Genomic DNA, 87,235 nt, shown 5'->3' with positions numbered 1-87,235 from the left:
GTTTCCAAATGTTGAATCTTGGCAATCAATTTCTTGTTTTCTTCACTTGGTTTGTATTCTGCATGAATGAATGCTTCAATGATATCACACATGAGCAATTCACCGGTTACTTTCCCACCAAAACCAATGACATTAGCATTGAGTTCTTCTTTTGCATAAAGAGCCGTTGTCATGTCGCGTACCAAGGCTGAACGGATTCCAGGGACCTTATTAACCGCGTTGTTAATGCCAACACCCGTTCCACAGATACAAACTCCAAGGTCTGCTTGACCACTAGCTACTGCTTCTCCGACTTTTTTCCCAAAAATTGGATAGTGGGTGCGCGCATGGTCATAGGTTCCGAAGTCAAGGACTTCATAGCCTTTTGATTTCAAAAATTCAGAAACAGCCATTTTTTCATTTGTGACAATATGGTCACATCCAATTGCAATTTTCATTCTTTTACTCCTCCCCTTAGCACATCTTGTTAAGCATATCGACACGGATTTGGTGGCGACCGCCGTCATACTTACCGTTTACAAAACCTTTGGCGATATTTTTGGCCAATTGGTCACCCACGATTTGAGCACCCATGGTGATCATGCGAGAATTGTTGTGGCCACGAGTCATATAGGCAGAACGCTCATCTGAAACTTCTGCTGCAACCATTCCTTTAATTTTAGTAGCGACCATGAATGGACCAGCTCCGTAAGCGTCAATAACAATACCCAGATTATCTTCTGCTTGTTTCACTTCTTTTGCAACAGCTAAGGTCACATCGACAAAGTCTTGCCCTTCTTCTGTCACGTCCACGACTTGGAAACCTTCTGCTTCCAAATATTCTTTGACTACTTCTTTTAAGCGGATACCTGCTGCATCCGCACCAATAATAACTGACATATTATGCTCCTTCTTTTAATTCATTTTTCAATCAAATACAGAAACTTCTATATTCAACAACATTATTTTCTATAAAATTTCGATTTCAAAACTAAGTTCTGCTTCTTGACCTGCTGGCAAAAGTCGAACTTGCTTTTTATATTCCAAATAATCACTCTCTTCAAGGGAAGTGGATAAACCAGACCAAGGCTCTAAAGCGATAAAAGGTCCTTTATTTGGTGTTGTCCAGATAATCAAGTTTGAAAAATCTGGAAAATGAAGGCTTACTCCTTTTTCGTGCTTTTTAGAGCGGAGGATCACCCTTCTTGATTGTAAGCAATCTAAGGTGATGGCATCCTTTTGGAAGAGATCGTAATCGAGATTTAGGATTTTCTCTTGCTGTAAGAAAGGTGTCCGATCAAAGACGTTTAGCAAGCCTGTCTCTGGATAGGATTTAGGAATACTACAGGTCTCTTCTTGTTCGAATTCCAGGTAGTAATCTTCAAATCCTTCATCCGCCAGTAACGGACAATTAAATCCTGGATGGCCACCAACGAAAAAGGGCATGACTCCTTCCTCACCAAGATGGTGAACCCGATAGGTTACTTGAATCTTCTTACCAAGTAATTGATAAGAAATTTCTAATCTGAAATGATAGGGATATTGCTGATACATTTCTTCCGTATCTTCTATCCCAAAAGTCACCCGATCTTCTGTTTGCTCTACCAGCTCAAAGTTTTTCTTGCGAACCAGCCCGTGGCGAGGGATCTTCCCAACACCTTGAGGGCGATACATGGTTGTATCATTTCGAACCGAACCACAGATAGGAAAGAGAACTGGGGCTTGGCCACTCCAATACTGAGCATCACCCTGCCAAAGATATTCGATACCTTCCTGATCCTTGATAGAGGTCAGCTCACCACCTAACTCCTTGAAACAAACTTCCAGATCATTATTTTTTAAAGCTATCCTCATATTTCACTCCTTAGCATGTTATTTTAGAGAAAAAACTAGGCTACCCCTCCATGTCTGGAAAATTGATACCCTAGTTTTATCAAGTTACATATTTAGGAGCGGATTATTTTGCATTTGCTGCGTATTCTTCGTTACGTTTGATCATTTGTTTTCTGTACCATGCAAAGATTCCAACGTAGAATGCTAAGAAGGCAACAACACCAATAATCAATTTAATATCACCAGTTGTTGCATTACCGATTGTCCAACCAAGCAATTTTTCAACAGGTCCTTCAAGAGTTGAGTGAGTGATCAATTGAGCTTTGTCAACTCCTTCTGGAAAGGCTTTTACACTTTTCGCCAATTCAGTAGCGAATGGTGCGATAAGAGTACCTGAAAGAAGGAAGAGTGGCAACAAGAGTGTTCCAAACACGATCATACGGATCAATTTACCACGTGTTACAACCAACAAAGCTGGAGTCACACCCATAGCGATGATCCCTGCAAGTGGCAAGATACCATTTCCGACTTTAGAAAGAAGCACTGCTTCGATCAACATGATTGGTGCAAGTACGTTTGCACAAGCCCAGATTTCTGCACGACCAGCGATAAATGGCCAGTCCAAACCGATATTGAATTTACGTCCTTGAAGACGTTTAGTAGCAACGTTTGTAATACCTTGTGACAATGGTTCTACCGCTGCGATGAACCAAGAACCGATCAATGAGAACAATTCCAAGCAGACACCGGCAGTCAAACCAAGGCTGATCCAACCTTTAATAACCAATTCCCAAGTTTTAGCATCAGCTACATCAGCAACTGGATGTGGAGTACCCATGATACCGATGACGATACCAAGAAGGAAACCGATGAAGAATTTAGATCCCCAGAAACCAATTTTCTTGTTCAATTTAGCTGCGTCAAAGTCGTATTTGTCAAGACCTGGGAAGAATTTGTCAAAGATTTTATCCAAAACCATGATGATTGGGTTCATCATGTAGTTCATGTGAGTTGAAGTCATAGGTGATGAACTTGGTGCATTCAACAAATCGTCAAATGTTGGTTTCATCAAGTCTGAGTTGATGATTTTCATAATCCCTACAAGAACAACTGCAAGAGTGGCAACTAAGAGGGAAACTCCTGCGCTAACTCCATTTTTATCCGCATACCATTTAATCAAAAGACCTGTGATAGACAAGTGCCAGATATCAAAGATATCGACATCAAGTGTATCTGTTTTCTTCATTGCAAGCATGACAATGTTGACAACCAACATAACTAGCAAGAAGTAAAGTGTCCAGGCAGACCCCCAAGTGATGGTCGCAAGTGGTGCCCAACCAACGTCTGTGATATTCAATTGAATACCAGTGTTCTCAACGAATTTTGCAAGAGACGCTGAGAAAGCTCCATTCAACATACCGATGATTGCACCGATACCTGTAAGGGCGATGGCAAGTTTAATACCACCTTCAAGCGCTTTGGAGAATTTCACTCCAAACAAAAGTGCCAATAGAGTTAGGACGATCAACATGATGATCGGTGCACCCATATCTAGAATGGGTTTGAAAAACTTATTGGCAAAATCGATAATGCCATTCATAATAAATCCTCCCGATTTATATTTTTATATTTTACAAAATTAAGAATGTCAGCAATTCCAGGCATAGGAACCGCTTACAAAATACAGATAAACGAATTAGCTTAAACCGTGTTCTTTGATGGCTGCTTCGATATTGTCATATACCGGAGCGCTCATAGCTGGAATACGGAATAAGATTGGACCAGCTTCAACTACTGGAATACCAGGATCAAAGCCTAAATCTGTTGCAGCGATTGGTGTAAAGATATCATAACCTTTAATCAAATCTTCATTCACATCTTTTACCATTACCGCATCACATTGTACATCATATCCACGGTTTGAAAGCTCTTCTTCTAGAGCGCTTTTGATTTGGTGGCTTGAGTTAACCCCTGCACCACAGGCAGCTAAAATTTTAATCATTTGAATGACCTCCATTATAAATATTTTTAATTTTTACTATTAAGCAATCGCTTCTGTGATATAGCGATATAAGTCTTCTTCAGTTTCCAATTTCGACATGTTTTCAAGATTTCCATTTGTCGTAAAGAAATCCATCAAATGCGCCAAAATGTTTGTTTGGCTGGAACTAGAATTGTTAATGATGAAGAATAAAAGAGAAACTTCTACTTCTTTATCAGGTGCGATCATATTGTGGAAGGTTACCGGATTTTTCAATCGAACAACTACAATATTCTCTGTTAGGTTATGGATGATATCCGTATGAGGAATCGCTACATTCGGAAGATCCTTTCCTAGAAATTCCATATCCAAGCCAGTAGGGAACGATTTCTCTCTCTCTTTTAATGCAGCTCGATAAGAATCTGTCACAATCTGACGTTCTTCCAATAAAGTTGCAACCTGGTCAAACAATTCTTCTTGATTCGCAACATCTAGGCAAAAGACTAATTCCCGATTAAACAGTTGATTTAATCCCATCTTTTCACCCCTTCCACTTTTAAAATATCTTTTAATTACATGATAAGTATATCACTATATGAATGCGCTGTCAATTACAATATGTAATTTTTTGTTCTTTTTTGTTTATTTTTTATAGATTTATTTATAACCCCTCCCCTATTAAAGGATATAAAAAAGACCAGAATCTGCTTGAATCCTGGCCGTTTAGCTGTTTCTTTTCTAATTTTTACAAAATTTTTGTATAAGAATTGTATTTTTCTCGCACCTTATTAGAGATAGAATGATCGGTAATCACCGCATCTAAATCATCTAGACGGTAAAAAGCATAGAAAGAATAGCTGTCAAACTTACTGTTATCTGCTACTACATACTTTTCAATGGCATTGTTAAGAATAATTTTATTACCATTTCCTTCTTCTTCGTTTGCAGTCATTGCTGTATGACCGTCGATTCCATTTACCCCGATAAAGGCTTTCGAAACCTTAATTTCCTTTAAGAGCTTATTAGCAAACTGCCCTACAAAGGTCTGTGTCTTGACCCTATAGCGTCCGCCAACTAGAATGATATCACAATTCGGTTGGTCTTTTAATTTTTCAAAAATCGGCAAGGAATTGGTGACAATACTGACATGTTTCCCATCAAGATAATCGCTAATAAAATCTGTAGTGGTCCCTGCTCCAATAAAAATTGTATCGCCTTCATCAATCAAAGCTGCACATTTTTGAGCAATCTCCCTTTTCTCTTCCACGTTCAACATGTTCTTTTCTGTATGGGAAACTTCTGCCAGACTATCTTTGATTTTTCGATGGGCCCCTCCATGAACACGAACCAACAAGCCTTGTTCTTCTAAGTCCATCAAATCTCGTCGAATTGTCATATCGGTTACACCTAAGAGATCGCTCAGATCCTTAACAGAGACTACTTCATTTTTATCCAACTCTTGTAAGATTGCTACGTGTCTACTCTCTTTCATATGACGTCCTACTTTCCTATTTCTGCTTTCATTATACTATAATAGTGAACATTTTCAATAAGAAACAAACATTTTATCGATTTTTTTCTATATTAATCACTTATTTTGTTGGTCATTTTTGTAGAAAAAATTTATTTTTTGTTCATCTTTTTAAAAAAAGTAGATTTTTTTTAGCAAATCTGTTGACAGGACTTATAAAAAGTTGTATTCTTAATATGTTAACAGAATTGATAGCGCTATCACAGAGTGATAGCAAACGTTTTGTTTACGAATTTCGGTCTCCTTATAAATATACAAGGGTAAACATGTGTTTACCCTTGTATTTTTTATTTATCTCCTTTGTTCCGAATCACAAAGCCTGTTTTCTTCTCGCTTGACGTATTGCGAGGTTTTTTATGATCCTTACGGTAACGTTTCTCTTTATCAAAGCGATCCTTTGAACGTCCACCTTTACGATAGTCATCACGACGACCATTGCCACGGCGATCACGATCTCGACGGTCATCACCACGACGTCCACCGCGACCAGACTTGCCTTTTCCGCCAAATCCACCACCAGATGGTTTGAATGGTAATGGTTTCTCACGCGCAATTTCAACTTCTGGAAGACTATCTGGATCCTGAACCGTCAAGCTAAGGATGTACATGGCCAATTCTTCTGGGCTGAATTCTGCAGCCAATTTACGAGCGTCTTTGGCAAATTTGTCGAAGTTACCTCGAATAGCTTCATCCGCAAAGTCACGTTCAATTTTCTTGAGTGCAACCTGTTTCTTAGCTTGGAAGGCTTCTTCTGCACTTGCAGGCTTGAGGCCTTTCATGCGTTTCTTGGTCAAGTTTTCAATGATTTGAAGGTAGCCCATCTCATTTGGTGCTACGAAAGTAATCGATTGACCTGACTTACCAGCACGACCTGTACGGCCGATACGGTGAACATAGCTTTCTGGATCTTGTGGAATATCATAGTTGTAGACATGGGTCACACCTGAGATATCCAAACCACGAGCTGCAACGTCTGTTGCTACGAGGACATCCAGATTGCCATTTTTGAAATCACGAAGGACTCGAAGACGTTTGTTTTGGTCAAGGTCTCCATGAATCCCTTCTGCACGGAAACCACGGATCTTCAGACCACGAGTCAACTCATCTACACGGCGTTTGGTACGACCAAATACGATCGCAAGCTCTGGTTGCTCCACGTCCATGAGACGAGTCATGGTGTCAAATTTTTCTTGTTCCTTAACTCGGATATAGTACTGATCTACTAGTTCGGTTGTCAACTCTTTGGCAGCAATCTTCACATGCTCTGGGTCTTTCATAAATTGAACCCCGATGCGTTTGATAGCTTCAGGCATGGTTGCTGAAAAGAGTAAGGTTTGACGATTTTCTGGGACACGAGAGATGATGGCTTCAATATCCTCAAGGAAGCCCATGTTGAGCATCTCATCTGCTTCGTCCAGGATGAGGGTTTCAATGTCTTGTAATTTCAAGGCCTTGCGTTTGATCAAGTCTAGGAGACGACCAGGCGTTCCAACTACGATATGAGCACCTGATTTAAGTGCCTTGATTTGTTTTTCGATACTTGAACCACCATAAACAGAACGGACTTTTACACCCTTGCTTCGACCAAAGCGGAAGAGCTCTTCCTGACTTTGTACAGCTAGTTCACGAGTTGGCGCGATGACCAAAGCTTGAATGGTCGCTTCTTCTGTACGAATTTTTTCAAGGGTTGGCAAGCCAAAGGCTGCAGTTTTCCCTGTACCAGTCTGAGCTTGACCGATAACATCTTTCCCATCAAGAGCCAAAGGAATGGTTTGCTCTTGGATAGGACTTGCTTCTACAAATCCTGCTTTTTCAATTTCTGCTAACAAATCAGCAGAAAGATTAAATTCATTAAATTTCACGTTATTCTTCTTTCTAAAGATGGTGCGAAGCCATCCTATAGCGCTTAGTTTATACTTTTCTTGTCATGACGTACTTTCATAGCTTTTATGAAAGACCGTGTTGCTTCTTTTCCACTAAAGAAAAGTACTGCTTTCTTTGCAACTTATCTAGTATACCATAGACTAGGGTTAAAAGATAGTAAAACGAAACAGGTTAAAAGGTTTTTATTGCGTAACCCCTTTCAAAAAAGTTCTTTCTACCTTTGGATAATTAGTATAATTTATTTTTTAAATTTGCGATAATATAAAAGACTGTGAAGTCTCTTCTTTACTTTGAATCACCTCATAAAAACAGCGTTACAATAGGCTTTCTAAAAATTTTCACTCACAATAAATCCCCTTTTATTTTGGGATTGTTTCCTTGATTTTTAATATGAAAATATGTATAATGATTCTAGTATCTAGGTTATTTCAGTATCATTAAAATGCTTCATTCATTTAACTGATTCAACGATTCAATCCAATTATAAATTGTTTATAATCCACTCAGTACTTTTAAATCTACTCCTACTATTTCCAAGAAGATTTTGTACAGTCGATCACTTGTATCAAAACTGCCTCTTCTTCTTAGGGGAGGCAGAGTTAAAAATGAAGGATTTTCTGAAATAGCCAAGATACGAAAGAGGTAAGGAATTTCTTCCCTACCTCTCTTTTTTTATCGTTTATGGGCAATCCAGCGCAAGATTCGTGATAACATCAACCACAAGACGAAGCTAGCGACCGAAATATAAATCCAGGCATTGGGATCATTTGTAAACGGCAATGGAACATTCATTCCAAAGAAACCAGTGACAACTGCTAAGACCGCTAACAGAGCTTCTAAGATGGTCAAGGTGGTCAAATTATCATTCAAATTGTTATTTAGGATGTTATTGTAAGAGCTAGACAATTGCTGCAAGACCTGAGAGTTCAACTCCGTCATATACACCAACTGTCTGGCCTCAATCATGGCATCATCAAATTGTTCTTTTTCCACATCATCAAATTGTCGGTAGATTAGGTGAGCCCTGATATGTTCCAGAAGCATGCGATTTTGCTTGGCAGCGGATGCTAGATAGACCATACCTGTTTCCACGTCAGAAAGAGCATAAAGGTTCTTACTAGTTGTCGTTTTTCGTAAGAGACGAGTAATCTCATCCTTGTGCTTATCTAGACGCTCAATAATCGGATAATAAGCATTACTAATCATCTCAAGGCCTGCAAACAAGAGTTTAAAGGTGGATAAACTTTCATGAGCATCAACATAGCGTTCCATTTGTGCAATAATATAGGCGTTGTCTCGGTTACTAATAGTTACAAGACGTGGCCCCTGGACAATGAAAGTCATTGGAATCGTTTCATAATATTCCTTTTCCTTTTCCATGTCCAAGACATTATAAATAAAAGTCACAGTTCCATTTTCACGGTTGTAATCCATGTGGGCACGTTCATTTTTATCCAATGCATATTCAATGGTTTCTTGATCAATACCATACTTTTGGTACAACTGGGATGTTTCTGCAATCAAGTCAGAATCAATATTAATCCAACTCCGACCATCTCCTAACTTTTTTTCAACGAACATTTCGTTTCCTCTTTACCTTATCTACCAGTACTCCTACCGATCATCCAAAATCACTATACGAGTCCTGTCCTCATTCACTTATCAACGCAAAACAGCTGCTGCCAAAGCCTGCTGGATTTCGATGACACTATTATCACTCTTAAATTGGAGTGTTTCTGATGGTTCTACAGCTGATGAGACCCAAATTTTTAATTCAGCATCCAAATCAAAATGACCAGATGTTTCTACTGAAAAACGCGAAATGGAACGATAAGGAAGGGATTTATAAGATGTTTTCTTCCCTGTCATCCCTTGTTTGTCCACCAAAATGAGACGGTACTCCGTAAAGACAATCAAGTCACGAATCAAGCTAAAAGCCAGGGTTACCTGCTCACCTGGAACTAGGATATCCCCTAAATCTTTTTCAACCTTATCGACGTCTTTTTGAGAAGCATTGCCCATCAAACCTGCAAAAATACCCATGATTATTTCCTCCACAACTTGTGCATTTTCTATCTTTATAACTATACCATATTTTTTGCGAGTTAAAAAGTTGCAGGAAGTTTTTTTAGATAGTATAATGTAAGAGTCACAAGAGGAGCATTTGCTGAGATTGGCTAGCTTGGATACCATAGGTGTTCGTTACTGGCCTAAACTCTTACCACCTGATCAGGTTAGGACCTGCGTAGGGATGTGTCTCAAAACAGAATGAAATAGAGAACTTCTATGACGTCGTTTTGGTGTGGCAACAAATGAGCCAATCAAAACGATTGGTATAGGAGGTTTTTTTATGTCGAAAACTACGGTTCGACCAATGATTGAGGTCGCTCTCTTAGCGACCATTGCTTATATCTTGGATTTGGTTACTCAACCCATGTCCTTAGGTCCTTGGATTTCTCTATCCTTTAAAATGGTTCCTATCTTTCTCCTTAGTTTTCGCTGGGGCGTCAAGGCTGGTGCCATGGGGGGATTCATCTGGGGACTCTTGCAAGTCGTAACGGGGGAAGCAGCTGGTGGTTGGTTGACTCCAATCCAAGGTTTCTTAGAATACTTTGTAGCCTTCAGCTTGATTGGTCTGAGTGGAATTGTCAAACCTGCCCTTGATAAGGCTATCCAAGAAAAGAAACGACTTCAGACACTCACTTATATTACTGTCGGAGTCATCTTGGGTGGATTGGCACGCTACCTCATTCACTACATTGCAGGTGTCATCTTCTGGGGAAGCTATGCTCCAGCTGGCCAAAGTGCCTATATTTATTCTCTTGTTGTGAATAGTTCGTCCTTCTTAGGGGAAACCATTGCTAGCCTCATTGTCTTCTTTATCTTACAAGAATTTTTGGGAAGACTCCTTATTACAGAACAATAAAAACCAGCTCGCTTGAGCTGGTTTTTTTAACTAATATATTCTATTCCCAAAGTAAGCCTAAAGAGTGGCTAGCGTCCAACAATTAGGGACTTTAGTTCCAATTGTTGGTGCTGAGTTACATCTTTTCCTCTAACTCGACATCTGGATACTTGTCCGCAAACCAGCGGAGGGCAAAGTCGTTTTCAAAGAGGAAGACAGGCTGGTCAAAGCGGTCTTTGGCCAAGATGTTCCGGCTTGAAGACATGCGCTCATCTAAGTCTTCTGGTTTGATCCAGCGAACGGTCTTTTTACCCATTGGGCTCATGACCACTTCTGCATTGTATTCATTTTCCATGCGGTGCTTAAAGACTTCAAACTGGAGTTGCCCAACTGCACCTAACATGTATTCCCCTGTTTGGTAGTTGGTATAAAGCTGGATGGCCCCTTCTTGCACCAATTGCTCAATCCCCTTGTGGAAGGATTTTTGCTTCATAACGTTCTTAGCAGATACCTTCATGAAGATTTCAGGCGTAAAGGTTGGCAGTGGTTCAAATTCGAACTTGTTTTTTCCAACAGTCAGTGTATCCCCAACTTGATAAGTACCAGTATCGTATACCCCGATGATATCTCCAGCTACGGCATTGGTCACATTTTCACGGCTTTCGGCCATAAACTGGGTGACATTTGATAGCTTAGCGCCCTTACCAGTACGAGGGAGGTTAACATTCATCCCACGCTCAAATTCACCCGATACAATACGGACAAAGGCAATCCGGTCACGGTGACGAGGGTCCATATTGGCCTGGATTTTAAAGACAAAGCCTGAGAAATCCTTGTCATAAGGGTCGACAATCTCTCCATCTGTCTTCTTGTGGCCATGTGGTTCTGGAGCAAACTTCAAGAAGGTTTCCAAGAAAGTCTGCACCCCAAAGTTCGTCAACGCTGATCCGAAGAAGACTGGTGTTAATTCACCCGCAAGGATGGCTTCTTCTGAGAATTCATTCCCAGCTTCTTGCAAGAGTTCGATGTCGTCTTTCACTTGCTCGTAGAAAGGATTGTTAGCAAAAAGCTTGTCCCCATCTTCTAGACTAGCAAAACGCTCATCTCCTTTATAGAGCTCCAAGCGTTGGTTATAAAGGTCATAGAGTCCCTCAAAGGCTTTCCCCATCCCAATCGGCCAGTTCATTGGGTAACTTGCGATGCCCAAGACTTCTTCCAGTTCTTGCAAGAGGTCCAGTGGCTCGCGACCGTCACGGTCCAGCTTGTTCATAAAGGTAAAGACTGGAATGCCACGGTGTTTGACAACCTCAAACAATTTCTTGGTTTGGGCCTCGATACCCTTGGCAGAGTCCACCACCATGACTGCAGCATCTACCGCCATCAAGGTACGGTAGGTATCTTCTGAAAAGTCCTCGTGCCCTGGGGTGTCTAGGATGTTGACCCGTTTTCCATCATAGTCAAACTGCATCACGGATGAAGTTACCGAAATCCCACGTTGTTTCTCGATATCCATCCAGTCAGATTTAGCAAAGTTACCTGTTTTCTTTCCTTTTACCGTACCGGCTTCCCGAATCTCTCCCCCAAAGTAGAGCAACTGCTCTGTAATCGTCGTTTTACCAGCATCCGGGTGGGAGATGATGGCAAAGGTACGGCGTTTTTTAATTTCGTCAGTTATTGTCATTCTTTCTTCCTCAGTTATTTTTTTAAAACGTATTTTTTAGTAGGTAGGATCCTTCTACATTGGTTCTCTCCTTTTACCTTAACTAACCTATTATAGCGGAAATAGAGCCTTTTTTCAATCGTCAGTATAGTTACAATTTAAAAAGCCCGAGTGAGAACTACAATAGTTCTACATCCTAGACTTCATTAAATAACAAGTACTATTAGAAGGCGCCAAATCCTCCTCCTCCTCCACCTCCAGAGAAACCACCGCCGTCAAAGCCACCACTGCCATCTGAAGAGTTAATAGAGAAGTTTGAAACACTATAGGAATTATCTGCATAGGCCATTAAAGTAGAGCCATCTAGAAAGGTATTTGAAGAGGATGTTAGCCAAACAAGAGCATCCCAGTCTTCATATGGTAAGGAAATCTGATGATTTTGGAGTACCTGACTCACTTTTTTAGCTTGACCATACAAGGTCGCGTACACCAAAATACGATTCCATAGGACCACACTCTCAAGTTCTGCTTGGTTGAAATTTGGAATACTTTCGATCATATTTCTAAAAGCCATCCATTGGAATTGCGAATCCAAGTTCTCTAAGGATTGTAGATGATCTTCACGGATTTTCACAACAATATAAAATGGAATGAATAACAGAACCAAAAGTAAAATGATCCAAAAATAGAATGAAGATATGTGTGAACCAAATCCAAATGTTAAGAAACACATGCTCACAAATAAGATCAGTAAGAGCCAAAAGTGTAAGGCACAGCCTGTTTTTGAAAAAGCTTCTTCTTTCTCAGTTAAGTCTCTAAAATAAGAGGGCAATCCTAATTTCGCAATCTCCTTGTCAACACCTTTTGACAATTGCTGGGCATCTTTTTTTAAAAGCGATTGAACATCACTTCCGACCTTTCGAATGCGATCTCGTTGCGCCTCTGTTTTAGCAGCCCGAAAATCTTTTTTTAGAGCTACTTGATTAATTTTATATTTTGAGAATACCTCGCTAATCTTGATTTCAGTTTCTTGATTAAAAAGCATGTCAATAAACTGTAATTCAAAATCAGCCAAGCCTTCATGGTGAAGACAGGTCAACCTTTCCCCGTTTTCATTCCTAGTCAAACGAAGATTTCCTCGGTCAATGAGATCTAACATTGTTGCTTGAATGAGATGGTTAAATTTTAATTGACCTTTCTCTCTAAATATCACCATTTGTTCAAAATCAAGTTGATACAGCGCCTTAGCTAGGACAAAGGGTGGCAAATTCTGTGGTGGTTCGTATAATCGTACACCTTTTGAAATCCGACGAGTTCTGGTACTGATCATATAGCGGATCCAGGGAATGAAAGCTAGGACAAATAAAAGAATGGATACAATTGGAATGACGCTGAGAAATAGTGTCTTGTAGATGACTGTTTTTTGTTGAATGGATTTTTCTTTTTTTAGAAATGTATCCTTTCCCTTTTCCTTTTTAATCTCATTAGATTGGCCTCGACGCAGAGCTTCTGTCATGGGCCAATAAGCGTGGAGTTCCAATTTTCCATTCTTTGGGAAGTTCCTTAACTGAATGTGATAGCCAGTCACAGTCCGTTCAATCTGGGCTGGTGAATTAAAATAACCGGTATGAGCATACAACTCTCCCTCATTGGCATCCAAGCCATCCACATAAAAATCTAATTTCGAGACGTCCTCATCCCCATCTGAAATAGGGAACCAATTGAGCTCGGCTATATCGGAATACAGTTCTAGAATATGATCAATCTTCCATACGACCTTGATGGTAACTTTGCCCCCAACGATTCTTGAATTGTAGATTTTTAATAGACGTCCATCCCCTAGATCCGATTCTTCTACACGGATCTCTCGTTTTTCACCATCCACATAGGCTTCAACTTGAGGATTTTCATGGATTTTGAATCCTTTGGGAAGGGGATCTACACTCCCTAAAGTTACATACTGCCCATTGTAGCCTGTTGAAAAAACATAGCTAATCTCTTGTGTGAATGTCGCTTGGTTATCTTCCCGCAAGTGGAGGTGTCCCACATAGGACTCAATCGAATAACGAACTTCATCATCTGCCTGAGCCGGACTAACCGTACAAAATAAGCCACACAAGATAGCAAGGACTAATAAAAACCTCTTCATTTCAAACTCCTATTAACTAAAAGAAGGCTGAGACTGATTGTCCCACCCTCCTTTTTCTTTTTATCGAACAACTCTTTCTCTAGCAAGTCTACGACTGAAAAATACATTAAAGAGAAGCAAGGCTGCTGCTAAGATACTGGAGACCACGACGTAATTCACCAAGAGGCTGTCCCCTTTGATAATCGGTGGCCGGGCCATGAGTCCATAATTGCCTCCAGTGACTTGGTTGACGCCGACTAGAAACAGATCTAGGACAAAGGTATAAAGAACAATCTCTCGATTTTTTAAGAGGCTCGAATCATAGCATCTCAAGAGATAAATCAAGGAATTGACCAAGAGACAGTAATGCCCTAAGAGGAAAGAAAAGCTCGTAATATGAGGGAAGGTGTAGGGATCAAAGACTGGATAGCCCAAGGCAAAAATCGCTCCACTCACTCCCATCAAGGCAAAGAACTGCTTGCTCTTCCATCGGTCTGGCAACAGCAAGACCGCAAACATGGCCAAACGACAATGGTACAAGGGTAAACTATTGGACCAGGGAAGCTGAAAAGCAAAATACCAGATATAGAGACAGATCAATTGAAAAATTTGTAAGTTTCGAAAGATCTTCCGAAATTGTTCATTTTGATAGTAACGTAATGAAGCCCAAACTGCCATTAGGATTAAAAGAACCATGACCCCATACCAAAGGAGCGGGATAACAGGTGGTGCAGTGGATTCAGTTGTAAAAAAATGATGCATACGATCTCCTTATTAAACGGATTCAGATCTCCTATTTCTTTTCTTACTGGACTTAACGATCACATTGATCAGGATAAGGGTTCCTGTCATCAGGATGGTCACGATCAAATAGTTGAGCACAAGTCCATGATCACCAAGTACAGGAGGACGACGCATAAATCCATAATTTCCACCTGTTACAAGATTCGCAAGCTGAATAATAGCATTAACCCCAAAAGTCATCTGACAGATTTTCCAAGCATCCCTTGCTTCCACCTGGTAGGATTGGACCAGATAGATCAAGCAATTGGCCAAGAGAGCCCAGTGCCCAAAGACATTGTTGATCGAGGATACGTGAGGAAAAGGATAGGGATAAAAGACGGGATGAACCAAAGCCATGATAGAGCCAAAGACTCCTATCAGGGCAAAATACTGCTTGAAACTTCCCTTAGGAGCCAAGAGAATGATCCACATGGCCATCCGGCTATGATAGAAGGGTAGGCTCTCTGAAAAAGGCAAGCATGCTGCAATATACCAAGCGTTGATAATCAGCAACTGGATCAATTGCCCCCAATACCAAAAGTTTTGATAGCCTTTGGAAGAGGCCAATCGAATAGACAGAAGCCCCACCACTACCAATGATGTCGGCAACAAGAAATACCAAGCCCCCAATTGAGGAGGAGCCGTTGGTTGACTGGTGAAAAATAAATCCCAAAGAGTCATGTCTTCCTTACCTCAGCTCAACTAATTTCTATTCCGAACGCGAACCGACAGTCTCTTCAACCATCTTGTATTTGTACTTATAACGTTGGTTGACCAAGAAAATTCCAGCTACCATCACAAAGCTAACCAAGAGGTAGTTTAAGAGAGCACCGTGGTCGCCAATGATTGGTGGACGCCGTAAGAAGCCATAATCTCCTTTCGTCAAAACATTTACCAAGAAAATCAAGGCATTCATGCCAAAAGTGATCTTGAAAATTCTCAAGCTGTCTTGTTTTTCAGATTGATAATGATCCTGTAGGTAAATCAAACTATTGGCAAGCAAGGCCCAGTGGCTAAAAATTAGATTCAACACTGTGATATGAGGGAATGGGAAGGGATCAAAGGCTGGATACACCAAGGCCGCAATCGATCCTAAAACTCCCAAGAGAGCAAAATATTGCTTGATATAGGTCCCTTTAGGGGCAAAGAGAATCACCAACATGGCCAAGCGGCAATGATAAAAAGGCAAATTATCCGTCAAAGGCATGTGGGCGAGAATATACCAAGCATTGATGGTCAGGACTTGGATCAACTGTGCCCAATACCAAAAGCGTTGGTAGCTTTTGGACTGCGCATATCTGATGGAAAAGTAACCAACCACCAACAAAGAAGCTGGCAGAATGAAATACCAGAGACCAAACCCAGGCGGGGCTGATTTTTGGTTTGTAAACAATAAATCCCAAAGTGTCATTTTCACATTCCTTTAATTTATAGATCGTTTTTAATCACAATACAAATCTCGTTTCCCATCATAAACCTCCCAAAGGAAGTTCAATTGTTCTTCTGTATTGCGCTTGGTAGAAAGAGCAGGCATTTTCTCTCTCTCAAAAAAGGCAAGATCGGAAATTTCCTGATTCTGTTGAAAACTTCCATCCAGCAATTCACATTCAAATACCAATTTCACATATTGGCGGCTTTGCAATTGGTAGCGATTGGTATCAAATACTGCCAACAAGCGATTGACACGTGCTAAATAGCCCGTTTCTTCTTGGATTTCCTTTAAAATATTTTCTTTAGGAGAATAGCCAACCTCACCAAAGCCACCCGGCAAAGCCCAGGTCTCTTCTCCCTGACCTTTCACTAAACAAAGTTTGTCATCTTTGACAATCCAGGCCCTTACATCAATCAAGGGAGTGTCGTAATGGTCTGTCGGACGAAACAAATCCGATAATTCTTGTGGATTCAAATCAGTCGCTTCTCTGACAAGATCCTGTAAAATGGCACGAATATCCTGATAGCGCTCTTGATCAAATGGATCTTTTGAAAACGCTAAGCCTGTATTGGTGATTGAAATCAAGCGCTGAATGTTCTTTAGTACATTATTACTCGCCATTCTCCAACTCCTCTACCAATTTGGCTAGATTCATAGAATTGCTTCCCTTGATGAGGATTTGGTCCTGCTCTTTTAAGCTTTCCTTGACTTGTTTGACCAAGTCCTCAAACTGGTCTTCCTCAGCGGTCTTTTTGAAATAATAGACATGTCCGAGCGGGAACATCTGGCTCGCTAATTGAGCCAAGCCCGCAATATCTTGACCGTAGAAAATAACGGTATCCAAGACATCCGGTGACAGGCTGAGGATCATTTGGTTGTGCAAATCAATGGATTGCTCCCCTAGTTCTTTCATATCTGCCAAGACCGCTAGCTTGCGACCATTTGGATTGGCGGGAATGGTCGAGAAGGTTTCTAAAATTAAGCGCATGGCCGTTGGGTTGGCATTGTAGACATCTGATAGGATATCCGCTCCGTTACTTGCCTTCTTCCATTCTGTGCGGTTCTTAGTAAGCTCTAATCCTTTAAAGCTTGCACGGATGGCCTCTTCGCTGACTCCTTCTTGCAAGGCAACATAGGCCGCAATCATGGCATTGGTCGCATTGTATTTGCCTGTGACAGGTAAGTCAATAGCATCTGATAAGAAGTTCGCTTCAAAAGTCAGGCTATCCTTGCGTTCCTCCAACTTGGTAATACTGATATCTGCTCCTTCACCAAAGCGCACAAGCTCTTGTTGACTCGGTAAAAAATCCCCGACAATGGGATCGGCCGGCACTAGAAGCAAGCCACCAGCTGGCATCCCATCCGCAATTTGCAATTTTCCTTTAGCGATTTCTTTGCGATCTTTGAAAAACTCAAGATGAGCTTCCCCAATAAGGGTTACGATTGCTGCTTTTGGATGCGCAATTTCTGAGAGAAGATGGATATCTCCCAGATGGTCCTGCCCCATTTCAAGGACAAGCTTCTCTGTCTCTTCTGGCATATGGAGAACCGTATAAGGAAGGCCAATCTCGTTATTGTAGTTCCCTTGTGTTTTATAGGTTTTGTAGGTAGTTGACAGCAATTGAGCCAACATATCTTTGGTCGTTGTCTTACCGTTTGAACCAGTGACTGCCAAGACATCTACTTGACTTTTCTCCAACACATATTGGGCTAATTTTTGAAAGGCTGCTAGAACATCATCTACCAACAAATACGGGTGGCCTTCTACTTCTTTTTCAGACAAGGTCGCTACAGCCCCATTTTCAAAGGCCGTCTCGATGAAATCATGACCATCACGCGCCCCCTTAAGAGGGACAAAAAGGTCACCAGTCCCAATCAAACGGCTATCGAATTCAGGCTTGGTAAGGGCTACATCTTCAAATTGGCTGATATCATTGCGAGCAGCCAGGACACCTGCTACTTCGTGCAAGGTTAGATTCATAGTATTCTCCTCTAAAAAGGGGGAGCAGGAAGAAAATCGACTCCTCATTGAGTTGATTCCATCCCCCACTCCCACTTGGAACAGATTCTTACAGTAAGTGTGCTTCGCGTTTTTCGAAAGTTGCTTTTGCCAACTCAACCAAACGCTCGATCAAATCAGGATAGGACAAGCCCATGTTGTCCCACAGCAAAGGATACATAGACCATTGGGTAAAGCCAGGCATGGTATTGAGCTCATTCAAGTAGATGCCCCCATCCTCTGTGTAGAAGAAATCACAACGGGAGAGACCTTTCCCACCAATGGCACGGAAGGCCAATTCGGCATTCTGACGCATGGTCGCAGCAACTTCTGCAGGGATTTCAGCTGGAATCGCCATCGTAATCTTATTATCGATGTATTTGGCTTCGTAGTCATAGAAGGCTACATCTTTGACCACCTCACCAGGGAGGGTACTTTTTACATTATAGTTTCCTAATAGTCCCACTTCGATTTCGCGCGCTACGACACCTTGCTCAACCAGAACACGGCTATCGTATTTAAAGGCCAATTCCAAAGATTGACGAAGTTCTGCCTGGTTCTCTGCTTTTGAAATCCCGACACTAGAACCCATGTTCGAAGGCTTGGTGAAGACCGGATAGGTCAATTCTTTTTCGATTAAGGCAATTTTAGCTTCTAGGTCATCTCCTTCAAGGACTGCCACATAAGGAACTTGTGGAATCCCTGCAGATTCTAGGACCCGTTTGGTGGTAATCTTGTCCATCGCCACACTAGAAGAAAGGATATCACAACCCACATATGGGAGTTTCAAGACTTCTAGGAAACCTTGAACCGATCCATCTTCTCCCATTGGTCCGTGAAGGACTGGAAAGACAACCGCTCCTTCTTGGTAGATACTGCTCGGAGATACTTTAGCTTCCCAATCAATGGTCTCGTTGGTCATCAAGCGTTCTGTTTCAGCAGGCTTCTCTTCAAAGCTTTGGGTCTTAATGAAGTCTCCCACCTGAGTAATGAAATAGGTCTCAACAGAATACTTGTCATAATTAATCGCCCGCATGACGCTTTCAGCTGAAAGTACAGACACTTCGCGCTCTGCGCTACGGCCACCATAAAGAAGTACAATTTTTTCTTTTGCCATTGTTTGGTCCTAATCCTTTTTTTAATTTTGTGCTTCCTGATTGACTTGTCAGAAACACACCTCACAACCGAGTTCGTCCCTCTAGTATACCACACTTTAAAAAGAAAGAAAACGAGAGAGAACACCTAAAAAACAAAAAAACCGGAGGGCTTCCTCCAGTTTCTGTAACCGCTTATAACTCGGTTCGATTTTCAATAGCTCGGAGAAGGGTCACTTCGTCCGCATATTCGATATCAGCTCCGACAGCTAATCCACGTGCCAGGCGGGTCACTTTGATGCCAGCTGGTTTGAGGACGCGTGAGATATACATAGAAGTTGCTTCCCCATCTGCAGTTGCATTGGTCGCCACAATCACTTCTTGGACCTCATGATCCATTAATCGTGTGATCAAGGACTTGAGGTTAATATCATCTGGTCCGACCCCATTCATGGGCGAAATCAAGCCATGAAGGACATGGTAGCGACCGTGGTACTCCTGAATATTCTCCATGGCTGACACATCTCGACTATCTTCTACCACTAAGATGGTCGATGGATCGCGCGTCTCGTCTCGACAAATGGCACACTCTTCTTCATCTGTTAAGTTCCCACAGATGGAACAATAGCTTAACTCCCGCTTTGCTGACAAGAGATTCTTGGCAAACTCATTGACATCGTCATCACTCATTCCGATGGTATAAAAGGCCAGACGAGTTGCTGTTTTGATCCCAATACCAGGGAGCTTCGAATAACTTTCAATTAATTTTGCGATAGGTGTTGGATAGAGCATAGCTTCCTTTCTAATTCATAGGATGTTTTTGCTGGTAGAGATTGATAATCTCTCTGGTAATACTGTGACTAACAGTCGCTTGGAGATTGGTATTGTGAGGGAAGACGACTGCCACCGCAATCTGAGGATTTTCAGATGGGGCATAGGCGATGACATTGGTATTTACAGCAGGGGTCCCACCATTTACAAATGTTTCTGCAGTCCCGGTCTTCGCACTGATTGGAACGGCAGCTCCTTCTCCGATAGTTTTACCAGTTGTTAAGCCACTGGTTCCGTATACAACCTGATAAAAACCTTGTTTAATGATAGCTAGATTTTCGGGTGTCAAAGCTACTTGATTGAGTTCTTTTGTTGCAATCTCTTCTTTCAGAGGGCCCAAACCTCCCTTGGCATCATTCTCATAAATTCCTTGGACCAAGTGTGGCGCCACGCGTTTCCCATCGTTGGCAATGGTTGCAACATATTGAGCCAACTGCATAGGGGTATAGTTATCAAACTGACCAAAGGCGTCTGTTAGGTAATTACCAATCGTGAACTCTTTGGGAACATAGCCCGTTGATTCATTTGGAAGGTCAATTCCCGTCTCTGTTCCCAGACCATAAGAGGCAAAGGTCGATCGCAATTTGTTCATTGCTGGATCCAATTGGTCTGTCTTCAAACTCATGTTTGGCTGATAGGGTTGGCCCATCAAATTAAGAGCTATCTGCACCATATAGGTGTTAGAAGAATATTCCAACGCTTGGACCGCATTGATTTCTTGACTTCCAAACTGCGTGAACCAAGAAGTGATAGGAGCTGAACCAGAAAAGGAGATTGGTTGATCCAATAGGACTTGATTCCCAGAAATCACCCCATTTTCCCATCCTGCTGTCAAAGTCGCTGCTTTCACAACCGATCCTGGAACAAAGACGTTGGTCACTGTCCCTAAAGCGTCAGGAGTCAGGTCTTGCGAACCAGCTTCATGTTTCATCCCCGCCATCGCAAGAATTTTACCCGTTTTTGGATCCAAGGCAACAGCATAGACCCCTTCTGAGTAGGTGGCATTGCCAGCGGCCAATTCTGCCTGGAAGGACTTCTTCAAGATGTCTTCCACTCCTCTTTGGAAATCCAAATCAATGGAAAGCTTGATATTGTTTCCCTTGCTTCCTTTGGAGAGGGTTTCGATCTTTTCGACATTGCCATTCTTGTCCAAATGGATTTCTTTTTCAACCCGTTCTCCTTGAAGGACAGACTCATATTGTTTTTCTAGATAAGAAGTTCCGACGCGATCATTTAAGGCATAGCCTTTTTCCAAATAATCATCCACTTCTTCAGCTGGAAGACCTGCTTGCTCTGTCGACACACTACCGACGATGGAAGCCAAGGGGCTATCAACCACTTTTCGATCCCAACTCGTGATCACTTCAAATCCTAGAAATTCTTTTAAATGATCTTTAACCGTCGTTACCTGCTCATCGGACATCGGATCTGTCACAATCGTAGCACTGGCAAAGTTTTCAACGGCATTCATTTGGCTGAAGAGATAGATGGCTTTCTTTTCTTCTTCTGTATAGCCTAATTTTTCAGTCTCAATACTATCAACAGCATGCTGATAGATAGTTGCTTCTGGGAGTGGATTCCCGTCCGTGTCGATACGCTCCTCCTTGGGCAACTTATCCACTACCTCTTTATAGACTTCCGAATTTGCGAGATAAAAGTCGATCTCTTGACGCTTGGTGATTTGGGGATTCGAAACACTTACATAATTCAGAAGAAGCTGAGCTGTTTGACGCATTTCTTCTGCAGTAAACTTATTGCTTCGGGTAAAGGACAAGACCTTCTTGTCAACATTTTCTACCAGAGGCTGACCAGAAGCATCATAGATCTGCCCCCGGAGACTCCCTCTTGTTAAGTGTTTTTTGGTGGCTTTTGCCAATTTTTGTGTATAAAAGCCTTGATGAGTAATCTGCATATACCCTAGTCGAGCAATTAAAATCAAAAAGAGGGTACAGACTATACTGAATAACAAATAAAGTCGTCTAGTAATCCACCGATTATCAAATTTTCTCACCTTAGCATTCGCTTTTTTTGAACGTTTAGATTTTTGCGCCATACCTCTCCTTTCACTGTGATTCTCAGCCCCAGTCCCTAACAATACCTGGTAAAAATAGGATAACTTTAAAGGGAATCTGAGGAATATTTCTATTTTAAACTCAACTTCCATTATAGCACATTTCATCCAGACACGAGTCGCTAGACCAGATAAAATCATCGTTATTCTGAACTCCTTGGCAAGCATTCGTTTATGCATATGCGGGAGGCATAGCTCTTGACTGCAAAATAGCTCCTTCCTCAAATCACAGGAGACAAGTGATAGGAGATTTTTTGGTATAATAGAAACATCGAAAAAGTTAGTAAAGGAAACGATATGAAACTGATCTCATGGAATATTGACTCATTGAATGCCGCCTTGACGAGTGACTCTGCACGCGCAAAACTCTCTCAAGACGTCCTCCTCACCTTGGTTGCAGAGGATGCGGATATCATTGCCATTCAGGAAACAAAATTATCTGCCAAAGGACCAACAAAAAAACACTTAGAGGTCTTAGCAGAACTCTTCCCCGGATATGAAAATACTTGGCGGTCCTCTGTAGAACCAGCCCGCAAAGGCTACGCAGGAACCATGTTCCTCTATAAAAAAGAATTGACACCAAGGGTAACCTTCCCAGAAATCGGTGCTCCTTCTACCATGGACGTTGAAGGTCGGATTATTACCCTAGAATTTGATGACTTCTTTGTGACCCAGGTCTATACTCCGAATGCTGGAGATGGGCTCAAACGCTTGGAAGAACGCCAAATCTGGGATGCCAAATATGCAGACTACTTGGCAGAACTAGACCAGCAAAAGCCTGTTCTGGCAACAGGAGACTACAACGTAGCCCACAAGGAAATCGACTTGGCTAATCCAGCCAGCAACCGTCGTTCCCCAGGCTTTACCGATGAAGAGCGTGCTGGCTTTACTAACTTGCTAGCCAAAGGATTCACTGATACCTTCCGCCACTTGCATGGGGACCTTCCAGATCAATATACTTGGTGGGCACAGCGTAGCAAGACATCTAAAATCAACAACACAGGCTGGAGAATTGACTACTGGCTCACTTCTAACCGCATTGCGAACAAGGTAACTAGATCAGCTATGATTGACTCTGGTGCCCGTCAAGACCATACACCAATTGTCATGGAGATTGATCTCTAAGGAGGAAACAATGGACTATCAAGCTGTCATCCCTGAATTTGTCGTATCGGATATCGAGAAATCGCGTCGCTTCTACTGTGACTTATTGGGATTCTCTATCCAATACGAGCGTCCAGAGGAAAAATTTCTCTTCCTTTCGCTTGAAGACTGCCAGCTGATGCTAGAAGAAGGCAAGGAGGAAGAATTATCCCAACTGACCTATCCTTTCGGTCGGGGTATTAATATTTCCTTTGGCATTAAGGATGTCCCTCAGCTCCACCAAAAACTGCTGGAAGCTAACTATCCCATCCATCGTCCGCTGATAAAAAGAGAATTTCGAGTCGGAGATAACTTTATCTATCCCCAGGAATTTGCGATTTTGGATCCAGATGGTTATTTCTTAAGATTTAGTGAATAAGAAAAAGGAGGCTATGAACTGCACCTCAAAAGTTAGACAGAAAAAATCTAACTTTTGAGGTGCAGTTCATCTTTAATCTTTTTCTTTTACTAGAGAAAATTTAAAAAACTCAAGAATAGCATTAAATCAGTATTTCCAAAAGTTTTCACTATATGGTGGAATATCTCTATTAGGGCAATTTAAAAATTAGAGATTCATTCTTAGTTTACCGTGCCCGATTTTTTTATAAACACTCTACTTTAACCAAAGATGTTCCTTGAGGAGTGTTTATGATAAAATAAGGATTATGGACAAACCATCCAGCTGCAAAAACTATCATTACAGAAAAATGAGAAACTATATTCGATAAATAAACAGTGTCTTCAAAGACAAGTTAAAGAGAAAATATGACTGATTTTTTTCTAGGATGAAAGGATCAATAGTTTCAGAAGGGAGAAATATGCTAAATATCTTTGTATTAGAAGATGATTTTCTACAACAAACACGTATTGAAACAGCAATCAAGAAATGTATGACAGATCATCATCTAAAGTATAAATACTTAGAGGTATTTGGGAAGCCAACACAATTGTTAGAGGCCATCAAAGAGACAGGAAATCACCAATTCTTTTTTTTAGATATTGAAATTAAAGGGGAAGAAAGAAAAGGAATGGAAATTGCGCGTGAGATTCGTGAAAAAGATCCTAGCGCTTCAATCGTATTCGTAACGACTCACTCAGAATTCATGCCCGTTACCTATCGTTATCGCGTCTCCGCTTTGGATTTTATTGATAAAGGATTAAATGATCAGGATTATCAGGAAGCGATCTCATCTGTTTTGATACATGCTGCTGAGAACGTCAATAAAACAATAGGGGAGGATTCCTTCAGCTTTAAATCCGAGCATTCCCAGATTCAAGTCCCTTTCTCAGATATTCTATATTTTGAGACATCTTCGACCGTTCATAAGGTCGTTTTAACAACTAAAAAAGGACACATGGAATTTTATGGTAAAGTCTCAGATATTGCTAAAACCGACAAGCGACTTTACCAAAGTCATCGAGCTTACGTTGTAAATCCAGAGAATGTCGTTCGTATTGATAAAGCAAATCATATTGTTTATTTTGAAAACGATGAATCATGCTTTGTATCACGTTTAAAACTAAAAGGGCTAGTTGAAAAGGTAGATAAAAAATGACTCTAGAGTTTGAAGGTGTGTTTTTTGTTAGTTGGTTAATAAGGTTAGTTATTTTTCAACAAATTAGTTATTCAAAATTTAAATTACCATATTTGTTTTTAATACCTGCCCTACTGACATTGATTGAATACTATTATTATGATGTTGTCTTTTGGGGAGAAATATTATTTTTACCTTCCATCACTTTCTTTCTAAAATCTCGAGAAAGATGGAATTGGTTACAATACATATTCTACTGTTTTTTTACTTTAACAATTTTTGATATGTTGAGCAGTCTATCATCTATCTATTTCCAGTTTTTATTTAGAGTATCAGAGGAGGTTTTAGATAAAAATATATGGATGGATTGGATACCAATACTATTAACCTTTCCTGTATACATTATATTTTTTAAAATATTTCGAATTAATATCGAGTTACTTTCACAAGAGGTTAGAAATAATAAATTTTCAATGGTAGTAAAGATTTTTAGTATAACGATGATAATCTATTACCTCTTAAGTTATATACTCTCAAGTATACCTACACTTGAATATGCTGGTTTATTTCCTACCCATATAGACGATATATACTACAAAAGAATAGTTATCTTCAGTTACGTCCCTATCTTTTTAGGTTTTCTATTTTATATCCAACACATTATTAAAGAAAATATCAATATAGAAATTCAAAAGATGAAAGATTCACAGATAGATTCAATAAGTAAATATAGCAATCACATTGAAGCTCTTTACAAAGAAGTGAGAAGTTTTCGTCATGATTATACAAATATATTAGTCAGCTTAAATGAATCGATAAAGAAAAGAGATATAGATGGGGTAGAGAGGATCTATAATGCTGTACTAAAAGACTCTGATAAATCCTTTTACAATAGTCAATACGACATTGCTAAACTTGTTCATTTAAAAAACCTAGCAATGAAATCGGTTGTATCTGCAAAATTGATTGAGGCACAAAATCGAGGAATTGATGTCTCTGTAGAAATAGCTGAACCTATCGGAACTCCTCAAATAGATTTAGTCGATTTTATTACGATACTATCTGTCTTTTTAGATAATGCCATAGAAGCTGCAGTTAACGCAGAAGCTCCAAGAATTAGTTTTACTTATTTTCAAGAGAATGAAAATAAAATTTTAGTTATCTATAATACCACTGCTGACTATAAGATCCATACTAAAAATATTTTCCAATATGGAGTCTCAACCAAAGGAGAGGGACGAGGTATCGGTCTTTCCAATGTCAAACAAATCCTTTCCAAATATCCTAAAGTCACTTTAGAAACAAAAAGTATAGATCATGAATTTACTCATGAATTAAAGATGTACGAAGGATAACTTTAAAATTAGAATAAATGGTCTGTTTTTTATAATTCCATTCATTATAAAAAACAGACCATTTATTAGATTGATCATTTCTTTTATTAAATTTGAAATATACTGTTGTGTGTAAGAACTTAGAAAACGAAAACCGAGTTACAATTGTTTAGTGAACTCACCCACATTCTGTTTATGATTATAGTTAGGAGAACTAGCCCATGTTTAATAGATTAACAAGCTCTGTATTTCAGTCTATCTTGAAAAGGAGAGATACGAAGATCTTCTTATCCTTTTGTCTATTACCTATCCTTGTTCCATTTTTGGCAGGAAATATGGAAGATATGAAAACCGACTATACGAATATTTTTTTATCTTTCTTTGATATCACTCTTTTAACACAGTATCGTTTAACAATCCCAGTACTCATTTTTTCCATATTGATTTCTTCCGTTTTTAGAGATGAAATTGATAGCAAGATCATGTTTTTATACAAAGATATTAAGCGTTCTAAAATTTTCAACGCAAAAATACTCGGACTATTTTTAGTTTATATCCTCTATTTATTTGGAACTTTTTTTGCAACTTTCATTACTTATTATGGCATTATGTTACCTAGATTTGGAGTTGATTCTAACTTCTTACCTTCAAGCTCGATTTTAGTAGAGAAATCTATATTGTCAATTCTTTCTGTGGTTTTACTTAATCTTATAACAACCATCATGGTTGCGATGGTTTCCATTAAATCTAAGACCTTAGTGGCTGTTTTAGTAGGAATCTTCTTCACTTTATTTGCCTTCACAGCTCCCTTACTGATTGGAGTAAAGTATGTGATTCCAACCACTTATGCAAATGCTTTACAAGCAGGTGAGTTCGGTTTAACGTTGTTAATCATCATTGGCTTGTCTTGCATTTACTTCTTACCTAGCTATTTCTCAGCTAGAAAGAATTTTGAAAGAATCGAGTTTTAAAAAGAGCAAGCTGACTCATTTATTATTTATAAAAATTGAAAGGAAACTAGATATGCTAAAAATTGAAAGTATTTCAAAAAAATTTGTTGGAAATGACTTTTATTCACTCAAAGACGTCAATATGGAAATCAATAAGGGGGAGATTGTCGGTTTGATTGGTAGAAATGGTGCGGGTAAATCGACACTCATGAAGTTGATGGCAAAATCACTAAAACCAACTTCTGGACTTATTACCTATAATGGGATCGATATTCATAGTAAAGACAATGTATTAACAGACTTTGGTATTATGATCGATCCAGTATTCTACCCAGAAATGTCCGTTATTGATAACTTAAAATTTTATCTACGTTTACATGGGAAAGAGGAGCTTTTTTCAAATATTGAACCAACTCTGAAATTGGTAGAACTATGGGAAGCTAGAAATAGAAAACCAAAAGGATTTTCTTTTGGTATGAAGCAAAGGACAGCCTTGGCAATTGCTTTGGTTGCCGAACCAGACTTCCTTATTCTAGATGAACCATTCGTTGGACTAGATCCGATTGGTGTTCAGAAATTAATTGATATTTTGAAAAAATGGTCTGATGAGAGACAAATTTCAATGCTTATTTCTAGCCACCAATTAGGAGAGCTAGAAGCCTTGTGTGAACGTTATGTCTATATTGAGGCAGGGCAATTAGCAGACGCTTTTGACGGGGCAGCTTCTCCTAGTTTGCTTGTGTACTTGAAGGAGACTAAGAATCTTGAAGGGATTCAGTCTTTATTAAGTGATGATGTCATTCTAGAAGGCAGCGTTTTAGACATTTCGACAAACATATCCTCTGAACAGATTAATGAGATTTTTAAAATATTAGGAAATCATACCTTGATTGAGAAGATAGAGGTGAAAGAGAACCACCTAAAAGAGATCTTTACGAAAGGACAGTAACATATGAAACAAATCTTACCTGCCATTTTCACAGCTGTCTGGAAGCGTAAAGAAACCAAGATTTACCTGCTGTTCGTTTTATTTCCAGTTATCTTTCTTCTAGCTTCCTTTTTTGGAAAATCTAATTTCATGCAAATTTCCGTAATAGGAGATAATAGAGTAAGTGGGATAGCCTTTCTAGATATGATGATCAGTTCAGCAGATTCATTTATCTTACCTACTCTTGCAATCTATTTCTTGACAATTTCTGTCTTTAGACGAGAGATAGATGATCATACTATGTTCCTATATAGAGATTTAAGCCGTAAGAACATATTTTTTTCAAAATATCTTAGTTTACTCTCAATCTTGGTACTATTTTATATTCTATTTACTTGTGTTTCTACAACAGTCTATTTTATCAGGGTCGTTCAGTTTCCTTTTGCGTCGAATACCTTTTTTGATAACGATTTATCTATTACTTTATCAACTCTAGAGGATATTTTTGGAATCTTTTTAAAAGACATTTTTTCAGTAACTGTCGCCTCTGTGTTATGCCTTTATTTAAAAACAGGCTCAACCATAGTGGTAGCTATTATTTTAACAATTGCGAGCATGATGACTTCCATGATTGGCGGAGGCATTGCAATGCTTTTCCCGAATGGATATAACAGATTGCTTAATGACGACATTTTATCCACTCCACAAGCATTCTTGGGAGCACTGGGCATTACCCTCGTCTATGCCTTTATTCTCCTAATCATTGGTTCTAAAAAGTTTCAAAATTTGGAGTTTTGATGTGACAGGACTTGGCCTGCTACCTATAATCTAATGACGTATACCTTGTCTACAATGTACGATTGAAAGATACACGTTTCTCTTTATCATCAAAAATAGATTGGAACTGAACTGCACCCCAAAAATTAGACAGAAAAAATCTAACTTTTGGGGTGTTTTTATTATGAAATTAACTTATAAAGATAAAGTTCAGATCTATGAACTTAGAACAAGTGGAAGCTATGTTAAACCAAGCCTTCAGTGAGGATCATTACACAAATACTATTCTCCATAGTGATCAAAGATGGCAGTATCAACATCAGTATTATCATCATTTTTTAGAGGTTAAAGGAATCCAACCGTCCATGTCACGTAAAGGAAACAGTCCAGATAATGGCATGATGGAATCCTTCTTTGGCATTCTTAAGTCTGAGATGTTTTATGGTTATGAGAAGACCTTTCACTCACTTGAGCAATTGGAGCAAGCTATTGTAGACTATATTGATTATTACAACAACAAACGCATTAAGATAAAACTAAAAGGACTCCGTCCTGTGCAATACAGAACTAAATCCTTTGGATAAATTAATTGTCTAACTTTTTGGGGTCAGTATACATCAGACCTCGCTTTTAAATGTCTTTAAAGTTATAGAGCTGCGGATAGTGATCACACTCAGGATTTTTTGGATGGCAGATAGCCCGTCCAAAATAGATCATGGCCTGATGAGCTGGGAGCCAGCGCTCAGGGGGAAGAACATCCATCACTCGTTTTTCCACTTCTAATGGTGTTGCCGACTTCTTGACAATATCATGGTGCTTGCAGATGCGCTCCACATGGGTATCAACAGCAAAGGCAGGAATGCCAAATCCTACACTCATGACCACATTGGCTGTCTTTCGTCCCACTCCAGCTAAGCTCTCTAATTCCTCACGTGTCTGTGGGACTTGGCCATCAAAGTTATCAAGCAACTGTTGGGCACATTTTTTGAGAAATTTAGCCTTATTGCGATAGAGGCCTAATTTGGAAATATGCTTGGCAATGTCGGCTTCACCGGCGACCGCCATGTCTTGAGGAGTTGGGAAAGCTTCAAACAAAGCGGGCGTTGCCTTATTGACCGCAGCGTCCGTCGTCTGGGCAGAGAGCATGACTGCCACTAATAATTCAAAATGGTTGCGAAAATCCAAACTTGGCTGGGCATCTGGAAAGAGGGCGATAATTTCTTCAATCACATGACGTGCCCGTTTTTTTGATAAAACCATAACGTCTCCTTTGCATTACTAGACTTTATTATAGCATGAAGTCCGTCTATTTCTGAAGGAATTAGCTTTAGAAAAGGAAGTAGGACAGAATGAAATTTAAATGATATTCATTCTGTCCCACTTCCTATTTATATTAGAGGCGCCTTAACTCTATTGTTTTTTTATACTAATCTCTTCAAGAAAGTCATCAAGGTTTGAGCAGAGCGCTCACCAGCCTCTACGATAAATTCATCAAAAGAGATATTGGCCGCGTTATCTGCCGTATCACTCATAGCCCGAATGACCATGAAAGGACGCCCAGCTGCATGAGCGGCTTGGGCAATAGCTGCTCCTTCCATCTCAACTGCCAATACTTCTGGGAAATGTTCCCGAATTGCTGCGACTTTTTCTTCACTCGCGATAAAGCTATCTCCTGTTGTAATCAAGCCAACATGAGTTGGTGTTTGTTCCTCAGCTAGCACTTTTTTCATCTCTGATACAAAATAGCGGCTGGATTCAAAGTAAAGTGGTTGTCCCGCCATTTGACCATACTTATAGCCAAACGCTGTCACATCTACATCATGATAAGCCAATTTGTCTGCAAGGACAATATCTCCAACAGCCATCCCTGGTGCAACGGCACCTGCAGAACCCGTGTTGATAATGGCTTCCACCTTAAAATCGTTGGCCAATACAGCCACACTCATAGCAGACATGACTTTTCCGATACCACTTTCAACCAAGACCACTTCATGGCGACCAATCGATCCTGTATAGTAGACTTTTCCTAATCGAAGGTGTTTCTCTTCGTTCTGCAAAGCTTCCACTAAGATTTTTAACTCTTGTGGCATGGCCGCAATGATTCCAATTTTCATAATCGTCACTCCTTTGGTAGACGCTCCTTATAAGCGCCAAATTGCAAGAATTAACAAGATGAGGAGCAGGATGACCCAAAATAAAATCTTATTTAATTTTGATTGAAAAACCTCATCCTTTTGGTTTTCAATCCGACGGCTCTTGGTCACTGTAGGTTGGACTCTGATTGGAATGGTCTCCTGAGGATAGGAGGCTCCTCGTCCACCATCTCCTTCCCTTGAGGTCACCGGCCGTTCATAACCAAAGCCTCTGTTTCCTGTCGGGAGAATTTTTGTCTCTTCCTCATCAAAGAGCGGGGGACCAGAGATTGCTTCTCCCCGGTTTGCCCGCTCAATCATTTCATCGGTTAATAAAGGTTTGCCCATCGGTTTCTCCTCTATTCTTTATTTGTTTTGTAGGTGTTTCCAGTATTGAACTGCCATAATGGTTTTAGCATCGCAGATATCACCTCTTTGGATGAGCTCCTCAGCTTCTGATAAAGTCACCTCAAAGAGCTCCAAAGTCTCATCTGCATCTTGAGGGCGAGGATTTTCCACTTTTTTCAAATTGGTCGCAAGATAGAGTTTGATCCGCTCGTTGCAAAATCCAATGGCTGAATAAAAATCATACAACAACTCTAAATCCGCTGTGTAACCAATTTCTTCTTCCAATTCACGCAGAGCAGCTGCTTGAGGATCCGCATTTTCACCCTTTTCCAACTTGCCTGCTGGGATCTCTACAGAAGTTCTCTCGATCGCCTTGCGGTACTGCTTGACCAAAATGGTCTTGCCCTCATCTGTGATCGGTAAAACCGCTACTGCTCCATTATGAAAAATCAAATCACGCTGTGCTTGACCTTTTCCATCGGGTAGTTCCACTTGATCTGTAACTACTTGGAAAATCGGTCCTTGGTAAATCTCCTTGCGTTCAATGGTTTTTTCTTCAAATTGCATGAAAATCTCCTATTTATTTTTAGGATGGTGAGGAAGGCGAGTCGCGTACTCATCCTTATTGACTTGACGGCCACGACCAATCGCAATCGCATCAGCTGGCACATCTTTGGTAATGGTGGATCCAGCACCGACTAAGGAATTGTCGCCTAATTCAACTGGTGCAATGATGGTCGAATTTGAGCCAATAAAGACATTGTTGCCAATAAGGGTCTTGTATTTATTCTTTCCATCATAGTTGACAGTGATGGTTCCTGCACCAAAGTTAACGTTGTTGCCGACTTGGCAGTTACCAATATAGGTCAAATGACCGGCTTTGGTATTTTCGCCAATAGACGAACCTTTGACTTCGACAAAGTTTCCGATATGGACATCTTTGGCAAGGCTAGAACCTGGACGAATATGGGCGTAAGGTCCTACTGTCACGCCATCGGCTACGGTGCTTTCTTCAATCATAGAGTTGGTGATGACAGCACCTTCCCCAATTTCACTGTCCACAATATAGGTTCCATTGGTTAAGACTGTCTCAGCCCCAATTTTTGTATGGCCTTTTAGGGTAACATTGGCTTCAATTTGCACTTCTGGTGCGATCTCAACATCGACATCGATATAGGCCGCATCTGGATTGACAAAGCTCACTCCATTGACCATGTGGGCTTGGTTAATGCGCCGACGCATGATGCCTTCTGCTGTCGCAAGGGCCACGCGGTCGTTAACCCCGAGACTTTCATCAAAATCTTTGAGCGTATAGGCCCCGACTTTTTCGCCAGCTTCTCGGAAAATCCCAATCACATCTGTGATATAGTATTCTCCTTGGGCATTGTTAGTATTGATATTCTTTAAAGCTTCAAAGAGACGCGCATTGTCAAAGACATAAGTCCCTGTATTGATTTCCTTGATTTGTTGCTCGTATTCTGTCGCATCTTTTTGCTCGACGATTCGAAGCACTTCCGCATTATCATTACGGACAATCCGACCATAGCCAAATGGATTAGCCGCTTCGGCTGTTAAAATCGTTGCCACATTCTTGTGATTGATATGGAAGTCGATCAAGTGTTTGAGGCTTTCACCCGTAATCAAAGGAGTATCTCCTGCAATGACAAGAGTATGGCCTTCAAGACCTTCCAAAACTGGCTCCGCCATCATAACCGCATGACCAGTTCCTAACTGCTCCGTTTGCTTAACAAAGTCTGTTTGTCCCGCTAAGACTTGCTCTACCAATTCCGCCTTGTGGCCCACAACCGTTACAGTCTTTTCAGGTGAGATGGCTCCAACACTACGGAAGACATGCTCCAACATGGAGATCCCTGCAACCTTGTGAAGAACTTTAGGCAAATCTGATTTCATACGGGTACCTTTTCCCGCTGCTAAAATAATGGCATAATTTGGCATAACATTTCTCTTTTCTGTACAATATCGCTTACATTATACCATTTTTTAGCTGATTTGAAAAATTGACGTAGATCAAAAAACTCTCCTATAAGGAGAGTCAGATTATGATCATATCTTCGTTGAGACTTTCCTTAGATGAGTACGGACATCAGCGAACTTCCACGAAGTTCCATGATTTAGTTTTGAACCTAAAGTTTCAAAACTCCCGAGCGCTTGAAACTTTAGGTTTCAAGCGCTTTTCTCACAGCGGAAAGTCTCAAAAAATCTTTTAATAGTTCTAAGAACTGAGCAGTATTTTTAGCTTGTCACAATCACTAGGCCTATTTTGTATAAAAACAGTTATTCTTTTTTCTGATTTTCTAAAAGGAGAGCGTATCTATAATGGGTAAACCTTGCGAAATTCTTCTAAAACCACCTTGCTATCAGGTGTAAACGTCAGACCTGCTTCTTCTAGACAGGCTTTGAAAAAGTCTTCATGAACCTGACGCCAATAAGCTAAGGATTTGTCTCCTTCACCTTCCTTATAGGCATGATCTGCTGACACTTGATGGAAAGGTTGAACAGAAACTTTTGTAACTTCGACAATGCAGACGGCCTGGTTTTGACTGTCTAAAATGACATCGAAAGTCCCTTCTTGGGGAAGGGGTTCGTCCTCTACTGAGTAAAGATCGTAAGCTGAGGCAGTTGCTGTTTTTTCGCCTGTAAACACCAAATCCGCTAAAAGGTCTGGGTCCAATCCAAAGGCCCAGGCGTCTATCTCATCTCCGATAGAGGGGTTGATTTGCTTGTAGGCATTCCACATTTCTTTCGGTGTCATGGGTTCTCCTTTGTAATTTTTTACTTTCTTCTTTTATATGTTTAAGATGGTCTGGATGGTCAATTTCTAAATCAAAAATCTCTGGAATAGAGCTGTAATGGAGAATACATTCGATACCCATCTGATTCATTTTTTGTATGAAAGAAGTATTCAGATAGCCTGCTACAGCAAAATCAATCTTGTTCTTCCTTGCTTTATCCTGCATCTGTTTCAACATATCTAACATAATTGGACTTTCCATATCATGCCATTGACTGTTTCTCACAGTCGCAAAAATAAAAGAAGTTAAATCATTCATTCCAACTACAATCTTTGAAATACCAGTTTCCAGTATCCTGTCCAAGTCGAAATAAGCTGATGGTAATTCAATCATCGTGCCGACTTTCCCGGTAAAACCATACTGACGCAATACTGTAATAGCTTGTTTTAATTGTTCGGCATCATTGACAAAAGGAAAAATAACAGACAGATTGGGATTGGTTTGAAAAACTTCTGTAACAACATTTGTCTCAACCTGAAATTCATCTGGACACGCCAACAAACGCCTGATACCTCTGTATCCAAATAAGGGGTGGCGTTCGTCAAAATACTCTTTAGTCCCGTCTAGAATATTTGCTTCTGCATTTGTTAACTCTGAAAAGCGATACCAGACTTCTTCATCTGAGTACAAATGACAAATAGTGTCTAGATAATCTTTCACAAATTGCTGACAATTTGGTAATAGTATGTTTTGGTTTAGTTCTCTCAACAAGTATTCCCCACGAATCAAGCCGACGTGGTGCAATAAATGGGGATAAACTTTTTCAACAATTTTTTCGCCACTAAGAGCTAGTTGATTTTGCATGTTCATTCACCTCGTCTTAAAAGATACAATATCAGATATCATTATACGACACTTTCCTCTAGTTCAAAAGCTTCATAAGGTTCAACTAATTCGTATCCTAAAAATTCTGCTACTTTTTTAGAAGCCTCGTTATGAGCATCCCAAAGTGGGAACATTCCTCTATTTAAACTCTCTAGAATCATTGCAGCACCAAGTTTTTTAGCAAATCCATTTCCTTGTTTGTCTGGTCTAGTTGCAACTTCCACTTCAACTGCTCCGTGGTAAACTAACCCTGAGGAAATCCCAGCAATCACTTCATTATTTTTAAGAATAACAAAGCCAAATCCACCTTTTAAAGCAAAATCCTGGTAGGACTCAAAATCCCCCTGTAAATCTTGTGACCATTCTTCCTCAGAAAGGCTGTTATAAATACGATTATCAATAGGCACAATATTGTAACCTTCCTCTATATGAGTAACTAGATCATTTAGAAGTTCAACTTGAAAATTTGCCTTATCCTTAAAAGAATAGCGAGTAAAAGAAATTAACCCACCTTGCCGATGCAGAAAATCTTGCCACTTAGTGTCTTCTGAAATAATAATCTTATAATCTAAACCATATTGCCTAACAAAATCTTCCCAAAATCTGGAATCCAACTCCCCTGCTAGGTATAGAAAATTTCCAATATCATAAAAGCTCGTTGTCCTATCACTGTTTCGATAGACAGTTCCGATTTGAGATTTAAGTCCATAGAGAACCATATATTTCTTCCATGTTTTAAATAGTTCCATTATCCCTCTATTTTACCTTCCAATTCCAATAGCTTGTCAGTTCTAATTCTGGAAATCCTCGTAACTCTGCCTTCACCTTCAATACTAAGGGTGAGGCATTTTCTTGGGTCATCTGCTCAATAGGGACCCAAATTGCATTTGCTGAATCATTGCTTCCATCATGAACCTCCTGAGGAAGGGATTGTTGAGAGCTCTCGAAATCGAGTACGATATCATAAAAGGCCATGATATGGTGCACAGCGAAGTCTTGCCCTTCTTCTTGAACCAGCACATCATACATCCTAGGATTTGAATACTCGCTAAGCGTATAGCCTGTCTCCTCCAGAACTTCTCTCTTGAGAGTTTCTGTCAGCCCTTCCCCTGGTTCTTGACTACCACCCGGTAAATCAAAACAATGCTGATAAGGTCCTCTCGTTTTTTCAATGCAAAGCAATTTCCCGTCTTGAAGACAGATTCCATATACACCAAAGTGATTTTTGATTTCCATATTCCATTCTTTCTATAAGTCAAAGATCGCTAGCTCACCTTATCCCTTAAAAGGAAAGAGGCTATAGATTTCATGCTCTTTGATATACTTCTTCAGTATCTCCATATTCTCTTCGATTTTTGCCTTGATATCAGTCTCTTCACAAGTCGACTCAGTAATAAAGAGGTAAATTTTCAGTAGATCTGTTAAGTATAGCAGACGACGTTCCATTTCCGATTCAGGACTTGAAGCTTGCTCGATTTTTGCAAGCTTTTGCTCCAAGCTATCACCATTCAAAAATCTCTGATGAACTCTCCTTCTTATGTTTTGAGTGGATTCCTCCCCTTGGTCTAACGGAGATAAAAGGAGTTTTTTATAGACGAATACTTGATTTTCTGCCTCTCTTTCCAGATAGACCAATAAAACCAGAGAGCTAGCAACAAAGGTCCAAGTGTTATAATTCCCTTCAAATGGAACTTGTATGATCCTATCTAATAATTCCTTAGCCATTTCCTCTTGACCATCCAGATAAAGTAGATAGGCCAGATGATTTAGCGATTCGAGATAGCTAGCTTGAGTTTTCTTATTCTTTTTGGGAACCTGGTTTAAATACGATACTAACTCAGCATCATTTTCAACCTCTTCGATTAGTTCTTTCACTTTCATTTCTTTTCTCCTATCCAGTTCACTTTTTGTTATTGAGAAAGGCTTTTCTCAGGTCAATCTTACCGAAATAGATATTCTTTCGCTGTTGTTTGGACATCCGGGGAAAGGTAGCGCTCTATCAAGTCACCTGTCCCTGCAATATATTCCTCCAGAGGGACATCTTCTCTTTGCCCCCAGAAATTTGAAAAAGCAAAATAGAACTCAAAAAACTCCGTCAAACTTGCGCTGAGTTTATAGAAGTTAGGATCTCCAGGACTGCCTGCGTAAACTGGAGAACTGTCATCTTTCATATCACAGAAAAGAATATCGTCTGTATCTGTAGTAGCGAATATTTGGTATTGCCCTTCACAAAATTGAAGAACATCTTGTAAGGCCCAGCATTCAACTGTCCTTGCGGGAGAATCTAATGGCAACAAAACGATATTAAAATTTTGATTAGCAAAAAATAAATCCTCTTTGAACACTATGTGTTGATAGTAATCAAGCAATTCTCCTGTCAAATTTGAGGATTGGATTCTCAATTTTTCATCTGAAAAACTCACCGATTGGGCAATAAACGTTGTTTCCTCATAGAGTTTAATGATCTTTTTTAATACAGTAACTACTGCCATTTTTTTCTCCTTGGTCATTCTTCTTACATCTCCCTTAAGAATTCCTGCCATATCTTCACTTCTGGATTTATCTCATGCGCTACCTCAGCATGCTTCCTATAATCCATAGCCAAGTAGCCTTGTTCATTCCGGAAAATAATACCTTGTTCATAACATACTTTAAAGGTTGTGAGCATAGATTTCAATGACCGGTATTCGACCTGAGCCTCTTCTTCAAATACATAAAAACCAAGTATTTGCCCCTGAGCTTCTGGAGCCAGGATCATGGCATAAAAATCTCCCCCTCCGCTAGCAAAAATTGGGAACCAAGACTTCTCCCAAGTATCCGTTTCTATTAGTTCCAAGTAGGTCTGGATACTTTCTTCCAGAGACATCAAATAAAAACCAGGAAAAAATGCCTGCTCACCGAGTGTGACTCCCTCACTGTCTTTTGATCCATTTCTCCAAGCATAAAGGGCATGCAAGTCTTGGTTTGGTTGCAATGGGATTTCCTCAAACAATTCTTGAATTTTTAAAGAAGTTATTCCCGGATTTAGATGGTCTACACAAGGATGATTTAGCTGTTGGATACTTTCTTCAATCTCATTTAATAATTGGATGATCGTTTCCATTTGTTCTCCTTACCTTGTATTTCAGTTCCTTCATCCCTATAATAGGATCTCCCCATTATTCAATCCCATCCTCTTTGTTATACTCTATCATGCATTTGACTGCATATTCTACCCATTCCCAAAAATCGTTAAACTCTTTTCGTTGCTCCCAGCCTTCTGTAGTAAAGTCATGAATGAGTTGGACTTTATTGCCCTTTCCTATTTCAAAACAAGCGGTATCATCACAATCTCCTCTTTTAGCAAATGGAATCAACTTTCGGGTTGGGTACCTTTCCTGCAATCCCTCATACAAAAACAGGGCCCATTCTGAATCCAACAGATACCAACAATCAAAATCAACTAAATTGAGTTCGATCAATTTTTTGAACGATTCAGGATACTGAAATATCCTTTCGTCCAGTAAATAGTTCTTCATTTCTTATTTCCTTTTTGGTACAAGATTGACATAGAATGCCAGCTCTAGATTATTATCAAGGTCTTAGACTTGTTCATTAAGATTTATATATTTTCTCCTACCAGTTCTTTTGTCAGGATGTTGACTAATAAATCCTCACTTTCACTCCACTCTAATAAGTAGTTTTGATTATTTCTCCCGAACGAATATAGGTTTTAAAGAAGTTTTTAGGAACAGAGGCAATCTTAGGTGTAATGGATAAGCCATAGTTTGCAAAATCTAAAGCTAGCTTCTTAGAATCGATTGCATCATAATACTCAACATACAATCTGCATAAGTTCACTTTGGTAATAGAGAATTGTTTTAACAACCAATCCTTCTCAAGATCCTTCTCGGGATCTATGCTCGAAAATACGGTAGGATACGACGCATACTGAGCAGTAAAATCGATGGCCTCTTGGACAGCCTTTTCCAATTCAGCTTGATCCATGCCATTTCTATGATCGATAGAACCTAATCGCGTTCTTAAAGCACAATCCACTTCTTCTAACAGTCCCGCGTCCAGAAAGAGAGGATGAAGGCCAACATTTACGAAATAGGCACTACCATCTGATTTTCGTTGAAAATAGATGACTGTGTAAAAATCATGATCGATTTTATAATAGTTATTGGTTCGCTTTAGTCGCGAAAAGCCATTTTTTAGGAAGAGTTCTTTGGCCTCTTTCATTTCTTTACCTCTGTTTCTAGCAGGATGTGGAGAGTTCCTCATTGCTTTTTCCTAGGAATCTAAATGGATATAGGTTATCCCTATAATTCCATCCGAATGCATGGGTTATTGACAATTTCCATCTATTCTACCCAACTACTCTAAGATTGTGCCAAGTATCATTTTATTTTGCTCGGATATCTGAAAGTCATCCATGAAATAGGGCAAAAAGTCATCAAGCAAGGGATGCCTAATTCCATCTATTGAGAGAGCTTTTTTCTGACGTTCTTTTAATAAAACCAAGATTTCAATTGGGAAATATTGCCATAGTAAGGTATTGAAGTCTACTAAATGACTATCTCTGGTGTTTGCTAAATGATAATCACACATGGATAAAATTGTTTCTCTAAAAACATCATCATCCTCTGAAAAAATAGTTTCCATAACCTGTTTATAGGCATCATTCACATTCTGATAAGGATTAGAGTCCAAGGGTTGATATTTGGCATCACAAGCATTCTCCAGCAGGTTAGCGAGTCGATCATCCTTACCATTTCCATAAAGAAAAACGACTAAAGGCAATAAACTCTTTGCTGAAAAGAAAATAATTTTTTTCCCTTTTTCAACTTGGGCTTCTTTAAAATAGGCTAATTTATCAATTAAAAACTCTACATAAGTATCATCTAGATAGGCAAGGGCAAATAAGATACTTAAACAAATATCTGTATCAAAGTTTGAGCCCCCTTTAGCCAAGTATTTAGCAGAAGCCATATCGGCCATTACAGAACAAAAACAGCCATTTAGCAAAGATTGATAGGTTTCAGATGTCTTGTTTTCTATAAAATTAGAGACTAGAGGATAAGGACTTATAGAATCAATCATATCTAAGTGATCATACAGGTATGATCTTACCTCACCATTTTCTTCGTAGTTAACTTTAACGCTTTTCTTATCAGATTTTAGAGCTGTTAAAATGGCTTCAGTATTAGATAGTTTTTCTGCCTCTAAGTGAAAATCTCTCGCCTTCAGTATTTGATTTCTAATGGTTGTTAATTTTCTTTTTTGAGTTGAAAGTGTTTTATTCATATTGACCTCTAAAATTTCATTACTTACACTTAGACTACCACTGTCTTTTGAAACACATTTCTTCCTGTCTTCCTACATTCTTCAGTATATCACAAGGAAGAATTGATCCACTTCCCATCACCAAGCCATTCTTTCTTATCAATCCACCATCGTCCTTCTTGAAACACCATTCGAAAACGATAGAGAGTTTCTAAACCAGAACGATTCTCCTTGATATAGAAGTAAGTTTGATTCCCGTCATACTCTTCATCGACGATGGGATGCGTTTCTAATTTATAGTCAAATGGAAATCGAACAGATAAAGATACTTCCCTTTCTCTGAGTGTTTTTTTAGATCTACAAAACTGATCAAATATAGCAGCTAATTCATCCTTCAACATCTCTTTATCGGCTTGCTTTCTTAGGCTTCTAGTGGCTTTTCTCTCCCAAGAATACATGGCCTGCATAAACTGGAGGAAGGTTTCTTTTGCTAGATTCGTATAGCTCATATTTCCTCCTACTTAAACAACGGGACTAATAGTTTATTCTGAAAACATAGGTTATAAAAAGCTGTATTGAAGTCGTTTTTAACCCTCTCGCATGCAAACATGTGGTAACTCGCTTCTAAGAAGATCCCTTTGCTTTTGATTTGTTCTTCCCGTTGTTAAAAATCGAAGATGTTTCAGACTCTTCAGGTAGCTAACTGTTGATGCGTAGTTAAAAATAGACGTATCGACAAAATCTAAAAAACGGAGCTCACTAGATGGATGGATAAAATCCAATTCTGGTAATTTTTTATTTGACGTAAATGAAAGATAGAGTAACTGATTTAAATCCCTTATAAAATCAAAGTCCGGAAACTTTACACCATAATCAAAGTGCAGATAACGCATGCCAGTATGAAAAGAAATGTTCTCTATTGTTTCCAAATTTGTCATGGAAGATATCCCTAGAGCTTTCACACAATCATTCTGGGGTAAGATGATCTTTCTTACTTTTCTAGCCCCAACTATTAAAATCTTTTCTACTTGTTCATATTTTGAAAAGTCTAGCACATCAGATTTACTTCCCATCAAGTAAATCACCCTCGTATTGCTAGGTAAAGAAAGCTGGTTAAAATCTACATCTTTTAGCATATCCTCTGGGTTTTCGACAATGTATTTTTGTCTTAATAAGCGATTGATATTGATGAATTCTTTATAAGTCAATGTTTCATCCAATAATGGTGCAATCTCTTCAATAGAATGCAGAGGCTCCATTGCCATTAGATTCTCTCTTTCGGAAAATCCTTTTTTAATGATCTCTAAATATTTATCTAAACTGGTCATCATTCACCTCTTTGCATGAATAAAATGCTTCGTTTTCTATTTTCAACCTAAATCATTTTACAATGACACCCTGACTAGAAGACTAAATCATCGCTTGTCGCCAAAAGGTTAAAATCACGAATCTTCAGAGTATTTTTTCTAAATAAACTATATCCTGCTTGCTCAATCTCGATCAAAAATGACCTTGACTCTGGCTCTACCCGAAGCGTCTAGATATTGCTCTAGTTTCGTAATAGACTCCTCTGAATCAGACAATTGAACAAACAAATCCCCATTGATGGTCATGACATCCTTTGTCGGTAAAAGCATGAGATTTTCAACACTTGGATCATTCACTATCATTAAGGAAGGGGAATAAATACAGCTTCTGGAGAGGTCTAGATTTCCAAATCGTTCCCTAGCAGAAACAAAAATAGATTCCATCCCACCTTGGGCTTTCAGAACAAATTCCCTCTCAAAAAACGCTTCAAAACTGTCGTAGATCTCGATAACATCCATAGTAATCCCATCTAAATAATAAACTTGATGACTTTGAATGTTCCCATCCTTCAATCTATAAGCGAATTGATCTCCAATTGCAGACATACCAAAAAAATAGTAGTCTGATACATAATCTCTCCAGACGTCTTTCCATACCTCATCCGAATTCCAGGAATCTAGCGTAATAGCTTGAGTAGAATCCGTCCCAAACAAGCGATAATAGCCACCATAAAACTCCAAGCCATTGGTCATGGAGAGCAAATCCAGGTGAGCTTGAGGAAACTGTCTGGCTTTGAGTTTTTCTAGTTCAAAAGCTGAGGCCCCACTTTCTTGTATGACCAGATCCTCACAACATTTTAAAAAATTCTTCATTTTCATTTGCTTCTCATCTCTTCATCTTTGGCTTTAGCCAAGCATAAATTCAATAAAGTCTTTTCGATAGGCTTCAGGAAGTTGCTCCTCGATAATAGCCATGATTCCTGTTAAAAAACCTTCTTTATAGTCCGACAAGTCCTCATCAATGTAGATGTCATTCTCAAACTTGGTGATTTCTAGCTTTTTCATCTGACTATAAGTAGACAAGAAAGTAGATAAAGAGGGGCTTAAGCAATAGAGCTTGGAATTCCCAGGAATCTTGCCAAATACAGGACTAAGCTCGCTAGTTAGATCACAAAAAATTGGCTCATCCCCCATCATGTGAGCAAAAACCACATAACTCTCTTTCCAGCTAGCATCCTGCCATCCTTCTGATGCAGCTTCACATAGAGGGAGAGGAATTAGAGCAAGATCATAGGGAGCTCCTCTAAAATAAGCTTCTTCCTCAAAGCTCAAATGTTGGTAGAACTCTTTCAATTGACCAGACAAATCTGGCTTTTCGACATGGAGACAGTCACTAGTAAATACAAGCTCTCCTAAGCCCTTGTTTCTATGATAGACTTCTACGAATTCCTTTAACAAATTGAGTATCATTATTGGACTCCTCTCACATTTTTGGGATTATATTTGGCTATTTTCAACTGACGATTACGTATCATTCTGACCGCTAGCGACAGCCTGAGCCCATATTCGTTCAAATTCCTCTTGACTAATCTTGATGGAGTCTGATAGATCCAACTCATCTTTCCGACCATCATAGAGTAGAAACCCTACTTCTGGAACATAATCCTGTAGGCAAGAGGAAGCATAAGAGTGCCCATTCAAAACGTTAATTTGTCGACTTGCACGCTGACCAGTAAACTCTGTATAAATAACTCCTAGGCCTGTCATAAACTCACTATTGCCATAATAATAATATTCTTTTTCACACATTAGAATCTTCCTTTACCATTTGTCTCTCCAAGAATGGCATTCTTTCCTCTCTGTCTCTTTCATCGACTAATTCTATGTTCATTTTCAATTTATAGAATTTACCGGTTCTTAGCCTTATTCTCCAAGACTCTCACTTCTACTTTATCCTCCGCTAAATGGAGATCCAATACTTTTTCCTGGTCTTTAAAGAATAGCGTCAAGTCTCTGGTAGAAATTTCACTAAAATAAGAGGGCAAAAATTCATCCAGAGACTCCATTTGAAACAAGACATAAATCGGTGAAAATTCCCAAAAAACTAGGATAAACTGCCTGCTATTGCCAACTAGACTTTGAATTAACCTACTTAAATCTTGAGTAGTGTGGGCAACAGGAAACTCATAAAGGCAAGGAAGTGGAGAGTCTATAGGATTCAACTCCCCAGCATACCAAGCAATTTCTTTAGGTTTATCGGTCAGAAAATGGACATCCTTTATCCCCTTCAAACTCTTGATTCGTCTTTTCACTTTTAACAAGGATAATTTCTTTTTTAAGTCACTCATTGTTTGTGCTCCATCATTCTGAAACAAAAATTTTGCTCACAACCTCATTCTCTTTATCCAGCAGATACAGGAAGTTACTTTTTGCTTCCAGTTTACCAAGCTTAGCCCCATAATCCATCTCATGAGCAGCGCAGGATTGAATCAACTGACGGATTCTCTTATCCTTTTGCTCTATCTTCCAAAACAAATCCACCTTATCCAGCTGATGCTCCACTTGAATGGAAAAGATCGTGGATTGGATCTTCTTCCTTTTCCACTCCCAGCTATTTTCATAATCGTTTTTCTCTATTTCATTGACTACATCATCTATCAAGGAGTATGGAATAGAGAGCTCCTGAAACACGCGCTTTACCCCTTTTACCAAGGCCTCTAAGAGCAGCTTTTTCTGTTCCAATGGACTCGAGCTTTCATAGCTAGAAAAATCAAATAAGACCTGAACAGTATAGACGCCAAGTAGGTTCATGATAGCTGGATTGCTAATCGTATCTACACATTCTACGATGATTTTCCAACAATCCTGGGTTATAACTGGTTTGAAAAGCCGTTCTACCATAGAGGTCATACATTTGGATTCATATACGAACGCTCTTCGAAGGTCTTTCCAATTCTGTCGATAGTCCTTAATTCTAGCTTCCTCGTAAGTTAGCCCAGCTGAGTCCATCAGCTCCTCAATCCTCTGTTGATTTTCCACATAGGGCTTATCTAATTCAAAATACTGTAACTTCATATTCGTGGTCTCGTAGTTTTTTTCTTGTAGAAAGGTCTAGCCTTAGGTCAAGGTCTAATATTTGTGCTCTTCCTTCACTTTTTCCCATAGTCGTGGTGTCCCTCCTAGCAATGGAGGATTGTTTGATCATCCAGAATCTCCGCAAATAAGCTAAGAATACATCTTTAAGTATCAATCTTCACAGGACCAATCTCAGCAATTCTAACTAGGTCAGAAGAACCCGATAACATCACATCATTTTGGTTTATAAAATTGAATTCAACCTTATTCTCTAAAAAGAGCAGTTCCAGTTGTCCCTTAACCTTATGAATCCCCTTAGAATAAAAATGGATTTCATCTAAATTAAAAAACTCTAAATTAATTTTTATGGCATTAAATGCACTTTTCTGCCACTTTTCAGGGAAGTCAGTTGGTAAATCATATACATAAAGGACAAGATCTAATTTGTAATCGTAACATAATACAGTATCAAGAAATACATTATTCAAGTCCAAATCACCATCAAACAAATGAATAATCTTTTCCTTCCCCACTACTTTTTCAAACCATTTCACAGTATGAACTCCTTTTTAAAAATGAATATAAGTCTTCTTTTTAAGATTCATTGTTTCCCTCTTTAAGGAAGTGACAGTTTCTCTCTTTAAGTAGATTTTAGAATAGACTAACTCTTCTGCCGTCCTTTCCTTTTGTAACGTCATTGATTAAGTCCTTGACGATAGATATATCGAACTGACGAGAAAAGTCAACAATTTTCTGACGATTCTGTTCTGGATAAAGATATGATGCAGCCAAAATAAATAAAAATGGATTTGTGACTTGACCAATATGCTCAAGGTATTTAGGCTGAGTCACATGAGACATAATTTTGTTAAAATCGTCATCTTTCAGAACAATCTTTCTCTGATATATCGCTGCACAAGCTCCTGCAGCTTGAGATGAGTTATTCGATTCCAAAGACTCATAGACAAAAGATAAGTTCTCTGTTTCTAAATTTTCTAGATAAGCAATCGCTACTGCTAGAGAGCGATAGGTTACAGGGGTTGGAATGTCTCTCAGCAGTAATGACTTCAGATAGGGGACTTCTTCTGTGCAATCCGTTGCAGCCATGGCGTAGAGCAAGTACATTTGTGATTCCCACGATCTAGTCTTTTCCATCTCCCCTTCCAAGGCCTGATGCAAGAATGGTCCATATCCTTTTAGTCTGCCCTTTAAAATTTTTTTCGCTGCCTTTTTTACCAAGGGCGTTCGTCCTGAAGTCAACTCATCTACATAGTCCATCTCAAACTCCTTTATTTCCTCTGCTTGCCAGTTCTTCTTCCAAGATTCTGTTATAAACTATACTTCCGACACAGGCTTCCCAGTCCAGCTCCTCAACTTCTTCCCTAGAAAAAATCTTAGGTTCCCGCCTACCATCTAGCCAGACCTTCCCAAAGTGAAGACCATTTGGGTCTCCCCACTTAAAGGCTAAATCTTTAAAAGGGCTTGGATCAAAATCCGCTTGGTGACCAATTATCTGCCAAGACCATACTGGACTTCGATCAAACAAGGTGTAGGAATCTGCAATGATGGGCTTACCCATAAATTGAGCACGAATTAGCTCCTCAACTGTTATAGTAGGCCTTGCTTGAAAGATATCGAAAAATTGAATGACATGACCAACGTTCACTTTTCCAAGGATTTGACCAAATACAAACATTTCCTCCGAAAATTGATAGCAAAAAATATCACCAATTTTAATAAATCGAAGTTTTGTTCGTGGCTTTTCATTCCACTCTCGAATCTTTATCTGGGGCAATCTTTTCTCCATAATTAATTCCTACTGCTCTTTATTTAAGATATGAAAGAGATCATCTCTTAGAACGATTCCATCATCTTCTATCAAATAGGCCATGTGCTCCCAGAAGGGCAATTCTTGTTCAAGGGACTTTTCCAAGGCAAGTACTTGAGCCTTCAAGTTTGCTGCAATCTCTTCGACTTCATCTTGCTCAATCTCATAAAACTTTGCTTTCAAAAGGAAGATGCTTGATAGAAAGAGCGAATAAGAGGAAACAAAAGTATGCAAGGAAGAATTGACATAAACCCTCGATTCTTGAAAAACTTCCCTTCCTTCTTGATTGCAAAGTAAGAAGACTTGCTTCTCTTCTCCAATTACAAAGGCACCTAAAAAACACTGGCCAACAAGCCTATAGCTCTCCTGATTTTTCCTTAGTTCGACTAGTTCGTCACCTGCTTTAACAAAAGAAAATCCCATTTTAGAATAATCCTCTAAATATGCCAAAAGGTTGAAACGGACCTCATCAAGACGAAATGGTTTCTCCTTTGTAGGCACCACACAAAAACCAAGCTCCTTCACTAATTCATTGATATTGACTGTCATTTCTCTATCCTTTCTTCTGCTGACTATCTCTGATGCTATTCACATAAGAGCTAGTCAAGTGCCCAGTCCAGTTCCAAACACTTAGCAACATCCTCAAAATAATCATCCCAGGCCCATTGGCAATCCTTCCGACTCAACAGATAATCCATCTACTTTTTATTTGACCTCCATATTACAGGTCCCTTTTAGGCTATCATACCATAAGATTCCCTTTCCATAAAGCTAAAACAGAAAATGAGCCTAGCGGTTTTACTAGACTCATTTTATCCTTATTATTTCACTTTATTATTTTCCCTTTTCAACCCATACTGATCGCTCAATCAACCGTCTTAGACAGAAGTCTTGTCCTGGATCTGTGGGAAAGTCACACGAAAGAGACTTCCTTTTCCTTCTTCAGAGATGATTTTCACCTCTGCTCGATGGAGGTCTGCAATGTCCTTAATAAAGGACAACCCAAGTCCGATACCACTATTGAGGCCCTTGTTCCGAGAATCCTCCACCTGATAGAAGCGATCCCAAATCTTGCCCAAATGGTCTGGCGCAATCCCAATACCATCATCCGCTACCTTGAGAACAGCACCAGCTGGACTAGCCACCAAGTGGATGGCAACCTTGGTCTTGGTAAATTTCACTGCATTGCTCAATAGATTATCCAGCATCCGAGTGACCAAAACAGCATCCCCCTGAATCCAGAGGTCCGGCTGAATGCTCACTTCAAAGGCTATGGGGCTTTCGCCCCACTTTCTTTCCTGTCCCTGACAATAATCTGACACCAGGGTTGATAGACAAACGGGTTTTAAATCCGACCACTGCAGGTGTTGGGTCTTGGATATTTCCAAGATCTGCTCGGTCATCGATTTCATTAATTTAGCCTGCCGATGAATGACCGTCAAAGATTCCTTGGTCTCCTCTAGGTTATCTGCATATTTGGAGCCAAACTCACTCTCCGAAACGATGACTGACAGAGGGGTCCGCAACTCATGGGATACATTTTGGTTGAATTGCTTTTCTTTCTCAAAAGTCGACTGAACAGAAGAAATCAAATTATTAAAGACCTTGGTAAGACGAGACGTTTCTACATAATCCTTCTGATGCTCGGTCGACACGCGCTTACTGTAGTCTCCGCTCTCTGCAATTTCCTCTGCCATTTGGGTCACCTCTCTGATCGGCAGAAAGGCCTTACGAAGGATCCGACGTCCACCCCAGGCCATCCCAAGGATGGACAGAGGAGCTAGAATGGCCAAGGAAAGAAGAAAGATACTTAATTCTCTTCCTAGACCAGAAGCAAGGCGCACGCCCCGTATCCATTTGCCCTCACTTTCATTATAGACATCAAAATAATAATAGGTTGCTTGGGAAGAGGTATACGTCGACAATTTCCCAGACTCAAAGCCAGCATTGATATCAAAGCCACTTGGCAGAGCACCCTGCTCCAACTTCATGTTTTGATTGTAGAGTGCAAAATAATTGCCGTCATCAAAGGGCTCAAATTCCTCAAGGTCTGAAGCTACTTCCATGGTCTTCTGCTCCAGTTCCCCACGTGAGCTATAGCTGGACCAGGCTCCGGAAATGATAAAAGAAGCACAAAACATAAGAACAAAGAGAAAAGAAACAAAGAGGGTATACCACAATGTCACCTTAGAAACGATGGAGGGAGACTTAGAGTCCTTCTTCATTTTTGAAAACATAGCCCATCCCCCTTTTTGTCTGAATAATCGATGGATTACCTAATTTTTTGCGGATATTCTTGACTAAAACATCAATGATATTAGACTCTCCAACATAATCAAAATCCCAAATATGCTCACGAATCTGTTCCCGACTTAAAACCACATTGGGATGGCGCACCAGACACTCTAGTAACTCATACTCCTTGGAAGTCAGGTCAACCAAAACACCCTTGTGTTGGATGGTCTTTTTTGCCAGGTCTAAGGAATAGTCACCAAATTGGACCAGGTTGGTCAAGTTTTCTCGATTATTTCGTCTCAGCATGACGCGAATCCGAGCCAGTAATTCATCAAATTCAAAGGGTTTGACCAAGTAGTCGTCTGCACCAGCATCCAGTCCTGTTACCTTGTCTTCTAGGCTATCTTTAGCCGTTAGCATCAGAACTGGGGTCTTAATCTGATGATTTCTCAAGTAGCTCAATACCCCCAAACCATCTAGCTGCGGCATCATAATATCTGAAATAATCACGTCATACTGGGACACACGAATGTAGTCCAAGGCCTCCTGACCATCATAGGCCGCATCAACACTATACTGCTGGGTTTTCAGTAATTTAACGATGCTACGATTCAAATCTACTTCGTCTTCAATCACTAATACTTTCATAGCCACTTACTCCAAATTTCTTCCCTTATTATACCATGCTTCCATAAAAAATCTCGGCTAGGAAAAGCCTAGTCGAGATCTTACTCTAGTTAATCGTGATCCAGCTCCACATCTTCTTCCAATACGGTACCTGTATTGGCATCTAACTCTAACTCAATTTTTTGATTGCCTTCTCGCAAGCTAACGCTATAGACAAGTTTACCATCTTCTACATCTAACTCTACTTTTTCGATACTAGCATTCGAGTATTTTGATTTCAGCTGGCTCTCTACCTTAGCCAAGTCCAACTGAACACTTGCTCCGATTAATTGCTGATCTTCACGATCCTGACTCAGATCCTTAGTTTTTGACTTCAAGATAGCACCAGACTGGCCATCGATCTTATATTCTTTTTCATTTTTTCCATCCAAGATGGTCACTTCATACACTGCTTTTCCATGTTTTTCTTCTTGCTCGTAGCCAATCACTTTTCCACCCTTAGCTTCTTTCAGAGCTTTTTCTTGAGCTTGTGCAAGGGTGACAGATGCAGTCACTGTTGAAGAAGTAGTCTTTTTACTTGTTCCAGTATTGGCAAAGGCTACTACAGAGCCTAGAGCGGCAGTTGATAGAGAGAAGATTGCGAGACTTGCAACGGCTTTTTGTTTAATTGATTTTTTCATGTTAGTTTCCAACTTTCTTTTTTTCTTATCAAGTTCTTCTTGATGATTCTATTTTATCTAAGAAAGATGAATCCAAAATGAATGAGAAAAGATTTTTTAAAAAATTTTTTAAAAAAGACTGAGTAAATCGACTAGCTATTTGCAACTCGATTTCTCAGTCTCCTTTCTATGTTCTATCTTACTCCTCCTGCAAGATCTGATTAATAAAGTCTGCAATTGATTCAGCTACCTTTTGCATTTCGAGAGAACCTAGCGCACCTAGATCATTTTCATAAATGCTATCGTCCCCATTCTTTTTGAGGAAATAGGCCAGATCCCCATCTTGACCGATCATAAAGAAATCTGGTTCATCCTCATCAATCTGGTAGGTTTGATTGCGTTCGGTAAGATCCTCTTTAGCATAGAGGTAAATACCTGTCTCACCAATGTCATAACCTGGCTGATCCCCTAAGTCATCAAGAAATGCCTGATATCCTTTCGGCAAGGAAAAACCAAAATCATATTCGTGCATGCTTTAACCTCCTGCTTTCTCAGTTCTCTATTTCAAACTCCAGCCACCATCAATCGTCAGGATTTGTCCCTGCATGGCAGAGGCCTTCCCACTAGCCAAAAAGAGACTGACTTCTGCCACTTCCTCTGGCTCAATCCAGCGTTTGATAGGCGTTTCACTGGCTACCCAGTCTGCTAAACCTCCTGGTTCAAAATCCGCTGCGGTCATGCCTGTTTTAACGGCCCCAGGAGCAATGCCAAAGACTTGAATGCCAGATTCTGCATAATCCAACGCCAGCTGTTTGGTAAAGCCTGCTAGAGCATGCTTGGAGGAGGTATAAGCGTGACCACCGCCTCCCGCTAGGTTAGAAGCAATGGAGCACATGTTGATGATGATTCCTTGCTTCTTATCCAACATTTGAGTCAGATAATGCCGTGTCAGCTCTACCGGAGTCACATAGTTGATCTCAAAGCTCTCCTGAATCTCTTGAGCGCTTTGCTCAAGGAGCGGTTTGTAGTCATCCAAGACCCCAGCCGTATTGCACAAGACGTCGACCTCAGGACACCAGTCAAAAATCGGCGTCAAATCAAGAGTTAAGTCCCGCTGCAAGAAGTGAAAATCACCAGCCAATTGGGGATCAGCTCCCTGATCCACGCCATAAACCTGGTAGCCCTTTTCTAGAAAGAGGCGAGCTTGAGCCAGACCGATCCCGGAACTCACGCCCGTAATCAAGACCTGTCTAGTCATGGACTTCCACCCAATCTGTCGCTAAGACATCACAAGGAGTTGGACTCCACATGGAAAAGCCTTCGCCCTCACCAGAAACGTTAATGAGGAAATAAGGGGTCACTTCCAGAGCCACTCCATTTTGCTCGATGGTATCAAAGAGTTGGACATAGTTCTCAGCACCACCCCAACCAGTACGTACATACTTCTTTTTTGCCTTTAGTCCAGGCAAGATTTCTTCAAATGTCATGATCTTCTCCTTTGATTCATACTCCCTTTCATTATAACAAAAATCAAGCTTGCTCGTTGCTTTTCAACAGCAAAAAGGAGGAGCTTCCTCCCCCTTTTCACTCTATTCTGCATGTTCTGTCTTGTTCTTTTTCAAGGCACGAATCGTGAACCAATAGTAAATCATCAATCCTATAACGATGATCACCGTCGGCAAAATGATGGTCATGCTAGAATTCTGAATCCCTTGGGCCAAAGTCCAACGATGCAAGAATCCCACAACTAAGAAGGCCAGAATAGGAAAGATGAAGGCACGAGCAAACTCCTCTTTCCACTGCCAGAGGATAAGTCCTGCACTAGCCCCTGTCATGATGAAGGTATCCCATGGACTAGGTACCGTCAACCAACCTAGAGTTGGCAAGAAACGGACCCCTACTATTTCACTGATGAAATAGATCCCAAGGACGAGAACGACTGCCACATAGAGTGCTTTTTTTAACTTTTCTTCTGCAAAAATAAGGCGACGTAGGAGATAAAATAGTAACCCAACGGCTAAAAGTCCCAAAATACTATCCGTTAGATAGACGAGGGGCTTAAGAACCAGGACTGCTTGCGAGGCAAACTCACTTAAAAGGCGATAAAAAATCACAATTCCCGAGACAATCGCCCCATACTTCAGAACAGACCGCGTAGATTCTTTAGGCATATTCTCAATGATTAGGTCTGCCATTCCCTTAGGATCCTGTCCAAAATAGTCCTTGGCCGTCAATCCATCTCCACTTGCTTGCGCAAAATCAAGCGCTAGATTATAGACCTGCTCTCTTAAAGCTTTTTCCTCATATAAGAAGCCAGCAAAATTGAAATAATCCCAGAGATCTTGGAAATAAGCTTGGTCCTCCAGGCTAAAAGTTTGAACCAAAGCCTGCGTTTCTTCATAATAAATAGCTGATGTCATGATGTTTCCCCCTTTCTTTGGAGACGAAATACAATGAAGGACAAGACTAGTCCTATCAGAGGGAGTAGCCAGCGTAATAAATTAGCAGTTCCTGGATTCACAAAGCGAACACAGCATCCAGTTACAAAGAAAGTCACTCCCATGACCAGTAGGCTAACAGCAAGCCGTCCCTGATTTCTATAGGTCATGATCGTAAATCCAAGAAGAACCAGAAAAGCCAGAACAATCGCCCAACCATCTGGCAAAAGGATACTTCGATTCAGACTCAAATGGTCAGAAAACACGCGCTCTATCCTAGGAGACAGGATCAAACTAATCACACTGATAACAAGAGCCCAAGGCCACTTGATTTCCCCATAGCTCTGCTTGGACCAAAGCCACATCATAAATTGACTGTACACAAAGAAAATAAGTAGATCTAGCAGGTATGTTAAGGGAGCAATCACTAGTGGCAGCATCCAGGCAAAATCCATTACAAACCGCATGCCAACGAAAATCGTTCCAAGAATCAAGAATAACCCCACATAAGAACCTAGCCTGCGTCTAGGTAACTCCGAGAGAACTTGGTCCATCATGGCCCTTGGATCCTTTCCAAAATAATCCACTGCCCGATTGCCCTCTTTCTCAGCAACTTTTAAATCGCAAACCATATTGTAGAGCTGTTCACCCAGTAGCTCATCATCATAAAAATAGGACTTCACTCCAATATAAGCTATCATTTTTTTCATATAGGATTGATTGTCCTTATTTAGGTTCATCAATTCGGCTGACATTTTTTCTGTATAATCTTCGATCATGCTTCCCCCTCCTTTTTCACGCGTTCTACTTTAATGACCAGATCCTGCCACTGGTACCAAAATTCCTCTAGGCGCTCTCTTCCTTCCATGGTTAGAGAGAAATATTTGCGATCAGGTCCACCCGGAGAGGGCCTCATCTCTCCTACGATGACTCCCTGCTTCTCTAGCTTCTGAAGCAAGGGATAAACGGTCCCCGCAACTATCTTATCGAAGCCGGTTTCCTTGAGACTTTGGATCAATTCATAGCCATAAATAGATTTTTTTGAAATAATTTCTAAAACACAACCTTCCAGGACACCCTTGAGCAATTGCGACTCTTTCATCCTGCTCCCCCTTCTATACCGCCTCTTTTTGGCTAGTTTGTTTTACATACTAGTCCTTTCATTATTAGTATACTCCTCCTTAGCTAGTTTGTAAAGCATAATAGTTAAAAATACTGCATGAAACTCTATAAAAACGAACATTATGACTAAATATACAATTAATTTCAAAAAAAATTTGCTTTTTATAAAAAAAGGTGTATAATAATACAAAATCTTTATTAAAGGAGATAAGTGATGAAAAAATCTAAACTAGCTTTCCTTGCAGGTGTCACGGCTGCTTCAGCCCTGTTCCTTGCTTCTTGTGGATCATCTGCAAAGTCTTCTCAGACGAACACTTTTTCATACGTGTATAGCACTGATCCAGACTCTTTGAACTACCTCCTTTCAAACCGTTCAACAACAAGTGATGTCACAACTAATTTAGTAGATGGACTTTTTGAAAACGACCAATACGGTAACTTGGTCCCTGCCCTAGCAGAAGATTGGTCTGTTTCTAAGGATGGATTGACTTATACTTACAAACTTCGTAAAGATGCAAAATGGTATGACTCAGAAGGGAACGAATATGCAGATGTCACTGCACAGGACTTCGTCACTTCTCTGAAATACGTAGCGGACAACAAATCAGATGCCCTCTACTTGGTTCAAAACTCAGTAGCCGGCCTGGATGACTATGTCACCGGTAAAAATACGGACTTCTCTAAAGTTGGAGTCAAAGCTGTTGACGACCATACCCTCCAATACACTTTGGCTCAACCTGAATCTTTCTGGAATTCTAAATTGACAACTTCGACCATGATGCCCGTCAATGAAAAATTCCTTAAGTCTGCAGGTAAAGACTTTGGTAGCGTCAAACCTTCTGGAATCCTCTACAACGGTCCTTACTACTTGAAATCCTTCACTTCAAAATCGTTGATGGAGTTCACCAAGAACGAGAACTACTACGACAAAGACAATGTGAAGATCGATGATATCAAATTGACCTACTTCGATGGTTCTGACCAAGACTACCTGGCTCGTAACTTCTCTGATGGAAACTTGACCACTGCGCGTCTCTTCCCAACGAGCTCAACCTTCAGTACCATTGAGAAAAAATTCAAGGACAATATCGTTTATTCACCACAAGATGCGACTGTCTACTATGTCTACTTCAACGTAAACCGTCAAAACTACGGTCATACTGAGAAAACAACAGACGACCAGAAGAACCAAACCAAAACAGCTCTTCAAAACAAAAACTTCCGTCAAGCCATCAACTTTGCCCTTGATCGTACTTCACTAAGTGCCCAATCAAACGGGAAAGATGGTGCTAGCAAAACCCTTCGTACGCTTCTTGTACCTCCAACATTTGTGCAAGTGGACAACAAAGACTTCGGTACTGTTGTTGAAGAAAAACTTGCTGCAACAGGAGATGATTGGAAGGATGTCAGCCTAGCTGATGCGCAAGATAGCATGTTCAATGCGGACAAGGCTAAAGCACAATTTGCTAAAGCCAAAGAAGAGCTCCAAGCACAAGGTGTTCAATTCCCAATCCACATCGACTATGTGGTTGACCAGTCTTCTGCTAGCATTGTGCAACAAGCTGATTCAATGAAAGACTCCATCGAAAAAACATTAGGAAAAGAAAATGTTGTCGTGGATGTTCAGAAATTGTCTACGGAAGATGCGGACAATGCAACCTACTTCGCTCAAAGTCCTGATCAAAAAGACTTTGATATGGATATCGCTGGTTGGGGACCTGACTTCCAAGATCCATCAACTTACTTGGATATCTTCAATCCAGTCGATGGTTCAGCCTTAGCAGGTATGGGAATCAATCCGGCAACTGACCAAGCCCTAATTGAAAAACTAGGTTTGAACGAGTACAAACAACTATTGGATGATGCCAATGCAGAACAATTGGATACCAAAACTCGTTATGAAAAATATGCTGTTGCTCAAGCTTGGTTGACAGACAATGCCTTTGCACTTCCTGTCTACTCTAAAGGTGCTGTTCCTTCTATCACGAAGATCAAACCATTTACAAAAGCCTTCTCCTTGATTGGTATCAAAGACGGGGCTAGCTACTACAAGTACATGGAATTACAAAGTGATACAGTCACAACGGCTGACTACGACAAAGCTTATAAGAATTGGTTGAAAGAAAAAGAAGAAACCAATAAAAAAGCACAAGAAGAACTTGCAAAACACGTCAAATAATGGTTGACGTCAAAACACCGAGGATCAAATCCTCGGTGTTTTTTGTTCAGCAACTTGTCTCATTTTTCAATCCTTGACAGAGACATCGCTATCGCACGACAATCTTCCGATAACTTCTAGAAGTTAGAAGAAAGACGAGGACATAAGAGATGAAAAAGACAGCGCAGATAGAAAGAGTTGTTTGAAGGACCAAGCCCGCATTGGTCGCTCCTAAGATGGCTACGATCTTCGCGATCATCTTGTAGGCTACTCCTAGGTATAGGAAGGAGAAGAATAGAGGAAGGAAAAAGACGGTGAGAATCTGTTTGCGAATGGTGGTGCCGGTTTGCTTTTGGTCCAATCCTACTTGTTGCAAGATCACAAAATTATCCCGATCCTCATGACCCTCTGAAATCTGTTTGTAGTAAATGACGAGTACTGTAGCTAATAGAAAGATGACTGATAGGAAAATCCCGATAAAGAGGAGAGTCCCTGCTGTTTCACGCCACTCCTTCTCTATACTGTATCGTTCATATCCACCAAAATAAGTCGCACCATATTGACTCATTTTGTCTGTCGAATACAGCTCTTTGGTCACGCCACCAGTAAAATCTTTGTTGTCTTTATTTTTGGCATTAATAGAGAATTCTAAATTCTTATCAACTTTTAGACCCAGTTGGTTCAAGTCAGGAAGAACAAGGTACAAGCCCATTTGGTGTTGAAACAGGGCGTTTTGTGGGATCTTCCCTTGGATAAAGTTGGAGTCTAGTTTTTGTTTAATCGTGAAGGTCTTCCCATTGATTTCTAATTGTGCGTCTAATCTTCCAGGATACTGATACCCATAGGCTAGGATTTCATTTTCCCCAAGCTCAACTTTTTGACCCGTTAGTTGCTCGTAAGTTGCCTGATCAAAAAAGTAGACTGTTCCCTCTGTCTTCATCTCCTGATCAGCTTCTTGATAGGACTGCTCAAACACCTCTAAGCTCCTTCCATCAATCTTTCGAATTTCAGCAGACCAGTATGTTGTCTGTGCCACCTGATAATCTGATAGATGTGTCACATCGGCTGTTTTCTTAATTTGGGCTTGAACATCCTCAATAACCGTTTCTGTCTCAGCATCTGAAGGCATATGCCCCACACTAATCATGTAATCAGAAGGGTAAACAGTATCTAGGTAATTCTGCCCTCCAATAAAGATATTGAGCGACCCGGTTAAGGTGACCAAGACCATGGTGGAAAGAATACTAATGGTCGCGAGGCCCGCTGCATTTTTTCGCATCCGAGCTATTAAGTTAGAGACGGATATAAAATTCTCTGGCTTGTAATAATAGGATTTCCGACCTTTGAGAAATCTTAAGAAGGTAATGGATCCTGCATTGAATAAGAGATAAGTCGCCAGAATGACCAAAATGACAGCAATAAAGAATCCTTGAACAGCCGCTACCGGACGCTCAACGGTTAGCGCTATATAAAAAGCAATTCCTAAGAGCCCAAGTCCTAACAGAGTTTGGACCAGCAAGAAGCGTCCCTTCTTCTCTCCTGCTTTTTTCTGTTGCATGAGGTGGAGGGAACTGTAGCGCAAGAGACGGAAAGAATTCAACAAAAGAATGAGACCAAAAGCTAAGGCTAACCCAAGTAAAGTGTTAAGAACAGCCTCTATCTGGAAGGTTGATTGAATGACGACTGGTAGCCCCATACATTTTAGGAGCAAGGCAAAAATCAAGCGATCAAACAAGAGTCCCAAGCCCAGTCCTACTCCAACTGTGAGAACATAGAAGGAGAGCAGTTCCCATAAGGTCATGACGAGAAGGTGCTTCTTCTCCATCCCCAAAACACTGTACAGTCCCAATTCTTTGGAACGATTTTTCATGACATAGCCATTGGCATAAGCCACTAAAATGATGACGACTAATTGGACAACGAAACTACCAAAACCAAGAACAGTTCTCGCCGCTCCCCCTCCGTAAGAATCCTCTAAATGAGGGGTCGATGACAAGGCGATAAAACTATAAAGGATCATAGTCGTTAAAATAACAGCCAAGGCAAAGGGATAATAGAGCTTGCGATTTTGTTTGAGGTTGGAAAGAGCTAATTTACTTGTTAATTTAAACATCACGATCCTCCTTTCCCGCCATGACCGTCAAGGTATCTGAGATTTCTTGGAACATCTGACGCTCTGTTTTTTCCCCACGGAAAATCTGGTTGTAAAGGATCCCATCCTTGATGAAGAGCACGCGCTTAGCCCTCGCTGCCGCTGCAGTTGAGTGGGTCACCATGAGGATAGTTTGGCCCATGCTATTGATATCTTCAAAGACATCTAGCAAAGCAGCTGAAGACTTAGAATCCAGCGCCCCTGTTGGCTCATCAGCGAGAAGGATTTCAGGTGAGGTGATAATGGCCCGTGCTACAGCCACCCGTTGCTTTTGCCCACCAGAGATCTCGTAAGGGTATTTTTCTAAGAGCTGGTGAATGCCCAACTCCCGACTGACGCTATCGACCTTACTCATCATTTCCTTGACCGGTCTGCGTGAGAGGACTAGAGGGAGAAGGATATTGTCCTTGACGGACAAGGTATCCAGCAGGTTGAAGTCTTGAAAGACAAAGCCTAGTTTTTCCCGACGGAAGCTTGAAGCATCCTTGTTCTTGATGGTTGAGGTGTCAGTCCCGTTGAGGTAGACCCGCCCTTCGGTCGGCTGGTCCAGCATGGCTAGGATATTGAGAAGGGTCGATTTCCCGGAGCCTGATTCCCCCATGATGGCGACGTACTCCCCTTTTTCCACGGTGAAGTGAATATCTTTCAATGCTTCGACCTGCGTCCCTTGAAAGCGGGTTTTGTAGATTTTTTTCACATGTTGTACATCTAATAAGGCCATTTTTATTCTCCATTTCCATCTAGTTATACGATTGACTTCCATAAAACTTTTTACACCTCTATTGTAACCATTTGGAGAGAGATCTACAATAAGCTAACCTTTCATTTTTACCCTGATTTCTTACATTTCTGTAAGGTATTAAAAAACTAGCTTCCTTGCGGGAGCTAGTTTCTTCTTATAAAGCTGTGATGGCTGTGATCAAACCAAAGATGATCCCTGGTGCATTGGCTGCAGCAAGTGGGATATCGCGTTCTTTTTTGAAGAGTCCATAATAGACCCAAAGGCTACAGTTGATAGCGGCAACTAAAGGTTGGACAAAGTTTCCTTTGTGACCAGCGAGGTTATCCATGATTTGTGGGAAGTAAGACACATACATCATCACAGACATAAAGGTTGCAACCCAACCAAGAATTTTCATTTGTTTTTCATTCATTTTCAAAATACCTTTCATTTTTTAAGTACGCACTATTCTAACGCTTGTCCTCTTAAAATTCAAGTACTTTTTTCAACTGTTACCGAACTGTAAAGTGTCACAATCTTGTGATTTTGCAGGAAGATGGATTTCTTTTTGAGTGAATTTTCTCTCTAGTTGCCATTTTTTGACACTTTGTCTAATTCTTTTACAAATGTGATCGTTTTCATTTTGCGTAGCATGCAAATTAATTGCATTTTCTTCCTACTTATGCTATTTTGATACACAGAGGTAAAATTTTATGAATAAACAAAAAATCAACCAAATCGTTGGCTCGATCGGTGCCTTTATTGGGATTATCGTTTTCATTGCCTACATCCCACAAATTATTGCTAATTTACAGGGAAATAAGGCCCAACCTTTCCAACCCTTGTCAGCTGCTATTTCTTGCTTGATCTGGGTCATTTATGGTTGGACAAAGGAACCTAAAAAAGACTGGATTTTGATCATTCCGAATTCGGCAGGTGTCATCCTAGGGGGATTGACTTTCCTTACATCACTTTAATAGAAAGTGAACAAAGACTGAACTCTACGGGTTCAGTCTTTTTTGTGTATCCCTTTGAAAAACAAAAACAATCGCAGTCGGTTTTCGTACAAAAAAGCCCGCTATGAGCAAGCTAAAAAAATTGACAATTCTTTTCTTTGAATAACCTATGCTGGATTATTGTGCAAAAATATCCAAATAATATCTGATTATTATTAGAGTATATTGAAACTTTCCGCTGTGAGAAAAGTGCCTGAAATAATTATGTTTCAGGCACTCGGAATTATTGAGACCTTAGGCTCAATAATTAGTCATGGAACTTCTTCGAAGTTCGCTGACGTCCGTACTCACCTAAGGAAAGTTTCCAATATGATTTGAGCTTCTCTTTTCCTAAATCTGCACAATCTTACGGTAACTCCGAGAGGTGATCCAAAAGACGATCAGGTAGGTGACGAGAAAGACGGCACAGACACTGAGGGTCACGATGAGGACTTGGCCACTATTGATGACACCGAGCACTTTGAGAATGAGACGAATCATATGATAGGCAAAGGCCAGGTGGACAAAGGCAAAGATGAGGGGAAGGAAGAAGACGGTCCGCACTTGACGGTTGATAGTCCGTTTGACCTCGTTTTCATCAAGCCCCACCTGTTGGAGGATGACGAAGCGGTCACGGTCTTCATAACCTTCCGAGATTTGCTTGTAGTAGATGACGATGACCGTTCCGACCATAAAGATCAGTGACAAGAAAATCCCGATAAAGAAGATGCCACCAAAGAGGCTATTCAACTCTGCCACATCATTGGCTCGGTTACCTCCATAGACAAATGTTCCTTGGCCCTGTTGACTGCTCAATTCATCGATCATCTTATCATAGCTAGCTGCCAGCTTGAGTTGCTGGTCTTCACCGACATTGACATTGAATCCACCATAGATATTGGTATAGATGGCAAGATTTGGAAATTGGGCGATAAAGGCTGAGAGATCTGGAACGATTAGGTAATTGAAATCCTCCGTCAGCATGTTATACATGTTGGGCAAGTGATCTGTGATAAAATCCTTGGTCACTTCTTCCTTTACTTGGAAGTCTTGGCCATTGATAGTAAACTGCTTTTGGCCTTTGAGAGCCTCGTTATGAGCAAAGAGGATAACTTGGTTGCCAGTCAGATCGGCCTCTTCTCCTGTCATCTGCTCATAGCTAGCTGCGTCAAAGACCATAAAGACGGTTTTGGGAGTGACGCTGCGTTCGTCAGCTGGATAGACCGTAAAGTCTGTGCCCTTTTGGGATTTGATTCCAAAGTTGGCATAGGTCATCAGGTCACGATTCTTGATTTCAAGCTGGTGCTCAGAAGCAAATTCATCAAATTTCTGATTGATTTGCTCCAGGTCTACCCCTTTTCCTTGGACAGAGAAATCATGAGGAGCCATAATTTTCTTGACCATTTCGCCACCAACATAGATGTTGGTCGCAGCAGAGATGGTCACTAGCACCATGGTTGAGAGGATGGCAATAGTCGCAAGTCCCACTGCATTTTTCTTCATGCGATAGATGAGGTTAGAGACCGAGATCATATTGTTGGGTTGGTAATAATAGCCCTTCTTTTTCTTAAGCAGATGCAAGAAGACGGTGATCCCAGCATTAAAGAGCAGGTAGGTTCCGATCATGACCAAGACAACCGCTAGAAAGAAAATCACAATCGCAGACAATGGGTCTTTGACTGACAAAGCCAGGTAGTAGCCAAAACTAAGAGAAACTAAACCCAGGATGGTTTGGGGCCACAAGAAGCGGGATTTCTTTTCACCACTAGCCTTCTCACGCGTCAACTGCAGGGCATTCAAACGGAGAATTCGCCAAGCATTGAGAAAAACTAGGAGGCCAAAGATGAGACCAAAGGTGACAAAGACCAAGATGACAATCCCAGGTTGGAAGGTGGATACCAGCTGGACCTTCATCTTCATGAGTTTCAAGAGAAAGGCAAAGATCAGCTTGTCAAAGAGAGCCCCGATCAACACTCCGCTTGAGATAGTCAAAAAGCCAAAGATCAAGAGTTCCTTGAAAATCATGCTGATGAGATGGCGCTTCTCAAGGCCCAGCATGCTGTAGATCCCCAGTTCCTTGGAGCGGTTTTTCATGACGAAGCTATTGGCATAGAGCACAATGATGGCCCCCGCAGCGTTGACCACAAACAGTCCCAAGCCTAGGGTGAAGAGCATGGGAGATCCCCCTCGAAGTTTTGAAATATGGGGATTAAAGGTCAGGGAGTCAAAGAGGTAGGCGATGGTCACTGCGAGAATGACTGCAATCGCAAAGGGATAATAAAGCTTGCGGTTCTTGATCAGATTAGAGCAAGCTAATTTAGTGGTTAATCGAAACATCTACTCCACCTCACTTGCCATGACCGTTAGGGTATCCGAGATTTCTTGGAACATCTGACGCTCTGTCTTTTCCCCGCGGAAGATCTGGTTGTAGAGAATCCCGTCCTTGATAAAGAGCACGCGCTTGGCCCGAGCTGCCGCTGCGGTTGAGTGGGTCACCATAAGAATGGTTTGCCCCATGGTATTGATATCTTCAAAGACATCTAGTAAAGCAGCCGAAGACTTGGAATCCAGCGCCCCTGTTGGCTCATCAGCAAGGAGAATTTCAGGTGAGGTGATGATGGCCCGTGCTACAGCCACCCGTTGTTTTTGCCCACCAGAAATTTCGTAAGGATATTTCTCTAGAAGTTGGTGAATGCCCAACTCTCGACTCACGCTATCAACCTTGCTCATCATTTCCTTGACGGGTCTGCGAGAAAGGACCAAAGGTAAGAGGATATTGTCCTTGACGGACAAGGTGTCGAGCAGGTTGAAGTCTTGAAAGACAAAGCCTAGTTTTTCCCGACGGAAGCTCGAAGCGTCCTTGTTCTTGATGGTCGAGGTATCGGTGCCATTGAGGTAGACTCGTCCTTCCGTCGGCTGGTCCAGCATGGCTAAGATATTGAGGAGGGTCGATTTCCCAGATCCTGATTCCCCCATGATGGCGACATACTCCCCTTTTTCAACAGTGAAGTGAATATCCTTTAAGGCTTCAACCTGCGTCCCTTGAAAGCGGGTTTTGTAGATTTTTTTGATATGTTGAACGTCTAGTAATGACATACTTTTCTCCTTATACTAGTAGATCAAGAAAAATTCTTGGGTTTGTTGTAGGACTTGGCGACCAAATTCCGCCTTTTCCAAATCGGTTTTCTTATTTGGTTTCTTAATCTTTTTGGGTTCTTTCATCCATTTCAAGAGTTTCATTTTCTTGACCTCCTTTATTTGATGAGACTATTGTATAAAAAATAAAAGGCGGTCACCATAACCTAACCTTTCATTTTTAAAATTAAATCTTACATTTTTGTCATTTTCAAATAAAAGAGAAGCTTAGGGAGAGAATCATTAGGTACCGACGAATTCTCCTAATCCATGACCAACTTCTTCTCTTCAAAACGTATAGCAACAGTCGTCCCTTGGCCGACTTGAGACGTCATCTGGAGTTGGTGCCCTAGCTGATCGGCAATCTTTTTAGACAGATAGAGGCCTAGTCCAGAAGATTGCTGGGTCAAATGCCCATTGTAGCCGGAGAATCCCCGCTCAAAGACACGGAGTATATCGCTATCCTTTATTCCAATCCCACTATCTTTCATATAAAGGGTCTGGTCTTTGAAATAGATCTCAATCCCGCCAGTGCTGGTATACTTAAGGCTATTAGACAGCAATTGCTCGATGATGACCAAGAGCCACTTGCGATCGGTAATGACGGCGACATCTAAGTCATGCAGATCCACCGTCAAGCCCTTTTGAATAAAGAAGATGGCATACTTTCGCACGACTTCTTTGACCAGCTCTTCGAGTGGAACACGCTTAAGAACCAAATCATCGTGAAAGCTTTCGAGTCTCAGATACTGGAGGACCACATTGGCATAGGAATCAATCTTAAAGAGCTCCTGCTCCATTTGTTGTCTCAGCTCGCTGTCTTCTATATTTTTAACTAAGAGTTGGCTGGCCGCAATGGGCGTCTTAATCTGGTGGACCCAGAGGGTATAGTAATCCATCAGGTCATTGTAGGTCTCTAGACTCACCGTTGTCTGCTCACGTTGGGCTTGCTGACTGGTTGCTAGTTTCTGACTCAAGACCAATTCTAGAGGGGTCTCAGGTAGTCCCTCCCCATAGAGCACTTCCTTCCGACAGGCCTGATACCCAGCTACAGCATCCCAAATGACCAGAAGAAGACTCAAAAAAGCCAAAATTCCTGTCAGGTAAAGGAGAAAATTGCGGTAGCCTTCGAATATATAGGCAAACAAGACCAGGGATGAAAGGAGTAACCCAATTAAATAGAGATAGCGACGGTGAGAAATCAGATAATGTTTGACAAATAAGAATCGATTATCCATTGCTCAACCCGTATCCTATACCTTTTTTCGTTTCGATAAAATGTTCCAGTCCTGCTTCTTCGAGTTTCTTCCGAAGTCTAGCTACATTGACCGAGAGGGTGTTATCATCAATAAAGAAATCACTGTTCCACAATTCCTTCATTAGATCATCCCGAGCCACTACACTTCCAGCTTTTTCAAAAAGGATGCGAAGAATTTGAAATTCATTTTTGGTCAAATTAACCACCTCTCCCTCGTAGACCAGATCCATGGATTTGAGATTGAGGATAGCGCCCCGGTGTTCTAACAAATCTTGATCAGTTCCAAACTCATAAGAGCGGCGAAGGAGACCCTGAATTTTTGCCAGAAGGACATTGGGATCAAATGGCTTGGTCACATAGTCATCGCCTCCCATATTGATAGCCATGACGATGTCCATAGCTTGATCTCGTGAGGATAAAAACATGATAGGGACCTTAGACACCTTACGAATTTCCTGGCACCAATGGTAGCCATTATAAAGAGGAAGGCCAATATCCATCAGAATCAGATGAGGATTGGTCTGGACGAAGGTCCCCAATACATCCATAAAGTCATCAACTGCAATAACTTCAAAGCCCCACTGCTCCATGATTTTCTTCACTTGTTGGCGAATGGTTTCATCATCTTCGACAAGAAGAATTTTGTGCATGCTCTTTCCTTCTCTTTCTTACTAGAGTATTACCCTTTCATTATATCAAATTATCCAAGGAGCATACATATTTTTCGCCATCTCAACTTACAGGTAACTCCTTTCGTCAATTTCCTATTTTTACTGAGGGGCTTTTCAGGTATTTTATGCTATACTGAACATACAGATACAAAGGAGAATCTCATGTCCACGATTTTTGATTATCTAGACTATGTCGCCTATGATTCCATCTACGATCGCCCTTTTAAGGAACTCGATGTCCTGGCACTGACAGAGCTGACCTATCTTCCTTTTGATCGGATCGTGCCTCAAGGGGATACGACCAATATTGAAGTCCGCTTATCTGATGCAGTAGAGCTAGTCGATCGAACCACAGATTTCATCGTGACAGACAAACACCTGCAATTAGTCGATATCCTAGCTACATCCAAACGCTTTAAGAATGTCAAACTTCTTAACTATGTCGACGAATATGACCCCGATGTTCAGAAGCAGTTTGCGGCTATGACCTATCGTCTTACCATGGATGTTTATTTAGTTGTCTTCAGAGGGACGGATGATACCTTGATCGGCTGGAAGGAAGACTTCCACATGACCTATATGGACCATGTCCCATCTCAGAGGCGTGCAGCCAGCTACCTACAACATGTCATGAAGGAATTTCCTAAAGGACGCTTTATGGTAGCCGGCCACTCCAAAGGGGGCAATCTCGCAGCCTACGCCTGCTCTTACCTTCCAGATCATCTGATTGAAAAGGTCGACGCCATCTACTGTTACGACGCGCCTGGCCTCAACAAGGCCATTATCGAAACGGAGGGCTATCAACGAATCGCACACCTCATTCATCGCTTCGTCCCACAAGGATCCATTGTTGGCATGATGCTGGAAGTCCCAGAGCCTGCTACGATTGTTAAAAGTCGAGCTTTTGGTGGATTTGCCCAGCATGACGCCTTTACTTGGATGGTTGAAAAGGATGGATTTGTGACACTGGATCAAACCAGTCCCGATAGTCAACAGATGGACCAAACCTTAAAACAGTGGGTACAAGAAGTCCCTGATAGCCAACTCAAGAAATTTTTCGATACCTTCTTTGGCCTCTTCTTGGATGCAGGCATTACTTCAATAAACGATTTGATGAACTTGAAAAATTTCTCCAAGATCAAAGATATCTTTCAAAATGCTCAGGACCTAGACCCCACCGAGCGGGAAATGCTGGAACGTCTAGCCAAGCAACTCATCGACACCCGTGTCCAAGCATGGAAAAAATGGCAAATAGTTCCTCGTATCCTGGTTCAAATGGCTGCATTTTTCAAACGAAAACAAGCAATCGAATCCACCTCCCCACTGCTCCTTGAGCATAAAGAGTAAGTTTAAAGAGACAGGTTGAAGTAAGAAATAATCAACTCCTTCAGCACTTAGTGATAAACAATTGAAGCAAAACAAAAACCCAGGAAATTGAATTTCCTGGGTTTTAAATGTAGACGTACTCTCGCTTTACATAAAACAGCTGGATGATTTTCAAAAAATGACTTTTATTCTTTAGTCATTTAAGAAGATGAAAAACTTTTCGCCGTGAGAAAAGTGCCTGAAACACAGTTGTTTCAGGCACTCGGAATTATTGAGACCTTAGGCTCAATAATTAGTCATGGAACTTCGAAGAAGTTCGCTGACGTCCGTACTTACCTAAGGAAAGTTTTAAAAATGACTCTTTCTTCAATCTTATTGGCGATAGAAGTATTGATCCGCTGGATAGTTCCCAGCTGATTGGGTAACAACCAAGCGAGGTTTGCTCTTATCTGACTGGTCTCCATCAGGATTTTCAAAACCAATCTTAAAGAGTCCAACTGCCACTCCTGTTTCTCCCACATGTAGATCTACATAAGGAACTTTACTTGTCTTATCCGAGTTCGGCACTGCTTTTAATCTTCCTTGGCCCTTTACAGTTCCATCTTCTTGGATGACCATCTCCTGGCCTTTAGCATTGCGCCATGTCCCTGCCAGACTTGAAAAGTCTCCACTATTGATGGCCGCAATATCAAGGTCTGCGTCCTTCTTAGGCTCTGGGTAGGCTTCCCACCATTTGTCTTGGTAAGCTTGGAAGGAGGCTTGATGGTAGAAGATGCGTCTCAAAGGCGACACGACACCATCAGGACCTTGAACATTTTCAGGAATCAAGGTGACAATCAATTCCTGACCAGGAGTTTCTCCACTTGTACCAGCTTGAACAAAGTAAACCTGATAGGTCGATCCAGCTTTCTTCGGTTTCTTATCTTTATTGAGGACAAATTGGACATTGCTAGCTCCACTCCAGAAGCTCCATCCCTTATCCTGATCAGTGTAGATAGAAGGAAAGACAGTAGTTCGGTGATTGTAATAATCTTCTGGACTATAGCCATACAACTTAAAGCCAGAATCTGCAATCTGCTTTTCAATCGATTCGTTGGAATAGCTTCCCGCGAAAGTTGTCAAATCCCCATCCAATACCGCATCATCTGGATTCGTCGACTTGAAGAAATCCTTCCGATTGGCAAAGACCATCTCATGATCGGGATCTTTATCTGACATGGTTACCGTAATGAGGGGATCCTTATCTGATTGGTATTTAAAGATACGCACAGTGACGGTGAAATCAGTATTTCCATCTGACTTTTTCATCTGGCTAGTAGAAACTTTATTGGCACCTTCAACTTTGAAATCTGTTGAGAAAGTTGCTGATACAGGACCATCTTCTGTCTCATAATCAATCTTCCAAGATTTCCCATCTTTTTGAATCTTGGCCTTATCACGCGCACTAGAGACATATTCACCAGACAGATCGATGGCTTTTTCCTTAGATGAAGACGAGGTCTTCGAAGTCTGGTTGAACTCTTTTTGATGATCCGGTTGAATATTGGAGCTAGAGTAGAGATAGACTCCTCCGATTAGAACCACTGCACTCACAAAAGCGATGATCATCCAAAGATATTTCTTATCTAACTTTTTGATCATTTCAATACCTCCTTGAAATGGTAGTTACCTAATAGTATACCTTAAATTCTATTTAAAGCAAATTTTGACTGAAATTCATAAATTTTTTATCGTTTTTCGATACTTTTTTATTGACTTATTTTTTATAAGGAGTATACTATAAGTGAAAAATAAAAAAATTTAAGGAGGCTTGCGATGAAAAACTCAAAAACCTTAAAAAATGTCATTGAAGTCTTAACGGCTTTCATTTACTTCTGTGGCTTTATGACTCTGGCTGCACTGGTCGTCCACCTGCTTTCCCGGATGGGAGTGTTTAAGGATCTCATTCAATCTGGACGTTTGTCCTTTGAGGTAAATGGCATCCAGCTCTTCCCCAAACATCTGCAACCCCTCTGGCAGTTGCTCTTCCCACTAGCCTCAAGCGCTATCTATATTTACCTTCTCATCACCATTCGCAGCTTCCTCCAAAATCTCTACCAAGAAAAGATCTTTTCTCACTCCAACATTGATCTTTGCAACCGAGCTTGGAAGATTCTCTTGGTCTTGTCTTTTATGTCTGGCACACTTGAAACCAGTGGCGATGCTTATCTCCTGCCCTTCACTTTCCAATTTACCTTTAACACAGGGCTTCTCCTTGCCGTTCCAATCGTTTGGGTCCTTGGCAAGATTTTAGAGAGAGGGATTGAAATCGCTGAAGAAAATGAGCTAACCATTTAAGGAGGATGCCATGATTATCGTCAATCTAGATGTCATGCTGGCCAAGCGAAAGATGAAATCCAACGAGCTAGCCGACAAAATCGGCATCACCACAGCCAACCTCTCCATCCTCAAAACCGGCAAGGCCAAAGCCATCCGCTTCACCACACTTGAAGCCATCTGCAAAGAACTCGACTGCCAGCCAGGAGATATCCTGGAATACCGGCCAGATGAATAGGAACTATATTCGGAGACTTTCCTTAGGTGAGGACGGACGGTATGGAATCCCTTTGGGATTCCATACCTAAGATTTGAGCCCACTGTCTCAAATCTTCCGAGAGTCTGAAACGAAAATGTTTCAGACTCTTTTCTCACTGCGGAAGTCTCCATTAACATTCATTACTAATAGGACGAATCTACCATCCGTGTAAAACTCAATGATGGGAACTATATCGATACAAGAAAAGCACTCCCGAGGAGTGCTTGAGAGCATAGACAATCTGATCTTCCTTACAAATCAAATAAATTCTATAAAAATTAAAAAATTTATTCGTAAGAATTATTCAATCATCTACTGAAACTTTCCGCCGTGAGAAAAGTGCTAGAAACACAATTGTTTCTAGCACTCGGGAGTTTTGGAACCTAGGGTCCAAAACTAAGTCATGGAACTTCTTCGAAGTTCGCTGACGTCCGTACTCACCTAAGGAAAGTTTTTTAGATGATTTTTTCTTTGTCTATCGTTTAGCCGATGATGCTTCCATTTGGAACAGATGGATCAACAGTTAAGACTGTTAATTGATCTCCGTGTTCCGCGGAAAGAATCATGCCTTGGCTGACATATTTCTTCATCATCTTACGTGGTTTGAGGTTGGCCACGATTTGAAGTTTCTTACCGACCAATTCTTGTTCATTTGGATAGAATTTCGCGATACCAGAGAGGATTTGACGATCTTCACCGTCACCAGCGTCAAGACGGAAGCGAAGCAATTTATCTGATCCTTCGACGCGTTCCACTTCTTTGACTTCTGCGACACGGATTTCAACCTTGTCAAAGTCTTCAAATTTGATCTCATCTTTTTCAGACTTGAGTTCCACTTCTTCTGGAATCCATTCTTTTTCTTGTGGTTTTCCAGCAGTCATTTGAGATTGGATGTAGGCAATTTCTTCTTCCATGTCGAGACGTGGGAAGATTGGAGTTCCTTTGGCAACCACTGTGACATTTTCAGGGAAGCCTGCTAAAGTCAAGTTTTCAAGATCGAAGTCCAAGCCCAAGCCAAGTTGTTCCATGATGGCATTTGAGGTGTTCATCATGAATGGTTGGATCAAGTGAGCCACAACACGAAGGCTAGCTGCCAAGTGAGCCATGACCGCTGCCAATTGTTCCTTGTCACCGTCTTCTTTAGCGAGGACCCAAGGAGCTGTCTCATCGATGTACTTGTTGGTACGAGAGATGATGTTCCATACGGCTTCCAATGCGCGTGGGTAATCAACCCCGTTCATTTGCTTGTGGTATTCAGCGATGTTTTCTTCAACCACCTTAGCCAAATCAGCATCAAATGCGGTAACATTTTCGACATAAGCAGGAACTTGACCACCAAAGTATTTATTGATCATGGCTACCGTCCGGTTGAGGAGGTTTCCAAGGTCATTGGCCAATTCATAGTTGATACGAGCCACGTAGTCTTCTGGTGTGAAGGTCCCATCTGAACCAACTGGCAAACTGCGCATGAGGTAGTAACGAAGCGGATCCAAGCCGAAGCGTTCCACCAACATTTCTGGGTAGATGACATTTCCTTTAGACTTAGACATCTTGCCGTCTTTCATGACAAACCAACCATGGGCAATCAAACGTTCTGGCAATTTGATATCCAACATCATGAGAAGGATTGGCCAGTAGATGGAGTGGAAACGAAGGATGTCTTTTCCGACCATATGGAAGACGGTTCCGTTCCAGAACTTGCCAAAGTTTTCATGATCTTCTTGACCGTAGCCAAGAGCCGTCACATAGTTAAGAAGGGCATCAATCCATACATAGACCACGTGTTTTGGATTAGATGGGACAGGAACTCCCCAGGTAAAGGTGGTCCGAGATACTGCCAAATCTTCCAAACCTGGCTCAATGAAGTTTTTCAACATTTCATTGAGACGGCCATCTGGTGTGATGAAATCTGGTTGGGATTTGAAAAATTCAACCAAGCGGTCTTGGTATTTGCTGAGGCGAAGGAAGTAAGATTCTTCAGATACCCATTCTACTTCGTGGCCTGATGGGGCTACCCCACCAATGACCTTGCCATTCTCATCACGGTATACCTCAGCCAATTGGCTTTCTGTAAAGAACTCTTCATCAGAGACTGAATACCAACCAGAGTATTCACCAAGGTAGATGTCGTCTTGTGCCAGCAAGCGTTCAAAGACTTGCGCCACCACTTTTTCATGGTAATCGTCTGTCGTACGGATGAATTTATCATATGAGATATCGAGTAATTGCCAGAGTTCTTTCACTCCAACCGCCATCCCATCTACATAAGCTTGCGGTGTAATGCCAGCTTCTTCTGCTTTCTGCTGGATCTTTTGCCCGTGCTCATCGAGACCAGTCAGGTAGAAAACATCGTAGTTCATCATGCGTTTGTAACGCGCCAAGACGTCACAGGCGATGGTTGTGTAAGCTGAACCAATATGCAATTTACCAGATGGGTAATAGATAGGGGTTGTGATGTAGAATGATTTTGTCATTTTCTTTTCCTTTCAAGGCTAATGAAACCTTATGTAATAACACTTCATTATATCATTTTTAGGAGTCCCTGAAAACCAAAAAACAGCTAGGTCTGCGACGGACAAACAAAAAAGCTGACTGAAGTCAGCTTTCTATGATTGATAACGAATCCTGCTATCTTACTTTCCAAGATAGTATTCTTTAACAACGTTCAATTTTTCGTCAAATTCGAATACCAATGGTGGGAAGTTAGGGATTTCCACATCCATGATTTCGTCGTCTGACAATTGTTTGATGTGTTTTACAAGAGCACGGATTGAGTTACCGTGTGCTCCTACGAATACGTTTTTACCATCTTTAAGAGCTGGAGCGATTTTATCTTCCCAGAATGGAAGAGCGCGTTCCAAAGTCACTTTCAAGTTTTCAGCATCTGGAATCACTGAGTCGTCAAGTGAAGCGTAACGACGGTCAGTGTGTGCTGAGTGCTCATCATCGCGATCCATGTTTGGAGGCAATACATCGTATGAACGACGCCAGATGTGTACTTGCTCATCACCAAATTGTTCAGCAGCTTCAGCCTTGTTTTTACCAGTCAAACCACCGTAGTGACGTTCGTTCAAGCGCCATGATTTTTCAACTGGAACCCACAATTGGTCAGAAGCTTCAAGAGCCAAGTTAGTTGTTTTGATCGCACGTTTCAATACTGAAGTGTAAGCTTGGTCAAATTCGATACCAGCTTCTTTGATCAATTTACCAGCGTCGATCGCTTGTTGTGTACCTTTTTCAGACAAATCAACATCAGCCCAACCAGTGAAAAGGTTAGCTTTGTTCCATTCAGACTCACCGTGGCGAGCAAAAACCAATTTTACCATTAGATGGATCTCCTTTTATTTTCCGAGGTTACCCTCGTTTATCTATTCTATTCTACTAGATTTTGAGGGAAAAATCTAGTCTTAACAGAGCTAGATCGAAGATTTCGTGAAAATTTTATCAATTCTTTTTCATGGACATTTACAAGTCGCTCTCACCAGGTTCTAAATCCTGCCTCTTCCACCCTCTTTCCACAAACAAGACTAAACAAAAAAACCTCTAAAAAGAGGTTTGCCTACAATTGCTTCTGGCATTCCGGACAAAGGCCATAAACTGTGGTTTGGCACTTGGTAATGACGTAGCCACTTTTTTCTCTCGCTTCTGCTCTCACGTCTGGAACTTCGATATCAATATCATCAATCTTCCCACAAGACTCACAAATCAAATTCAAATGATCGTGTCCCATAAAGTCAAAGTAGGTCGTGGTATCATTACGAACTTTAATTTCAGAGACAAAACCTTCTTCAATGAGGACCTTGAGATTGTTATAAACGGTTGCCAGGCTCATATTGGGAAAGGCTGGTTTCAAGTCCTGATAGATGGCATCCGCACTTGGATGTTCCTGACTTTTGACAAGATAGGAAAGGACTGCCCGACGCGTCTCTGTAATCCGTACAGATTTTTCACGCAGGTGTTGCAATACATCTTCCACTTTTTCTTGTTGAACGGAATCGAGTGTTAAACAAGCTAGCATGGTCTTTCCCCTTTCTGTCTCTTCTTTAAATCTATTATATCACGAATACCACATTTTGCCTAATTAGAATGTTTGTAAATAAGGAAAAGTGTAGGATTAAATCAGCTCGAATCAAGCTCCTTTACTCCCACACTTTTTTATATCTAATCTTAACTACCCCAACTAAGGATCCATCTCATGGTTCCTAGTAAAATTTTGACAAAGAGGAACATAAAGAAGAGTTCCGCAATAAACCAGAGACCTTTCAATAGATAAAGAATTGGCTTAATCATGAGCAGAACAAAGATTCCAACAATCCATCTCATGGTCCACCCTCCATTTCTCACTTTTTTCTATTATACTCCTATTTATAGGCCCTGTCTAGAAACTACTCCAAAGCAAAAAGTTCCTTCTAGCAAGCTAGAAGGAACCTTTGTAATCACAATTATTTAACTGCGTCTTTAAGAGCTTTACCAGCTTTGAATGCTGGAACTTTAGAAGCAGCGATTTTGATTTCTTTACCAGTTTGTGGGTTGCGACCTTTACGAGCTGCACGTTCACGAACTTCAAAGTTACCGAAACCGATCAATTGAACTTTTTCACCTTTTGAAAGGTATTCTGAAACAGCTGCAAATACAGCGTCAACTGCTGCTGCTGAGTCTTTTTTAGTCAATTCTGTAGCTTCTGCCACTTTTGCGATCAAATCTTGTTTGTTAGCCATTTAACAAATCCTCCAAATTTTTTTAGGTTTTACCCTTAACATCTCTATCATATCTAAAAAATGCTTTTAGGTCAAGTACTAAACTTGTTTTTATCAACATTTATCTAGGAATAAATTCCTTTATTGACGGGCTTCTATGCAAATCGGACAAGAACTGCCCAGGCATCTTCCCCAGTGTGAGTTTGAATGATCGAACCTGTCTCCAAAACAGAGATTGGAGTTGCAACCAAAGGCTGTAATTGTGCCTTCATTTGGTTAGCAAAGTCAGGTCCACCAGCATAGGAGATCCCTATCTCAGCGATTTCTTTACCAGATAAGTCTTGTATCAACTCGTCCAACCATTTTTTAAAGGTCTTCTGTCCGCGTCCTTTGACAATTGGTTGCAGTTCATCGTTCTTCATTTCCATGACAACCCGAATATTCAAAAGAGAACTCAATAAACCAGTTACGCGGCCAATCCGGCCTCCTTTCACCAGATTTTCCAGAGTAGAAACCCCTATGTAGAGTCTAGATTTTTGCTTGACCTCCTCAATGTGGGCTACAATTTCCTCTACGCTAGCTCCTTCTTGAGCCAGTTTCGCTGCTTCCACCACTTGGAACTTCATGGCTTGGTCCGTAAAGCTACTATCGATCACCGTGACATCTGCATTGGCTAAGGTAGCACCTTGACGTGCAGCTTCCACTGTACCAGATAAGGCATGAGACATATGGATCGCAATAATTTGCGCCCCTTCTGCAGCCAAACCTTCGAAGGCTTCCGCAAACACACCTACTGGAGGTTGACTGGTCTTTGGAAGGTTCTTACTGGACTTCATCAACTGAAGGAATTGTCCTTCTGTTAATTCCGCATCTGAATAGAGGACACCGTCCACCATAACAGAGAGGGGAACGATGGTAATTCCGTATTTTTCAACAACTTCAGGCTCAATCGTTACGGATGAGTCTGTAACAATTTTTACTTGTGACATAACATTCCTACAATCTTTTCTTAGATATATCCACTCTATTATATCAAATTTTCTAGGCTTTTGTGGGACAAAGTCCTTTTTACTTAATCATCGATAGCTGCAAAGCCATCATTGACCAAAGCAACATCGGCCTTCATTCCACTTTCATCAAAGAGAATGCCATGGAGGACGCCACCATAAACAGCCCCGCCATCCATGCCAATCTTCCCATCTTCGGTCACCCAGAGCTCCTTGGTTCCAATCTTTTGATCCAAGAGATAGTGAACTGGAGTATGGCCAAAAACAATGGTCTTTCCTGTCTGATTGGTCGCTTCATGGAAGGGCTGGCGAATCCAGACTTTCTGATAATCCGTCGTTTCGTGCCAATCAGGCAAGGTCAAGTCAAGGCCAGCATGCACAAAAATATAGTGTGCTGTTTCATAGACAAAAGGAAGCGAACGGATGAAAGCGACGAGGTCCCCACAAGTCTCTTGCACGCGCCGAGCATCCGCCACGCCATCTACTGGAGCTGTGAGGGGACGACCAAGTAGAGAGTTGATGGTCGTGTCACCACCATTTCGTCGGTAATGGTCGTAGCGCTCTGTTGGGTTATCGATCCAGGCTAGAAACATGTATTCGTGGTTCCCAGAGAGGCAGATGGCCCCTTGCTGTTCGACAACATCTTTGACCAGTTCGATAACCTTACGACTATCTTCCCCACGGTCTATCAGATCTCCGAGAAAAACCAGCTGGGACTGACCATCCCAATGGGTCATCAGTTCCTCTAGCATACCGGCTTTTCCATGAATGTCTCCCACTACGAAATAGCTTTCCATATCGGTTCCTTTCTTCTTAGGACGGCCGTTTTAACAATTGCTCTGCCTGCATGCGGGCTGCTTCTGTCACATCTTCACCAGCTAGCATCTTAGCGACTTCTTCGACCCGTTCTTCATGACTGAGCAAGCGAACGGTCGAAACTGTTGAAAACTCATCGCTCACCTTTTCGATAAAGAACTGGTAATCGGCTACTGCAATGACCTGAGGCAAATGAGAGATGGCTAGCACCTGACCATAACGTCCAATCTTATAAATCTTCGAAGCAATGGCTTGCGCCACCCGACCAGATACCCCTGTATCCACCTCGTCAAAGACAATACTGGTCTTACCTTCTTTCCGTGAAAAGGCTGACTTGATGGCCAACATAAGACGGGACAATTCTCCACCTGAGGCGACTTTTACTAAAGGCTTAAAGTCCTCTCCAGGGTTGGTCGAAATATAAAACTCAACCGTTTCGTTTCCTTCCCGATTAAACTTAGATGGGGTAAAACGCACTTGGAAACGAGCTTTTTCCATATAGAGATCCGCCAATTCCTGCTGGATCTCTGCTTCCAGCTCTTGGGCCAAGGCATGACGCCCTTGACTCAATTCTTTAGCCAAGGCAACCAACTGTCCTTCCATAGACTTGAGTTCTTTTTCCAAGTCTTCAGAAGAGGTTCCCCCTCCTGTTAATAGGCTATATTCCTTGCTGATTTGCTCTAGGTAATCAAGGACATCCTTTACCTGACCACCGTACTTACGAGTAATTGAATGGATCAGGTCTAGTCGAGCTTCCACTTGCATCAAACGGTTACCATCAAAGTCCAATCCATCTACCAGATCCTCCAAGCGCTTGGTCAAATCCTCCAGAGTATAGTAGGTCTCAGCCAGTTGATCAGACAAGGTCTTGTATTCTGCATCATACTCTTCAATGCTTTGCAGATCATTCATGGCCGACCGCACATTGCTAAGACTGGAGAAATCTTCTGCATCCAGCATGGCATAAGCATTGCTTAGGGTATCTGCAATCATCTTATGGTTGAGCAGGCGTTGCCGTTCTTGCTCTAACTGGACATCTTCATCCAGGGACAGGGCTGCCGCCTCGATTTCTGAAATTTGGTATTCCAGCATCTCAATTCGAGCTTGGTTTTCCTGGTTATTTTTTTGGATCTGCAAGACCTGCTTGCGCAAGGCCTTGTAATTCTCGAAGGTCTCTCTATAGGCCTTCTTAGTCGCAAAAAAAGTATCCTCCCCAAAGCTATCCAGCATAGCGATATGCAAGGGAGCCCGCATCAGTTCTTCCTGATCGTGCTGGCCATGAATATCCACCAAATGCTGGCCAACAGCCTTGAGAACGGAGAGGTTGACCATCTGCCCATTGATCCGGCTGACACTCCGACCATTCTGGAAAATTTCCCTGCGAATAATCAACTCCTCTGCCCATTCTAAGCCCTGCTCTTCAAATAACTGCTGAAGGGCAGGGTTTTCGTCAATGGCAAAGAGGCCTTCAATCTCAGCCTTAGGAGCACCGTGACGGATGACATCAGTCGTCGCCCGACTCCCCAGCATCATATTCATAGCATCGATAATAATGGATTTTCCGGCTCCAGTTTCACCGGTTAAAACCGTCATCCCCGTTTCAAAATTCAGAGCAATTTCTTCAATGATGGCAAAGTTCTTAATTGAAATTTCTAATAGCATCTCTCTCCTACCATTCCATCAATCGTTGTTCGATAAACTGAGCCTTTTCTTCCGAGCGGGCCACAATCAAAATACTATTGTCGTCTGAAATCATGCTAAAGATGATATCATCAAAATCTTCTTGTAGATGCCGCTTGACTAGATAGGCTGTCCCTGGGACAAGCTTGAGGGTCAGAAAACTCCCCATGCGTTCAAAGGATTGAAGATTATTTTCTGCTAACTTTCCACTATGTTGGACGCGTGGCAATTCGTAGACATAGGCTGAACCTTTTAAAGGCGTTTTAATAATCCCCAACTCTTTGATATCGCGGGAAACAGTCGCTTGAGTCGCAGAAATTCCAGCTTCTCTTAGATGTTCGACAATAGCATCCTGAGTACCCACTTTATTTTCTCGGATAAAGCGGCGTATTTTTTCTAATCGGTTTTGTTTACTATTCATGTTTAAAGTCAGTATGGGCTTTTTCGACAACTGCCGCAAACTCTTGCAGTTGAAGACGATCTTGCCCAGTATTTTTTTCTAGATAAAGTAAAAATTCAATATTGCCATGGCCCCCTTGGATCGGTGAATAATCCACTCCCAAGACGGAGAAGCCATGTTCTAAGGCAAAGCCTTGAACCTGTTCCAAGACGGACAAGTGGACCTTGGCATCCTTGATAATCCCATTTTTCCCAATCTGCTCCCGACCAGCTTCAAACTGGGGTTTGACAAGGGCGACCATCTGGCCTCCCTCTTGTAAAATCCCATGGAGGGCTGGCAAGATGAGGTTGAGGGAAATAAAGCTAACATCAATGCTAGCAAAGCTTGGAGTTTGCTCAAAATCCTCAGACGTCGCATAGCGGAAGTTGAACTGCTCCATCGAGATGACCCGAGGATCCTGACGAAGCTTCCATGCCAACTGATTGGTCCCCACATCCACTGCATAGACCAAGGCGGCTCCATTTTGGAGCATGACATCCGTAAAGCCTCCAGTAGAAGCCCCAATATCCAGCGTGACCTTATCCTTCAGGTCAATCTCAAAAAGGTCCAAAGCCTTTTCTAACTTGAGACCACCACGACTGACATATTTGAGTTTTTCACCCTTGAGTTTTAATTCTGTCGCTTCATCAATTTTTTCGCCTGGTTTATCGAAGCGCTCGCCATTATGGACCGCAACGACCAAACCAGCCATCACACCGCGTTTGGCCTGCTCCCGGGTTTCAAAAAGTCCCTGCTTGTAGGCCAGTACGTCAACTCTTTCCTTCGCCATGAATTCTAAGTCTTTCTATAATCTTTTTGATTCCAGTCCCATCGAAGTCTACCTGCTGTGAGATGCGATCGAGCAAGTCCTCACAGGCATCCAACTCCCGGTCCAAATAAGCCTGAGCTCCATCTAGACCAAGGAGGGCAGGATAGGTCGATTTTTCAGCTTGCAAGTCCTTCTGAGGGGTTTTCCCTAAGGAGGCAAAATCAGCAGTCACATCCAAAATATCATCCCGAATCTGGAAAGCCAAGCCTAAATGGAGGCCAATTTCCTCTAAGAGAGTCGCAACAGCTGGCTCAAGCTCTAAGAGGATCCCCGCAGCTTGGAAAGGATATGCTAGCAGTCGTCCCGTCTTATTGGCATGGATGACTTGCAACTGGTCCAAGGTCAGGCTCGCTCCTTCCCCTTCCATATCCAAGACTTGGCCTGCCACCATCCCAGCTGTCCCTGAAGCATCCGATAATAAGGCGATCAGTTGCACCCGGATAGAAGCTGGAAGGTCTGCCTCTGCCACACAGCCAAAGGCATCTAAGAAGAGCGAGTCTCCTGCTAAGATGGCTAGGTCTTCCCCAAACTTTTTATGGTTGGTCAATTGACCACGACGATAATCATCATTATCCATGGCTGGTAAATCATCATGGATCAAGCTTCCCGTATGGATCATTTCTAGAGCGGCCGCCACTTGAAAATGAGCCTCAAGGATGGGAGCATGAAAGGCTTCCAGCAATTCCAATAAGAGCAAGGGCCGAATCCGTTTGCCCCCTGCATGGACCGAATAAAGGATGGATTCTACCAAGCGGGGAGCGATTTGTTTAGCCTCGTAGAACCCTTCAATCGCTTTTTCGACCCCTTGCAGTTTTTCTTCTAGAATCATACTAGTTCCGTTTCTGAGCCATCTGCTTGCATCACCTTGACCAAGGTCTTTTCAGCCTGATCAAGCGTTTCTTGCAAGTCTTTTGATAGCTTCATTCCTTTCTGAAACTCTGAGATGGCCTCTTCGAGGGGCACTTGCCCACTTTCCAACTTTTGGACAATAGCTTCCAAATCAGCTAAATTTTCTTCAAATTTCTTTTCTTTCGACATGCTTTACCTCTACTTCTACTTGCCCATCCCGCATGACTAGCGTCAAGGCATCCTTTTCTTTGATCGTATCTACGCTATCCAAAACCTGATCTCCAGCCTGTACCAAGGCGTAGCCTCTAGCCACGATGCGACTGGTATCCAACATCAAGAGAGCTTCCGATAGGCGCTTGGCATCTGCTGCTTTTGTCTGGTAGAGCTCCTTGATTTTCAAGGTCAGCAATCGCTCCATCTGGAGAATCTGGTCTCGATAGCGCTCGAGCTGATGCTGGGGCGCTTGGGAGGCCAATCGATGACGGAGTTCTTGTAACTGGCGGCTATTTCTGGTAACCGACTCTGACACAGCCTGTTTCAGTCGCAACTGAATCTGATCTATTTTTTGCAGATAAGAATCATACAGCCGCTCTGGTTGACGGAAGATGACCGATTGGCTCAGTTTTTGCAGGCGTTCTCGATGATAGACCAGGCGGTTGCGCATAGCGGTTGCCATCCGCCCTTCCTGCTTCTGCAAATGATTGAGCAGGTCCAACTTGGTCACAGGCGTTGCCAACTCAGCCGCAGCTGTAGGAGTTGCTGCCCGACGATCTGCGACAAAGTCTGCCAGAGTGGTGTCTGTCTCATGCCCTACACTGGAAATAATGGGAATTCTAGACTCAAAAATAGCCCGCACAACTGGCTCTTCATTAAAGGCCCATAGGTCCTCGATGGAGCCACCACCACGACCGATGATCAAGACATCTAGGTCCGCCCGATCATTGGCCTTTTGGATATTGGCGACAATTTCTTGAGCCGCTCCCTCTCCTTGTACCTTGGTTGGAAAAAGGAGAATCTCCACGCCAGGAAAGCGTCGCGAAACAGTGGTGATAATGTCGCGAATAACGGCCCCACTCTGACTGGTAATAACCCCAATTTTCTTGGAGAACTGGGGGATAGCCTGTTTGAACTTCTCTTGAAAAAGGCCTTCTTCCTGGAGTTTCTTTTTCAACTGCTCAAACTGTATGGCTAAAGCACCGACGCCATCTGGCTCTGCCTTTTCGATGACAATAGAATAACTGCCACTTGGCTCATAGAGTTGGATCCGACCGATGACATTGATCTTCATGCCTTCTTCGAGCTCAAAGCCGAAACTCTTATAAATCCCAGCCCAGACAGTCGCCTGGATCACAGCTTTTTCATCCTTAAGAGAAAAATACTGGTGATTGGGACGCTTACGGAAATTCGAGACCTGACCCGTCAAATAGACCCGCTCCAGATAGGGGTCCTTATCAAATTTTAACTTGAGGTATTTGGTCAGACTGGATACCGATAAATACTCTGACATAGTTCCCCTTTCACACGGAAAATCTTAGTATAAATTATACCAAAAATAAGCCGAAAAAGCTGATTCTACCTACGGAAAAAGCCCCAGATTTCATCATCTGAGACTTGATTGTTTATTGGCAGTTGGAAAGGCAAATTCCCCTCATCCATTTTGGAATTTCTCGACTAATCGCGGTCGGTAAAACCACGTAGGCATTCTTGCTCAAATCGTCTGCAATGGCCGAATGAAGGTGACTGGCAACTACCACGCGCTCATAGAGACCAACTTGCGGAAATTGACCCGCAAAACCTGCAATCATGCCTGCCAAGGTATCACCCATTCCTCCAGTTGCCTGGTAGGGCCCTCCAACGGTTAGTTGGTAATAATCGGCTTGCCCTTGTTGCCAAATCTTGGTCTGGGGACCCTTTTGGACCAGAATACTTGCTGGAGGAAGTTGGGACAGAGACTGCCTTGTTGCTTCTTCCCCTTGGTCTCCAATTGCTAGACCTGACATAGCCTCCCATTCTTTTTGATGAGGGGTAAAGACCAGTTGAGCTGGAGGAAGAGAAAGTCCTAAGCGAGTATAGAGGCTAATGGCTCCACCATCTAGAATGAGCACTTGATGAGGTTGAACTCTTTCGCAAACTAGCTCTACAAGGTGTGCCCCTAGCTCATTGCCCTTAAGACCCGGCCCCAACAAAATAACGCCTGCTTTTGCGATTTGCTCAGTCAATAACTCTTGGTCAGTCACAGCAAATGCCATAGCTTCAGGTAGCTGACTATGGAGAGCAGGGATATTCTCCTGGTCTGTCGCAACCGTGACAAGACCCGCTCCACTATGAACAGCTGCTATGGCTGCCATTATAATAGCTCCTCCGTAAGGGTAGGTCCCTCCCATCAAGAGAAGACGACCATAGTCTCCCTTATGACTAGAACGAGGACGCTCGATAATAACTTTTTTCAAAAGAGCTTGATCAATCTCTTTCATACACTACTCCTTCAACTTATCCTTACCATGTAGTACTTGATTAACCTTAGTATTCCAAGCCTGTAACCCTTCTCCCTCATAGTCTAGGTAAATCACTCTATCTTGTAATTGACAAGGAATCAAGCCTTCAAAACAAGACTTATCTTTTGAGGGAATAACACACAAATGAAGAAAGGTATCCAAATCTAAACTATCTCTTACCTTCGCAACATGATAGCCATCAAACATATAACCTGGTGCTTGAATTAATTCTTCATACAGAAAATGAAAACTAACGCCAGGAATGAACTTTTCTTGCAATTCCTCCTCAGACGGTGCCCGTCCTAACAAACGCTCCATAGCGAGTCGGTAACCCGAAGTCGTATTAGACCATCCGAACATGATATAGTCAAAATAGTCTGCTGGATCAGAAGCTGCATTACGACTATCTGTAACTAGCTCAGCCCCACTTTTACCAAATACTTTTACTGCCGACATGAGTTTTCCAGTCTGAAAAATAGCCTTAGCCACCTCAACTGTACAAGTATGACTACAATAATTTGAAGTAACCAACTTCCTCTGGATATCATAGGTAGAAGCTACAAGGCGATGACTTGGTCTGTACGGAGGAAAATAGCTATGCTCTTGCAAGTAATCATGAATTTGTATATTTAATTCATGATTCTCACATTCCACATTGGTCTGACGATGATGGTCGCGCTCATAAGCAATAAACTTTGCTAGCTTCTCCAATTCCCATTCTTTAATCTGAGGATAGCTTTCAAGGGCAAATTGATAAATTCCATCCCACTGGAGACTATAATCTGAATTACAAACTTTTACAATCATATAATAACCTCTACTTCATTATACTACAAAAAGATAGAATTAAACTTCAATTGACAAAACAGGGTTTATAATAAATAAAAAGGTCGAGAAATTACTATCTCAACCATTTTTCATCATAAACTTAATTTTTATCCAAACTACGCACTGCAGCCTCATAGGTCTGAGACATGAGCATGGTAATCGTCATAGGACCAACACCACCTGGAACCGGAGTGATGTGACTAGCCAGAGGAGCTACTTGTTCATAGTCGACGTCTCCACAGAGCTTGCCATTTTCATCACGGTTCATCCCGACATCGATAACGACTGCTCCCTCTTTAACAAAGTCAGCTGTAACAAATTTGGCACGACCGATCGCCACCACTAAGATATCGGCTTTTCTAGCAATTTTTGCCAAATGATGAGTCCGCGAATGGGTCAAAGTCACCGTTGCATTTTTTGCTAGGAGAAGCTGGGCCATCGGTTTTCCAACGATGTTTGAACGGCCAATGACGACTGCATTTTTCCCTTCGACATCGATATCATATTCCCGGAACATTTCCATAATCCCTGCTGGTGTAGAGGGAACCATGACTGGATTTCCTGCCCAAAGATGTCCCATATTGAGAGGATGGAAGCCGTCGACATCCTTATTAGGATCAATGGCTAACAAAACTGCCTCATCGTCGATATGGGCTGGTAGAGGCAACTGGACTAAAATACCATGCCAGAGTGGATCCTGATTGTAGCGGTCAATGAGGGCCAACAAGTCCTCCTGGGAAATGCTTTCTGGCACTCGAACCACTTCACTTCGAAATCCTGCTGCCAAAGCTGACCGTTCTTTATTGCGGACATAGACCTGGCTAGCTGGGTTTTCTCCCACCAAAATCACTACCAAGCCTGGGACCTGACCAGTCTCAGCCTTTAAGCGAGCGGTTTTTTCTGCTAATTCCCCCTGCAATTTTACTGCCAAGGCCTTCCCATCAATTACATGTGTCATCTCAATCTCTTTTCTATTCAATATCTTCTCTATTATATCAGATTTGTGAACCTGCTCCTAACACTTCTTGATTAGACAAGGTTATAAGAAGAAACTATAACTATTTTCTTCCAACAAAAAAGAGACTAGATGCTCTAGACTCTTGATTGATACTTCTTAGTACAACAATTCGTAGATTTCCATTGCGATTAAGTCAATGCTATCGAATGTATAGGTCTCACGCGCTTCTACATCACGAAGAGTAAATACTGATCCATTTTCTTCATCATAGTTGTAAGCTACTTCAGCAACTACAACCCCTTCACGTTCAAAATTACGTTTTAAGTTTCCACCGTCTTTCGTCATCGCTTCCAAACGGCTGATAATTCGTACCAAATGTGATTCCATTTTGATTCTCCTATTTACTTTCTACTCTCCTATTTTATCATAAAAGAAGGAGGAAATTCCAATAAAAATCAACTTTTCCGCTATTTTCCTCTTTATTCCATGCCTAAAACCGGACTTCATACTAAATTCTTGCAAACTTTTAGAATACTGCTATAATGAAACTATAAAAGTTTGACTATTTCTGACCAATAGTTTTTACACTTTTTACCCTAGAGAAAGAGGTAAGAGAATGCTTTGTCAAAACTGTAAAATCAATGATTCAACCATTCATCTTTATACGAACGTGAATGGCCACCAACAACAAGTAGACCTTTGCCAGAACTGCTATCAAATTATGAAAACGGATCCTAACAATAGTCTGCTCGCAGGATTAAACCAACAAAATCGCGGAGGACGGGATCCTTTTGAAGATTTCTTCAATCAACTAGGAAACTTCCAGGCTCCGCAAGAACCCCAAACCCCTCCGACCCAATCTGGGGGAGGCTATGGTGGTGGAAATGGCTATGGTTCTAATGGAAACGGTCGTTCTTCAGGACCCAACAGACCCCAAGCCAAACAACAACCAAAGGGCCTTCTAGAAGAATTTGGAATTAACGTTACTGAAATTGCTCGTCGTGGGGATATCGATCCGGTCATCGGCCGTGACGATGAAATTCTTCGCGTCATTGAAATCCTCAACCGTCGGACCAAGAACAACCCTGTCCTGATTGGGGAACCCGGTGTCGGAAAAACAGCTGTCGTAGAAGGGCTAGCGCAAAAGATTGTCGATGGAGATGTTCCTCACAAATTGCAAGGCAAGGAAGTCATTCGCTTAGACGTTGTCAGCTTGGTTCAAGGAACTGGGATCCGAGGCCAATTTGAAGAGCGCATGCAACAATTGATGGAGGAAATCCGTCGCCGGGAAGATGTGATTTTATTTATCGATGAGATCCATGAAATTGTCGGTGCTGGATCTGCTGGAGACGGCAATATGGATGCTGGAAATATCCTCAAACCAGCCCTCGCTCGTGGTGAATTGCAATTAGTCGGTGCGACAACCCTCAACGAGTATCGTATTATCGAAAAGGATGCAGCCCTTGAACGCCGGATGCAACCCGTTAAGGTCGACGAACCTACAGTGGAAGAAACCATCACCATCCTCAAAGGCATTCAAAAGAAATACGAGGACTACCACCACGTCCACTACACCGATGGTGCGATCGAGGCTGCGGCTCTCCTTTCTAATCGCTATATCCAAGACCGCTTCTTGCCAGACAAGGCCATTGACCTCTTGGACGAAGCAGGCTCTAAGATGAACTTAACCCTCAATTTTGTCGATCCCAAAGTCATCGACCAACGCTTAATTGAAGCCGAAAATCTCAAGGCTCAAGCGACGCGCGATGAGGACTTTGAAAAAGCTGCCTACTTCCGCGACCAAATCGCTAAGTACAAAGAAATGCAAGGGCAACAGGTCACTGATCAAGATACGCCAGTCATTAGCGAAAAGACCATCGAACACATCGTCGAGCAAAAGACCAATATTCCAGTTGGCGATTTGAAAGAAAAAGAACAATCCCAATTGATCAACTTGGCAGCTGACTTGAAGGCTCATGTCATCGGTCAAGATGAGGCTGTTGAAAAAATTGCTAAGGCCATCCGTCGCAACCGGGTAGGGCTTGGAACACCAAACCGTCCAATTGGTAGCTTCCTCTTTGTTGGACCAACTGGTGTCGGGAAGACCGAGTTGTCCAAGCAATTGGCCATCGAACTCTTTGGTTCTGCTGACAGTATGATTCGCTTTGATATGAGTGAGTATATGGAGAAACATGCCGTTGCCAAATTGGTCGGTGCTCCTCCAGGCTACGTCGGCTATGAAGAAGCAGGCCAGCTGACTGAAAAGGTGCGTCGCAACCCTTACTCTCTCATCCTCTTGGATGAGGTCGAAAAGGCCCACCCAGATGTCATGCATATGTTCCTCCAAGTCTTAGACGATGGGCGCTTGACAGATGGACAAGGCCGAACGGTGAGCTTCAAAGATACCATTATCATCATGACTTCCAATGCGGGAACTGGAAAAGCGGAGGCTAATGTCGGCTTTGGGGCGGCTCGTGAAGGTCGTACCAATTCTATCCTAGGTGAACTGGGAAACTTCTTTAGTCCAGAATTCATGAACCGCTTTGACGGCATCATTGAATTCAAAGCCTTGTCTAAGGAAAACCTCCTTCAAATCGTCACTCTCATGTTAGACGATGTCAACCAACGCTTAGCCCACAATGATATCCACCTGGATGTTACCGATAAGGTCAAGGAGAAACTGGTTGACCTAGGCTACGATCCGAAAATGGGGGCACGTCCTCTTCGTCGCACCATTCAAGACTATATTGAAGATGCCATTACAGATTACTACCTAGAAAATCCTAGTGAGAAAGATCTGAAGGCTGTCATGACCAGCAATGGGAAGATTAGCATCAAAGGAAAGAGCAAACCTGCGAACGAAGCAGAAAAAGTAACTGAATAATCGCATTCCAAAGAGGCTGGGACAAAAGTCCTAGCCTCTCAATTATTTTTGGATTGTTGAGCAAGACGCAGTGGTTGAGTGGGCTCTACTACGCTGATTTCATCAGCTTTTACAGCCCTACTCAACTGTGCGGAGGTGGGACGACGAAATCGAATTCTAACGAATTACCGATTTCTGTCCCACTCTCTTATTTTCATCTCCTACTGCTTTTTATGTCCATCTATGTTATAATGATAAAAAAATAAGAAGCGAGTATCATTATGACTGTTGCAACTTTTGGAACAAAAGAAGAAAATGTTGACTATGTCAATCGTTATGGAGTCTATGCGGTGATTCCAAATTCAGCAAAGGACAAAATCATCCTAGTCCAAGCTCCAAATGGGGCTTGGTTCTTACCAGGTGGTGAAATCGAGGCAGGAGAAGATCATTTATTGGCACTCGAGCGCGAACTGATCGAAGAGCTGGGCTTCACTGCGACCATCGGCGAGTATTATGGACAAGCAGATGAGTACTTCTACTCCAGTCACCGCGACACTCACTACTACAATCCTGCTTATATCTATGAAGTAACTGACTTTGTAGAAGCTCAAAAGCCGCTAGAGGACTTCAATAACCTGGCCTGGTTCCCCATTGACGAAGCCATTGAAAAGTTAAAAAGAGGAAGCCATAAATGGGGAATCAAAATGTGGAAATCTGCCCAAAAATTGTAAGCGACTTCTTTCACAAAATAAAAAAAAGTGCTATAATAAATGGAGAAAGAGCTTAGGAGGATCTCACATGAAGCTTATGAATACAACAAATAGTCATGCTAATTTGGTCAAAAGTCAATTAGAAAGTACCGATGCTACCCTTGTTGAGGTCTATTCAGCTGGTAACACCGATGTTATCTTTACCAAAGCTCCTACTCATTACGAATTGCTGATTAGTAACAAACACCGTGCCATTCGTGAAACAGAAGTTGAAAAAATTCGTGAGTTCTTTTTAAAACGCAAGATTGATCTTAAACTCATCGACCAATCCGCTATTAAAACGCTCTACTCCGACAAACTGATCGAAATTTCTTTCCCAATCAATTAGTAAGGCCAATCCGCCTTACTTTTTTTATTGCCTTAACGATGGACACGATTCACTATTCTAGCCACCAAAAAAGAAGTTCCAAATCGGAGCTTCTTTCAGATTGAAGATAAAGTAATTTTAGAAACTTTCCTTAGGTGAGTACGGACCGGACGTCATGGAACTTCTACGAAGTTCCATGACTAATTAAGATACGAAGGGCGTTTGCGGATAAAGTCAAAATAGGAAGTTTG

At 41.4% G+C, this 87,235-nt stretch carries 97 protein-coding genes, 1 pseudogene and 1 riboswitch; of the genes and pseudogenes, 17 read left to right on the top strand and 81 right to left on the bottom strand.

The window, feature by feature from the left end; all coding sequences use genetic code 11:
• The 10 genes from lacB to ADH27_RS03000 all read right to left on the bottom strand — a co-directional run.
• Window positions 1-437 (bottom strand): galactose-6-phosphate isomerase subunit LacB (gene lacB, locus ADH27_RS03045; RefSeq protein WP_048715590.1); only part of this gene is annotated, 437 nt, incomplete at its 3' end.
• Between the two features lie 16 nt (window positions 438-453).
• Entirely contained in the window at window positions 454-879 is a 426-nt protein-coding gene (lacA, locus tag ADH27_RS03040) for a galactose-6-phosphate isomerase subunit LacA (protein WP_023026584.1), read from the bottom strand.
• Between the two features lie 69 nt (window positions 880-948).
• The gene (locus ADH27_RS03035) at window positions 949-1,833 is read right to left on the bottom strand and encodes an aldose 1-epimerase family protein (protein ID WP_048715588.1); all 885 of its coding nucleotides are present in this window, start codon (window positions 1,831-1,833) and stop codon (window positions 949-951) included.
• A gap of 103 nt (window positions 1,834-1,936) precedes the next feature.
• Window positions 1,937-3,412, bottom strand: a complete 1,476-nt coding sequence (locus ADH27_RS03030; RefSeq protein WP_048715587.1) for a PTS galactitol transporter subunit IIC — start codon at window positions 3,410-3,412, stop codon at window positions 1,937-1,939.
• 96 nt (window positions 3,413-3,508) lie between these two features.
• On the bottom strand, window positions 3,509-3,814 hold the full coding sequence (locus tag ADH27_RS03025) for a PTS sugar transporter subunit IIB (RefSeq protein ID WP_006148587.1): 306 nt from the start codon (window positions 3,812-3,814) through the stop codon (window positions 3,509-3,511).
• A 39-nt stretch (window positions 3,815-3,853) separates the two neighbouring features.
• Window positions 3,854-4,330: a PTS sugar transporter subunit IIA gene (locus ADH27_RS03020; RefSeq protein ID WP_048689142.1), complete on the bottom strand. Its 477-nt coding sequence runs from the start codon at window positions 4,328-4,330 to the stop codon at window positions 3,854-3,856.
• A gap of 208 nt (window positions 4,331-4,538) precedes the next feature.
• Entirely contained in the window at window positions 4,539-5,285 is a 747-nt protein-coding gene (locus tag ADH27_RS03015; RefSeq protein WP_048715585.1) for a DeoR/GlpR family DNA-binding transcription regulator, read from the bottom strand.
• Between the two features lie 326 nt (window positions 5,286-5,611).
• Window positions 5,612-7,186 carry a DEAD/DEAH box helicase gene (locus ADH27_RS03010; RefSeq protein ID WP_048715583.1) on the bottom strand — a complete coding sequence of 525 codons (1,575 nt, stop codon included), beginning with the start codon at window positions 7,184-7,186 and terminating at the stop codon, window positions 5,612-5,614.
• 694 nt (window positions 7,187-7,880) lie between these two features.
• Window positions 7,881-8,789 (bottom strand): magnesium transporter CorA family protein, encoded by a 909-nt coding sequence (locus ADH27_RS03005; RefSeq protein WP_048715581.1) that lies wholly within the window; start codon window positions 8,787-8,789, stop codon window positions 7,881-7,883.
• 81 nt (window positions 8,790-8,870) lie between these two features.
• Complete coding sequence (locus tag ADH27_RS03000; protein WP_006596927.1) at window positions 8,871-9,251, bottom strand: PH domain-containing protein; 381 nt, start codon at window positions 9,249-9,251, stop codon at window positions 8,871-8,873.
• 101 nt (window positions 9,252-9,352) lie between these two features.
• Window positions 9,353-9,477, top strand: a riboswitch (TPP riboswitch).
• 81 nt (window positions 9,478-9,558) lie between these two features.
• Between ADH27_RS03000 and thiT the strand changes: the two genes are divergently transcribed.
• Window positions 9,559-10,134 (top strand): energy-coupled thiamine transporter ThiT, encoded by a 576-nt coding sequence (gene thiT / locus ADH27_RS02995; RefSeq protein WP_048715579.1) that lies wholly within the window; start codon window positions 9,559-9,561, stop codon window positions 10,132-10,134.
• 115 nt (window positions 10,135-10,249) lie between these two features.
• On the opposite strand, the gene ADH27_RS02990 is transcribed toward thiT, so the two are convergent.
• From ADH27_RS02990 to pbp2b, 10 genes are all read right to left on the bottom strand, one after another.
• Window positions 10,250-11,794 carry a peptide chain release factor 3 gene (locus ADH27_RS02990; protein ID WP_048715577.1) on the bottom strand — a complete coding sequence of 515 codons (1,545 nt, stop codon included), beginning with the start codon at window positions 11,792-11,794 and terminating at the stop codon, window positions 10,250-10,252.
• Window positions 11,795-11,996: 202 nt separating this feature from the next.
• Window positions 11,997-13,922, bottom strand: coding sequence for a DUF2207 domain-containing protein (locus ADH27_RS02985; protein WP_048715575.1), 1,926 nt, complete (start codon window positions 13,920-13,922; stop codon window positions 11,997-11,999).
• Between the two features lie 60 nt (window positions 13,923-13,982).
• Window positions 13,983-14,663: a TIGR02206 family membrane protein gene (locus ADH27_RS02980; RefSeq protein ID WP_048715573.1), complete on the bottom strand. Its 681-nt coding sequence runs from the start codon at window positions 14,661-14,663 to the stop codon at window positions 13,983-13,985.
• A 12-nt stretch (window positions 14,664-14,675) separates the two neighbouring features.
• Window positions 14,676-15,365, bottom strand: a complete 690-nt coding sequence (locus tag ADH27_RS02975; RefSeq protein WP_048715571.1) for a YwaF family protein — start codon at window positions 15,363-15,365, stop codon at window positions 14,676-14,678.
• A gap of 28 nt (window positions 15,366-15,393) precedes the next feature.
• Window positions 15,394-16,095, bottom strand: a complete 702-nt coding sequence (locus ADH27_RS02970) for a TIGR02206 family membrane protein (protein ID WP_048715569.1) — start codon at window positions 16,093-16,095, stop codon at window positions 15,394-15,396.
• 30 nt (window positions 16,096-16,125) lie between these two features.
• A complete protein-coding gene (locus tag ADH27_RS02965) occupies window positions 16,126-16,737 on the bottom strand; it encodes an NUDIX hydrolase (protein ID WP_048715568.1) in 612 nt (203 codons plus the stop codon).
• Window positions 16,727-18,097: a UDP-N-acetylmuramoyl-tripeptide--D-alanyl-D-alanine ligase gene (locus tag ADH27_RS02960; protein WP_048715566.1), complete on the bottom strand. Its 1,371-nt coding sequence runs from the start codon at window positions 18,095-18,097 to the stop codon at window positions 16,727-16,729. Before ADH27_RS02960 ends, ADH27_RS02965 begins: the two co-directional genes overlap by 11 nt.
• An 88-nt stretch (window positions 18,098-18,185) precedes the next feature.
• On the bottom strand, window positions 18,186-19,232 hold the full coding sequence (locus ADH27_RS02955; RefSeq protein WP_048715564.1) for a D-alanine--D-alanine ligase: 1,047 nt from the start codon (window positions 19,230-19,232) through the stop codon (window positions 18,186-18,188).
• 172 nt (window positions 19,233-19,404) lie between these two features.
• Window positions 19,405-20,001 (bottom strand): recombination mediator RecR, encoded by a 597-nt coding sequence (gene recR, locus ADH27_RS02950; protein WP_006596694.1) that lies wholly within the window; start codon window positions 19,999-20,001, stop codon window positions 19,405-19,407.
• 10 nt (window positions 20,002-20,011) lie between these two features.
• A complete protein-coding gene (gene pbp2b, locus ADH27_RS02945; RefSeq protein ID WP_048715562.1) occupies window positions 20,012-22,093 on the bottom strand; it encodes a penicillin-binding protein PBP2B in 2,082 nt (693 codons plus the stop codon).
• 315 nt (window positions 22,094-22,408) lie between these two features.
• Between pbp2b and ADH27_RS02940 the strand changes: the two genes are divergently transcribed.
• From ADH27_RS02940 to ADH27_RS09840, 8 genes and pseudogenes are all read left to right on the top strand, one after another.
• Complete coding sequence (locus ADH27_RS02940) at window positions 22,409-23,236, top strand: exodeoxyribonuclease III (RefSeq protein ID WP_048715560.1); 828 nt, start codon at window positions 22,409-22,411, stop codon at window positions 23,234-23,236.
• Between the two features lie 10 nt (window positions 23,237-23,246).
• On the top strand, window positions 23,247-23,633 hold the full coding sequence (locus tag ADH27_RS02935) for a bleomycin resistance protein (protein WP_048715558.1): 387 nt from the start codon (window positions 23,247-23,249) through the stop codon (window positions 23,631-23,633).
• A gap of 439 nt (window positions 23,634-24,072) precedes the next feature.
• Window positions 24,073-24,810: a response regulator transcription factor gene (locus ADH27_RS02930; RefSeq protein WP_048715556.1), complete on the top strand. Its 738-nt coding sequence runs from the start codon at window positions 24,073-24,075 to the stop codon at window positions 24,808-24,810.
• Window positions 24,807-26,144: a sensor histidine kinase gene (locus ADH27_RS02925; RefSeq protein ID WP_048715554.1), complete on the top strand. Its 1,338-nt coding sequence runs from the start codon at window positions 24,807-24,809 to the stop codon at window positions 26,142-26,144. Before ADH27_RS02930 ends, ADH27_RS02925 begins: the two co-directional genes overlap by 4 nt.
• Window positions 26,145-26,344: 200 nt before the next feature.
• Window positions 26,345-27,094, top strand: coding sequence for an amino acid transporter (locus ADH27_RS02920; RefSeq protein WP_048715552.1), 750 nt, complete (start codon window positions 26,345-26,347; stop codon window positions 27,092-27,094).
• Window positions 27,095-27,146: 52 nt separating this feature from the next.
• Window positions 27,147-28,022, top strand: a complete 876-nt coding sequence (locus tag ADH27_RS02915; RefSeq protein ID WP_048715551.1) for an ABC transporter ATP-binding protein — start codon at window positions 27,147-27,149, stop codon at window positions 28,020-28,022.
• Window positions 28,023-28,025: 3 nt separating this feature from the next.
• The gene (locus ADH27_RS02910; protein WP_048715549.1) at window positions 28,026-28,799 is read left to right on the top strand and encodes a membrane protein; all 774 of its coding nucleotides are present in this window, start codon (window positions 28,026-28,028) and stop codon (window positions 28,797-28,799) included.
• Between the two features lie 194 nt (window positions 28,800-28,993).
• Window positions 28,994-29,362: pseudogene (locus ADH27_RS09840) on the top strand (IS3 family transposase); the annotation flags it as partial.
• Between the two features lie 46 nt (window positions 29,363-29,408).
• Here ADH27_RS09840 and nth read toward each other — a convergent pair.
• The 35 genes from nth to ADH27_RS02730 all read right to left on the bottom strand — a co-directional run bounded on the left by nth (window position 29,409) and on the right by ADH27_RS02730 (window position 53,435).
• Entirely contained in the window at window positions 29,409-30,038 is a 630-nt protein-coding gene (gene nth, locus ADH27_RS02900) for an endonuclease III (protein ID WP_048715544.1), read from the bottom strand.
• A 161-nt stretch (window positions 30,039-30,199) separates the two neighbouring features.
• A complete protein-coding gene (locus ADH27_RS02895) occupies window positions 30,200-30,892 on the bottom strand; it encodes a 5'-methylthioadenosine/adenosylhomocysteine nucleosidase (RefSeq protein ID WP_048715542.1) in 693 nt (230 codons plus the stop codon).
• 27 nt (window positions 30,893-30,919) lie between these two features.
• Window positions 30,920-31,258 carry a cell wall synthase accessory phosphoprotein MacP gene (gene macP, locus ADH27_RS02890; protein WP_048715540.1) on the bottom strand — a complete coding sequence of 113 codons (339 nt, stop codon included), beginning with the start codon at window positions 31,256-31,258 and terminating at the stop codon, window positions 30,920-30,922.
• A gap of 18 nt (window positions 31,259-31,276) precedes the next feature.
• Complete coding sequence (locus ADH27_RS02885; protein ID WP_048715538.1) at window positions 31,277-31,825, bottom strand: NUDIX hydrolase; 549 nt, start codon at window positions 31,823-31,825, stop codon at window positions 31,277-31,279.
• A gap of 9 nt (window positions 31,826-31,834) precedes the next feature.
• Entirely contained in the window at window positions 31,835-33,214 is a 1,380-nt protein-coding gene (gene glmU, locus ADH27_RS02880) for a bifunctional UDP-N-acetylglucosamine diphosphorylase/glucosamine-1-phosphate N-acetyltransferase GlmU (RefSeq protein ID WP_048715536.1), read from the bottom strand.
• 376 nt (window positions 33,215-33,590) lie between these two features.
• Window positions 33,591-34,031, bottom strand: a complete 441-nt coding sequence (locus ADH27_RS02875; protein ID WP_048715534.1) for an ASCH domain-containing protein — start codon at window positions 34,029-34,031, stop codon at window positions 33,591-33,593.
• Entirely contained in the window at window positions 33,973-34,875 is a 903-nt protein-coding gene (locus ADH27_RS02870; protein WP_048715532.1) for a putative PEP-binding protein, read from the bottom strand. The genes ADH27_RS02875 and ADH27_RS02870 overlap by 59 nt, the downstream gene beginning before the upstream one ends.
• Before the next feature lie 41 nt (window positions 34,876-34,916).
• Window positions 34,917-35,645 carry a GNAT family N-acetyltransferase gene (locus ADH27_RS02865; protein ID WP_048715530.1) on the bottom strand — a complete coding sequence of 243 codons (729 nt, stop codon included), beginning with the start codon at window positions 35,643-35,645 and terminating at the stop codon, window positions 34,917-34,919.
• Between the two features lie 7 nt (window positions 35,646-35,652).
• Window positions 35,653-36,132 carry an NUDIX hydrolase gene (locus ADH27_RS02860; RefSeq protein ID WP_048715528.1) on the bottom strand — a complete coding sequence of 160 codons (480 nt, stop codon included), beginning with the start codon at window positions 36,130-36,132 and terminating at the stop codon, window positions 35,653-35,655.
• 39 nt (window positions 36,133-36,171) lie between these two features.
• Window positions 36,172-36,777, bottom strand: coding sequence for a DUF6707 family protein (locus tag ADH27_RS02855; protein WP_048715526.1), 606 nt, complete (start codon window positions 36,775-36,777; stop codon window positions 36,172-36,174).
• Window positions 36,778-36,836: 59 nt separating this feature from the next.
• On the bottom strand, window positions 36,837-37,388 hold the full coding sequence (locus ADH27_RS02850) for a hypothetical protein (RefSeq protein ID WP_239681764.1): 552 nt from the start codon (window positions 37,386-37,388) through the stop codon (window positions 36,837-36,839).
• 23 nt (window positions 37,389-37,411) lie between these two features.
• Complete coding sequence (locus ADH27_RS02845; protein WP_048715523.1) at window positions 37,412-37,999, bottom strand: SMI1/KNR4 family protein; 588 nt, start codon at window positions 37,997-37,999, stop codon at window positions 37,412-37,414.
• Between the two features lie 55 nt (window positions 38,000-38,054).
• Window positions 38,055-38,414, bottom strand: coding sequence for a hypothetical protein (locus ADH27_RS02840; RefSeq protein WP_048715521.1), 360 nt, complete (start codon window positions 38,412-38,414; stop codon window positions 38,055-38,057).
• 151 nt (window positions 38,415-38,565) lie between these two features.
• Window positions 38,566-39,120 carry a DUF4304 domain-containing protein gene (locus ADH27_RS02835; RefSeq protein WP_048715592.1) on the bottom strand — a complete coding sequence of 185 codons (555 nt, stop codon included), beginning with the start codon at window positions 39,118-39,120 and terminating at the stop codon, window positions 38,566-38,568.
• Between the two features lie 135 nt (window positions 39,121-39,255).
• Window positions 39,256-40,185 (bottom strand): hypothetical protein, encoded by a 930-nt coding sequence (locus tag ADH27_RS02830; protein WP_048715519.1) that lies wholly within the window; start codon window positions 40,183-40,185, stop codon window positions 39,256-39,258.
• A gap of 89 nt (window positions 40,186-40,274) precedes the next feature.
• Window positions 40,275-40,673 (bottom strand): NTF2 fold immunity protein, encoded by a 399-nt coding sequence (locus ADH27_RS02825; protein ID WP_048715517.1) that lies wholly within the window; start codon window positions 40,671-40,673, stop codon window positions 40,275-40,277.
• A 78-nt stretch (window positions 40,674-40,751) separates the two neighbouring features.
• Window positions 40,752-41,492, bottom strand: coding sequence for a hypothetical protein (locus ADH27_RS02820; protein WP_048715515.1), 741 nt, complete (start codon window positions 41,490-41,492; stop codon window positions 40,752-40,754).
• 162 nt (window positions 41,493-41,654) lie between these two features.
• A complete protein-coding gene (locus ADH27_RS02815) occupies window positions 41,655-42,350 on the bottom strand; it encodes an SMI1/KNR4 family protein (RefSeq protein ID WP_048715513.1) in 696 nt (231 codons plus the stop codon).
• A gap of 27 nt (window positions 42,351-42,377) precedes the next feature.
• Window positions 42,378-42,941, bottom strand: a complete 564-nt coding sequence (locus ADH27_RS02810) for a hypothetical protein (RefSeq protein WP_048715511.1) — start codon at window positions 42,939-42,941, stop codon at window positions 42,378-42,380.
• A gap of 54 nt (window positions 42,942-42,995) precedes the next feature.
• Window positions 42,996-43,280, bottom strand: coding sequence for a hypothetical protein (locus ADH27_RS02805; RefSeq protein WP_023917559.1), 285 nt, complete (start codon window positions 43,278-43,280; stop codon window positions 42,996-42,998).
• Between the two features lie 98 nt (window positions 43,281-43,378).
• Window positions 43,379-43,819 (bottom strand): hypothetical protein, encoded by a 441-nt coding sequence (locus tag ADH27_RS02800; protein ID WP_048715509.1) that lies wholly within the window; start codon window positions 43,817-43,819, stop codon window positions 43,379-43,381.
• 13 nt (window positions 43,820-43,832) lie between these two features.
• On the bottom strand, window positions 43,833-44,546 hold the full coding sequence (locus tag ADH27_RS02795; protein ID WP_048715507.1) for a hypothetical protein: 714 nt from the start codon (window positions 44,544-44,546) through the stop codon (window positions 43,833-43,835).
• A gap of 164 nt (window positions 44,547-44,710) precedes the next feature.
• Window positions 44,711-45,100, bottom strand: coding sequence for an Imm50 family immunity protein (locus ADH27_RS02790; RefSeq protein WP_048715505.1), 390 nt, complete (start codon window positions 45,098-45,100; stop codon window positions 44,711-44,713).
• Between the two features lie 97 nt (window positions 45,101-45,197).
• On the bottom strand, window positions 45,198-45,824 hold the full coding sequence (locus ADH27_RS02785) for a hypothetical protein (RefSeq protein ID WP_048715503.1): 627 nt from the start codon (window positions 45,822-45,824) through the stop codon (window positions 45,198-45,200).
• Between the two features lies 1 nt (window position 45,825).
• Window positions 45,826-46,353 carry an Imm26 family immunity protein gene (locus ADH27_RS02780; protein ID WP_048715501.1) on the bottom strand — a complete coding sequence of 176 codons (528 nt, stop codon included), beginning with the start codon at window positions 46,351-46,353 and terminating at the stop codon, window positions 45,826-45,828.
• Between the two features lie 9 nt (window positions 46,354-46,362).
• Window positions 46,363-46,923: an immunity protein gene (locus tag ADH27_RS02775; RefSeq protein WP_048715499.1), complete on the bottom strand. Its 561-nt coding sequence runs from the start codon at window positions 46,921-46,923 to the stop codon at window positions 46,363-46,365.
• 329 nt (window positions 46,924-47,252) lie between these two features.
• Window positions 47,253-48,611, bottom strand: coding sequence for a sensor histidine kinase (locus ADH27_RS02770; RefSeq protein ID WP_003006185.1), 1,359 nt, complete (start codon window positions 48,609-48,611; stop codon window positions 47,253-47,255).
• Complete coding sequence (locus ADH27_RS02765) at window positions 48,583-49,257, bottom strand: response regulator transcription factor (RefSeq protein WP_003006182.1); 675 nt, start codon at window positions 49,255-49,257, stop codon at window positions 48,583-48,585. Before ADH27_RS02765 ends, ADH27_RS02770 begins: the two co-directional genes overlap by 29 nt.
• Before the next feature lie 89 nt (window positions 49,258-49,346).
• Entirely contained in the window at window positions 49,347-49,916 is a 570-nt protein-coding gene (locus ADH27_RS02760) for a PepSY domain-containing protein (protein ID WP_003006179.1), read from the bottom strand.
• A 178-nt stretch (window positions 49,917-50,094) separates the two neighbouring features.
• Entirely contained in the window at window positions 50,095-50,427 is a 333-nt protein-coding gene (locus tag ADH27_RS02755) for an SMI1/KNR4 family protein (protein ID WP_048715495.1), read from the bottom strand.
• 27 nt (window positions 50,428-50,454) lie between these two features.
• Window positions 50,455-51,153, bottom strand: coding sequence for a 3-oxoacyl-ACP reductase (locus tag ADH27_RS02750; protein ID WP_048715492.1), 699 nt, complete (start codon window positions 51,151-51,153; stop codon window positions 50,455-50,457).
• Entirely contained in the window at window positions 51,146-51,382 is a 237-nt protein-coding gene (locus ADH27_RS02745; protein WP_000141913.1) for a DUF2829 domain-containing protein, read from the bottom strand. The genes ADH27_RS02750 and ADH27_RS02745 overlap by 8 nt, the downstream gene beginning before the upstream one ends.
• A gap of 102 nt (window positions 51,383-51,484) precedes the next feature.
• Window positions 51,485-52,315, bottom strand: a complete 831-nt coding sequence (locus ADH27_RS02740; protein ID WP_048715490.1) for a hypothetical protein — start codon at window positions 52,313-52,315, stop codon at window positions 51,485-51,487.
• Entirely contained in the window at window positions 52,312-53,112 is an 801-nt protein-coding gene (locus tag ADH27_RS02735; RefSeq protein ID WP_048715488.1) for a hypothetical protein, read from the bottom strand. The genes ADH27_RS02740 and ADH27_RS02735 overlap by 4 nt, the downstream gene beginning before the upstream one ends.
• A complete protein-coding gene (locus ADH27_RS02730) occupies window positions 53,109-53,435 on the bottom strand; it encodes a PadR family transcriptional regulator (protein WP_048715486.1) in 327 nt (108 codons plus the stop codon). Before ADH27_RS02730 ends, ADH27_RS02735 begins: the two co-directional genes overlap by 4 nt.
• 234 nt (window positions 53,436-53,669) lie before the next feature.
• On the opposite strand from ADH27_RS02730, the gene ADH27_RS02725 reads away from it, so the two are divergent.
• Window positions 53,670-55,634, top strand: a complete 1,965-nt coding sequence (locus ADH27_RS02725; RefSeq protein ID WP_048715484.1) for a peptide ABC transporter substrate-binding protein — start codon at window positions 53,670-53,672, stop codon at window positions 55,632-55,634.
• A gap of 88 nt (window positions 55,635-55,722) precedes the next feature.
• On the opposite strand, the gene ADH27_RS02720 is transcribed toward ADH27_RS02725, so the two are convergent.
• The 3 genes from ADH27_RS02720 to ADH27_RS02710 form a co-directional block, all read right to left on the bottom strand.
• On the bottom strand, window positions 55,723-57,726 hold the full coding sequence (locus ADH27_RS02720; RefSeq protein ID WP_048715482.1) for an FtsX-like permease family protein: 2,004 nt from the start codon (window positions 57,724-57,726) through the stop codon (window positions 55,723-55,725).
• The gene (locus ADH27_RS02715) at window positions 57,719-58,486 is read right to left on the bottom strand and encodes an ABC transporter ATP-binding protein (RefSeq protein ID WP_048715480.1); all 768 of its coding nucleotides are present in this window, start codon (window positions 58,484-58,486) and stop codon (window positions 57,719-57,721) included. The genes ADH27_RS02720 and ADH27_RS02715 overlap by 8 nt, the downstream gene beginning before the upstream one ends.
• A 175-nt stretch (window positions 58,487-58,661) precedes the next feature.
• Entirely contained in the window at window positions 58,662-58,919 is a 258-nt protein-coding gene (locus ADH27_RS02710; protein ID WP_003006102.1) for a SemiSWEET family transporter, read from the bottom strand.
• Between the two features lie 280 nt (window positions 58,920-59,199).
• Here ADH27_RS02710 and ADH27_RS02705 point away from each other — a divergent pair, with 280 nt between their 5' ends.
• Window positions 59,200-59,463: a SemiSWEET family transporter gene (locus ADH27_RS02705; RefSeq protein ID WP_003012241.1), complete on the top strand. Its 264-nt coding sequence runs from the start codon at window positions 59,200-59,202 to the stop codon at window positions 59,461-59,463.
• A gap of 369 nt (window positions 59,464-59,832) precedes the next feature.
• Here ADH27_RS02705 and ADH27_RS02700 read toward each other — a convergent pair whose 3' ends face one another.
• From ADH27_RS02700 to ADH27_RS02685, 5 genes are all read right to left on the bottom strand, one after another.
• On the bottom strand, window positions 59,833-61,818 hold the full coding sequence (locus tag ADH27_RS02700) for an FtsX-like permease family protein (protein WP_048715478.1): 1,986 nt from the start codon (window positions 61,816-61,818) through the stop codon (window positions 59,833-59,835).
• On the bottom strand, window positions 61,819-62,577 hold the full coding sequence (locus tag ADH27_RS02695) for an ABC transporter ATP-binding protein (RefSeq protein ID WP_006596750.1): 759 nt from the start codon (window positions 62,575-62,577) through the stop codon (window positions 61,819-61,821).
• Window positions 62,578-62,592: 15 nt separating this feature from the next.
• Window positions 62,593-62,721 carry a hypothetical protein gene (locus ADH27_RS10485; RefSeq protein ID WP_023022528.1) on the bottom strand — a complete coding sequence of 43 codons (129 nt, stop codon included), beginning with the start codon at window positions 62,719-62,721 and terminating at the stop codon, window positions 62,593-62,595.
• A 158-nt stretch (window positions 62,722-62,879) separates the two neighbouring features.
• A complete protein-coding gene (locus ADH27_RS02690; protein ID WP_048715476.1) occupies window positions 62,880-63,854 on the bottom strand; it encodes a sensor histidine kinase in 975 nt (324 codons plus the stop codon).
• Window positions 63,847-64,524: a response regulator transcription factor gene (locus tag ADH27_RS02685; protein ID WP_006596753.1), complete on the bottom strand. Its 678-nt coding sequence runs from the start codon at window positions 64,522-64,524 to the stop codon at window positions 63,847-63,849. The genes ADH27_RS02690 and ADH27_RS02685 overlap by 8 nt, the downstream gene beginning before the upstream one ends.
• A 183-nt stretch (window positions 64,525-64,707) precedes the next feature.
• Between ADH27_RS02685 and ADH27_RS02680 the strand changes: the two genes are divergently transcribed.
• Window positions 64,708-65,892 carry a DUF2974 domain-containing protein gene (locus ADH27_RS02680; RefSeq protein WP_048715474.1) on the top strand — a complete coding sequence of 395 codons (1,185 nt, stop codon included), beginning with the start codon at window positions 64,708-64,710 and terminating at the stop codon, window positions 65,890-65,892.
• Between the two features lie 351 nt (window positions 65,893-66,243).
• On the opposite strand, the gene ADH27_RS02675 is transcribed toward ADH27_RS02680, so the two are convergent.
• Window positions 66,244-67,512 carry a DUF6287 domain-containing protein gene (locus ADH27_RS02675; RefSeq protein WP_048715472.1) on the bottom strand — a complete coding sequence of 423 codons (1,269 nt, stop codon included), beginning with the start codon at window positions 67,510-67,512 and terminating at the stop codon, window positions 66,244-66,246.
• Window positions 67,513-67,686: 174 nt separating this feature from the next.
• Here ADH27_RS02675 and ADH27_RS02670 point away from each other — a divergent pair, with 174 nt between their 5' ends.
• Together ADH27_RS02670 and ADH27_RS02665 are read left to right on the top strand one after the other, a co-directional pair.
• A complete protein-coding gene (locus tag ADH27_RS02670) occupies window positions 67,687-68,208 on the top strand; it encodes a DUF2975 domain-containing protein (protein ID WP_048715471.1) in 522 nt (173 codons plus the stop codon).
• A gap of 10 nt (window positions 68,209-68,218) precedes the next feature.
• A complete protein-coding gene (locus ADH27_RS02665; RefSeq protein ID WP_003006064.1) occupies window positions 68,219-68,425 on the top strand; it encodes a helix-turn-helix domain-containing protein in 207 nt (68 codons plus the stop codon).
• A gap of 503 nt (window positions 68,426-68,928) precedes the next feature.
• On the opposite strand, the gene metG is transcribed toward ADH27_RS02665, so the two are convergent.
• The 17 genes from metG to ADH27_RS02585 form a co-directional block, all read right to left on the bottom strand.
• Complete coding sequence (gene metG, locus ADH27_RS02660) at window positions 68,929-70,920, bottom strand: methionine--tRNA ligase (protein ID WP_048715469.1); 1,992 nt, start codon at window positions 70,918-70,920, stop codon at window positions 68,929-68,931.
• 159 nt (window positions 70,921-71,079) lie between these two features.
• On the bottom strand, window positions 71,080-71,772 hold the full coding sequence (locus ADH27_RS02655) for a phosphoglycerate mutase (protein WP_002900876.1): 693 nt from the start codon (window positions 71,770-71,772) through the stop codon (window positions 71,080-71,082).
• A 233-nt stretch (window positions 71,773-72,005) separates the two neighbouring features.
• A complete protein-coding gene (locus ADH27_RS02650) occupies window positions 72,006-72,464 on the bottom strand; it encodes a Fur family transcriptional regulator (protein ID WP_048715466.1) in 459 nt (152 codons plus the stop codon).
• Between the two features lie 149 nt (window positions 72,465-72,613).
• Window positions 72,614-72,769 carry a hypothetical protein gene (locus tag ADH27_RS10310; RefSeq protein ID WP_193389714.1) on the bottom strand — a complete coding sequence of 52 codons (156 nt, stop codon included), beginning with the start codon at window positions 72,767-72,769 and terminating at the stop codon, window positions 72,614-72,616.
• A gap of 119 nt (window positions 72,770-72,888) precedes the next feature.
• A complete protein-coding gene (locus ADH27_RS02645; protein WP_006596762.1) occupies window positions 72,889-73,164 on the bottom strand; it encodes an HU family DNA-binding protein in 276 nt (91 codons plus the stop codon).
• Between the two features lie 134 nt (window positions 73,165-73,298).
• Window positions 73,299-74,132 (bottom strand): DegV family protein, encoded by an 834-nt coding sequence (locus ADH27_RS02640; protein WP_048715463.1) that lies wholly within the window; start codon window positions 74,130-74,132, stop codon window positions 73,299-73,301.
• A gap of 83 nt (window positions 74,133-74,215) precedes the next feature.
• The gene (locus tag ADH27_RS02635; RefSeq protein ID WP_048715461.1) at window positions 74,216-74,947 is read right to left on the bottom strand and encodes a metallophosphoesterase; all 732 of its coding nucleotides are present in this window, start codon (window positions 74,945-74,947) and stop codon (window positions 74,216-74,218) included.
• 16 nt (window positions 74,948-74,963) lie between these two features.
• Window positions 74,964-76,628, bottom strand: coding sequence for a DNA repair protein RecN (gene recN / locus ADH27_RS02630; protein WP_048715459.1), 1,665 nt, complete (start codon window positions 76,626-76,628; stop codon window positions 74,964-74,966).
• Window positions 76,629-76,635: 7 nt separating this feature from the next.
• On the bottom strand, window positions 76,636-77,067 hold the full coding sequence (locus ADH27_RS02625; RefSeq protein ID WP_048715457.1) for an arginine repressor: 432 nt from the start codon (window positions 77,065-77,067) through the stop codon (window positions 76,636-76,638).
• Entirely contained in the window at window positions 77,060-77,875 is an 816-nt protein-coding gene (locus ADH27_RS02620; protein ID WP_048715455.1) for a TlyA family RNA methyltransferase, read from the bottom strand. Before ADH27_RS02620 ends, ADH27_RS02625 begins: the two co-directional genes overlap by 8 nt.
• The gene (locus ADH27_RS02615) at window positions 77,856-78,743 is read right to left on the bottom strand and encodes a polyprenyl synthetase family protein (RefSeq protein WP_048715453.1); all 888 of its coding nucleotides are present in this window, start codon (window positions 78,741-78,743) and stop codon (window positions 77,856-77,858) included. The genes ADH27_RS02620 and ADH27_RS02615 overlap by 20 nt, the downstream gene beginning before the upstream one ends.
• Window positions 78,740-78,952: an exodeoxyribonuclease VII small subunit gene (locus ADH27_RS02610; protein ID WP_006596769.1), complete on the bottom strand. Its 213-nt coding sequence runs from the start codon at window positions 78,950-78,952 to the stop codon at window positions 78,740-78,742. The genes ADH27_RS02615 and ADH27_RS02610 overlap by 4 nt, the downstream gene beginning before the upstream one ends.
• Window positions 78,930-80,270, bottom strand: a complete 1,341-nt coding sequence (gene xseA, locus ADH27_RS02605) for an exodeoxyribonuclease VII large subunit (RefSeq protein WP_048715451.1) — start codon at window positions 80,268-80,270, stop codon at window positions 78,930-78,932. Before xseA ends, ADH27_RS02610 begins: the two co-directional genes overlap by 23 nt.
• Window positions 80,271-80,382: 112 nt before the next feature.
• Complete coding sequence (locus ADH27_RS02600) at window positions 80,383-81,237, bottom strand: NAD(P)H-hydrate dehydratase (protein ID WP_048715448.1); 855 nt, start codon at window positions 81,235-81,237, stop codon at window positions 80,383-80,385.
• Window positions 81,238-81,240: 3 nt separating this feature from the next.
• Window positions 81,241-82,065 (bottom strand): hypothetical protein, encoded by an 825-nt coding sequence (locus ADH27_RS02595; protein ID WP_048715446.1) that lies wholly within the window; start codon window positions 82,063-82,065, stop codon window positions 81,241-81,243.
• A 121-nt stretch (window positions 82,066-82,186) separates the two neighbouring features.
• On the bottom strand, window positions 82,187-83,044 hold the full coding sequence (locus ADH27_RS02590) for a bifunctional methylenetetrahydrofolate dehydrogenase/methenyltetrahydrofolate cyclohydrolase (protein WP_048715444.1): 858 nt from the start codon (window positions 83,042-83,044) through the stop codon (window positions 82,187-82,189).
• Window positions 83,045-83,200: 156 nt separating this feature from the next.
• The gene (locus ADH27_RS02585) at window positions 83,201-83,431 is read right to left on the bottom strand and encodes a DUF1797 family protein (RefSeq protein WP_006596773.1); all 231 of its coding nucleotides are present in this window, start codon (window positions 83,429-83,431) and stop codon (window positions 83,201-83,203) included.
• Window positions 83,432-83,660: 229 nt separating this feature from the next.
• Between ADH27_RS02585 and ADH27_RS02580 the strand changes: the two genes are divergently transcribed.
• The 3 genes from ADH27_RS02580 (at window position 83,661) to ADH27_RS02570 (ending at window position 87,005) form a co-directional block, all read left to right on the top strand.
• On the top strand, window positions 83,661-85,928 hold the full coding sequence (locus tag ADH27_RS02580; RefSeq protein WP_048715442.1) for an ATP-dependent Clp protease ATP-binding subunit: 2,268 nt from the start codon (window positions 83,661-83,663) through the stop codon (window positions 85,926-85,928).
• A 260-nt stretch (window positions 85,929-86,188) separates the two neighbouring features.
• Window positions 86,189-86,638: an NUDIX hydrolase gene (locus tag ADH27_RS02575; protein ID WP_048715440.1), complete on the top strand. Its 450-nt coding sequence runs from the start codon at window positions 86,189-86,191 to the stop codon at window positions 86,636-86,638.
• Between the two features lie 67 nt (window positions 86,639-86,705).
• Complete coding sequence (locus ADH27_RS02570) at window positions 86,706-87,005, top strand: DUF1827 family protein (protein ID WP_048715438.1); 300 nt, start codon at window positions 86,706-86,708, stop codon at window positions 87,003-87,005.
• The last annotated feature ends 230 nt before the right edge of the window (window positions 87,006-87,235 follow it).

This window comes from Streptococcus sp. 343_SSPC, from assembly GCF_001072385.1.
Classification (GTDB): Bacteria; Bacillota; Bacilli; order Lactobacillales; family Streptococcaceae; genus Streptococcus.
The sequence above is the reverse complement of the archived record's forward strand: the minus strand, read 5'-3'. Positions and strand labels throughout refer to the sequence as shown.

Coding starts and splice junctions, on each gene's coding strand:
- lacA (WP_023026584.1), bottom strand. CDS start 879: ATGTCAGTTATTATTGGTGCGGATGCAGCAGGTATCCGCTTAAAAGAA.
- ADH27_RS03035 (WP_048715588.1), bottom strand. CDS start 1,833: ATGAGGATAGCTTTAAAAAATAATGATCTGGAAGTTTGTTTCAAGGAG.
- ADH27_RS03030 (WP_048715587.1), bottom strand. CDS start 3,412: ATGAATGGCATTATCGATTTTGCCAATAAGTTTTTCAAACCCATTCTA.
- ADH27_RS03025 (WP_006148587.1), bottom strand. CDS start 3,814: ATGATTAAAATTTTAGCTGCCTGTGGTGCAGGGGTTAACTCAAGCCAC.
- ADH27_RS03020 (WP_048689142.1), bottom strand. CDS start 4,330: ATGGGATTAAATCAACTGTTTAATCGGGAATTAGTCTTTTGCCTAGAT.
- ADH27_RS03015 (WP_048715585.1), bottom strand. CDS start 5,285: ATGAAAGAGAGTAGACACGTAGCAATCTTACAAGAGTTGGATAAAAAT.
- ADH27_RS03005 (WP_048715581.1), bottom strand. CDS start 8,789: ATGTTCGTTGAAAAAAAGTTAGGAGATGGTCGGAGTTGGATTAATATT.
- ADH27_RS03000 (WP_006596927.1), bottom strand. CDS start 9,251: ATGGGTATTTTTGCAGGTTTGATGGGCAATGCTTCTCAAAAAGACGTC.
- thiT (WP_048715579.1), top strand. CDS start 9,559: ATGTCGAAAACTACGGTTCGACCAATGATTGAGGTCGCTCTCTTAGCG.
- ADH27_RS02990 (WP_048715577.1), bottom strand. CDS start 11,794: ATGACAATAACTGACGAAATTAAAAAACGCCGTACCTTTGCCATCATC.
- ADH27_RS02985 (WP_048715575.1), bottom strand. CDS start 13,922: ATGAAGAGGTTTTTATTAGTCCTTGCTATCTTGTGTGGCTTATTTTGT.
- ADH27_RS02980 (WP_048715573.1), bottom strand. CDS start 14,663: ATGCATCATTTTTTTACAACTGAATCCACTGCACCACCTGTTATCCCG.
- ADH27_RS02975 (WP_048715571.1), bottom strand. CDS start 15,365: ATGACTCTTTGGGATTTATTTTTCACCAGTCAACCAACGGCTCCTCCT.
- ADH27_RS02970 (WP_048715569.1), bottom strand. CDS start 16,095: ATGACACTTTGGGATTTATTGTTTACAAACCAAAAATCAGCCCCGCCT.
- ADH27_RS02965 (WP_048715568.1), bottom strand. CDS start 16,737: ATGGCGAGTAATAATGTACTAAAGAACATTCAGCGCTTGATTTCAATC.
- ADH27_RS02960 (WP_048715566.1), bottom strand. CDS start 18,097: ATGAATCTAACCTTGCACGAAGTAGCAGGTGTCCTGGCTGCTCGCAAT.
- ADH27_RS02955 (WP_048715564.1), bottom strand. CDS start 19,232: ATGGCAAAAGAAAAAATTGTACTTCTTTATGGTGGCCGTAGCGCAGAG.
- recR (WP_006596694.1), bottom strand. CDS start 20,001: ATGCTCTATCCAACACCTATCGCAAAATTAATTGAAAGTTATTCGAAG.
- pbp2b (WP_048715562.1), bottom strand. CDS start 22,093: ATGGCGCAAAAATCTAAACGTTCAAAAAAAGCGAATGCTAAGGTGAGA.
- ADH27_RS02940 (WP_048715560.1), top strand. CDS start 22,409: ATGAAACTGATCTCATGGAATATTGACTCATTGAATGCCGCCTTGACG.
- ADH27_RS02935 (WP_048715558.1), top strand. CDS start 23,247: ATGGACTATCAAGCTGTCATCCCTGAATTTGTCGTATCGGATATCGAG.
- ADH27_RS02930 (WP_048715556.1), top strand. CDS start 24,073: ATGCTAAATATCTTTGTATTAGAAGATGATTTTCTACAACAAACACGT.
- ADH27_RS02925 (WP_048715554.1), top strand. CDS start 24,807: ATGACTCTAGAGTTTGAAGGTGTGTTTTTTGTTAGTTGGTTAATAAGG.
- ADH27_RS02920 (WP_048715552.1), top strand. CDS start 26,345: ATGTTTAATAGATTAACAAGCTCTGTATTTCAGTCTATCTTGAAAAGG.
- ADH27_RS02915 (WP_048715551.1), top strand. CDS start 27,147: ATGCTAAAAATTGAAAGTATTTCAAAAAAATTTGTTGGAAATGACTTT.
- ADH27_RS02910 (WP_048715549.1), top strand. CDS start 28,026: ATGAAACAAATCTTACCTGCCATTTTCACAGCTGTCTGGAAGCGTAAA.
- nth (WP_048715544.1), bottom strand. CDS start 30,038: ATGGTTTTATCAAAAAAACGGGCACGTCATGTGATTGAAGAAATTATC.
- ADH27_RS02895 (WP_048715542.1), bottom strand. CDS start 30,892: ATGAAAATTGGAATCATTGCGGCCATGCCACAAGAGTTAAAAATCTTA.
- macP (WP_048715540.1), bottom strand. CDS start 31,258: ATGGGCAAACCTTTATTAACCGATGAAATGATTGAGCGGGCAAACCGG.
- ADH27_RS02885 (WP_048715538.1), bottom strand. CDS start 31,825: ATGCAATTTGAAGAAAAAACCATTGAACGCAAGGAGATTTACCAAGGA.
- glmU (WP_048715536.1), bottom strand. CDS start 33,214: ATGCCAAATTATGCCATTATTTTAGCAGCGGGAAAAGGTACCCGTATG.
- ADH27_RS02875 (WP_048715534.1), bottom strand. CDS start 34,031: ATGACACCGAAAGAAATGTGGAATGCCTACAAGCAAATCAACCCCTCT.
- ADH27_RS02870 (WP_048715532.1), bottom strand. CDS start 34,875: ATGCAAAATCAACTAGCTCTTAGTGGCGAAAAAATTGTTGAAAAAGTT.
- ADH27_RS02865 (WP_048715530.1), bottom strand. CDS start 35,645: ATGGAACTATTTAAAACATGGAAGAAATATATGGTTCTCTATGGACTT.
- ADH27_RS02860 (WP_048715528.1), bottom strand. CDS start 36,132: ATGGAAATCAAAAATCACTTTGGTGTATATGGAATCTGTCTTCAAGAC.
- ADH27_RS02855 (WP_048715526.1), bottom strand. CDS start 36,777: ATGAAAGTGAAAGAACTAATCGAAGAGGTTGAAAATGATGCTGAGTTA.
- ADH27_RS02850 (WP_239681764.1), bottom strand. CDS start 37,388: ATGGCAGTAGTTACTGTATTAAAAAAGATCATTAAACTCTATGAGGAA.
- ADH27_RS02845 (WP_048715523.1), bottom strand. CDS start 37,999: ATGGAAACGATCATCCAATTATTAAATGAGATTGAAGAAAGTATCCAA.
- ADH27_RS02840 (WP_048715521.1), bottom strand. CDS start 38,414: ATGAAGAACTATTTACTGGACGAAAGGATATTTCAGTATCCTGAATCG.
- ADH27_RS02835 (WP_048715592.1), bottom strand. CDS start 39,120: ATGAAAGAGGCCAAAGAACTCTTCCTAAAAAATGGCTTTTCGCGACTA.
- ADH27_RS02830 (WP_048715519.1), bottom strand. CDS start 40,185: ATGAATAAAACACTTTCAACTCAAAAAAGAAAATTAACAACCATTAGA.
- ADH27_RS02825 (WP_048715517.1), bottom strand. CDS start 40,673: ATGAGCTATACGAATCTAGCAAAAGAAACCTTCCTCCAGTTTATGCAG.
- ADH27_RS02820 (WP_048715515.1), bottom strand. CDS start 41,492: ATGACCAGTTTAGATAAATATTTAGAGATCATTAAAAAAGGATTTTCC.
- ADH27_RS02815 (WP_048715513.1), bottom strand. CDS start 42,350: ATGAAAATGAAGAATTTTTTAAAATGTTGTGAGGATCTGGTCATACAA.
- ADH27_RS02810 (WP_048715511.1), bottom strand. CDS start 42,941: ATGATACTCAATTTGTTAAAGGAATTCGTAGAAGTCTATCATAGAAAC.
- ADH27_RS02805 (WP_023917559.1), bottom strand. CDS start 43,280: ATGTGTGAAAAAGAATATTATTATTATGGCAATAGTGAGTTTATGACA.
- ADH27_RS02800 (WP_048715509.1), bottom strand. CDS start 43,819: ATGAGTGACTTAAAAAAGAAATTATCCTTGTTAAAAGTGAAAAGACGA.
- ADH27_RS02795 (WP_048715507.1), bottom strand. CDS start 44,546: ATGAAGTTACAGTATTTTGAATTAGATAAGCCCTATGTGGAAAATCAA.
- ADH27_RS02785 (WP_048715503.1), bottom strand. CDS start 45,824: ATGGACTATGTAGATGAGTTGACTTCAGGACGAACGCCCTTGGTAAAA.
- ADH27_RS02780 (WP_048715501.1), bottom strand. CDS start 46,353: ATGGAGAAAAGATTGCCCCAGATAAAGATTCGAGAGTGGAATGAAAAG.
- ADH27_RS02775 (WP_048715499.1), bottom strand. CDS start 46,923: ATGACAGTCAATATCAATGAATTAGTGAAGGAGCTTGGTTTTTGTGTG.
- ADH27_RS02770 (WP_003006185.1), bottom strand. CDS start 48,611: ATGTTTTCAAAAATGAAGAAGGACTCTAAGTCTCCCTCCATCGTTTCT.
- ADH27_RS02765 (WP_003006182.1), bottom strand. CDS start 49,257: ATGAAAGTATTAGTGATTGAAGACGAAGTAGATTTGAATCGTAGCATC.
- ADH27_RS02760 (WP_003006179.1), bottom strand. CDS start 49,916: ATGAAAAAATCAATTAAACAAAAAGCCGTTGCAAGTCTCGCAATCTTC.
- ADH27_RS02755 (WP_048715495.1), bottom strand. CDS start 50,427: ATGCACGAATATGATTTTGGTTTTTCCTTGCCGAAAGGATATCAGGCA.
- ADH27_RS02750 (WP_048715492.1), bottom strand. CDS start 51,153: ATGACTAGACAGGTCTTGATTACGGGCGTGAGTTCCGGGATCGGTCTG.
- ADH27_RS02745 (WP_000141913.1), bottom strand. CDS start 51,382: ATGACATTTGAAGAAATCTTGCCTGGACTAAAGGCAAAAAAGAAGTAT.
- ADH27_RS02740 (WP_048715490.1), bottom strand. CDS start 52,315: ATGACATCAGCTATTTATTATGAAGAAACGCAGGCTTTGGTTCAAACT.
- ADH27_RS02735 (WP_048715488.1), bottom strand. CDS start 53,112: ATGATCGAAGATTATACAGAAAAAATGTCAGCCGAATTGATGAACCTA.
- ADH27_RS02730 (WP_048715486.1), bottom strand. CDS start 53,435: ATGAAAGAGTCGCAATTGCTCAAGGGTGTCCTGGAAGGTTGTGTTTTA.
- ADH27_RS02725 (WP_048715484.1), top strand. CDS start 53,670: ATGAAAAAATCTAAACTAGCTTTCCTTGCAGGTGTCACGGCTGCTTCA.
- ADH27_RS02720 (WP_048715482.1), bottom strand. CDS start 57,726: ATGTTTAAATTAACAAGTAAATTAGCTCTTTCCAACCTCAAACAAAAT.
- ADH27_RS02715 (WP_048715480.1), bottom strand. CDS start 58,486: ATGGCCTTATTAGATGTACAACATGTGAAAAAAATCTACAAAACCCGC.
- ADH27_RS02710 (WP_003006102.1), bottom strand. CDS start 58,919: ATGAATGAAAAACAAATGAAAATTCTTGGTTGGGTTGCAACCTTTATG.
- ADH27_RS02705 (WP_003012241.1), top strand. CDS start 59,200: ATGAATAAACAAAAAATCAACCAAATCGTTGGCTCGATCGGTGCCTTT.
- ADH27_RS02700 (WP_048715478.1), bottom strand. CDS start 61,818: ATGTTTCGATTAACCACTAAATTAGCTTGCTCTAATCTGATCAAGAAC.
- ADH27_RS02695 (WP_006596750.1), bottom strand. CDS start 62,577: ATGTCATTACTAGACGTTCAACATATCAAAAAAATCTACAAAACCCGC.
- ADH27_RS10485 (WP_023022528.1), bottom strand. CDS start 62,721: ATGAAACTCTTGAAATGGATGAAAGAACCCAAAAAGATTAAGAAACCA.
- ADH27_RS02690 (WP_048715476.1), bottom strand. CDS start 63,854: ATGGATAATCGATTCTTATTTGTCAAACATTATCTGATTTCTCACCGT.
- ADH27_RS02685 (WP_006596753.1), bottom strand. CDS start 64,524: ATGCACAAAATTCTTCTTGTCGAAGATGATGAAACCATTCGCCAACAA.
- ADH27_RS02680 (WP_048715474.1), top strand. CDS start 64,708: ATGTCCACGATTTTTGATTATCTAGACTATGTCGCCTATGATTCCATC.
- ADH27_RS02675 (WP_048715472.1), bottom strand. CDS start 67,512: ATGATCAAAAAGTTAGATAAGAAATATCTTTGGATGATCATCGCTTTT.
- ADH27_RS02670 (WP_048715471.1), top strand. CDS start 67,687: ATGAAAAACTCAAAAACCTTAAAAAATGTCATTGAAGTCTTAACGGCT.
- ADH27_RS02665 (WP_003006064.1), top strand. CDS start 68,219: ATGATTATCGTCAATCTAGATGTCATGCTGGCCAAGCGAAAGATGAAA.
- metG (WP_048715469.1), bottom strand. CDS start 70,920: ATGACAAAATCATTCTACATCACAACCCCTATCTATTACCCATCTGGT.
- ADH27_RS02655 (WP_002900876.1), bottom strand. CDS start 71,772: ATGGTAAAATTGGTTTTTGCTCGCCACGGTGAGTCTGAATGGAACAAA.
- ADH27_RS02650 (WP_048715466.1), bottom strand. CDS start 72,464: ATGCTAGCTTGTTTAACACTCGATTCCGTTCAACAAGAAAAAGTGGAA.
- ADH27_RS10310 (WP_193389714.1), bottom strand. CDS start 72,769: ATGAGATGGATTGTTGGAATCTTTGTTCTGCTCATGATTAAGCCAATT.
- ADH27_RS02645 (WP_006596762.1), bottom strand. CDS start 73,164: ATGGCTAACAAACAAGATTTGATCGCAAAAGTGGCAGAAGCTACAGAA.
- ADH27_RS02640 (WP_048715463.1), bottom strand. CDS start 74,132: ATGTCACAAGTAAAAATTGTTACAGACTCATCCGTAACGATTGAGCCT.
- ADH27_RS02635 (WP_048715461.1), bottom strand. CDS start 74,947: ATGGAAAGCTATTTCGTAGTGGGAGACATTCATGGAAAAGCCGGTATG.
- recN (WP_048715459.1), bottom strand. CDS start 76,628: ATGCTATTAGAAATTTCAATTAAGAACTTTGCCATCATTGAAGAAATT.
- ADH27_RS02625 (WP_048715457.1), bottom strand. CDS start 77,067: ATGAATAGTAAACAAAACCGATTAGAAAAAATACGCCGCTTTATCCGA.
- ADH27_RS02620 (WP_048715455.1), bottom strand. CDS start 77,875: ATGGCGAAGGAAAGAGTTGACGTACTGGCCTACAAGCAGGGACTTTTT.
- ADH27_RS02615 (WP_048715453.1), bottom strand. CDS start 78,743: ATGATTCTAGAAGAAAAACTGCAAGGGGTCGAAAAAGCGATTGAAGGG.
- ADH27_RS02610 (WP_006596769.1), bottom strand. CDS start 78,952: ATGTCGAAAGAAAAGAAATTTGAAGAAAATTTAGCTGATTTGGAAGCT.
- xseA (WP_048715451.1), bottom strand. CDS start 80,270: ATGTCAGAGTATTTATCGGTATCCAGTCTGACCAAATACCTCAAGTTA.
- ADH27_RS02600 (WP_048715448.1), bottom strand. CDS start 81,237: ATGAAAGAGATTGATCAAGCTCTTTTGAAAAAAGTTATTATCGAGCGT.
- ADH27_RS02595 (WP_048715446.1), bottom strand. CDS start 82,065: ATGATTGTAAAAGTTTGTAATTCAGATTATAGTCTCCAGTGGGATGGA.
- ADH27_RS02590 (WP_048715444.1), bottom strand. CDS start 83,044: ATGACACATGTAATTGATGGGAAGGCCTTGGCAGTAAAATTGCAGGGG.
- ADH27_RS02585 (WP_006596773.1), bottom strand. CDS start 83,431: ATGGAATCACATTTGGTACGAATTATCAGCCGTTTGGAAGCGATGACG.
- ADH27_RS02580 (WP_048715442.1), top strand. CDS start 83,661: ATGCTTTGTCAAAACTGTAAAATCAATGATTCAACCATTCATCTTTAT.
- ADH27_RS02575 (WP_048715440.1), top strand. CDS start 86,189: ATGACTGTTGCAACTTTTGGAACAAAAGAAGAAAATGTTGACTATGTC.
- ADH27_RS02570 (WP_048715438.1), top strand. CDS start 86,706: ATGAAGCTTATGAATACAACAAATAGTCATGCTAATTTGGTCAAAAGT.